Origin of the sequence: Amycolatopsis nivea (assembly GCF_004522235.1) — a bacterium.
Classification (GTDB): domain Bacteria; phylum Actinomycetota; class Actinomycetes; order Mycobacteriales; family Pseudonocardiaceae; genus Amycolatopsis; species Amycolatopsis nivea.
Genome location: NZ_SDLT01000005.1, coordinates 227,826 through 316,792, shown reverse-complemented (window position 1 = coordinate 316,792; position 88,967 = coordinate 227,826). Strand labels below are relative to the sequence as shown.

Sequence of the window (88,967 nt, the reverse complement as noted above, 5' to 3'; positions counted from 1 at the left end):
CTCCTTGGGGGAATCTGATTCCCTCAAGGAGTCCTTCACGGACCTCCACACGCACCACGGCCCGCCCCCGGAAGCGATGGGGGCGGGCCGTGGTGCGTGAAGCGGGAACTCAGTCGTCGTCTCCGCCGCCGAGGGCGGTCTTCGAGACCTGCATCAGGAATTCGATGTTGGTCTTCGTCTTGCGCAGCCGCGAGATCAGCAGGTCGATGGCCTGCTGCGAGTCCAGCGCGTGCAGCACGCGGTGCAGCTTGTGCGTGACGGCCAGCTCGTCCGGCGAGAGCAGCAGCTCTTCCTTGCGGGTGCCGGACGGGTTGACGTCCACCGCCGGGAACACGCGGCGCTCGGAGATCTTGCGGTCGAGCTTGAGCTCCGCGTTGCCGGTGCCCTTGAACTCCTCGAAGATCACCGTGTCCATCGTGGACCCGGTCTCCACCATCGCGGTCGCGAAGATGGTGAGCGAGCCGCCGTTCTCGATGTTGCGCGCGGCGCCGAGGAAACGCTTCGGCGGGTACAGCGCGGTCGAGTCGACACCACCGGACAGGATCCGGCCGGACGCGGGCGCGGCCAGGTTGTAGGCGCGGCCGAGACGGGTGATCGAGTCGAGCAGGACGACCACGTCGTGGCCCATTTCGACCAGGCGCTTGGCCCGTTCGATGGACAGCTCGGCGACCGAGGTGTGATCGGACGGCGGGCGGTCGAAGGTGGAGGCGATGACCTCGCCCTTCACCGACCGCTGCATGTCGGTGACCTCTTCCGGACGCTCGTCGACCAGCACGACCATGAGGTGGGCCTCAGGGTTGTTGGTCGTGATCGCGTTCGCGATGTCCTGCATGATCGTGGTCTTGCCGGCCTTCGGCGGGGACACGATCAGCGCACGCTGGCCCTTGCCGACCGGCATGATCAGGTCGATCACGCGGGTCGTGAGCTTGTGCGGCTCGGTCTCGAGGCGCAGCCGCTCGTTCGGGTACAGCGGGGTCAGCTTCGTGAAGTCGGGACGGCGCTTGGCCTCGTCCGGCTCCAGGCCGTTGATCGAGTCGACGCGCACCAGCGGGTTGAACTTCTGCCGCTGCTGCTCGCCCTCGCGCGGCTGGCGCACGACACCGGTGATCGCGTCGCCGCGGCGCAGGCCGAACTTGCGGACCAGCGACAGCGACACGTACACGTCGTTCGGCCCGGCCAGGTAGCCCGAGGTGCGCACGAACGCGTAGTTGTCGAGCACGTCCAGGATGCCGGCGACCGGCAGCAGGACGTCGTCCTCGCGGATCTCGGTGTCGGGAGCGCCGCCCTCGCGCTGGCCGCCCCCGCTGCCCCGGCGGCGACGGTCGCGGAAGCGGCGCCCGCGGCGGCCGCCTTCCTCGTCGTCGTCCTGCGGGCCGTTGTTCCGGTTGTCGCGGTTGTCCTGCTGGTTCCGCTGCCGGTTGTCCTGGCGGTCCTGACGGTTGTCCTGGCCGCCGCGGTTGTCCCGGTTGCCGTCGCGGTTGTTGTCGCGGTTGTCGCGGCCGTTGTCCCGGTTATCGCGGTTGTCGCGGTTGTTGTCGCGGTTGCCGCCCTGGCGGTCGCCGCGCTGGTCGCGCTGGCCGTCGCCCCGGTTCGCGCCGCCGCGGCGGCGGCGGTTGCGGCCGCCTTCCTCGGACTGGCCGTCGGACTGGCCCTCGGAACGGTCGTGGCGCTCCGGGCGCTCCTGCGCGGCGGGCTTGCCGTCCTGCGCGGTCTCCGCCTTCGGGGCCTCGGCCTTGGGAGCCTCCGCCTGGACCGGCTCCGCCTTCGGCGCCTCGGTCTTGGCAGCCGCCTCCGCCTTCGGCGCGTCGGCCTTGGCCCGGCGGGCGGGCTTCTCGGCCTTCTCCGCCTTGGCAGGCTCGCCGACGCCTTCGAGCGGCAGCGTGTCGGCCGCGGCGGTGCGCTTCTTGCTCTTGCCCTGGCGCTCGCGGATCGCGGCGATCAGGTCCCCCTTGCGCATGCCGGTGGTCTCGCCCACACCCAGTTCGCCCGCCAGCTGGCGGAGCTCGGCGATGACCATTCCGGACAGGCCCCCGGTGCGGCGCTTCGGAGCGGCCGCGGCCCCATTGGTCTCAGCGGCCGCGGCGGGGGTCTCCACGTCGCCGCTCAACAGATCGGTGTTGCTCACACATGTCCTTCCTGACCGATCCACGTTCCAGGTGGATCAGCGGACTGCCGCCGGTAGCGAGACGGCTTCTGCCTCCGATGCGGACGGCTCGCGCCCAGCCGTGCGAGACACAGCGAAGCGCCGCCAGCACAGGGTGTTTGCCCCCTCCGGACGGAGAAAGCGGAATTCGGCACCGCCGGAACCGGAAACCCGCCTGCGTCCTCCGCCTCCCGCGTGCCGGGCGGTGCGGAATCGGCGGATCGACGAAGGATGCGGACCGGAGCCGCCGCTAGGGGCGAACAGGCCCGGCATCGGGTGCGGAAACGCACGGTGATCGAACGCCCCCGAGGGTAGACCGCGCCCTGTCCGGGTGCAACAACCACCCCCCGCGTGGCGCACGCTGCCGTCCAGCCTGTGACCAGGTCGTCACCTGGCCACAACCTGCACGCCATCGCGGTCCACGGGCAATTCGGCGACGTCGAACCCCGTAACGTCCACGCCCGCCGGGAGTATTCCCGTCAGCGTGAGAGCGAGCACAGTGGGACCGGCGCCGGAAATGGTCGCGGGAACGCCTTGCGCACGCAGCGTGCGCACCAATTCCGTGCTCGCCGGGTACGCCTCGGCGCGGTAATCCTGGTGCAGGCGGTCCTCGGTGGCGGCCAGCAGCAGTTCGGGCCGTTCGGTGACGGCCAGCACCGCGAGCGCCGCCCGTCCCGCGCTGTGCGCCGCGTCGGCGTGCGGCACCTGCGCCGGCAGCAGCCCGCGCGTCGTGTTGGTGGACGACTTCTCCCCCGGCACCGCGACTACCGGCCGGATCGCCGCGTTCGGCTCCACGCGTTCGGCACGGAACCGGCCGTCCTCCGCCCACGCCACCACGAGCCCGCCGAACAGGCTCGCCGCCGCGTTGTCCGCGTGGCCCTCGAACTCGGCCGCGAGCTGGAGCGCGTCGGCGTCGAGCGGACGCTCCGCCAGCGCGTAGCCCAGCGCCACGCCGGTCACCACCGCGGCGGCCGACGACCCGAGGCCGCGCGCGTGCGGAATGCTGTTGTGGCAACGGAGATGCAGGCCGGGCGGCCGCACGTCGAGGTGTTCGCAGGCTCGCCGCAGCGCGCGGACCACCAGATGGGATTCGTCGGTCGGCACGTCCTCGACGCCGCCCGCTCCCGCGTCGAGCACCTCGATCTTCAAGCCGCCCTCGGTGACCTGCAGGTCGACCACGTCGTAGCGGGCGAGCGCGAGGCCGAGCGCGTCGAATCCCGGGCCGAGGTTCGCCGTCGACGCCGGGACCGTCGCGCGGAACGCGGGCAGCGCCGTCATCGCAGGTCCAGCGCCGCCGCGACGGCCGTCGGGTCGACCGCGAGCGGTTCCACCTCGACGTTGCCCTCCAACGCCGTCGCCGGGTCCTTCAGGCCGTGCCCGGTGACCGTGCAGACGACCTTCGAGCCCTTCGGCAGCCGTCCGTCCGCCGCGGTGGCCAGCAGGCCCGCCACGCTCGTCGCGGACGCCGGCTCCACGAAAACGCCCTCGCGACGGGCCAGCAGCCGGTACGCCTCAAGGATCTTCTCGTCGGTGATCGCGTCGAAGAGCCCGTTCGATTCGGCGCGCGCGTGCACCGCGCCGTCCCACGAAGCCGGGCTGCCGATGCGGATCGCGGTCGCGATGGTGTCCGGGTCGGAAACCGGTTCGCCGTGTACCAGCGGCGCGGCGCCGGCGGCCTGGAAACCGAACATCCGAGGCGTGTTCTTGACCACACCGTCCGCCGCGTACTCCGAATAGCCCTTCCAGTACGCGGTGATGTTGCCCGCGTTGCCGACCGGGAGGCAGTGCACGTCCGGGGCCTCGCCGAGCACGTCGCAGATCTCGAACGCGGCGGTCTTCTGCCCCGCGATGCGCACCGGGTTGACCGAGTTGACCAGCGTGACCGGGTAGTCCGCCGCGGTCTTGCGGGCGAGTTCGAGGCAGTCGTCGAAGTTGCCGTCGACCTGGAGGATCCGCGCGCCGTGCAGCACCGCCTGGGCGAGCTTGCCCATCGCGATCTTGCCCTGCGGCACCAGCACCGCACAGGTGAGCCCGGCCCGCGCGGCGTACGCGGCGGCCGACGCGGAGGTGTTGCCGGTGGACGCGCAGATCACCGCCTTCAGGCCGCTCGCCAGCGCGTGCGTGATCGCCACGGTCATCCCGCGGTCCTTGAACGAACCGGTCGGGTTCGCGCCCTCGACCTTCAGGTACACCTCGGAGCCGGTCAGCTCCGACAGGTGCGCGGCGGGCAGCAGCGGCGTGTTTCCTTCGCCGAGCGTGACCACGCGCGCTCCGTCGGGGACCGGAATCCGGTCGCGATACGCCTCAATGATTCCCGGCCAACCACTCACTGGTCTTCGCCTTCCACCCGCATCACGCTGACAACCTCGTGCACCACATCGAGTTTCGCGATTTCGTCCACAGTGGACTGCAAAGCCGCGTCGGGTGCGAGATGAGTGACCACGACGAGGCTCGCCGTGTCGTTCGCGTCGCGCTGGCGCACCGCGGCGATGCTCACGCCGTGCGCGGCGAACGCTTGCGCCACCTGGGCGAGCACGCCCGCGCGGTCCGCGACGTCGAGGCTCACGTGGTAGCGCGTCGGCGTCTGGCCCATCGGCCGCACCGGCAGCGCGGCGTGCGCCGATTCGCGCGGGCCCCGGCCGCCGTGCACCTGGTTGCGCGCCACCGCGACGAGGTCGCCGAGCACCGCGCTGGCGGTCGGCGCGCCGCCGGCGCCCTGGCCGTAGAACATCAGCTCGCCGGCCGCGTCCGCCTCGACGTAGACCGCGTTGAACGCGCCGCCGACGCCGGCCAGCTGGTGGCTGCGCGGAATCATCACCGGATGCACGCGGGCGGACACCGATTCCGTGCCGTCGTCCGCGGTCACGCGTTCGCAGATCGCCAGCAGCTTCACCGTGCGGCCGAGCGTGCGCGCGGCGGCCAGATCGGAGGCCGTGACGTCCGCGATGCCTTCGCGGTGCACGTCTTTCGCGGTGACCCGCGAGTGGAACGCCAGCGAGGCGAGGATCGCGGCCTTCGACGCGGCGTCGTAGCCGTCGACGTCCGCCGTCGGGTCCGCTTCCGCGTAGCCGAGCCGGCTCGCTTCGTCGAGCGTCTCGGCGTAGCCCGCGCCGGTGGCGTCCATCGCGGAGAGGATGTAGTTGGTGGTGCCGTTGACGATCCCCATCACGCGGGTGATCCGGTCGCCTGCCAGCGATTCGCGCAGCGGGCGCAGCAGCGGGATGGCACCGGCGACGGCGGCCTCGAAGTAGAGGTCCGCGCCGCTGGCGTCGGCCGCCTCGAACAGCTCGGCCGAACACTCGGCGAGCAGCGCCTTGTTGGCGGTGACCACGGATTTGCCCGCGTTCAGCGCGGTGAGCAGCCAGCTGCGCACCGGGTCGATCCCGCCGACCAGCTCGACCACGACGTCGACGTCGTCGCGGGCCACGAGCGCCGCGGCGTCGTCAGTCAGCAGTTCGGCGGGCAGTTCCGGGTGCTTGTCCGGACGCCGCACCGCGATGCCGACCAGTTCCACCGGCGCGCCCGCGCGGGCCGCCAGCTCGCCGGCCTGTTCGGTGAGCAGTCGCGCGACCTCGCTGCCGACCGTGCCGCAGCCGAGCATCGCTACCCGGATGGGTGACCGCTCCGTGGGAGACAGGCCTTTCGGAGACACAGTGGACACTTCTCAAACCTCCAGGCGCAGCATGTCGTCCGTCGTCTCCCTGCGCAGCAGCAGCCGGGCGGCGCCGTTGCGCACGGCGACCACCGCGGGCCGCGGCAGCCGGTTGTAACCACTGGCCATCGCGTAGCAGTAGGCGCCGGTCGCCGCGACGGCCAGCAGGTCGCCGGGAGCCAGCGTGTCTGGCAGCCAGCAGTCTCGGACGACGATGTCGCCGGACTCACAGTGTTTTCCCACCACGCGAGACAACGCCGGGGTCACCGGCTCGTTTCCGTCGGAGGCGGAGCGCGAAACCACCCGGCAGTCGTACACCGCGTCGTAGAGCGCCGTGCGGATGTTGTCGCTCATCCCGCCGTCGACGCTGACGTACCGGCGGGCGGTCTCGTCGCCGAGCGCGACGTCCTTGATCGTGCCCACCTCGTACAGGGTGAACGTGCCCGGACCGGCGATCGCGCGGCCGGGTTCGCCCGCGATGCGCGGCACCGGAAGCTCCGCGTACGCGCATTCCTTGCGGACGATCTCGCGGATCTGCGTGATCATCTGCGAAGGCGGCGGCGGGTTGTCCTTTTCGGTGTAGGCGATGCCGAAACCGCCGCCGAGGTCGACGACGTTCATCTGCTCCAGCAGGTCCCGGCCGTGTTCCTTGGCCAGGTCCGCGAGCAGCCCGACGACGCGGCGCGCGGCGACCTCGAAACCGTCGGCGTCGAAAATCTGCGAACCGATGTGGCTGTGCAGGCCGACCAGCTTGAGCGACGGCGCGTTCAGCACCCGGCGCACCGCCTCGGCGGCATCGCCGGAAGCCAGCGAGAACCCGAACTTCTGGTCCTCGTGCGCGGTCGCGATGAATTCGTGCGTGTGCGCCTCGACGCCGACCGTCACCCGGACGAGCACCTTCTGCTCGATCCCGTGCGCGGCGGCGATTTCGGCGAGCCGGGCGATCTCGTAGTACGAGTCGACCACGACGGTGCCGACGCCTGCCTCGACCGCCGCGTCCAGTTCGGCGACCGATTTGTTGTTGCCGTGGAACGTGATCCGCTCCACCGGGAAGTTCGCGCGCTGCGCGACGGCCAGTTCGCCGCCGCTGCAGACGTCGAGGCTCAGTCCCTGTTCGGCCACCCACCGGGCGACCTCGACGGACAGGAACGCCTTCGACGCGTAGTGCACGAGCGCCGGGTCGTCGAACGCCTCGGCGTAGTCGGCGCAGCGGGACTTGAAGTCCGCCTCGTCGACCACGAACAGCGGCGTGCCGTAGGTCTGCGCGAGGTCGCGCACGTCGACGCCGGCGATCCGGACGACGCCGTCCGCGGCGCGGTAAACGTTGCGCGGCCACACTTTCGCGGGCAGCTGGTCGAGTTCGCCCGCACTCGCGGGCGGGAACCCGGAGGCGTCGGCATGGGGGTAGACGTCGGCGTGGCGGGGGCCCGCGGGGTGCGCCATGGTTTACATCCGTTCCGGAGCGGAGACACCGAGCAGCGACAAGCCGTTCGCCAGGACCTGGCGCGCGGCTTCGCACAGAGCGAGCCGGGCGTACGTGAGGGGAGTGGCCTCCTCGTCGCCCTGCGGGAGGACCCGGCCCACGGTGTAGAACTTGTGGTACGCGCCGGCCAGTTCCTCGAGGTAGCGGGCCACGCGATGCGGTTCGCGCATCTCCGCCGCCCGGCGCACCACGGCGGGGAATTCGCCGATGGTGCGGATCAGGTCGCCTTCAGCAGGCAGGGTGAGCAGTCCGAAATCGACGTCCTCGCCGGACTCGCCGACCTTCAGGCCGAGGTCCGCCGCGCCGCGCCGCAGCGACGACAGCCGGGCGTGCGCGTACTGCACGTAGTAGACCGGGTTGTCGTTGGAATGCTTGCGCAGCAAGTCCAAATCGATGTCCAAGGAGGAATCGACGGAGTAGCGGATCAGCTCGTAGCGGGCCGGGTCGACGCCGACCGCCTCCACGAGGTCCTCGAGCGTGATCACGGTGCCCGCGCGCTTGGACATCCGCACCGGCTTGCCGTCGCTGACCAGGTTCACCATCTGGCCGATCAGCACCTCGACCGTCGCCGGGTCGTCGCCGAACGCCGCCGCGGCGGCCTTGAGCCGGGCGATGTAGCCGTGGTGGTCCGCGCCGAGCATGTAGATGCACAGGTCGGCGCCGCGGTTGCGCTTGTCCTTGAAGTAGGCCAGGTCGCCCGCGATGTAGGCCGGGTTGCCGTCCTTCTTGAGGACGACCCGGTCCTTGTCGTCGCCGTACTCGCTGGAGCGGAGCCACCAGGCGCCGTCGGCGAGGTAGAGGTTGCCGGAGTCCTTGAGCTCCTGCACGGCCGCGCCGACCGCGCCGGACTCGTGCAGCGAGTTCTCGTGGAAGTAGACGTCGAAATCGGTGCCGAACTCGTGCAGGCTCTGCTTGATCTGGCTGAACATCAGGTCGATGCCGATGCGCCGGAACGTCTCGTTCCGCTCGTCCTCGGGCAGGCTCAGCGCGCTCGGCTCGGCCTTGAGCACCTCGGCCGCGATGTCGCTGATGTAGCCGCCCGCGTAGCCGTCCTCCGGCGCGGGCTCGCCCTTCGCGGCGGCGATCAGCGAACGCACGAAACGGTCGATCTGCGCGCCGGCGTCGTTGAAGTAGTACTCGCGGATCACGTCCGCGCCCTGCGCGTCCAGCACCCGGCCCAGCGCGTCGCCGACCGCGGCCCAGCGCGTCCCGCCGAGGTGAATCGGGCCGGTCGGGTTCGCGGAGACGAATTCCAGGTTGATCCGGCGCCCGGCCAGCGCGTCGCCGCGGCCGTACCCCGCGCCCGCGGCCAGCACCTGGCGCACGACCTCGCCCTGCGCGTCCGCGGCGAGCCGGAAGTTCAGGAAGCCCGGTCCGGCGACCTCGGCCGCGGCCACGCCGTCCGCCCCCGCGACGACCTCCGCGAGCGCGTCGGCGAACTCGCGCGGCTTCAGTCCCGCCTTCTTGGCCACCTGCAGCGCGAGGTTGGTCGCGTAGTCTCCGTGGTCCGGGTTGCGCGGGCGTTCGATGGTCACGGTCTCCGGCAGCACGGCGGCGTCGACGCCGCGTGCGGCGAGGACCTGCTCGGCGGAGCTGCGGACCAGATCGGCGAGAGCGGCGGGAGTCACTCGCCGAATTCTAGGTGCGCTCGCGCCGCGCGCCTCCGGCGGTACAGGCTGGCGAGACGGCGGGCACACCGGAGGCGGATGTTCCGCTCGCCGGGGCGCCTCGCGGGCGTTCACGGTGATCGAACGCCCGGTCTCTACACTGGGCTACCGGCAGGGTTCCGTCCGGCTCCCTCCCCCGCTCTCACGAGGAGATCTCGGCAATCATGGCCAACGGGACCACCAAGAAGAAGGGCTCCGGCGCGTCCGCGGTGAAGGCGGCGAAGAACCGCTCGGTCGTCGCGGGCAAGCGCACGCCCTGGGGCACCATCATCGGCGTCGTCGTGGTGGTCGCCCTGCTGGCCGGCGTCATCGTCTACTACCTGCAGGCCTCCGCGCCCAAGCGCGACCAGGCCGCCCGGGACGAGGCGGCCGCCTCCTTCGCGCCGACCGCGAGCAATCCGGACCCGTCGAAGAAGATCCCCGGCGTCGTCATCAAGCAATACACCGGATCGGTGCACATCCTGCCCACCGAACGGGTGGCCTACGACCAGAGCCCGCCGTTCGGCGGCCCGCACGACGGCTACTGGGCCACCTGCACCGGCGTCGTGTACCCGGAAGCGGTGCGCAACGAGAACATGGTGCACTCGCTCGAGCACGGCACGGTGTGGATCGCCTACAACCCGGACAAGGTGAAGGGCGACCAGATCCCGCTGCTCGAGGCGCGGGTCAAGGGCAAGCCGTACATGATGATGTCGCCGTACCCGGGCCTGGACAAGCCGATCTCGCTGCAGTCGTGGGGCCACCAGCTGAAGCTGGACAGCGCCGACGACCCGCGCATCGACCAGTTCATCGCCGCGCTGCGGACCAACCCGAACGGCGTGTACCCGGAGATCGGTGCCTCGTGCGACGCGCTCGGCAAGGGCATGTTCGACCCGAGCAACCCGCCGAAGTTCGACCCGAGCAAGCCGGGCAAGGACGCGAAGCCGATGGACTACAAGGGCAGCACCGGGGCCCAGACCGAGCAGCAGCCGGGCATGCCGGGGACGCCGCCGGCCGGGCAGTGACCGTGGGCTCCGAAAACCACGCTGACCAGGCCGAGACGGGCGGCATCGAAACCTCCCGTTCCGCCTCCCCCTCCGCCGAGTTCGCTGAGGAGTCCGCTCCGGCGGAACGGACGGGCTGGTCGCGGTGGGTGGTCATCGGCGGGACGCTGATCGCGGTGCTGCTGGTCGGGGCCGCGATCGGGGTCTTCGCGACGCGGCTCACCGACGGCAGCGACGCGGTGCCCGCGACGCCGGGCGCGGGTTCGGTCGAGGTCGGGTTCGCCCAGGACATGTCCGTGCACCACCTGCAGGCGGTCACCATGGCCGGCTGGGCGCGGGACCACTCGACCGACCCGGAGATCCGCCAGCTCGCGTTCGACATCGAGCGCACGCAGACCGAGCAGGTCGGGCGCATGAAGGGCTGGCTCATGCTGTGGGACCAGCCCGAACAGGCGACCGGCGCGTACATGACGTGGATGACCGAGCCGATGGGCCACGCGGGCATGCAGATGCCGACCAGCAGCCCGGCCGGCGGCGCGCCGATGCCGGGCATGGCCACCGACGCGGACCTCGCGAAACTGCGCTCGCTGTCCGGCCGCGCGCTGGACGTCGAGTTCCTGCAGCTGATGCTGCGGCATCACCAGGGCGGCGTCGCGATGGCCGAGTACGCGCAGGACCACACGTCCAACGACGCGGTGAAGGCGTTGTGCCGCAGCATGCTGGTGTCGCAGGGCGCGGAAATGGACCAGATGAAGCTCATGCTGAAGGGGCGGGGCGCGCAGCCGCTGCCCTTCTCCTGACCTCCGCTTGTGAGCGCCTGTCGCGGTTCTGACCGGGGCGGGCGCTCACGAGTTTTTGTAGGTGGGCCGCGCCAGTTCCTTGATGTCGCCCAGCGTTCCCCATTCGTCGCGCCCCAGCCGGGACAGCGGCCGCAGCCGGTCGATCAGCGGGTGGTCGCCGTCGAGGACGTCCTCGTTGACCGCGAGGTGCACGACCCGGCCGAACACCACCGTCGAGCGGCCGAAACCGACCGTGCTGTGCAGTTCGCATTCGAACGCCACCGGTGATTCCGCGACCCGCGGCGGGCGGACCTTGAGGCTCGGCTCGCGGGTCAGCCCGGCCTCGTCGAATTCGCTCAGCTCCGGCGGGAAATCCGCGCCGGTGGCGTTGATCTGCTCGAACAGCGGCTCGGGCGCGAGGTTGACCACGAACTGGCGGGTCGCCTCGACGTTGCGCAGGGTGTCTTTCCGGCCGACCGAGGTGAACTGCAGGACCGCGGGCGCGGCCGAGGCGACGGTGAAGAACGAATGCGGCGCGAGGTTGTCCACTCCGTCGCGGGAAACGCTCGAGACCCAGGCGATGGGCCGCGGCACGACGGTCGCGGTCATCAGGTGGTAGAACGCGTTCGGGGCCAGCTGTGCGGGGTCGAAGTCCTTGCGCATAGCCCCCGGTCTACCAGGACAGCTCCGTGCACCGGCGGGCGCATTGCGGTCCCTCGACTTGCAGCGTCGCGTGTTTGATCTCGTAGCGGACCGAGAGCAGGTCCTGCGCCTTGGTGAGCACAGTGGACTGTTCGGCGTCGGCCTTCACCGTCAGGTGCGCCGACGCGACCTCCATGCCCGAGGTCAGCGTCCACACGTGCAGGTCGTGCACGTCCGCGACACCCGGCAGCGCGGCGAGTTCGGTGCTGATCTCGCCGACGTCCACGCCGGCCGGCGCGTGCTGGAACAGGATCCGCAGCGCGCGGCGGGCGAGCGTCCAGGTGCGCGGCAGCACGAACAGGCCGATCGCGACACCGATGATCGGGTCGGCGTAGCGCCAGCCGGTGGTGAGCGTGATCGCGCCGCTGAGCAGCACGCCGACCGAGCCGATGAGGTCAGCCAGCACCTCGAGGTACGCGCCGCGGACGTTCAGGCTCTCCTTCGCGCCCGAGCGCAGCACCAGGAACGACACGATGTTGGCGACCAGACCCGCTGCCGCGGCGAGCAGCACCGGCAGGCCAGGCACCTCCGGAGGGTCGGTGATCCGGCCGATCGCCTCCACTGCCACATACCCGGCGACACCGAACAACAGGACCGCATTCGCCAGGGCGGCAAGGACTTCCGCCCGGTACATGCCGAACGTGCGGCTGGGCGTCGGCCCGCTGCGCCGGGCGAGCACGATCGCGGCGAGCGCCATTCCGACGCCGAGAACGTCGGTGAACATGTGCGCGGCGTCGGAGATCAGCGCGAGGGAACCGGTGGCGAAGCCGACCGCGAACTCCAGCACCATGAACCCGGCACCGACCGCGAGAGCGATCAGCAGCGCGCGGACGTAGCGGCCGGACGCGCTCGCCGGAGCGGCGGTGTGCCCGTGGCCGTGCCCGTGTCCCATCGCTCGCCTCCCAAGTTTCGGTGTCGAGAGGAATATATAGTGACATGCGCATATGTGCAATACAGGGTAGCCTAACTTCACTCTAACGCCTGGTGACGCGTTTCCCCCAGCCCTGTTCCGCGAGGTGGGAAAGATCAGCGCACGAGCCGGAAGAACCCGCGGATCTGCTCGACGAGCGACGCCGGTTGTTCCATGGCGGCGAAGTGCCCGCCGCGCGGCAGCCGCTCGAACCAGCGCAAATCGGTGTACTTGAGCGCCGCCTGCCGCCGCGACGGGCGGATGATGTCGCGCGGGTAGACGGAGATGCCGGACGGCGCCGTGACGAGATCGCCGAAGCTGCGGTAGCTCTCCCAGTACAGCCGCGCGGACGACGTCGCCGACGCGGTGAACCAGTACGCCGAGATCGCGTCGAGCAACTGCTGCCGGGTGACCGCGTCCTCTGGATGGCCGTTGTTGTCGGTCCAGGCCCAGAACTTCTCGGCGATCCAGGCCGCCTGCCCGGCCGGCGAGTCGGTCAGTCCGTAGCCCAGCGTCTGCGGCCGCGTGCCCTGCTGCCCCGAATATCCCTGGCCGGTGCGCCGGAACTCCGCCGCCGCCTGCGCCCCTTCACGCTCCTCGTCGGTCTCGTCCTTGAACTCGCCCCGGGGAGCTGCCGCCATGTTGACGTGCACCCCCGCGACCCGCTCCCGCGCCACTTCGCCGAGCGCCCCCGAGACCGCCGAACCCCAGTCGCCGCCCTGCGCGCCATAACGGTCGTAGCCGAGCGAGACCATCAACTGATCCCAAGCGGTCGCGATTTTCCGCACGCCCCAACCGGTTTCGCTCGGCTTGTCGCTCCAGCCGTACCCCGGCAACGACGGCGCGACGACATGAAACGCGTCCGCCGGATCGCCACCGTGGCCCCGCGGGTTGGTCAGCGGGCCGAGGATGTCGAGGAATTCGAGGACCGACCCCGGCCAGCCGTGCGTGATCACCAGCGGAAACGCGTCCGGCTCCGGCGAGCGGAGGTGCACGAAGTGAATCCCGAGACCGTCGATCTCCTGACGGAACTGCGGGAAGACGTTGAGCCGGTCGGCGAACCCGAAGTCGTAATTCTCGGCCCAGCTGCGGCAGAGCTCCTTGGCATAGCCGAGCGGCACTCCCTGCGCCCAGTCGCCGACGGTCTCCGCCTCCGGCCACCTCGTGCGCCGCAACCGCGCCCGCACGTCCTCGATGTCCTGCTCAGCCACCCTGACCTGGAACGGCTCGGCGCCCACCGCCGCCTCCCTCCGCGTCGATGATCCGACGCTACCGCGTTAAGCCCCCTCCTGTGCACAGCCGGAAAGGGGCATGCGCTAGGCTCTGTCCAGTCGCGCAAGCGAGCCCTCGTAGCTCAGGGGATAGAGCACTGCCCTCCGGAGGCAGGTGTCGCAGGTTCGAATCCTGCCGAGGGCACATCTTCTTCACTTCTTTTTCCGGTTTCTGACGCCAGGCCTCCCTCGGCCGATGTCAGGTGGCACCTGAACCGCAGGGACTCCCCTCACCACAGTGCACGGCCGCTATTTCGCTAGCTCGGCCGTCCGGACTTCCCGCTTTCGGCGACCCGCAGCAGCGCCTTCCCGATCACCGCGGCTTCCTCATCGCTGAGGTGCGCCGAGAAATGCCGCTCGATGCTCTGCAGGTAGACCGGCGCGGTCTTGCGCAGCGCGCGGACGCCTTCGTCGGTGATCACCGCCCAGCTGACCCGGCGGTCGTCCGGCTCCGGGCGCTTCGTCACCAGCTCGGCACGGACCATCTCGTCGACCAGCCTGCTCACCCGCGTCCGGCTGAGCACCACGCGTTCGGCGACCTCCGCCATCCGCAGCCCCTTCTTTCCCGCCGCGTTCAGTTCCAGCAGGACGTCGTACCAGGCCAGGGGCACGGTCCCGCCCCGTTGCACGTCGGTTTCGATGGCTCGCACCGCGGCGCTGTGCGCGAGCAGCATCGCCCGCCACGCGTCCAGGCCGATCTTCGGGTCGCTCACGCCTCCCAGTGTAGGTCATTGCGTGCGGGCGCACTTAATGAGTAAGGTGCGTGCGTACGCACTTAAATCCTGAGGAGGCACCGATGGTCGAACCCATCACGCGCGACGAGGTCAAGAAGCACATTGACGCGGGATCGGCGATCGTCGTCGAGGCGCTGCCCGCCGACTACTACGCGAAGGCGCATCTGCCCGGCGCGCTCAACCTGCCGGTCGACGACGTCGAGAAACTCGCGCCAACCTTGTTGCCGCACAAGGACTCCGCGGTGATCGTCTACTGCGCCGACTCCCCTTGCCAGAACTCGGCCACCGTCGCGAAGCACTTGGCGGAACTCGGATACACCCAGGTCTTCGACTACGACGAGGGCAAAGCCGACTGGATCGCGGCCGGACTGCCGACCGAATCCGGCCGTTGAGAGCAAAGGAGGGAAACGCCATGACAGACGCAACCCGCGTGGTCGCCGGAACGGCACTTCCCGCCGCCGGGACCTGGAAGGTCGACCCAGGGCACGCCGAGGTCGGCTTCGTGGGCAGACATTTCCTGCTCACCAAGGTCCGCGGCCGGTTCACCGGGGTCGACGCCACGGTCGAAATCGGCGAGAAGATCGAGGACACCACGGTGCGCGCGGTCATCGAAATGGCCACTGTGGACAGTGGAGATCAGACCCGGGACGACCATCTCCGTTCCGGCGATTTCTTTGACGTGGAACAGTATCCGCGGGCCACGTTCGCATCGACCTCGGTCACCGTGACCGGCGCCGAGGCGACCATGGTCGGGGACCTGACCATCAAGGGCGTCTCGCGTCCGGTCACCCTCGCCGTCGAGTATCTCGGCCACGCGCGCGATCCGTGGGGGAACGATCGCGCGGTGTTCTCCGCTCGCGGCAAAATCAACCGCGAGGATTGGGGGCTGGTCTGGAACATGGTGCTGGAATCGGGAGGCCTGCTGGTCTCGAAGGAAATCGAACTCGTCCTTGAGATCGAGGCGATTCGCGCTTCCTGAGTGGACAGTGGACCGGCCGGGTTGGCCGCCGCGCCAACCCGGCCGCTCAGTTCGCCTCAGTGAGGACCGCGGCGCGAGCAAACTGCTCCCGCGCCGCCTCGTCCTCGCCCCTCGCCTGGTGACAAGCCCCCAGCCGGTTTCGGACCTCGATCTCTGCCCACGGGGACATCTGGTCGGTCAACGCGCTCAGTGCCCGCAGATGATACGAGAGTGCGAGATCCAGGCTCCCCCATTCCTGTTCCGCAGAACCGAGCCGCGAAAGCGAACTCACCAGCAACAACCGGTCGTCGAGCCGCTCAGCCAATTCGACTGCCTCGCGCAAGGGTTCCGCCGCGTCCGGGCGGCCCATATGCAGGCGGACGCTGCCGATGTGGCTGGACGCCCGGCCCAGCATCGCCGGATTTCCCGTTGCGACCGCGACTTCTCGCGATTCGGCGAAACGGACGAGCGAGCGTTCGTATTCGCCGTGCTTGAAATGCACGTACCCTAGGCCCGAGACCGCTCGTTCGACTAACCAGCTGTCCGCCACTTCTTCGGCCAGCCTCCGGGCGTCGGTCAGCACTTGTTCCGCTTCGTCCAGCGGTCCGGCGAACATCGTGACCATTCCCAGTCCGCACAAGCCCCGTGCGGTTTCTCGCCGGTCGCCGTTTTCCCGGCTGATCCGCAGGCCTTCCTCGCACCATTGCCTCGCCTGGACGGGATCGCCCAGCCCGAGGTATGCCCAGCCGAGTCCGAATCGCAGTGCTGTCCTCATCCGCTGGTCCGCCACGTTGTCTACTTCGGACAGAGCAACTTCCAGCAGGGCAACACATTCCCGGTACCGGATGCGGCGCACGAGGTAGTCGACGGCTCCCTCGGCAATCCAGCACGCGTAGTCCGGATGGCCCGCGGCGACTGCGGACGAGACGACTTCCACCAGGTCGCCTGCCTGGTCCAGCCACGCCGACGCGTCGACGAGTCCTGCGAAAGGCGGGTCGGTGGGTGCCGGGCCGCTGGGGAAACCAGGTTCGCCCCATTCGCTCGCGGCGCGGCAGGCGTGCAGGTAGACACCTAGTCCGCTCGCGACGTCGGGTTCGTCCGCGGCGAGGCGGCGCGCGTAGACGGCGACCAGGTCGTGCATCCGGTACCGGCCCGCGGCGGGCGCTTGCACCAGGTTCGCGTCGACCAAGTCTTCGAGCACGCTTTCCGCCTCGCGCCGGGGACAGCCGAGCATCGCGGCGAGGACGAGTTCGTCGAATTCAGGTGCGGGCGCGCGGCCCAGAGTGCGGAAGGCACGTTGAGTTTTAGGCGGAAGCTGGTCATAGGAAAGCCGGAACGCGGCCTCGACGCTGCGTTCTTCAGCGGTCAGTTCGCCGAGCCGGTCAGTGTCGTCGGCGAGCCGGTCCGCCAGGTCGCGGAAGGTCCACATCGGACGGTTTTGCAGCCGGGCGCCCGCGATGCGCAGGGCGAGCGGAAGACGTCCGCACAGGCTGGCCAGTTCGTGCACGGCCGCGCGTTCCTGGCTCGCCCGCGCCGGGCCGACGATCCGGCCCAGCAAGCCCGCGGCGGCGTCGGAAGTCAACGGGCCCAGGGAAATCCGGCGTTCAACGTCCAAACCGAGCAGTCGGCGACGGCTGGTGATCAGCACCCGGTTTCCGGTTCCGCCAGGAAGCAGCGGGCGGACCTGCTCGGCGCTGATCGCGTCGTCCAGCACCAGAACCAGGCGCAGCGGAGCGGTGGCGGCGCGCCAGTTCGCGGACAATTCGTCCAGGTCATCCGGAATGTTCTGCTCGTTGACGCCCGCCGAGCGCAGCAATCGGCGCACCACCCGTACCGGAGTGAGCGGAGCGCGGCTGGTGCTGTGCCCGTGCAGTGCGACGAACAGGCAGCCGTCGGGATGTTCCTCGCGCAGCACCTGGGCCGCGCGCACCGCGAGCGCCGTTTTCCCAGACCCGGGTACTCCGTCCACTGCGGACACTGCGCTTCCGGGCGCGACGAGCCGGGCGAGTTCGTCGTCGCGGCCGGACAGTTCGCCGACGTCGTGCGGAAGCTCGTCCCGGATCCTGGGCGCCGTGGCTGGCCGCGCCGCGACGCCGAGCGCTCCGTCATCGCCGCGCAGCACCGCCTCGTGCACGCGACGCAGGTCTTCGCTGGGTTCCAGCCCCAGCTCATCGCGCATCCGGACACGGAACTCGCGCCAGGTGTCGAGCGCGTCGCTCTGCCGGCCGGCCCCGTAAAGGGCCCGCATGAGCAGGCCGGTCAGCGGTTCGCGGTCCGGATGCTCGGCGAGCAGCGCCGACACCTCGCCGATCGCCGACGCGTAATCGCCCAGCCGGATCAACGCGTCCGTCCGGCCCTCGACCAGCCCGACGCGGCGTTCGACGAACCGCCTTCGCTCCCGTTCGGCGAAAGGGCCGGGCAGTCCGGCCAGCGGAACGCCCTCGTAGAACGCCAGCGCCTGCCCGTACCCGTCGGCGGCCGCGGCGAGCGAGCCAGCTGCGGCGGCTTTCTTGGCTTGGGCGGCGATCTCGTCGACCCGCACCGCGTCCACCCCGACGCCGGCCCCGGCGAACCGGTACCCGCCTGGATCGGTCCGGAGCACGGATTTCGCGTCCGCGCCGGCCGCGGCCAGGGATTTCCGCAGCTGGTAGATGTAGCCGGGCACGCCGTCGCTCTCCGGCGGATGCTCGCCCCACACCCGGTCGACCAGCTCGGCCCGGCTGACCGTGACGTCCGGCCGCAGCAGCAGCGCGACCAGCATCGTCGTCCGCAGCACCGGCCCGAGTTCCAGCGGCTGCCCGCCGTACCAGCCGCGGACCGGCCCGAGCACCGCGAACTCCAGCCGGGACCCGGGCTCCGCCCCTCCCCGGCCGGTTCGCACGGCGCCCGACGACATACCGGGAGTTTAAAGCAGCTCTCCGGTGTCCCCCAGGAGAGCTACCCGCAGGTGTCCACCGCGCGGGGACGTTTTAGCCCGACCGGATCAGTAGCGTTTTCCGGCATGAAGGGGTATTCGATGCACAAGGCCGGGGGAACCGCGGCGGTGATCGCGGCCTGTCTGCTTCTGGCGGGATGCGACGAGGAAACAGAAGCGGATTCGGCACCGAGCAGCGCACCGGTCAGCCAGGCCGCGTTCACCGGCGCGAAGAAAATCACCGTGGACGGCAAATCGGTGAACGTATCGTGTTCGGGAACGCTGGAAAAAGGCAAACCGGTCGTCATTCTGCTGCACGGAGGCGGTGACGCGCTGGACAAATTCGCCAGTCTGCAGGAAACGCTCGGCAAGAAGAACCGGGTGTGTTCCTACGACCGGCTCGGCGCGGGCGGCAGCGATCAGCCCGCCGACCGGCAGACGTTCGAGACCACCGGAAAGGTGCTGACCGGCGTCCTCGGCCAGCTCGCCGCGGATTCGCCGGTCGTGCTGGCAGGGCATTCGCTCGGCGGGCTGATCGCCGCCCGCTACGCCCCGGACCACCAGGACAAGGTCAAGGGCCTGGTGCTGATGGACGCCACCTCGCCGACCCAGGGCGCGGACCTGACCAGGGAAATCCCCGCCGACGCCACCGGGGACGCGGCCGATCTCCGCGCGCAGACCCTGGCGGTCTTCAACGGCGAAAGCCCGGAAAAACTGGTCGTCGCCGACGCGGACGTGAAATCCGCCGGGGACATTCCGGTCGAGGTGATCAAGCACGGGAAGGAATACCTCGCGCAACTGCCGCAGTACGGTCCGGGATTGGAACGGGCGTGGACCGAGGGCCAGGTGAAGTGGCTCGCGCTTTCCAGCCGCAGCGAACTGACCGTCGCGAAAACCAGCGGGCATTACATTTACCAGGATCAGCCGGACGTCGCCGTGCGGGAAATCGAGGACGTCGCCGCGCGAGTCGCGGGTTAATCGACCAGTCCGTGCCGATAAGCGTAAACGACCGCCTGCACCCGGTCGCGGACGCCGAGTTTGGCGAGCATGCGCGAAACGTAAGTCTTCACGGTCTCCTGGCTGAGCACGAGCGCCGCGGCGATTTCGCTGTTGGAAAGGCCTTCCGCGACCAAACGGAGGACTTCCAGCTCGCGCGGGGCCAGCGGAAGGTCGCCCGGATCCGCGGCAGCGGGGCGGATCCGGGTGGCGTACCGGCCGACGAGCTGGCGCGTCACCTCGGGGTCGAGCAACGCCGCGCCGGACGCGACGGTCCGGATCCCGTGCAGCAGCTGGTCCGGCGGAGCGTCCTTGAGCAAGAACCCGGAAGCCCCGGCGCGCAACGCCTGGTAGACGTTCTCGTCGAGGTTGAAGTTGGTCACCACCAGCACTTTCACCGGTGCCGCGACGTCGGAGCCGGCCAGCAGACGGGTCGCGGTGATGCCGTCGAGCACCGGCATCCGCACGTCCATCACGACGACGTCCGGGCTCAGCTCGCGAGCCAGCTCGACCGCGGCCTGCCCGTCGCCGCATTCGCCCGCGACCTCCAGGTCCGGCTGCGCGTCGATGATCGTCACCAGCCCGGTGCGGACCAGCACCTGGTCGTCGGCGACGAGGACCCGCAACGGCGCGCTCACGCCGGAATCCGGGCCCGGACGCAGAACCCGCCGCTTTCGCCGCGCCCCGCGGCGAAGTCTCCCCCGACGTCGCCGACCCGATCGCGGAGCCCCGCCAGCCCGCGCCCGCTGCCGCCGACCGCCAGGTCGACCTCGCTCTCGGTGCGGACTTCCACGATGATGTCCTCCGCGCCGTGCCGGACCTCAACCGAAGTCGGGCTGCCGGGCGCGTGTTTGAGGGCGTTGGTCAGCGCTTCCTGCACGACCCGGTACGCCACCTCCGATTTCGCGGGCGTGCCTACCTCGGTGAACTCCACCGGCTGCCCAGCTCGCCGCGTCTGCTCGACCAGCGTGTCGAGCCCGAGGGCGGGCTGGACGCCGGGGTTGAGCACGTCGAGCAGATTCCGCAGCTCAGCGATGGCTTGGCGGCCGGTGCCGCTGACCGTGGCGAGCGTCTGGTCGAGCCGCTCGCCGGTGAGATACCGCGCGGATTCGGTCTGCACGACCATCGCGGTCACGTGATGAGTCACGACGTCATGCAGCTCGCGAGCGATCCGCGCCCGCTCCGCCGCGCGCGTTTCCTCGGCGACCCGGCGGCGCCGTTCGGCCTCCGCGGCGCGGGTGGAGCGCAGCCACGCCCCGATCCCCCACACGACGACCAGCGACAGGTAGAACGCGGCCACTCCCGCCGCCGATTCCCCGCCGCCACGCAGCGGAAACGCGGCCACGAACAGCAGATACGCCGCAGTGAACCCGACTGCCGCCGCCCGGCGTCCCCGATCCGCCCGCCAGCCGGCGTTGAGCACCGCGACCGGCAACGCCGAGCCCGCGAACGAGTGGTAACCGCACAGCTGGTCGATCGCGAACCCGGCCGACACCAGCGCGAGCACCGCGATCGGCCATCGGCGGCACCCGGCGAGCGACAACGACTGCAGCGCGACCGCTCCGACGGCCAGCGCGTCGAACGGCCGCGACGGCAGCCCGCCGAACTGCGTGCCGAACGTCTGCAGGGACGGCAGCAGCGATCCGGCGAACAACACCAGCCCGAGCAGGGGAAACCACACCGCGTGCCGAGCCCGCGAGACCCGCAGGAGGTTGATCACCCGGCGAGTGTATTCCGGACGAAAAGGATGCCGTACGCGCTCACCCGGCGGTATGGACGGCAGGGCACGAGTGTTGCCCCTGCACCGCGCTCAGCCCCGGCCGTTGGCCACCCATTCTTCGCGGGTCAACGCGTACTCGACCTCACCGTGTTCCGTGCCCGGCAACGGATCGTCGAAGTGCAGGTGGAAGGTGCGGACGTACCTCAGCCCGGACCGCTCCATCACCCGCCGCGACGGAGTGTTCACTGCCATCGTCTGTGCCCACACCCGCTGCGTGCCGAGCTCGGTGAATCCTTTGTGGATCGGCGCCCGGGAGCCTTCCGTCGCATACCCGCGACCCCAGGCTTTCGCCAGCAGCCGGTAGCCGAGTTCCAGCTCCGTCGTACTGCCGTCTTCCGGCGGCTGCAAGGAAATCCAGCCGATGAACTCGTCGGTCGCCTTTTCGATCGCCGCCCATTGCCCGGCTGGTCCGCGTTGGTAATCGGCGAGAATTCCGGGCAGCACCTGCTGTTCGATCTCGGCGCGAGGCGTCGGCGCGCCGGTGAGAAACCGCATCACTTGAGGGTCGCTGTCGAGCTGCACCAGATTGTCTAAGTCGGCTTCGGTGAACCGCCGCAGCAGCAACCGATCCGTCTCCAGAACTATCACCCGATCACCAATCCGGCCGCCGCCGCGATCCGGTCGCGAGATTCCAGCAGCCTGGTCCTGAGCTTCGGCACATCCACTCCCAGCAACCGGCCGTCCCGCTTGACCGCCTTGCCCCCGACGAAGACGCTGTCGACCACGCCTGGATGCGCAGCTGTGACCACTGTGGACACCGCGTCGTTGACCGGGAACACCGACAGATCCTCCGCGTCGATGAGCACCAGATCCGCGTTTTTCCCGACACTGATACTGCCCGCCCGGTCACCACGCCCGCAGGTACGGGCACCGTCCACAGTGGCGAACTCGAGCAGGTCGCGCGCGACAAGACCGCCGTCGAGACCGCGCTGCGCGGCAAACGCCGTACGCATAGCCGAAAACATGTCGCCCCCTACAGACGGACAGTCGTCAATGGACAATGATGGCCGGATCCCAGCCGCCAGCAACCGTCCGGTATCCGGCCATCCCATCCCCATCTTCAGCTCGACGTCCGGGCTGACCGTCACCGAACAGCCCGCGTCCGCGAGGATCGCCAGCTGTGCGTCGGTGAGACCGTTGCCGTGAACTATCGTCGTCCGGTCGTCAAGCAGTTTTCGTTCGCGCATTTCGGGAATCGAGTCACCGGCCGCGCGGTGGATGTGCACGCTCACCCTGAGGCCGAGTTCCCGCGCCAACGCGACGTCGGCGGCCGTCGTGTCCATTGTGGTCAGCATCGGCCCACGCAACCCGAAGGCCATTTCGTCGCCGGTTAGCCGCTTCCGCACGCGGACGGTGTCGGCTGGGTCCATCGCGCTGTAGCAAAAGATGGATCTCCCAGGAGCCTCCTGGAGCGCGTCGATCGCCGCGTCGGCGTGCTCCGGCCGGTCGGAGCAGTGGAACCAGTCGAGCATCGTCGTCACGCCCGAGTTCAGCGCTTCGAGCCGCCCCAGCAGGTTGCCGAGATACACGTCCTCCGGCAGGTAGTGGGGCCGGAGCCGTTCGTGCATGACCTCGCGGTATTCGGCGAACGTCCAGTCCGCGCCGAGCCCGCGGAACGCCGTCTGCCAGGTGTGCCGATGGGTGTCCACGAATCCCGGCAGGACGATCTTGCCCGAGGCGTCCACGACCTGGGCGTCGGCCTGGATCGAGGGCCCGACCGCCGCGATCCGCCCGTCCTCGATGAGCACGTCCCCGCGCGGGAGATCCCCGATCGCCGGGTCAAGACTGACCACGGTCCCGTTCTGGAGCAATGTCCGCATGAACCCTCCCCAAAGTTGATACATCAACTCTAGAGCCGCTGGAGTTGATGAGTCAACTCCCCGGGTACGCTTCCGGTTCATGACCCCCGACGACTGGGAGCTGTGGAACGCCTGGGTGCACGCACAACGCCTGCTCACCCGCGAACTGGATCGCGGACTGCAGCGTGACTGCGGCATCTCGAAGGCCGAGTTCAGTGTCTTGGTGACCCTCTGGCGCACGCCCGGCCACGAAACGCGCGTCGCCGACCTGGTCGAGGCGCTCGGCTGGGAGAAGAGCCGGGTCTCGCACCAGCTGACGCGGATGGAGTCGCGCGACCTGGTCGCCCCGACCCGCAGCGGCCCCAGCGGACGGCGCACCGGAATCGCCCTCACCGCACATGGCCGCTCGGTCACCCAGGAGGCGTTGGTGGTGCACGGCAGCAACATTCGCCGCCATTTCCTCGACGAATTGACCCCCGACCAGGCCGACACCATCCGATCATGGGCCGAAGAGACCATCGCGCGAATCGAGCCAGCCGGCTGACCGGACGCTACCGTGTTCCGAAGATGACTACAGGTATCCGAAAGGTTGATGCCGGATGAGCGACGCATCGGGCAAAGCAGCGTCGCCGGCCGCGGACCGGACGCTGACCGTGTTGGAAGCCCTCGTGCGGGCTGAGGAGCCGCTGACGCTGACCGCCCTCGCGAAGGCCGCCGGGGTGCCGCTCGCCACCTGCGCGTCGATCGCGTACACGCTGGAGCAGCGGGGGTATGCCGTGCGGCGGGTCGTCGGGCGCAGCCACTTCTGGCGTCCCACCCTGCGGCTTTACGGTTTGGCCATCGAGTTGGTGCGGAAGGTCGACCTGCCTTCGCTCGTCCAAGCCGACCTGCGACGTCTTGCGGAGAGCCTAGGGATGCCCGCGCATGTGGGGATCTTGGAGGACGCTTCGGTGGTTTATGTCGCCAAGGCATCCACGCCTGGGTTCGTCCAGTTCGACACTTATCGGGGGAAGGTCGCGCCGTTCGATCTGACCGCCCTGGGTCGGGCTATCGCGGCGCATCTTCCGGAGGCTGAGCTGAAGCCGTTGCTGTCTCGCCTTTCGCGCGGGGTTGGGCCCAAGGCTGCGGCTCCGGATGCGGGTCAGTTTTTGGCGTTGCTGGCGAAGGTGCGGGCGGATGGGTATGCGATTGAGAGCGAGGAGGAGCAGGCTGAGATCGCCTGCCTCGCTGCGCCGTTCTTCGACGCCGAGGGGGCTGTGGCCGGGGCCGTTGGAGTGACGGGGTTTGCGCGGCAGTTGGTTGGAGAGAAGAGGAAGGCTGCGGTGCGTGGGGTGGTGCAGGTTGGGCAGGAGGTCTCACGGCGGTTGGGGTTTGCGGTGTGAATGGCCGAAGTCCTAGGCGTCAGCAGCGGCCAGTGCAAGTTAGGGCATCTGGCGACAACAAGGTTTCCTAGAAACACCGCCACATCGTTCACCACCGCATACCAAAGATTGCGGAGACGATCCGGGTTGTCCGGGTTCGGTTCAACGTTCGCCCTGAACCAGTCGTTGAGCTCCTGCACCGACTCGTCCTCGTCCCCAATCTCGATCCCGTTGCGATGGAGCAACCTCCGCAGGCGCTCGACCCGCTCAGGCACCGCCTTCATGAGGCGCTCATAAGACTCGCGCGCCTGGCTCTTCGTCAGCTCCGCATGCGGCCGGTCGTACGGCGGCACGTACGGTTCGCAACCATCAATCTTTAGGATCAAATTTTCGCGCCGCCTTCGCTGCTTTCCGCTGGAAGCGCTCGTCAGGTTTCTTCGCATCCGCCCACGCTGGCGAGTTGTGGACAAGCAGCTTGGCTTCACCGAGCGAAATTCCGGCAATCCTCGACACCACATCCACGCAGCCACCCTTAGGGCAACCCATCTTACGCAGTTCAGCTACCAAATAATTTAGATCAACGCCTTGCTCGAGCAAACGTCGTGCATCATCATCATATTCGTAGAAGTCGATATCTCTCATTTCAAAGAATTTGCCGTCTGCCATCTCCGTACCCTACTTCCTGGTGCCAAATGCGGGCCTCGTCGCACGTCTTGGATGCGACAAGCGACGGGTCCGGACCTGCGTTGCGCGCGCTGCGCCCGGCCGGGCCGCTTCTTGTCGCCACGCCAACGGCATTGCGTCTCCCTCCCCGATCGACTATCTTCCTGAATCAGGAAGACTTCTACGAAATACCGGAAGATAGGCCAACCGGAGTATCGGGGAGACGTCGTGGGCGCACTGTTGCGCTGGGCGGAGGCCGACCGCGCCGTGGTGCGCGGGGTGCTTTCCGAGGCGCTCGTTCTGGTGTCCATCGGCGCGACCGAGCAGCATGGGCCGCACTTGCCTACTGGGACCGATGGCTTTCTCGCGGCTGCGGTGTGCGAGCGGGCGGCCGAGTTGGCGGCACCGCGGGCTGGGCGGGCGTTGTTGCTCGCGCCGACCATTCCGTACGGGGCTTCCGATCATCATCTGCCCTTCAACGGGACACTTTCGCTGTCGCCGCAGACCTTGTTGCATGTGCTCGACGACCTCGCCCGGTCGATCGCGGTGCAGGGTGGGCGGCGGCTGGTCATCGTCAACGGGCACGGGGGCAACGTCGGCGTCTGTCATGCGTTCGCTGGTGCGGCGTCGACTCGGCACGGGCTTGCGGTGGCGCACACTGATTACTGGCGGGTCCTTGAGCCGGAGGACATCGTGCCTGGGCATGCTGGTGAGTTCGAGACGTCGATGATGATGGCGGTTCGCGGGGAGCTGGTGCAAGAACCGGCGGCGAGGGAGTTGCCCGCAACAATCAGGGTGTCTGATGTGGACATTCATTCCGAGCGGGTTTGGCTGAGTATCGACGGGTATACCGACCGGCCTGAGTTGGCTGCCGTGGATCAGGGCAGGCAGTGGTTCGAGAGGATCGCCAGCGGGCTCGCGGATCGGTTCGTCGAGCTGGCGGAGGTGTTGTGAAGCCATGATCGTGGACGTGCACACTCACACTCCCACCCACCAGGCCGCGGTGCCGGAGGACGAGCGGCGCGTTTACGAAGGGTGGCGGACCGACCGGGCTGTGGTCACTACGAATTCTTGGGCGGATTACGACAAAGCTACCGAGGTCGCCGATCTGTCGATTGTGTTCAACATTGCTGTTGAGGAGCCGGAAGAGGCGACTGGGCTGCCGTATCGGGCGGAGGATACTAATACTGCTACGGCGGCGTTTGTGACGGCTGACCCTGGGCGGCGGATTGGGTTTATGTCGGTCAATCCCACTGCGGCCGACGTGTTCGACGAGGCTGATCGGTGCCGGGAGCTCGGGCTGGTCGGGGTGAAGCTCGGGCCCAATTATCAGAATTTCGATCCGCTGGGTCCGAAAGCGTTGGAGTTCTACGGTTATTGCGAGCGGCATGGGTTGCCGATCTTGTTTCATCAGGGTGCGTCGCCGATCCGGCAGGCGCCGTTGCGGTACACGTATCCGCTGGTCACCGACGAGGTCGCGCTGCAGTTCCCGGAGCTCCGGATCGTCATGGCGCACATGGGCCATCCCTGGGGACGCGAGACTGTGGTGACCATCCGCAAGCATCCGCACGTGTATGCGGACGTGTCTTCGATTTACCTCCGGCCTTGGGTCTGTTACGAATCACTGCTCGCGGCGCAGGAGTGGGGCGTGCCGCACAAGCTGTTGCTTGGTTCGGACTTTCCGATCGCCACCACCGCGGAGGCGATCGCCGGGATCCGGCGGGTCAACGACATCGTCGCGGGCACCGCGTTGCCGAAGATCTCGCCCGAACTGATCGAGGGAATCATTCACGCGGACGCGGTCGCCGCGCTCGGCCTTCAGAAGGGGATTCGATGACGCCTATTCGCGGAGTGTCTCCCGTTCTCGAGGTGCCTTTCACCGACGACGGCGACATCGATGTTTCCGGCTTCCGGCGGGTCATCCGGCAGGTGCTCGGGACCGGGGTCGGCAGTGTGATGTTTCCTGGCTTCGCCTCGGAGTTCTACAAGTTGGCCGAGGACGAGCGGCACACGCTGACCGAGGTGTTGCTGGCGGAGACGAACCCGCGGTCGGACGTCCTGGCCATTATCGCGGTTCAGGACCATGCGACGCGGCTGGCGGTGCAGCGGGCCAAGGAAGTCGTGGCCGCGGGGGCGGACTTGATCAATCTTCTGCCGCCGCATTATCTGCAACCGTCACGGAAAGCGCTGGTCAAGCACATCCGGGAGGTGCTTGACGCGGTCGCGCCGACTCCGGTGGTGTTGCAGTACGCGCCCGAGGAGACCGGGACCAGTCTTGACGCGGATGTGCTGCGCAAGATCGCCGCCAAGCATGCCAATCTGCAGCTGGTCAAGGTCGAATCCAGCCCGCCTGGACCGTTGATCGCCGAGCTGGCCGCCGGGGATCCGCCGATACCGGCGGTCGAAGGGTATGCGGGCGTGCAGTTGCCGGACGCGATCCGGCGCGGGGCGGTCGGGACGCAGCCGGGGTGTTCGTTCACCGAGATCTACGTGGAGATCTGGCGGCGGTTCGAGGACGGCGACGAAGCGGGCGGCGACGAGTTGCATCGGCGGCTGCTGCCCTACATTTCCTATTGGATGCTGGACACTGAGCGGATTATCGCGGCGGAGAAACTGATTTCCGTACGCCGTGGGTTCTTCGGCAGTCCGTACTGTCGCGCGCCCGCGCATCGGCTCGACGCTGAGGACATCCGGATGATCGACCGGTTTCTCGCCGAGTTCCGCGAGTTTCTGTGAACACCGTCGACGACCTCGAGGTCACCGCGGTCAGCCCGGTCGTCCGGCCGGAACTGGTCGTGGCCGGGGCTCGCGGGACGCATGACCATTCCGACTTCCTGCTGGTCCGGGTGACCACTTCGGACGGTGCGACCGGGCTGGGCGAGGTCAGCGCGACGCTCCAGTGGAGTGGCGAGGACGCTGGCACGGCGGAATATCTCATCAAGAAGGCACTTGCCCCGGCGATCCTCGGCCGGCCGCTCGTCCCCATCGCCGATCTTGAGCGGCGCATGGACGAGGCGGTGGCCGGTGCGCCGTTCACCAAAGCCGGGATTTCGACGGCGTTGTGGGACGCGTACGCGCGCACGCTCGGAGTCCCGCTCGCGGTGGCGCTCGGGGGCCCATTAAGGACTGAGGTGCCGGTGAAGTGTTCGCTCAGCGGCAGCGGGCAACGGCTCCACGACGTCTACCAGTCAGCCTTCGCGGCCGGATTTCGCAGCTATAAGCTCAAGATTGGCTTCGATCCTGAAGAAGACGCGCGTCGGCTCGCGGAGGCACGGGAGCTCGTCGGAGCAGACACGTTCCTCGGGCTGGACGCGAACGGTGGTTACCGGCTCGGAGACGCTGCCCGGGCGATTGAGTTGATGCGCGGCCAGGGTCCGGCGTTTCTCGAACAGCCGGTGACGCCTGGCGATCTGGCCGGGATGCGGGAGTTGCGCGGACGCGGGTTGTCCATTGTGGCCGATGAAAGCGTGTTCGGCACGGAAGACCTCGTGTCGGTGATCCGGGCCGAAGCGGCGGACGCGGTCAGCCTGTACATCGGCAAGGCGGGCGGGCCGGGCAGAGTGGTGGCGATGGCGCAGCTCGCGAACGCGTTCGGGCTCGACGTTGTGCTCGGTTCCAATGGGGAGCTTGGCATTGGCGCGGCGGCCCAGTTGCACGCGGCGTGTGCTGCGCCTGAACTGTCGGCCCGGATTCCGTCTGACATCATCGGCGCGCATTACTACGAGCGCGACATCCTCAAGACGCCGTTGAACAGCGACGGCCAGACCGTCCGGCTCGGCGACGCGCCCGGACTCGGCGTCGAGGTGGCTGACGATATCGCCGCCGGGTTCAGGAGCGTCCGGTGAACCGGTCGAGGACGTTTGCCGTGACCGCGGAGACGCCGTCGTCTACCAGCACGGCGGACGTCCAGGCGATCGACCCGACGGAGAACACCTCGCCGCCGCTGGCCGTGGCGTAGCAAGCGATTTCGCCGCCGCCGTCGCCGGGGTTCAGGCCGCGGGCGAGTACGTGAGTCCCTTGTGGACTGTGCAGGCCGGTCTTGTCGGTTTCGTGTCCGGAAGCACCGCCGGGGCACCGTTCGTGCAGGCTTCGGACGCCGAACAGGTCTCCTTTGTCCAAGCCGGTGCCGCGGAAAGCCCAGTGGCTGGGGTCGACGACCTCGTATGGCGCTCCGGTCATCGCGCCTGCGCTGGTGAACACGACGCCGAACAGCTCCGACGTCGGCCGGAACGTGCGGTGCATCCGGCTCTCATACGCACTGGACTCGACGGCCTGGGTGCGGAAGCGCAGTGCGTCCGAAGAGAACGCCACTTCGCAGTCCGCGACATTGCCGCCGAAGTTGGCCAGTTTTCCGCCGCGATCGTGCACCCAGGAATAGACCGCGGAGTACATCTCGCGGGACCAATACTCCGGATGCGTGCTCAGGACCAACGTGCGGTAGCTGTCCAACGGCAGAGTTCCGTCGTGCAGGTGCGCGTCGGAGTAGAGGTCGTACGCGTAGCCGTTGCGTTCCAGCCAGCTGAGCAGCCGCCATTCCGCGGCGGCCAGGTGACACGGTTGCCTGCCGCGGATCGGGTCCTCCGGCTGGGCGTCGGCGCTGAGCTGGTTCAGCGGTTCTGGGCGTTCAAAGGAGAGCGGCGGGTACGCGTCGTCGGGCAGGGCGTGTTCGCTGAAGCTTGATTCCAGGTAGCGGGGCATTTCCAAGCGGGGCACCAAAACTGGCGCGGAAGGGAGACCGGAGGCGTTGATGTAATTGCTGCGGCCGCCGAAATTGTTGTAGGCGTTCCAGGTGTTCGTGGACGCGACGACGGCGATCGGCGCGGTCGGCTGGCGTGGCGCGACTACCCAGGGAAACGAAAACCGGGTCCCGGATTCGCCTTCGACGTGGAAGTAGTACAGGCCGCTGCGGTCGGGAGCCGTGACGTACTGGCGGTGGGACGGATCGACGTATCCTTTTTCGTTGAACCGCACGCCGGTTTGCGTGTAGTCGCCATCGGGCGTGACCTGCACGGTGGCGCGCGGTGCATGTTCGTCGAACCAGCCGATCAGCGCGGTCTCCTCGGCCGCCGCGCCGTATCGCCACAGGCTCAGGCGGTACGGCTCGGGGCTGTGGATCCGGAATTCGCCTTCGTCGCCGCTGCGGGTCCATTTCGGCCACAGGTAACCGAAAATCTGGTCGGACAGCAGCCGGAACTGGTGCGGTTCAGCTCCGAGCGCGAGGTCGACGTGTTTGGCGCCGTAGCCGTCCTTGGCGAGGGTGACGCGGTAGTTGCCGGGCGGAACGTCGGCGTGGATTGCGCCGGTCGCGGTGGAGCGGGCGGTCCAGTGCGCATCGCCGGCGTTGATCTCGACCGCGACATCGGGCAGGGCGAGATAGCGTTCGTCGCTGACGTATCCCAGCAAGGTCATACTGTCGCGGCTTTCGGTTCAACGGCCGGTTCCGGCAACGGTTGCCCGGCGCGTTCGGGCAACAGCAGCATCGCGATCGCGCTGAGCACGCAGCCGGCTATGACGTAAATACCGACGCCCCACACCGCGCCGGTCGCGCCGACCAGCAACGCGCTGAGGTACGGCGCGAATCCGCCGCCGAGCACCGCAGTGAGCTGATATCCCAGGTTGACGCCGGTGACGCGCGAGCGAGTGTCGAACAATTCGGACAGAATCGTCTGGGACAGCGCGGACATCGCCATCACGAACACCGAGAAGCCCAGCACCATCGCGACCGCCACGAGGACCGGGTTCTTCGTCTCGAACAACCAGAACACCGGGAAGATCACCACGGCGAGCCCGATACAGCCGCCGAGGAACACCGGTTTCCGGCCGATCCGGTCGGACAGCGCGCCCCAGGTCGGCGCGAGAACGATCTGCGCGCCGGCGGCGACCATGGTCGCGGTGAGCGCCACGGACGCGGGCATTCCGAGATCCTTTTTGACATACGACGCGCCGTAGGTGGTGATGACGTAGCCGCCGATGCTGTTGGCGAAACCGAACAGAACACCGTAGATCAAATTGCGTGGCCGGCGCAGCACAGCGACCAGCGGAATGCGCGCGCCGACGTCCTTCTTGCGTGCGCGTTCGAACTCCGGCGTTTCGCCTACGCGCATCCGGATGATCAAGCCCGCGACCAGCAGCACGAAGCTGAGCAGGAACGGGATCCGCCAGCCCCAGGCCAGGAAATCCCGGTCGGGAAGCGTCGCGAACAACGCCATCAGCCCGGAGGAAATGAGCAGCGCGACACCTGCCCCGGAAAGGAGCAGGGCCCCGTAGAGACCGCGTTTGCGCGGCGGGGCGTGCTCGACGGCCAGCGAGATCGCGCCGCCCATTTCGCCGCCGGTCGAAAAGCCCTGCAGCAGCCGCAGGATCACCAGCAGAATCGGGGCCGCGACGCCGATCTGGCGGTATCCGGGAAGCGCCCCGATGAGAATCGTGGCGATCCCCATCAGCACGATGGTGAGGATCAAGGCCTTCTTGCGGCCGAACCGGTCCGCGATGTGCCCGATCACGATGCCGCCGACCGGGCGCAGCACGAACCCGACGGCGAAGGTGGCGAACGACGACAGCTGCCCGGTGAGCGGGTCCTCGGACGGGAAGAACACGGCCGGGAACACGACGGCGGCGGCCAGGCCGAACAGGTAATAGTCGTAGTACTCGAGCAGCGTGCCGATGCTGGAAGCCAGCACCGCGGACCGGCGCGCCGAGCGTGCCGGGGCCGAGCCTGCCGAGCCGGAGCGGTCTGCGCCCATGTCGCCCGCACCTCCTGATCCGATGGTGGATCAAGGCCGGTCGACCTCGACCCCAGCGCCCCCGAATCCCGCATTTTCGAAATACCGTAGATGCGTCTTCTATTTCGGAAAGATTAGTCTATGCTGGCGGCGTCGGACAAGGGGAATCTCGGGGCGGGCCGGCGGGTTTCTTCTCGTGCGCGCGGGCCGCCGAGCCGTGGAGGGGTCGTCCATGACGTTGAGCCGTCGTCGTCTTTTGCAGTTGTCCGCGGTCGCGGCGGGCGCGGCCGTCGCCGGGACCGGAACCGTTGCCCACGCAGCGGAAAAGGAGCCGGACTGGGCCAGGTTGCGCAGGCGGCTGCGCGGCGCGCTGCTGCAGCGGAACGACGCCGGCTACGCGGAAATCCGCCCGCCGTTCAACCTGCTCTACGACGATCGCTATCCGCCGGCGATCGCCCGGTGCGCCGACGCCGACGACGTCCGGAAGTGCCTCGAGTTCGCCGCGGAATACACTGTCAAGTTCGCGGCGCGCAGCGGCGGGCACAGTTACGTCGCGTATTCCACTCCGGGCAACGGATTGGTCGCGGACCTCAAGTTGATGAACCGCGTCGAGGTCCGCCGGAACGGCACCGCCGTCGTGGGTGCGGGCACGCGGTTGCTCGACGTCTATCACGCACTCGCCGCCGAAGGACGCGCGTTGCCGGGCGGCACGTGCGGTTCGGTCGGCATCGCCGGGCTCGCGCTCGGCGGCGGGATCGGCGTCCTGATGCGGAAGTACGGACTCACCTGCGACCACCTGGAAGGCGCGAAAGTCGTGACGCCGCGCGACTTCCGGGTGCATTCGGTCGACCCGGGCTCGGACCTCGGCTGGGCGCTCACCGGCGGGGGCGGCGGGAATTTCGGGGTCACCACGGAGTTCACCTTCCGCACGGTTCCCGCGCCGCCGCGGGTCACCGTGTTCGTGGTGAACTTCCCCGAGGGATCCGGTACCGACGTCTACGGGGCCTGGCAGGACTGGATCACCGCCGCGCCAAGGGAATTCTGGTCGAACATCTCGGTGCTCGGCGGCCCGAACCCGGCGGCGGGCGTTCCGGGCTGCCTCCTCGGCGGCGAACAGCAGGCCCGCGAACTCATCGCCGATCTGGAACGCCGGGCCGGGGTCAAGGGCACGGTCAGCGGTTTCCAGGAGACGGACTACCTGGGTGCGATGGATTTCTGGTCCGGAAGCTTGGAGCGTCGCCGGTTCATGGCCGCTTCCCGGGTGCTGGCGAAGAAGGCCGATCCGGCGCGGCTGAGCGCGCTCGTCACCGGCGAGACCAAGGTCGCGCTGGAGATCAACCCGCTCGACGCGGCGGTCTCCGACGTGCGGCCCACCGACACCGCGTTCGCCCACCGCGGGGTTTTCGGCGACGTGCAGGTCTACCTCAGCGCCGCCCCGGACGTCGACCGGGAGACCGCGAAGCACGAGGTGAACGATGTCCAGGCACGGCTGGCGGAGATCGCCACCGGCGGCGCGTACGTCAACTACATCAACGACGACCAGCAGGACTGGGCCACCGCGTACTACGGGGTGAACCTTCCGGCGCTCCGGGCGGCAGCGGCGAAGTACGACCCGAGCGGGGTGCTCGCGTTCGAGCAGGGTCTCTCGCCGCGCCCGGTGTGAAAGCCGGTCTGCGGCCGGCGCAGGACTCCGGCCGCAGACCGGCGGGCTACGCGGCGACCTGCAGAATCCAGGTCACGCCGAAGCGGTCCCGGAGCATTCCGAACGCCGGGGCCCACTGCGACGGGCCGAACGCCTCGACGACCGTCGCGTCCTCGGACAGCTTCTTCCAGAATCCACCGACCTCGTCGACGGAATCGCCGCTGACGGACAGGAAGAACTTCTCCGTGGTGATGGTCATCCCGTTCTCGCGGGTGGTCTCGCCGACCGGGGCGGCCGCCGCGACGCCCGGCACGTCGTAAGCCATCACCTGGAAGCCGTTCTCGCCCGTCACCTGTCCGAACACCACGCGGTCCGCGCCGGGTGCGTCCTGGGGCATGCCGAAGTCGCCGTACGTGGCGATCCGGAGTTCCCCGCCGAACACCGACCGGTAAAACTCGAGCGCCTCCCTGGCCTCGCCCCGGAAGTTCAAGTGGGCGACGGCGTGCACTGCCATGATTTCGACTCCTCGATTCCCGCGCCGGACTCGTTCCCGCGCTGGAACCGAGACTCGCAGCAGTAGCGGTCAGGCAGTGACCGCTACTTCCGGCATGATCGAAACCATGCGAAAGGTGACCGACGCCGAGCGGCGTGACCGGATCGGGCTGCGGCACGCGTTGGCGACCGCCGCGTCCGGAGTGGAGGCCGCCGTCCGCGCGGTCACGTGCTTGCACGCGACTGAGGCCAGCAGCATCTATCTGTCCGCGTACGCCCGGTCCCGCGCCGACCGCGAGTCCATTTCGGACGCTCTGTTCGGCAAGCGGACGGTAGTGCGGCAGTTGGCGATGCGCCGGACCGTTTTCGCGTTTCCGGTCGATTTCCTCGCCGCAGCACGGGGAAGTGCGTCGGCCCGAGTTGCGAAACAGATGACCGCACGGCTGGCCAAAGACGCCGAACTCGCCGGAATAGACGACGGCCCGGCGTGGGTCGCCGACCGGTGCGCCGAGGCGTTGCAGGCGATCCGCGATGAACCCGGCACTACCGCACAGTTGCGTGATCGCATTCCCGAGCTGAACGCGCGGATCGCCGCCGAGGGACGGCCTGCGGTGCTCGCCCCGGTCGGCTCCCGGGTGCTTTCCGTGCTGGCGTCGAGCGGTTCGGTAGTCCGCGGGGACAACGCCGGACGCTGGCAGGTCTCCCGTCCAGTGTGGACGGCGGTCGAACAGTGGCTCGGCGAGGATCCAGGCGTGCTGGACGAACGCGAAGGCTACCGGGAACTGGTGCGGCGCTGGCTGTGGTCGTTCGGGCCGGGGACCGAGGACGACCTGGTGTGGTGGCTCGGCGCGACGAAAACCGCGGTCCGCCGGGCGCTGGACGACGTCGGCGCGACGCCCGCCCTGCTGGAGGACGGCACCCCGGCGTGGCTGCACCCCGACGATGCCGAGGAGGTCCGCCTCGACCAGGACTGGGCGGCCCTTCTCCCGACCCTCGACCCGACGACGATGGGCTGGCGCCGCCGCGACTTCTACCTCGGCGACCACGGCCCGCACCTTTTCGACGGCGCGGGCAACGCCGGTCCGACCGCGTGGTGGAACGGGCGGATCGTCGGGACCTGGACGCAGCAGCCGGACGGGACGGTGACGGTCGTCCCGATCGAACCGTTGTCCCTCGCTGCCGCGGCGGCGTTGGAAGAGGAAGCCGCGAAACTCACCGCCTGGTTCGACGGTGAGGTGGTCGCGACCGGTTACGTGCCGCCGATGGTTCAGGGACGGATCAGCCGCGGCGGCGGAGCTTCGGGTCGGTAAGCGACGGCGGAACGTACGACACGTCGATCGGCCCCACGTCGGCGCCCGGCGCGACGATCTCGTCGATCCGGTCCAGGACATCGTCGTCCAGCCGCGTCTCGGCGCCCGCCAGTAAGTCATCGAGCTGCGGCAACGTCCGGGGGCCGAGGATCGCGGACGTGACGACGGGATGGTTGACCGCGAACGCCAGCGCCAGATGCGTCAGCGAAAGCCCGGCATCGTCGGCCACCTGAGCGAACTGCTCGACCGCCGCGTGCTTGCGCTCGTCGCTCATGTGCCGCGGCACGAACCGCAACTGCGCTTCCCGGAGCCGCTCGCCGCCGGGCCGGTAGCGGCCGGTCAGCAGTCCCATCGCGAGCGGACTCCACACCAGGACCCCCATGCCGTACCGGTCGCACACCGGCAGGATTTCGCTCTCGATCCCCCGGTTGAGCAGCGAGTACGTCGGCTGCTCGGTCCGCAGCCGGGCCAGGCCCGCGCGTTGCGCCACCCACTGGGCTTCGACGATCTCGGACGCCGGGAAGTTCGAGGACCCGACTGCGCGCACCTTGCCGCTGCGCACCAGATCGGTGAGCGCGGAGAGGGTTTCTTCCAGATCGGTGTTCGGGTCGGGGTGATGAAGCTGGTACAGGTCGAGGTGGTCGGTTCGCAAGCGCCGCAACGACTGTTCCACCTCCGCGACGATCCAGCGCCGCGAACTTCCGCCGCGTCCTGGGCCCATCGAGCCGTTGACTTTCGTGGCCACGACCACGTCGTCGCGGCGGCCCTTCAACGCCGCGCCGAGGATTTCTTCGGACTCCCCGCCTGGCCCGTAAACGTCAGCGGTGTCCACGAAATTGATGCCCGCGTCGAGCGCCCGGTGCACCATCCGGACGCACTCGCTGTGATCGGGGTTGCCGATCTGCCCGAACTTCATCGTGCCGAGGCAGTAGGCGCTGACCTTGATCCCGGTCCGCCCCAAAAGCCGCATTTGCATGTGCCGGTTTCCTTTCCTGAGCAAGGTCACGGTGGCAGGGGAAGCGGCCAGGCGGTGTCCGCTACTGCGGGAAGTCTGGGAAAGTGCTCGGGTGACCGACGCCGTGCGGCCGCCCCGGCTCCGACGAGGAGACCGGGTCCGGCTCGTCTCCCCCGCCAGCTGGCCCACCGAAGAACTGCTCGCGGAATCCGTGCGGACGCTGGAAAGCTGGGGCCTCACCGTCGAGGTCGGCGAGCACGCCCTCGACCGGCACGGTTACCTCGCCGGGCTCGACGAGGACCGGCTCGCCGATCTCAACGCCGCCTACCGCGATCCCGGCGTGCGCGCGGTCATCGCGACCCGCGGCGGGGCCGGGGCGTACCGGATCGCCGACGGGATCGATTTCGCCGCCGTCCGGGCGGATCCCAAGCCGCTCATGGGGTTCAGCGACATCACCAACCTGCACCTCGCGCTGTGGCGGCACTGCCGGATCGCTGGGATCCACGGTTTCCTCGCCGGTGCGCGCTCCGCCGAATCGACCCGGCGGCTGCTGTTCGAGACCGAGCCCACGACGCTGCACCGGGATCCGGACGCGCTCACCGCCGCGGTCTCATTCCCCGGCACCGCCACCGGGAACCTGGTCGGCGGGCATCTCGGCACCGTCATCGGGTTCATCGGAGCCGGACTGCCCAGTCTCGACGGCGCGATCCTGTTCCTCGAAGCCCCGCGTGCGATCGGGCTCGGCCAGGTCGACCGGCAGCTGACGCACCTCATGCGGTCCAGTTCGCTGCGCGGTCTGCGCGGCCTCGCGCTCGGCCGGTTCCCCGGGTTCGAGGACTACACCGACCGCGGCTGGACCGTGCTGGACGTGCTGCGCGACCGGCTCGGCGCGCTGGACGTCCCGGTGCTCGGCGGCATCGATGTCGGCCACGGCGACGACCCGTTGTCGGTCCCGCTCGGACCGGTCGCGAAGATCGACGGGGACACGCTCACCGTCGGGCCCGCAGTCGGCTAGGCACCCCAGCTGAGGTGCCGGTAGTGCAGTCCGTTCTTCGACTCCTGCCACTCGCCGACCGTGTCCGGTTCCCGGCCGATCTCCGGCGCGTAGACGTCGCCCTCGAAGGACTCCCGGAGTTCGGTCACCTCGATCCGGTCGGCGAACGGCAGCGACTCCTGGTAAATCCGCGCGCCGCCCATCACCCAGACGTCGCCTTCAGCGGCCGCAAACGCTTGCTCCAGGTCAGGGAACGTCTCCGCACCCTCCTGCGGCGTGCGGGAGACCACCAGGTTCCGGCGCCCGGGCAACGGCCGGACGCGTTCGGGCAGCGACTCCCACGTGCGGCGTCCCATGAGCACCGTCGCGCCCGCGGTCACCGTGCGGAAGTGCTTCATGTCCTCCGGGATGTGCCACGGCAACGCGTTGTCGCGCCCGATGACGCGGTTCGCCGCCTGCGCCCAGATGAGTCCGATCATCAGACGGCCACCGGAGCCTTGATGCCGGGGTGCGGGTCGTAGCCCTCCAGCGAGATGTCCTCGTAGCGGTAGTCGAACAGGCTCTCCGCCGGCTTCAGGCTCAGCGTCGGGAACGGCCGCGCGTCCCGGGAAAGCTGCTTGCGCACCTGGTCCACGTGGTTGTCGTAGATGTGGCAGTCGCCGCCGGTCCAGATGAAATCGCCGACGCGCAGGCCGACCTGGTCGGCGATCATGTGCGTCAGCAGGGCGTAGCTCGCGATGTTGAACGGCACGCCGAGGAACAGGTCCGCGCTGCGCTGGTAGAGCTGGCAGGACAGTTCGCCTTCGGCCACGTAGAACTGGAAGAACGCGTGGCATGGCGGCAACGCCATCTGCGGGATGTCCCCGACGTTCCAGGCCGACACGATGATTCGCCGGGAGTCCGGGTTTTCGCGCAGCGTACGCAGGACGTCGCTGATCTGGTCGACGTGCCCGCCGTCGGGGGTCGGCCAGGACCGCCATTGTACGCCGTACACCGGGCCGAGGTCGCCGTCCGGGGCCGCCCACTCGTCCCAGATCGTGACGCCGTGGTCACGCAGCCACGTGACGTTCGAGTCGCCGCGCAGGAACCACAGCAGTTCGTACGCGATGGACCGGAAGTGCACCTTTTTGGTGGTGATCAGCGGGAATCCGTCGGCCAGCCGGTAGCGCAGCTGGTGCCCGAAAATCGACCGCGTGCCCGTACCGGTGCGGTCGCCCTTCGCGGCTCCGGTGTCGAGCACGTGCTGAAGCAGGTCTTCGTACTGCGTGTCCGGCATGTCTGCGGATGGTAGTCGAGCCAGCGCCGTGTCAGCGGGATATCAGCCGCCGCGGTGACGCTGGTCGCACCACCACCGAGAGGGGACCCGAAGATGACCCGCCCGCCCGGCCTGCCGCTCGAACGCGACGCAGGCCCGTTCGCCCCGCCGTCCGCCATCACCCGGCTGCGGGAGACCCGGCCGGTGAGCCCGCTGAAGTTCCCGGACGGGCACGACGGCTGGCTGGTCACCGGCTACGACGCGGTCCGCCAGGCGCTCGCCGACCCGCGGTTCAGCTCGCGCCAGGACCTCGGCGCGGTGCACGTGCCCTACGAAACGCCGAGCATGCCCGAGGCGCAGCAGGAGTTCGATCCGTCGCCGCAGGTGCCCGGCCTGTTCATCACGATGGACCCGCCGGACCACACCCGGCTGCGCCGGAAGCTCACCGGCGCGTTCACCGTCAACCGGATGAAACAGCTCGAGGAGCACATCGCCGAAATCGCGCAGCGGCAGCTCGATCACCTCGCCGAGCGTCCGCAGCCTGCCGATCTGGTGCAGGAATTCGCGCTTCCGGTTCCTTCGCTGGTGATTTGCGAAATGCTGGGCGTCCCGTATTCCGACCGGGAGACGTTCCAGAAGAACTCCACGCAGATGATGCTCCGGGACCAGAGCATCGAGGACAAAATGGCCGCCTGGACGGCGCTCACTTCATACCTCGGAAAGCTGGCGGCCGACAAGCGCGCGGACCCCGGGTCCGACATCCTGTCCGACCTGGCCCGCGACGACGACCTGAGCATCGAGGAGCTGGTCGGCATCGGCTTCCTGCTGCTGCTCGCCGGGCACGAAACTACGGCGAACATGCTGGCGCTCGGCACTTTCGCGCTGCTGGAAAATCCCGGGCAAATGGCCGCATTGCGCGCCGACCCGGATCTGATTCCGGGCGCGGTCGAGGAACTGCTGCGCTATCTGGCGGTGGTCGACGTTCTGTTCCGTTACGCGTCCGAAGACCTCGAACTCGGCGGCGAAAAGATCAGCAAGGGATCGACCGTCCTCATTTCGATGCTGGCCGCCAACCGCGATCCTTCGCGTTTTCCCGAAGGCGACGAGCTCGACGTCAAACGGAATGCGCGCACGCATGTGTCGTTCGGCCACGGCGTGCACCAATGCCTCGGACAGCAGCTCGCCCGGATCGAAATGCGCGCGGGATTTGCCGGGCTGCTGCAGCGCTTCCCGACGCTCGCCCTCGCCGTCCCGCCGGAGGAGGTGCCGCTGCGGACCGGCATGAACATCTACGGCGTTCACGAGCTGCCCGTGACCTGGTGACACCCGCCGTCAACGTATCGGTTGACGTGTGCCTGCGTCAACCGATACATTGACGACCATGACGGACTCCGTGCAGGCAATGGCCACCCGGTACTTCCGGCAACGCGAGAACCCCTTCCTCGCCGAACTGGTCCGCGCGGCGAGATCCGGCCGCCCGCCCGGCGAGGACCTCAGCGCTGAGGACGCGGCGGGAGCGTTGCACCTGGTCCCGGACGTCCGGCAAGACCTGGACCGCGCCGAGGTCACGCTGATCGAATCGGTCCTCGACCGCGGCTGGACCTGGGAACAACTGGGGGCGGAGTACGGCAACCGGTCCAAACAGGCGATGCAGCAGCACTACCGGCGGCGCGGCGGGACGCGTTCCTGGCCAGCAAAGGAACGCCCGCCGCGCACCGAATCACCGCATCGGCTGACCGACGAGGATCTGGACCCGGCCGATGTGGCGAAGGTGCGCGAGGCGATCAGCGCGTTGCTCGCCACCGCGCACGACGTCGCCGAAACCCACACGGTCGACGGGGTGTGGACCGCGGGCGAACCGATCCTGGAGGAGATCTCGGCAGTCGGGCTGGATCCGTTGCCCCGCTTGGAAGTCGCGTGCCGCGCTGCCGCCGCGGCCATCGAGGACATGGTCGTCGCGGGCTGGGAACGCCGCGATCCGGGCCGGACGGAACGGCAGCGGCAGTCGTGGACGGTGCGACTGGAGGACGAGATGCGAGACATGGCGTCCTGGCTCGATCGGGAACCGCAAGGGCGGCTTCTTCCGCGCGCCGACCGTCCGTTGACCGTCGGGACGACTACTGCTGAGCGAGCGGACCACGTGGAGATCGCCGCCGAGGACGTGCAAGAAGTGCAGGAATCGATCAGCCTGACGCTCTCACGCTTGGAAGCCCATCGCGCCGTGTTTGATCAGGTCATTGCCGAGTTGAAGCGACGCCAGGCCGAACTGTCCTAAGCGGATTCATCGGGACGGAAGCCATCGCCGTTCTTTGTCCCTCGCGAATGGCACCTCCGAGGCCAGTCCGCGCGGGATGAGCACCAGTGCTTCTCCGGCGAAGCTGACCCCGATCGCCAACTGGTAGGGCCTCGCCTGATCGTGCATGCCGCATTTCACTGCCAGCACAGTGAATCCGATCGAGACGGCAACGCCGAGCACGAACAGCGCGAGGCTCGATTTCCGGTAGCGCTGCCACAGTTCGCCCTTCTTCGCGTACAGCCGGATCGTCGCGCCGCGCGCCGCTCCGAAGGCGAGACCGACCGCGCAGCTGCCGACGATCCACCACACGTCAGCGCTGGTCAGACCCTTGAACCCGACGACACCCGCGACGCCGATCGCGATCAGCACGATCGGCGGCGCGACGGTGTCACGCCAGTTCAACGGCTCCCCGAGCATCCGGAACACCAGCATCACTACGACACCGACTGCCAAGCTCGCGAGTACCCATCCGCTCATCACGGACCCTCCCCAGGACACGTTTTAGCACTTGCATGCTAAATCCATCGTGGCACCACCGTGCTATAAACGCAACCATGCCCAAGATCGTGGTGCCGGAAGACCGCCGCAAAGCTGTCAGCGAAGCCGTGGTCCGGGTAGTGCGCCGCTCCGGGGTCGAAGGCGCGACGCTCGGCAACGTGGCCAAGGAAGCGGGCCTCGCGATCGGGTCGATCCGGCATTACTTCGCCGACCACGAGGCGATGATGATCTTCACCATGGACCAGCTCGGCCGCCGGATCGGCGAGCGCGTCGCGGTTCGCGCGGACCGGCTGCTCGCCGCTGAAACCGGCCGCCGGACGCTGGTCGAAGACCTGCTCGCCGAGTTCCTCCCGCTCGACGACGAACGCCGGGACGAGGCGATGGCCTGGCTGGCGTTCACCGTCGCCGCGCGCACCCGTCCGGCGTTTCGCGCGAGCGCCGACGCGCAGCACCAGAACCTGCGCGACCTGATCACGCGAATCCTGCGCGAGGCCGTCGCGCTCGGCCGGCTTCCCGAGGAACTGGACCTGACCGTCGAAGCGGTCCGCCTGTCCGCGCTGCTCGACGGACTGACCATGCAGGCGGTGCTGCACCCCGAATCGACGCCGCCGGAACTGCTCGTCACCGCGCTGCGGCGAAGCCTGCCGTAACCCCGGGTCCCTTGTGGACAAACCCCCGCGAGCGCGATTCATCGCTTGTGAACGCGCTGTGAATATTGCGAATTCCCTGTCGCCGCGGTGAGCGAAACCGCGGCGGTGCCAGTCATTTCCCCGCAGAACCGGCTGTGAACACTCACACCGCGTGCCGGAGCCGTTGCTCTGCGGGAGTGGGCGAGCACACAGTGATGCTCGGCCGGGGCATCCCGGCGAGCTCCCTTCCCCGTCTGGCACAAGGAGATTCGATGGATTACCGACCCACCCGGAGGACAGTCCGGATCACGGCGGCGACCGGGGCAGCCGCGCTTGCCGTGGCGTTGCTGCCGGGCACCGCGCTGGCCCAGCCGACCAACGACGCGCACCAGCCGAACGGCCTCATCAAGACCGCCACGCACACCCAGGTGCGCGAGGTCCAGCCGGTCGGCGGCGGCCTGCGCGCCGCGGCGCTGCCCGTGTCGAAGCAGCTCGAATACAACCAGCAGGTGCAGGAAAACGACCAGTGGTGCTGGGCGGCGGACGGCTCCAGCATCGAGCAGTCGCAGGGCGGCACCGCCTCGCAGGCCGAGTTCTGCGCGGCGGGCAAGGGCACCCAGGCCGGGTACTGCCCGAACGAGGGCGGCCAGATCTACGAGATCGTGCAGGGCTTCCAGGGCACCGGGTTCTCCGCGCAGGACGCGAACGGGCCGATCAGCTACTCGTCGATCCAGAACCAGGTCAACTCCGGGATCCTGAACCTGACCGGCATCTACTGGACCTCCGGCGGCGGGCACGCCGAGGTGATCTACGGCTACGACAGCTCGAACCAGTCGCTGATGGTCGGCGACCCGTGGCCGAGCTACGAGCGGTACCAGACCTGGGACTACAACCAGTACCGCAGCAACGCCCAGTTCACCTGGAACGACACCATCGTCAACATCAAGAAGGGCTGACGAGCCGCCATGGGTGAGATCTGCCGGAAGTTCGCCGCCGGCGCGGCGATCGCGGTCGCGGCGCTCCTGTCCGCCGGTCCCGCCGAGGCCGCCGGGGCCTCGTGGGTCGCGCCGCCGTCGGAGCAGGACGTCGCGGCCGCGGTCAAAGCCGCGGAAACGGCACGCGCGATCAGTTTCGCCAAGTCGAACTTCCGGCAGGTCGGGCACGCCGATCCGGGCCGGATCACCCTGGAGCACAAGGGTTTCCCGGTCTACACGCTCAACCCGGACTTCGTCGCCGACAAGCCGGGAGCGCCGGCCGGGGTGCTGCGGGCGATCGCGGTGACGGCCACCGCGGCCACCGGCGCGAAAGCCACTCTCCGCGCCGCGCCCGACCACGCCGCGCCGACCGGCTGGTCGGTCGGGAACGTGTTGTCCGGCAATGACGAGGAGGCGCTCAGCGCCCGGCTGCGCCCGGGTTCGGTGCTGCTGAACGAACCGCAGATCAACGGGTGGTACGACCTCGGCCGCGACGGCGTCGTGCTGCTCCAGGCCAGCCTTCCGCAGTCGCCGGTCGGCCAGTTCATGCCGATCGCCGAATACCAGCAGCAGGTGCATTCCCGGTACGCCGACAAGCAGCCCGGCTCGGATTACCAGCGCGGCGGCGGGCTCGGGTTCAAGCAGACCCTCCAGCGCGACACCGGACCGGCCGGTTCGCTGGTCGTCGGGCTGATCGTGCTCGGCTCCGCGGTGGTGCTCGGCGGCGCGTTCCTGGGGTGGCGCTGGAGGAAGCGGCGGATCAGTCCCAAATGAGGTCGACCCCGGCGATGCCCACGCCGAGTTCCTCGAAGTAGGCGCTGACCGTGTTCCCCGGCCCGCAGAACAGCGGCTCGCGGACCAGCAGTTCCAGGTCCTCCCTCGGCCGGACGGTCCGCAGGCAGCGCGCCGGCAGCGCGGCCGGGTCGAAGCGCAGCCGCAGCAGGTAGGCCGACATGCGGGAGCGCACGACCCGGTGGAAATTCCCCGGCCGGACCGAGGCGGCGGGACGCAGGGTGAACCCGAACGTGTGCGTCTCCCCCTCGGCGAGGCCGCGGTCGAAGAGCAATTCGAACACCATTCCGGCCGACCGCGCGCTGCGCCGCACCCGCCCGACCCGGCAGCCGTCGACCGCGATGATCTCGGTCGCCGTGACGTCGCTGCCGTCCTCGTCCTGGTGCGTCACCAGGAAGCTGTCCGGGCCGGATCTTCGCGCGCGCACCACCATGGTCGACGAGATCTCCGCGGTCCGGCCTTGCGCACCGAGCGTCAGCACGTCGACCACCGTCGCGACGTCCAGGTCCGCGTTCTCCTCGACGCCGGGCGTTCCGCTCAACTCGTCGCGCAGCGCGAACGTCTCCGCCCAGCTCTGCTGGAGTTCCGGCAGCGACGGCCTGCGGTCGGCGTCCGCGCTCCGGTGCGGTCCGATCAGCACCACGAGGCTGTCCGGCGGCAGGTTCAGCACCGACTCCAGAGCGCGCACGACATCGAGCGACCGGGGCGCGGACGGGCTGCGCAAACCGCGCTGCCAGTAACTCAGCGTGGACTCGGCGACCGACACCCCGTGCGCGGCGAGATGCGCGCGGAGCCGCGACAGGGACAACCCGCGCCGGTCGACAGCCTCGGACAACGCACGGTGAAACGGGCCGGACCGGACTGTTCGCGCCGACCACCGGACCGCCAAGCTCTGCTGCTGCATCTGGCTTCCCCTGCTCGTGCCGAATAGCTGTTCAGCATGAGCAGTTCGTGAGCGAGCAACAACCGTCCATGGTCGAGAATCGGACAAATCACCCCGCTTGCGCGAGCTCAGCCGTCCCCGAGATCGCGCCAGACAGCCGCCAGAAGGCGCAACTGCTCGTCGTCCAGCCGGTCGAAGAACAGCGTCCGCAGGTCCTCGTGGTGGCGACGGCGGGCCTTGCGCATCAGCGCGCGGCCCTGCGCGGTCAGCACCGCGTCGAAGCTGCGGGCGTCCACCGCCGATTGGCGGCGCTCGATCAGCCCGCGGCCGACGAGACGGTCGGCCAGCCGGGTGAAGCCGCCGGTGGACATCAGGCGGCGCTGAGCGAGGTCGGTCATCCGCATGCCCGCGTCGCCCGCCTCCGCCAGCAGGGCCAGCACGCTGTACTCCGCCATGCTCACGTTCAGCGGCGCGAGCCCGTCCGCCAGCGCGCGCCACAGCCGCTCGTGCGTGAAGAGGAACCCGCTCCACGCCTCCTGTTCCAGGTCTCGCAGCCCGTCGCTCGCCATGCCGACACGGTAACCGGGCCCGGCAAACGGGTGAGCACGGCCTTCGCCGGAAATAGTTGTCTGCGCAGACAGGTTAATCCGGACAGGCCCGGCCGCGGCGTGCGACCGGGCGCCGGAAAGGAGCACCGACGATGGCTGAACCGCAGAATCTCCCGGCCGCCGGACCGCGACCGTTCGAAATCGGCATCCTGACGTTCGCCGAACTCACCAAAGACCCGGTCACCGGGTCGCTTCCCTCGCCGCGACAGCGGGCACGCGAGACGATCGAGCAGGCACAACTCGCCGACCAGGTCGGGCTGGACGTCTTCGGCGCCGGCGAGCATCACCGCACCGACTTCGTCGGGTCCGCGCCCTCGGTCCTGCTCGCCGCGGCGGCCGAGAAAACCGAGCGGATCCGGCTGACCAGCGCGGTGACCGTGCTGAGTTCCGAGGACCCGGTGCGGGTGTGGGAGCAGTTCGCGACGATCGACCTGCTGTCCGCGGGCCGGGCCGAGATCATCGCGGGCCGCGGGTCGTACACCGAATCCTTCCCGCTCTTCGGCTACGACCTCGCCGATTACGCCGATCTCTTCCGCGAGAAGCTCGACCTCCTGCTGGCGATCCGCGAGCAGAACCCGTTGACCTGGAAGGGAAAGTTCCGGGCACCGCTCGATGACGCCGAAATCGCGCCGCGCGCGGACGGCCTGCCGATCTGGGTGGGTGTCGGCGGGTCCGCGGCCTCGGCGGTCAGCACCGGCCGACGCGGGCTGCCGATGGCGATGGCGGCGCTGCTGGGACCGCTGACCCAGCACGAGCAGACCGCGGCGCTCTACCGGCAGGCGGCGCGAGAAGCCGGACACGAGCCGGCGTCGATCAGCATCAACGTGCACGGGTACGTCGGGCGCACCAGCCAGGAAGCGCGCGAAACCATGTACCCCTACTTCGCGCAGGGCATGCTGGAGAACAATCATCAGCGCGGGGTCGGGATGCGGATCTCCCGGTCCGCCTTCGAAGCGCAGGCGTCGCCCGGGTCGGCGCTGCTGGTGGGCAGTCCGGCGGAACTGATCGAGAAACTGCTTGCCTACCACGAGGTCTACGGGCTGAACCGGGCGTTGATCCAGCTCGGGTTCGGCGGGATGCCGCAGAAGGAGCACCTCGCCGCGATCGAACGGCTCGGCACCGAGGTCGCCCCGGTGGTGCGGTGGGAGATCGCGTCGTGAGCGGGCTGCGGGTGGTGGTCGTCAACGGGAGCCCGAGCCGGCCGTCCAAGACGATGGGGTTGGTGGACGTCATCCTGGAAACGCTCGGCAAGCTGGTCCCCGTCGAGGCGTCCCGGATCGACGTGTACCGGCTGGGGCTCGGCGAAACCGTCGAACGCTCGGACGCGCCGCCCGAGGTCGAGGCCGCGTTGCGGAGCGCCGAAGAAGCCGACTTGCTGATCGCGGCGACGCCGGTGTTCCGCGGTTCGTATCCCGGGATGTTCAAGCAGTTCTTCGATCTGGTCGACCAATACGCGCTCGTCGACAAACCCGTCCTGCTTGCCGCGACCGGCGGCGGCGACCATCACGCACTCGTGCTGGAGCACGCGCTGCGGCCGTTGTTCGGGTTCTTCCAGGCCCTCACACTGCCGGTCGCGATCTTCGCGTCCAGCGGGGATTTCGACGGAACGGTGCTGTTGAATCCGCGCGTGCACGGGAGGATTCAGATCGCGCTCGAGTCCGCGGGCCGGTACCTTCCCGTGCCGAAGTAGTCCATCGCGAACTCCGTCAACCGTTGTGCCGCAGCGGAAAGGTACGCGTCCGCACGCTGCACCACGGTCAAGGTCCGATAGCAATCCGGAGCGTCCAGCTCCAGCCCGACGGCTGCCTCGTCCTTGGCGGCCTGTCGGGCGACCTCCGGCACCAGCCCGATCCCCAGCCCGCTCGCGATCAGCTGACCGGTCGCGCCGGGTTCGTCGCTCTCGCAGGAGTAGTTCGGTTCCAGCCCGGCTTCGGCGAAGAGGCGGTCGGAGAGGGTGCGCGGCCAGTAGCCGGGGCGCGTAGTCACCATGGGCTCGTTCGCGAGGTCCGCCATCCGCACGCGTTTGCGCCGCGCGAGCCGGTGCGTGCTCGGCACGGCGAGAATCACCTCCTCGCGCAGCAGTTCCCGCGCTTGGAGGCCCGGCTGCTGCAGCGGCTGCGAGGCGAAGCACAGATCGACCTCGCCCGCGCACAACTGCTGCGCCATGGTTTCCGCCGAGGATTGGTACAGCCGCAGTTCGACGCCGGGGTACTCCGCGCGGAAGGCGCTCATCAGGCCGGTGAGGGTGAGCAGGGTTTCCGACGCGACGGCGACCCGGCCGTGGTCCAGACCGGCCAGATCGACGAGTTCCTGGCGGGCGTCGTCGAGTTCGCGCAGGGCCCGGTCGACGCGGCGCAGGAACGTGGTGCCGAAGTGGTTGAGCCGCAGCCCCCGCCCGGCCCGCTCGAACAGCGGCACGCCGAGATCCGCCTCCAGCCGCGCGATCGCCCGGCTCAACGACGGCTGCGCGATGTGCAGCTCGGCCGCCGCCTGGCTGAGGTGGCCGCGGTAGGCGACCGCCTGGAAGTAGCGCAGTTGCAGCAGGTCCATCTCATAGCTCCGAGGTCATGAATACATGGCGATTCTGGTCTTGGACGGCATGAGAAGTTCAGCTTAGCGTCTGAACGGGGAAATTCTTACGCGCACTAGGGGGAACGGTGGCCGAAGCGGCCCGGACACGCGGGCGGACGTTGCTGGTGGTGATGCGGGTCGTCGTGACGGTGCACGCCGTCGCGATCCTGGGTCAGCCGGTGTTCGCCGGACGGTATTTGATCGGCGACTACAGCATGCTGGCGATGCACGAACTCGGCGCGAACATCGTGTCGACGGTCGCGCTGGTGCAGCTCGTGCCCGCCGCGCTGTATTGGTGGCGCGGCGGCGTCCAGTGGCCGTTCTGGGCGAGCCTGCTGCTGGCCGGCGGCGAGACCGCACAGTACTTCGCCGGGCAGGCCGGTGCCCTTGACCTGCACATTCCGCTCGGCGTCGCACTGGTCGCGATCGCGCTCGGGACGCTGTTCGGCATCTGGCGGACTGGGGCCCGGCGATGAGCGGGATGTCGCGCCGCCGGTTTCTCGGGCTGGCGGGCGGTGCCGGAGTGGTGCTCACGGCCGGGTTCGTCACCCCGCGGTTGTTGCGGCCGGCCGCGGCCACCGGCGAGCTGCTGACCAGCGAAGTGCCGCTGCCGCAACCGTTTCAGGTGCCGTTGCCGCTGCCGCCGGTGCTGAACCCGGTCTCCCGCGATGGCGGCGTCGACCGGTACGAAATCGTGCAACGGGCCAGCACCGCGGAAATTCTGCCTGGACTGCGCACTCCGATCTGGGGTTACCAAGGAACTTTCCCCGGGCCGACAATCGAATCCCGCAGCGGCCGGACGACGATTGTCCGGCACCGCAACGAACTTCCGGTCCCGACCGTCGTGCATCTCCACGGCGGGCGCACGCCACCGGAGTCCGACGGTTACGCCACTGACCTCGTGTTGCCCGCCGACGGCCGGTATCTCGCCGGTGCCGGACACGGGCATTCGGGGATGGCCGACCCGGACGCCGTCGTCACCACCGGCACCCGCGAGTACACGTATCCGTTGCAGCAAAAGGCCGCGATGCTCTGGTATCACGACCACCGAATGGATTTCACCGGTCCGGCCGTGTACCGCGGACTCGCTGGACTGCACATCGTCCGCGACGCCGAGGAAGACGCGTTGCCACTGCCGCGCGGCGAGCGAGAGATGCCGCTCATGATCACCGACCGCGCGTTCGCCGAAGACGGATCGATGCGATACCCGTCGTTGGATCCTTCGTTGCGAACCGTGCCGGGAGTGGAAGACGCTTACGCGGCAGGCGTTCTCGGCGACGTACTGCTGGTGAACGGCGCGCCATGGCCGGTCGCGGAAGTGTCGGCGACCCGGCATCGCCTGCGATTCCTCAACGGTTCCAACGCTCGCCGGTACGATCTCGCCCTCAACCCGCCGCCGCCGAGCGGACCCGCGTTCACGCAGATCGGGTCGGATCAAGGCTTGCTCGACGCCCCGCGCGGCCACGAGCACCTGCCGATCGCGCCTGCCGAACGGTACGACATGGTGGTCGACTTCGGCGCATATCCGGTGGGTACTGAGGTGACGCTGGTCAACCGTCTCGGAACCGGTTCCACCGCACAGGTAATGCGGTTCCGCGTCACCCGCCGGGCGAAAGACGACAGCCACATTCCGGCGAAACTGTCCGAAATGGAGCGACTCGACCGGGCACAAGCGACGGTGACCCGCGAGTTCGCGTTCCGAAGTGGACAGTTCAACGGCAGGCACGGCTGGACGATCGGCGGCGAGGCCTTCACTCCGACGAAGATCGCGGCTCAGCCGAAACTCGGCGACGTCGAGATCTGGCGGTTCGTCGCGGACCTGCACCATCCGATCCACCTGCATCTGGTGCACTTCCAAGTGCTTTCCCGCGGCGGCAAGGATCCCGCGCCGCACGACGCGGGCCGGAAGGACACTGTGGACCTTCGGCCCGGCGAAGCGGTCGAGGTGATCGCGCGATTCGACGGGTACCGCGGGCGGTACATGTTCCATTGCCACAACGCCGAGCACGAGGACATGGGGATGATGGCCACGTTCAAGACCGTTTAGCCCGGACGCAACCAGGTTTTGACGCGTCGGCCGGTCGCGAACGCGCACACCAGCAGCGGCAGCACCCAGTCCGCGTCGATCAGGAAGAACGAGACCAGAGACGCGCCGCCCGGGTCGAGCACTCGGCTGCCGTCGATCGGCACGAACGCGACGACCATGGCGACCGCGACCACCAGCAGTCTGCTGCCCGCACCGAGCAGTACGAGCGCCCGGCCGAGCGGGTTGCGCAGCGCCAGCAGCATCGCGCCGGCCAGGCAGCACACTCCACAGAGGACCTGGCTGACGAGTCCGCCGAGCATGCTGGCCGAAAGGGTGCCGTCGTCGGCGGGCACGTACATCGCGATCAACGACAGCGCGTCGACCGGGTCCCAGCGGCCGCTCGGCTGGACGGAGTCCACTGTGGCGGACGGCCAGATCAGGAACACCGTTTCGCGGACGGCGACCAGTACCGCGAACCCGATCGCGAGTGCCGCGCCCGCCGGTAACCGCCTCGTCCGCTCGACCGTTCGCTCCGCCACCAGGCCCCTCCTTCGCCACCGAGGCGGCAAACCTAGCCCGGCGTGGAGGGGACCGGTCCCGGACCGTCCGTGAAGGGCTCATTGAGGGAATCTGATTCCGGCAAGGAGCCCTTCACGGACCGGCGGCGGGCTAGGCGGGTGTGGCGGCCAGGCGGTATCCGGCTCCGGCGACCGTCTCGATCACCGGCGGCGAGCCCAGTTTCCGCCGCAACGTCATCACCGTGACCCGCACCGTGTTGGTGAATGGGTCGGCGTGCTCGTCCCACGCCTTTTCCAGCAACTGCTCCGCGCTCACCACCGTCCCGTCGGCCCGCATCAGGACCTCCAGCACCGCGAACTCCTTCGGCGACAACGGCAGGAAGCGGCCGTCGCGGGACGCCTGGTGCCGGGGCAGATCCAGGACCAGACCGGCCGCCTCCAGCACCGGCGGCAGCGCCGGACGCGCCCGGCGGGCCAGCGCGTGCACCCGGGCGACCAGCTCCGCGAAGACGAACGGTTTGGTCAGGTAGTCGTCCGCGCCGAGGTTCAGTCCTTCGATGCGGTCGGTGACGTCGGAGGCGGAGGTGAGCATGAGGACCCGGGTCTCGCCGCCCGCGTCGACGATCGCCGCGCAGACCTCGTCACCGTGGACGGTCGGCAGGTCCCGGTCTAGGACGACGACGTCGTACGCGTGCACGGCGACGCGTTCGAGGGCCTCGCCGCCGTCGTAGCAGACGTCCACCGCGATGGAATAGCGGCGCAGCCCCTCGGCGATTGAATCCGCGAGGAGCGGCTCGTCCTCGACAATCAGTACCCGCATTCGATCATCATGCCCTGAACGGCGATAAAGGCGAGATAAGGATCAAGCAGGCAGCCGCACCTCGACCGTCAAACCGCCGTTCGGATTCGCCCGCGCGGAGACGTCCCCGTCGTGCGCGCGGGCGACGGAACGCACAATCGACAGCCCCAGTCCGGAATGGTCAGCCGCTCCGGTCCGATCCGGTTTTCCCCGCCGGAAGGGTTCGAACAAGCCCTCGACCTGGTTTTCGTCCACATTGGACCCGGAATTGCGGACGCTCAGGGCAGGTGTCGCGCCGATGGTGATCGACACCCAGCCGTCCGGGATGTTGTAGCTGATCGCGTTGCTCACCAGGTTCAGCACCAAGCGTTCGAGCAGCACGGCATCGCCGACCACCGTACGCGCGCGCAGCCGGGTCTCCACGGTCACGCCAGCCTCTTTCGCTTGCGCGGCGGTGAGTTTCACTACGGAACGGACCACTTTGTCCAGTCGCACCGGAGCCCGGGCACTCAGGCCGCGATCACTGCGCGCGAGCACCAGCAATCCTTCGATCAGCCGTTCGCTGCGTTCGTTGGTCTGCAGCAAATGCGCGCCCAGTTTGGACAGCACCGGCCCGGCATCGGGGTTTTCCAACGCGACTTCGATCAGCGTCCGCTGCACCGCGAGTGGAGTGCGCAACTCGTGGGAAGCGTTGGCTACAAACCGTTTCTGGCTGTCGAACGAACCGGCGAGACGGTCCAGCATGCTGTCGAAGGTGTCGGCGAGTTCCTTCAATTCGTCACGCGGGCCGTCGAGGTTGATGCGCTGATCGAGCTTCCCGGCTTCGAGCCGCCGCGCGGTCGAGGTGATCGTGTGCAACGGCCGCAGCGTGCGCCCCGCCATAAACCAGCCGAACAGCAACGCCAGCGCGGCGGTGACCACCAGCGCGATCGCCGACGCAAGGACCAAAGTGGACATTGTCGAGCTGCGGTAATCGGTGAGCACGGCAGTCGCCACTTTCTCCGCGGAAGCGGGGACGGTCTGCATCGGGATCGTCGTCGCCTCCATCGGGACCGATTCGACGTCGGCGGCGACCTGGCTCAGTTTCAGCGAGGCTCCGTCGCCGAGATACTGTGCGGGCGCGGGCAGTTCGTTGCTGACGACGGTGTAGGTCACCACCACCAGCACGAGCCCGGCCAGCAGGAAGAACCCGCCGTACAGCGCGGTGAGCCGGGTCCGCACGGACAGCCGCAGCGGCCCCCGGCGCGGGCCTGCGCTCTTTTCGGCCAAGGGGTCCTCCCGGGTCGTGACTACCGACAGTCTGTCCTATCCGGGCATAAGGAGAGGATAAACAAGATCGCTTAACGAGCCTGTATCGCCGCGTCGGTACTACTGGGCCACCGGCGGGAACGACCCGCCCGAGCGAAGGAGAATCCCGATGCGGAAAGCACGTCTGGCGGCTGTCGGAGCCGGATTGGCACTGGCGCTGCTCACCGGGTGTTCGTCCGGGGAAACCGCGCCGCAGGTGCCGTCGATCTCCAGCCCGAAGGCAAGCCCGCAGCAGGACGCCGCCGCCGGAAAGGCCGATCCCGCGGCGGACCGGGACGCGATGCGCGCCTACGCGAAATGCATGCGCGAACACGGCGTCGACACACCGGATCCGGGCGAAAACGAAGCCCCGACCATCAACTTCTCCAACGATCCCAAGACCATGGCGGCGCTCGACGCCTGCAAGAAGCTGCTGCCCGGCGGCGGAATGCCGAAGAAGCTCACGCCGGAGGAACTGGACAAGGCCCGGAAGGACGCCAAATGCATGCGCGAGCATGGCGTCGACATGCCGGATCCGGACGCGAACGGCGGCGCACAGGCGCTGCCGATGAAGGACGACGGGACCAAATTCGAGGAAGCGCTCAAGGCGTGCGGAATGGGAATGGCCGGAAAGTGACAGGGAAACGAGGACGCTGGTTCATCGCCGCGGGAGCGACGGTCGTCGTGCTCGGCACGACCTCGGCGGTCGTGCTGACCCACGTCGCCTCCGGCGGCGAACCAGCCGCGGCGGCGAAGCCGGTGGCGACCGCCGAAGTGACCAAATCGGACTTGAAGGAAGAGGAGAACGCGACCGGGAAACTCGGCTACGGCAAGGAATCCGCCCTGAGCGGCAAGAAGAACGGCACGGTGACCTGGCTGCCCGGCCGAGGCGACGTGCTCGGCCGCGGCAAGACGGCGTACACAGTGGACGCCAAGCCGGTGCCGCTGTTCTACGGAACTCTGCCGTTCTATCGCGTGCTGAACGACGGCGTGGACAAAGGACCGGACGTCAAAGAGCTTGAAGAGAACCTGAAAGCGCTGGGATACGGCGATTTCGGCACCCCGGACGAGAAGTTCACCTCCGCGACCGCGACCGCGCTCAAACGCTGGCAGAAATCGCTCGGCTTGGCGCAGACCGGGACGTTCGATCCGGCCGACGTCGTGCTGGCCCCCGGTGAGATCCGGGTGTCGTCGGTGACCGGCCAGCTCGGCGGCCCCGGCGCGGGCGAGGTTTTCAAGTACACCGGCACGGCCCGCGTCGTGGAGGCCGAATTGGACGCGACCAAGCAGAGCGTCGCGGTCAAGGGCGCGAAGGTGTCCGTCTCGCTCAACGGCCGCACGCTGACCGGCACGATTACCGATCTCGGGAACACCGCCGCGGAGGACAAGGAAACCGGCAAGGCGAAGGTCACCGTACAGATCCAGGTGGACGACCCGGCTGCTGCCGGAGACGTCGTCGATGTCCCGGTATCGGTGCGGTTCACCAAGGAGGTCCACCAGGACGTCCTCGTGGTGCCGGTCGGCGCGCTGGTCGCGCTCGCCGAGGGCGGATACGCGGTCGAGGTCGACGAGCAGGGCAAGCGGCGGCTGGTCGGCGTCGAGACTGGGTTGTTTTCGGGCGGGCAGGTCGAGGTCAAGGCCGCCGGTCTGCACGCGGGCCAGCGGGTGGTGACCACGTCATGATCCCCGTGCTGGCCGCGTATCGGGTGTCGCGCACCTACGGCGAAACCGTTCCCGCATTGCGGAATGTCTCACTGTCCTTTTCGGACGGAGAGATGGCGGCGATCGTCGGACCGTCCGGTTCGGGCAAATCCACACTGCTGCAACTGATGGGCACGCTCGACCGTCCGACGGAAGGCCGGATCGAGATCCGCGGCCACGACGTCGCGCAGTTGTCCGACCGCAAACTCGCCGCGCTGCGCTCGCGGTGGATCGGATTCGTGTTCCAGCAGTTCTTCCTGGACGACGGCGAAACCGCGGTGAACAACGTGTGCAGCGGCCTGCTGTACAGCGGAGTCCCGAAACGAAAACGCCGGACGCGGGCGCTGGAAGCCCTCGACCGGGTCGGGCTCGGACATCGCGCCGGACACCTGCCAGGCGAACTGTCCGGCGGCGAACGGCAGCGAGTCGCGATCGCCCGGGCGGTCGTGAACACGCCGCCGATCCTGCTCGCCGACGAACCAACCGGAAACCTCGACACCGGCAATGGCGCGGCAGTGCTGTCCTTGCTCGCGGAGCTCAACGCTGGCGGCACCACGGTCGTGCTGATCACGCACGACCGGGAAATCGCGGCCGGAATGCCGCGGCGAATCGAGATCCTCGACGGGGAATTACGCCTCGACACTGGTGCGGCCGACCTGGCGGTGCCGCAGTGAGCGCGCCCGGGCCGGATCGGCTCGGTGCCGCCGACCTGCTGCACGCTGCTGCCGACCGCAAACTCCACCCCACCACCGCACCCGGCAAAGGCATCCCAATGACCGCACCCAGCCCGAAACAGCCCGGTCCCGCCGACCCGCCGCACACCCGCCGACACCACCACCGCCCCAGCCGGAACGCCGCAATAACCGCACCCAACCCGAACCAGCCCCACCCCGCCAACCCGCCGCACACCCGCCGACACCACCACCGCCCCAGCCGGAACGCCGCAATAACCGCACCCAACCCGAACCAGCCCCACCCCGCCAACCCGCCGCACACCCGCCGACACCACCACCGCCCCAGCCGGAACGCCGCAATAACCGCACCCAACCCGAACCAGCCCCACCCCGCCAACCCGCCGCACACCCGCCGACACCACCACCGCCCCAGCCGGAACGCCGCAATAACCGCACCCAACCCGAACCAGCCCGACCCGCCCCGCACCAAAGCCCCACACACCCTTGCCGACAGCACAACCCACCCGGCAGGAGCACCCCAATGACCGCACCAGCCCCACCCAGCCCGACCCGGCTCGGTCCCGCCGATCTGCTTTCCCTTGGCGCGCACGGAATGCGCACCCGCCCACTGCGCGCGATGCTGTCCGCGCTCGGCATCGCCATCGGGGTCGCGGCGATGGTCGCCGTGCTGGCCATTCCGGCGTCGGCGGACCAAGCACTGCAGGACAAGCTCGCCGCGATGGGCACCAATCTGCTCCGCGCCGAGGCCGGGCAGACACTCATGGGCGGTTCGGCGAAGCTGCCCGACTCGGCGGTCCCGATGGTGCGGCGGATCGCGCCGGTCGAGGGGGCGGTGGAGGTCGGCAAGGTCAACGCCAAGGTGTACCGCAACGACCGGGTCGGCAAGGACGATTCGGCGGGTGTTTCGGTGTTCGCCGCGCGGCCGGATCTGCTGCCGGTGCTCGGCGGGAAGGTCCGGACCGGGACGTTCCTCGGCCCGGCGAACCAGCGCTTCCCGGCGGTCGTGCTCGGGTCGGAAGCGGCGTCGAGGCTCGGCATCGACCACCTCGATCCGGCGCGTCCGCCGCAGGTCCTGATCGGTTCGGCGTGGTTCAGCGTCGTCGGGATTCTCGCCCCGATGCCGCTCGCGCCTGAGGTCGAACGGTCGGTGCTGATCGGCTGGGACGTCGCCAAACAGGTCTTCGGCTTCGACGGCCATCCGAGCACGGTGTACCTGCGCGCGCGGGAATCGCAGGTCAACGCGGTCCGTTCGGTGCTCGCCGCGACGATCAACCCGGCCGCGCCGAACGAGGTGGCGGTCGAGCGGCCGTCCGACGCGCTCGCCGCGCAGCAGCTGACGAAGAACACCTACGGCGCGCTCTTCCTCGGCCTCGGCGGGGTGGCGCTGCTGGTCGGCGGCGTCGGCGTGGCGAACACGATGGTGATCTCGGTGCTGGAGCGCCGACGCGAGATCGGATTGCGCCGCGCGCTCGGGGCGACCAGGGGCCAGGTCCGCGGGCAGTTCCTCGCCGAATCGGTGCTGCTGTCCGGGTTGGGCGGGCTCGTCGGGGTGGTGCTCGGGGTCGGCGCGACCGCCGGGTACGCGCTCAGCCAGGGCTGGCCCGCGGTGCTGCCGCCGGTCGCGCTCGCCGGCGGGGTGGCGGTTTCGGCCGCGGTCGGCGCGATCGCCGGGGCGTATCCGGCGATGCGGGCGGCGCGGCTTCCCCCTGCTCAGGCGCTCGCCTGACCCCGTGGTCGGCCCGCAGGACCGGATCGCGTGAACGCCACCCGGTCGTGCGGGCAATTACCACCGCTGGACTCCCGTCTAGTGCTATCGTGCAACTAAGGTTACAAGCACTAACGTTCGATTAAGTCCTTAACTGCTGCTGAGGTACCGCAGGCACTACCGCGCCCGGGCAGCGCGGGGGATCGACCTCGCGCGCTGGATCGCGGATCCTCGGCTCAGCGGAGGATGCGGCGCGGAACGACTGGTCTGTGAGCTGACATGAGCGCATTGCCCGAGCGAGTGGCGATCATCGCCAACGACCCGATCAGCGGCGAAGGAGCCGCCGCCTACCTGCGCGGCACGCCCCGGTACGCCGTGATGGCTCCCAGCGAAGTCCCGCGCGCGGACGTCCTGCTCGTGATCGTGCCGGAGGTCCGCGAGAAAACCCTGGCCGACCTGGCGCGGATCCGGCGGACCGCGCTCGTCGCGGACGTGCGCGCGGTGCTGGTCGCGGACCGGATCGAGAAGGCCGAACTGGGCAGGCTCGGCGGATTCGGCCTGTCCGCGGCGCTGTACCGCGGTTCCGCGACGCGCGAGAAGATCCTCGAAGCGCTGGCCGCCCGCGTGCCGGCGGCCGAGCCGGAAGACGTCCGCGCGACCCGGCTGACGAACGAGTTCCACACCAGCGAGGGCGAGGTCAGGTACCCGCGCGGCTTCCTCGACCGGCACCGGCTGCAGAGCCGCGAGGTAGAAATCCTCGGCCTGCTCGCGGACGGTTTCGGCACGGTCGAAATCGCCGACCGGATGGCGTATTCGGAGCGGACGATCAAGAACATCATCAGCACGCTGCTGGTGCGGTTCGATCTGCGAAACCGCTCGCACGCGGTCGCGTACGCCCTGCGGACGGGCATCATCTGAACGCCCCTCAGATCGCGCCGTTCCGGAGCGCGTAGGCGACCGCGTGCGTCCGGTTGCGCAACTCGAGGCGCTGCGACAGATCGTGGATCACCTTCTTCACCGCGCGTTCGGAGAAGTTGATTTTCTCCGCGGTTTCCGCCGTGTCGAGGCCTTCGGCCAGCAGCCGCAGCACGTCGATTTCCCGTTGCGTCAGGCCGGAACTGTGCTTCGGCCGCGGTTCGATCGGCCGGCGGAAATGGCTGAGCAGCGTGCCCAGCGCCGCCGGGGGCAGGATCCCGCCGCCGCGTGAAGCGGTCAGCACCGCGGCGGCCAGCTGCTCGCTCGACGTGCGCTCGCGATTCAGCAGGGCGACCACGTTGCACTCCACCGCGGTCAGCACCGCCGAGCCCGCCGCCTGCTCGTCGACGAGCAGCACCACCGGAGCGTCCACAGTGGCCTTGAGCCCGCGCAACGCCGACGTCACCTCCACCGACAGCAGCTCGGCCGCGACGATGATCACGTCCACCTCGTCAGTCACGACGGAAAACTCCGGCCGCGCCTGCAGCCAGCTCCGGATCCCGTTGTCGGTAAGGGGATCCGAGGCTCGAATGAGCACCCGGACCGCTGTCTCGTGCACCGCCGTCCCGTCCATCCCCGCTCCCCCCTGCCCTCCCGGTCGCCCGAACCTAAGGCCCCGGCGGGACGACCGGCGATCCCGCGCGGGGTACAGATCAGGTACAGCCAGCTGTACCGCCCATGGTCCCGCGATACTGGAGCGGACGAAAGGACGCCGATGGCACGGACGGGACGCCGCCCCGGGCAGACCGAAACGCGGGAGGCCATTCTGGCCGCCGCGCGGGACCTGTTCGGCCGGAACGGGTACGAGGGCGCGACGATCCGCGCGATCGCCGCGGAGGCGGGCGTGAATCCCGCGCTCGTGCACCATTTCTTCGGCAGCAAGGACCAGGTCTTCGCGACCGCGCTGCACCTTCCGGCCGACCCTGGCGTCGTAGTCGCCGCGATCCTCGACGGCCCTCGCTCCGAGGTGGGCGAACGGCTCGTCCGGCTGTTCCTGACCCTCTGGGAAACCCCGGCTTCGCGCGACGCGTTCTTCGGCGTGCTGCGCTCGGTCTCCACCACCGAACAGGCCGCGGACATGCTGCGCGGCTTCATCCAGGGCGCGCTGCTGGACAAGATCGCCGACGCACTCGACATCCCGCCGCTGCGGGTCACCGGCATCGCCGCGCAGCTCGTCGGGCTCGCGATGGTCCGGTACGTCGTGCAGGTCGAGCCGCTCGCGCGGGCTGCGCACGAGGACGTGGTCGGGTTGATCGCTCCTGCCGTGCAGCAGTACGTCGACCAGGCCTGATCCGCGCTCCGCCTTCCGACCTCCCCGGCCTTGACACCGAAATTCCGCGCGCGCAGAATTAACCGCATGATTAATTCCGCGGTGGTCATCGACGGCCTGCGGGTCGTCCGCGGTGGCCGGGAGGTGCTGCGCGACGTGAGCTTCCGCGTCGAGCCCGGTTCGGTGACCGGGCTGCTCGGGCCGAGCGGCTGCGGGAAGACCACGTTGATGCGCGCGGTCGTCGGCGTGCAGGTGACCCACGGCGGCACAGTCACCGTGCTCGGCGAACCGGCCGGGAGCCGTCGGTTGCGCAAGCGGATCGGGTACGCCACGCAGGCGCCAGCGGTCTACGCCGACCTCACGGTCGCCGAATCCCTGCGTTACTTCGCCTCCGTGCTGGGCGCGCCGTCCCGGTCGGTGCCCGAGGCGATCGAACAGGTCGGCCTCGGTTCGCACGCCGACGCGCTGGTCGGGCGGCTTTCCGGCGGCCAGCGCAGCCGGGCCAGCCTCGCCGTCGCATTGCTCGGCTCGCCCGAACTGCTCGTGCTCGACGAACCGACCGTCGGGCTGGATCCGTTGCTGCGCGAGCATTTGTGGAACGTTTTCCATCGGCTCGCCGCCGAGGGCACCACGCTTCTGGTGTCCAGCCACGTCATGGACGAAGCCGCCCGCTGCACCCGGTTGCTGCTGATGCGCGACGGCGCGCTGCTCGCCGACGATTCGCCGGACGCCCTGCGCGCGGCCACCGGCGAACAAGACCTCGAACGCGCGTTCCTGCACCTGGTGAAGGCCCAGCGATGACTGTCTCGATCACTTTCGCCACCACTCGCCGCATCCTCGCCCAGCTGCGGCACGATCCGCGCACCGTCGTGATGCTCATTCTGGTGCCGACGCTGCTGATGGTGTTGCTGCGCTTCGTCTTCAACTCGGCCGAGACGTTCAGCCGGATCGCGCCCGCGCTGCTCGGCGTGTTCCCGTTCGTGATCATGTTCCTGATCGCGTCGATCACGACCCTGCGCGAACGCACCGCGGGCACCCTGGAGCGGCTGATGACGCTGCCGCTGGGGAAATTCGACCTGCTCGCCGGGTACGCGCTGGCGTTCGGGCTGGTCGCGGTGCTGCAGGTGGCGGTCGCGACGGCGGTCAGCCTGTGGTGGCTGGGGCTGTCGGTGGCCGGTTCGGTGTGGTCGCTGCTGCTGATCACCGTGCTCGACGCGTTGCTCGGCATGGCGCTCGGCCTGTTCGTGAGCGCGTTCGCGACGAGCGAGTTCCAGGCCGTGCAGTTCATGCCGCTGTTCGTGCTGCCGCAAACGTTGCTGTGCGGGCTTTTCCAGCCGCGCGACCAGATGGGCTGGGTGCTGCACTGGCTGTCCGACGTGATGCCGCTGTCCTACGCCGTCGAAGCGCTCACGCAGGTGACGCACAGCGCGGACTGGACGATGACGCTGACCCGCAACATCCTCGTCGTGCTCGGCTGCGCGGTACTGGCGTTGGGTCTTGGAGCGGCGACGCTACGCCGTCGTACGCCTTAGAGCCGCTTCGCCGCCGCCTCGTAAGCCGCGCGGTTGCGGGCGAGCCATTTCTCGAAGTAGTGGTCGGACTGCGCGTAGACATATCCCGGCGGCACGAACAAAACGGCGAAGACCACGAAGGTGCCGAGCCCGATGATCGCCAGCTTCAACTCAGCGTCCGGCGGCGGGGAGGACATAAAGGACAGTCCACATACGACAGCGGCTAGACAGCCCATCCCTGCTGCGGCAAAGAAAGCGCCCCGCACATTCCCCGGCGTACGACCAGCAGGTGGGCGAGAACCCGGGTTCAACGCGCGTTCGGTCGCGGGCCTGCCCCGCCAGATCAAAACTCCGCCGAGCCACAGCACCGCGAAGAAGACGCCGCCGCCCGCCAGGCTGAATCCTCCGGCCGCGGAATGAGCCAGCACCCCGACCAGAATCCCGCTGACGCCGAAAAGCCCGGCGAGGCTGGCCGTCATCACCCGGTAGACCCGCCGGGTGGTGACGATCGCCTGCAGCCGCGTCGTGTAGTCGCGCAGCCGTTGCTCGGGAGTGTCCGCGACCGCGCGAACCTGATACCCGCTCACTGCTTCCGGACGAAACCGGCCGCGCGGAGCCGCTCGGTCTCGCGGATGTCGAGGTGCGTGCGCACCCCGCTCCCCACAGTGGTGTCCCCGTTCAGGACCCCGAGCGCGATGACCACGAAACCGAGCGTGCGGATCAGCATCGCCCAGCCGGCCTTGCCGAGCCCGATCCGGCCGCCGTCGCGGAGCCGGACCAGGCGGATCCCGTTGAAGAGCGCGCCGAGGCCGCGTCCGTTGCCGTAAAACCAGCCGTACAGCAGCGGCACGACGATCAGCCCCGCCACCCCGATCACACTCGCCCCGACGGCGGCGTCGAAGGCGTTCGACTTGAAGTAGTACGCCACCGCCGCGGCCGCCGACAGACCGGTGACCAGGAGGAAGTCGACCAGCCATGCCCAGAGCGTGGAAGCGGTGCGCGCCTCGATGTACAGGTCGCCGTTCTCGAACGCACGAATCCGCGCCGCCGCGCCCTTGCCGAGGACGGGTTCGGCCTGCGCGCGGAGGCGGGCCATGACGTCTTGCTCAGTCTTCACGCCACACTGACGCCGCGCGCGAGCCACGGGTTCCCCGCCGAGCGCAAATCACCCTCGGCTCAGGCGAAGCTGTAATCCTCCAACGGGAACCGCGCCGCCTCGCGGTGGGCGCTGATCGTCGAGGTCGGCCGGAGCAGGGTCGCCTCGCCGTGCTGGTTGAAGTAGTAGCTGTTGGCCGTCGCGCACTGGCCGAGGGCGAACACCGAGTGCCCGACCTTGTGTTTCATCCGGCCGAGGAACTCGTCGTTCGCCCGCTGGGTCACCTCGAACACGTCCGAGCCCCGGGCGCGCATTCCCTTGAACAGCCGGTCGATGTGCTTCATCTGGCATTCGATGGTCGTGAAGTACGAGAGCCCGCTGTAGGAATACGGGCTGTTGAGCGAAACCAGGTTCGGGAACCCGGGCACGGTCACGCCCTCGTACGCCTGGAAGCGGTTGTCGCGCCACCACTTCCCGAGGTTCTTGCCGTCGCGGCCGATGATCTCGATCGCCGGGAAGTTCACGTCCCACAGGTTGAAGCCGGTCGCCAGCACGAGCGTGTCGATCTCGGTGCGCTTGCCGTCCGCGGTGACGATCCCGGTTTCGTCGATCCGCTCGATGCTCGTGGTTTCGAGGTGCACGTGCGGGCGGGTGAAGGCCGGGAAGTAGTCGTTGGAGAACGTCGGCCGTTTGCAGCCGAAGGAGTAGTCCGGCGTCAGCTTGCGGCGCAGTTCGGGGTCGCGGACCTGGCGGTACAGATGCGCGCGGCACCAGCGTTCGGCGATCCGGTTGGCGCCGCGGAACTGCCGGTACTGCACCACGCCGGAGATCATCATCAGTTCCAGCACCGAGCTGCCCGCCAGCCGCACCGCGCGCTGCACCAGCGGCAGCTTCGCGAACGCCTGCTGCAGCGGCTTCGGCACGGCGTAGTCCGGCTTCGGGCTGACCCAGATCGGCGTGCGCTGGTACACCGTCAGTTCCGCGGCGACCTTGGCGATCTCCGGGATGAGCTGGACGGCCGTCGCGCCGGTGCCGATCACCGCGGCGCGTTTGCCGGCCAGGTCGTAGCTGTCGTCCCACTTCGTGGTGTGGATGACCTTGCCCGCGAACCGGTCGATGCCCTCGATGTCCGGCATCTTCGGCTGCGACAGGAAGCCGGTGGCGGTGAGCAGGTACTTCGCGGTGACCGTCTCGCCGCCCTTGATGCTGACCCGCCAGTTGGAGCCGTCCCAGGTCGCGCCGGTCACGACGGCGCCGAAGCGCATCGAGGCGCGCAGACCGTACTTGTCGGCGACGTGCTCGGCGTATTTCTTCAGCTCCGCACCCGGCGCGAACAGCCGTGACCAGTACGGATTGGGTTCGAACGAGTAGGAGTAGGTGGACGACGGGATGTCGACGGCCAGCCCCGGGTACCGGTTCACGTGCCAGGTCCCGCCGAGGTCGTCCTCGCGATCGAGAATCAGCAGGTCGCGGTAGCCGAGGCGGCGGAGCTGGATGGCCGCCCCCATGCCGCCGAAGCCCGCGCCGACGATGACTGCGTCGTACTGCGCGTCCATGTCCGACCTCTCGTCCGGAACTACTTGTCAGTAACGGAACGGTATGTCACTTCGCCGGACTTGGCAATACACTGCACTGCGTGACAGCCCAGGAGAGCCCCCGCACGACCCGAGCCGAGCGCAAGAAGCAGGAACTGCGCCGCGAGATCATCGACGCGGCGTTCGATTGCTTCGCCGACCTCGGCTACCACGCCACCGGGATCTCCGACATCGCCACGAAGCTCGGCATCGGGCACGGCACCTTCTACCGCTACTTCCAGAACAAGCGCGACATCGTCGACCACGTCATCGACGACCTGGTCGCCCGCATCGTCACCGCGCTCACCGCGGAAAACGCACCGGACGCGGTGTCTACTTTGGACGCCTACCGCGAGCAGACCGCCCGGATCGGCGACGCGCTCGCGCAGATCTTCGGCGAGGACCCGCGCGTGCCGCGGCTGCTGCTGTTCGAGGCCGCCGGTATCGACAAAGCGATGGCGGCGCGCGTACTCGACTTCTTCGAGCTGGCCACGGAACTGACCGCGGCGTATCTGTCGCACGGCGTGGAGCTCGGGTACCTGCGCGCGGATCTCGACATCGAGAACAGCGCGCGGGCGATCAACGGCATGATCCTGGCGTCGGCGATCGCTTCGCTGCGCAACCCCGACCCCGAGGAGCAGCGCCGGGTGAGCGAGGCCGTGCGGCGGATGATGTACGACGGGATCGCGGCTAGGCGAGAGTGATCTCGGTCAGCTTGTCGGGGTTGCGCACGAAACACAGCGTCGACACACCGGCATCGCCCGCGCGGACGGTGACTGTGGTCGTCGCCTTGCCGTCCTGAAGGAAGACCGCACCGGGGCCGCCGTTGATGATCGCGGGCACGATCGTCACCTCCTCCATCGTGGAAATCCCGATGAGGAACTGCGCGATCCGGTCCCGGCCGAACAACGGCTTGCGCGCGGCGAGCACCTTCCCACCACCGTCCGAGTACAGCACCGCGTCCGGCGCGATCAACGCTGCCACCTTGTCGATCTCGCCGGACAACACCGCTTCGGCGAGCGTCGCCAGCGCCTCGGCGTCACGATTCCCCTGGTCTGGCAAGGAATCCCCGATCGCCGAGGTCACCGCCCGCTGCGCGCGCGAGACGAGCTGACGGGCCGCCGCGGGCGTCGTCTCCAGCACCTCGGCGACCGATGGATAGTCGACGTCGAGCACCTTCCGCAAGACAAACGCCGCCGCCTGCTCCGGGGTCAACGTGCTGAGCACGAAGTCGAGCGCCTGGCCCAGACCGTCGCGATGCAGCACCTCCCATTCCGGCGAATCCCCCTCGACCACCGGATCCGGCAGCCAAGGACCGGGATAGTTCTCGCGCCGGCGCCGCTGCGCGCGGACCGCGTTGAGCGCCAGCCGCGAGACCATCACCGACAGAAACGCGTGCGGGGTGTGGACCGTCTCGAGGTCCACCCGGGACCAGGTTTCCCACGCGTCCTGCACGACGTCCTCCGCGTCGTACCGCGATCCGGTGATGTGGAAGGCGGCGGCGAGCATCGTCGGCCGATGCGCGGTGAAGACGTCGCCGTGGTCCATGCCGGCCAAGTCTAGGCGCCGGCCGGCCACGAGTACCGGCCCGCGCGATCCCGTTCCTGGCTCAGCCACCGCACGGTCATCCGGCAGATCGTCTCCTTGACGAGCCCGCCCGCGCGCCCGTCGATCGCGATCGCGCGCTCGGTGTCGTCCGGGTGCAGGAACTGGACGCGTCCGCGTCCGCTGCCGAGGTCGGTGCACTGCAGCACGTAGCCCATCCGGAACGGTTTCCCGGCCCGCCCCTCGCGGCGCGCGGTGATGACGTCGGCGACGTGCGCGCCCATCGGCAGCGCGGTCGCGCACGCGGCGCGGAGGGAGGTGTGCACGGCGTCGCCCGCGCCGAGGATGTTCGGGTGCCCGGGGACGGTGAGTTGCTCGTCCACCAGCAACCGGCCGGATTCGTCGACCGGCAGTCCCGAATCGGCGGCGAGACTCGGCACGGTGAACCCGGTGGTGTCCACGACGAGCCCGTCGAGCTCGGCGGGATCGACGCGTCGGCCGAGTTCGATCTCGACGCCTTGTTTGGCGAGAAACCGCAGGTGCGCGCGGATCGCGCGGCGGTCCGGGGCGGTGGAGACCAGCTTCACCGCGCGTCCAGCTTCGCGCAGCGCCCCAGCCAGCTCGACGCCGGTCAGGCCTGCGCCGACGATGGTGACCGGCGCGTCCGGTGCCTCGGCGAGGGCGGCGCGGAGCCGTTCGGTCTCCTCCTCGGAGACGATCCGGTAGGTGCCGTTGTGGACGCTGGTCCCGGATCCGACCGCGTAGACGAGGGTGTCGTAGGGCAGGTTCTCGCCGGAGGCGAGCTGGATCTTGTCTTTACCGATCTTCGTCACGGTGTCCTGGACGACCTCGACGGCCGGGTTCAGCACGGTCTCCAGGTCGAGCCGGGCGTTCTCCCGGAGACCAGTGGCCACGCGATGAAGCCGGATTCGCTCGACGAACCACGCGTTCGGCGTGACCAGCACCACTTCCTCGCCGCGCCCAGCGAGCCGGTTCGCGGCCATGACCCCGGCGTATCCCGCGCCGAGCACTGTCGTCGTCATGCTGTCCTCCTCCGCTTTCGGGGTTTCAGCGGATGGACACCGGTCGCGGAAAATCTGTGACAGCTTCAGAGGCGGCGAGACAGGTAGGTGCTGTTCGGGTCGTCTCGGTAGTTCCCGAACGGCGCGCACGGGGTGAAGCCCGCTCGCGTGTACAAGGCGCGGGCCGGGGCGAAGAAGTCCATGCTGCCGGTTTCCAGGGAGACGCGCTCGATGCCGCGGTCTTTGGCGTCCTGGAGCAGGTAGTCCAGGAGCGTGCGAGCGATGCCTTGCCCGCGTCGGGCGGGGTCGGTCCGCATGCTTTTCAGTTCCTCGTGCCGCGGCTCCAGCGTCGCCAGTGCGGCGGTGCCGACGAGGTGCCGGTCGTCCCGGACCGTCCAGAGCCGGACGTGGGGACGCTGGAGCGCGGCCAGGTCGAGGGCATGCCTGCTCTCGGCCGGGGAGGTGGGCGCGAGGTCGTCCAAGTGTGCCTGCAGGAACCGCCGAAGCTGCGGGTCCGCGAAGTCAGCACGCTCGATCAGCAGAGGCATTGCCCCAGACTGCCCTGTGGATGTTTCGCCGCTGTTACCTCGCGCCCACCGCGTCAGAGCGCCAACCGCGGCCAGGAAGCCGTGTCACGCAACAACTGCCGGTCGTGCGTAGCCACCACCGCTGCCGCCGACGTCGAGTGCAGGGCGTCGGTCAGTTCGTCGACCAGCGTTGCCGACAGGTGGTTCGTCGGCTCGTCCAGCAGCAATACCTGCGGCCGCGCGGCCAGCACCAGCGCCAAATCCAGCCGCCGCCGGGCTCCGGTCGACAGTTCGGCGATCGGGCGGTGGCGGTCGTATCCGCTGAGCAAGCCAAGGTCGGCCGAGCCCAGGAGCTCGGCAGCGGTCCGCCGGGCCGGCAGGGCGGATTCCTGGCCCAGCCAGCCGATCCGCACCGACCGGGCGCGGGTGACTGTGCCCGACGTCGGCTCCAGCGTTCCGGCGAGCACCGCCAGCAGCGTCGACTTTCCGGCCCCGTTCCGGCCGGTGACGACGAGCCGGTCCGCGCCGCCGAGGGTCAGGTCGACCGGATGGTCCAGCCGTCCGGCGACGGTCACCCCGGCTGCCCGCAACGCGACGGTTCCTTGGTGCTGCGACAGTTCCGGCATGGCGAACCGCGCGGGCGGCGGCGGAACAGCCACCACGTGCGCGTTCAACTCCTCCTGCCGCCGGTGCACGGCACGAACCAGACCGGGTGCCCGGGTCGCGCGGGTGTGCTTGCCGTGGCCCTTTTCCGGACGCCAGTTGTCGCGCAATCGGTTCTGTGCGGCGGAAAGGTCGTCCGCGAGCCGCTGCCGTTCGGCGAGTTGCTCGGCGTGCAGCGCTTCCCAGCGAGCCCGTTCGGCTTGCCGGGCCTCGACGTACGCCGAATAGCCGCCGCCGTAGCCGCGCGGCCGACCGTCGCTCGACGGGTCGAGGTCCAGCACGGACGTGGCGACGTCGGCAAGCAACGCACGATCGTGGCTCACCAGCACGACCACGCCCGGGTACGCGCGCAGCCGTTCGGTGAGGTGCGCGAGACCGGACGCGTCGAGGTGGTTGGTCGGCTCGTCGAGCAACAGCACGGAATGTCCCGCGCCGAGCAGGCACGCCAGCCGGACCCGATGCCGCTGCCCGACCGACAACGTGCCGAGCGGGCGGCTCCGGTCGTCGACCGCGTTCAGCGCGGCCAGCGAGACCTCGACCCGCCGGTCCGCGTCCCACGCGTCGAGCGTTTCGGCGGCCGAGAGCGCGGCGGCGAACGCGTCGTCCGCGCCGGGTCGCCCTTCGGCGAGCGCGGTCGTCGCGTCCTCCAAGCAGGCCAGCGCATTGCGCACGGCCGCCAGTTCGAGGTCGATCAGATCGCCGACGGTTTCCTGGTCTCCCCAGGGAATCTGCTGGTCGGCAACACCGATCGAGCCCGCGCGGCGAACCTCGCCGTGGTCCACCGGCTGCGTCCCGGCGAGCACGCGCAACAAGGTGGTCTTGCCACGACCGTTCTCGCCGACAATGGCGACCCGGTCGCCGGCCGCCGCGACCAGATCGACCCCGGCGAGCACCGGGCGGCCGCCGAAGGAGACGTGGACGTCGGACAGCCGGACATGCGCCGTGCGCACGAGCGCAGGCGAAAGCGGAGATGTCATGAGGGAAATGCCTCCGATGAAACGTGATCAGCAACAAGGACGAGGGCCGGTGCCGCGAACGCGCGCGGTACCGGTGGAGGCGGTGATCCCTCAGAGGTAGAGCTGGTGCTGTATCACGATCGCCAGGGTAGGCGCCCGCGAGAAGGCGCGCATCCGAATTTCACGCCACGAGCGACGGGAGCTTCGCGGCGGTGTCCGGATCCGCGGGCAAGCAGGTGAACAGCTTCCGGCCAGTGTCGTCCATAGTGGACAGTTTCACGTAATCGAAGGCGAGCACCCCGGCGCGCGGATGATCGAAAACGCGCCGATTGCCGGTGAACGGCGCGACGTCGTGGGCGGCCCACCATTCGGCGAACTCCGGGCTCGCCTCGCGCAGCGCCCGCACCAGCTCAGCCGAACGCGCGTCCTCGGCCCGGGTCGCGGCGTCGGCGCGATACTGCGCGAGGAGATTTCGGGCCTGCCCCGGCCAGTCGACCAGCAGCGTGCGGATCCGCGGCACGGTGAACACCAGCCACAGCAGGTTCCGCTCGCCGTCGGGCAACAGCGCCGGATCGCCGATCAGCGCGGCCTCGGCGCGGTTCCACGCGACGAAGTCCCAATGCGGGTCGAGCACGTACGCCGGGTTCGGGTCCAGTGCGTCGACCATGCCCTGCAGCATCAGCGGCGAGGACTCCGCAGGATGGTCTGGCGGTTCCTCAGCGAGAGCGAAGAGATGCTGCCGTTCCGTGTCGGAAAGCCGCAGTTCCCGCGCGAGACTTGCCAGGACCTGCCTGCTGACAGTGATGTCCCGAGCCTGTTCAAGCCACGTGTACCAGGTGACGCTGACCCCGGCCAGCTGCGCGAGTTCCTCCCGGCGCAGCCCTGGCGCGCGCCGCCGCGGCCCCGCCGGAAGACCGACCTCCGCCGGAGTGAGCCGATCGCGCCGCGAACGCAGGAAGTCCGCGAGGGCGCGCCGGCGCGATGCAGACGACATGCGTTCCTTTCCGGTCCTGGTAGTGGCGATACCAGCATATTCGCCCGCTACCCCCGCGTCCGGCCCGCTGCCGACGATCAAGCCATGCACTCCGTTTCCCCGCACTGGCGCGCGCTCGCGATCCTGCTGGCCGGCGTTTTCATGGCGGTGCTGGACACCTTCATCGTGTTCGTCGCCGCCCCCGCCATCCGGTCCGACCTCGGCGCCTCGCCCGCCGAACTCCAGCTGCTGCTCGCCGGTTACCAGCTCGCGTACGCCGTGGCACTCATCACGTTCGCCCGGCTCGGCGACCTCCGCGGCCGCAAACCGGTGTTCCTGGCCGGGCTGCTGCTGTTCACCGGTGCGTCGGCCGCGTGCGCCGCCGCTCCCGGTGCCGGGTGGCTGGTCGCCGCCCGGTTCGTCCAGGGACTCGGTGCCGCGGCGATGTTCCCGCAGGTCCTCGCGATGATCCACGTCGTCGTGCCCGGCCCACAGCGCCCGAAAGCGTTCGCCGTGCTCGGCGCGGTCATCGGACTGTCCGGCGTCACCGGCCAGCTGCTGGGCGGGATCCTCGTGACCGCGAACCTCTTCGGCAGCCCGTGGCGGGCGATCTTCTGGGTCAACGTCCCGATCGGACTGCTCACCCTCGCTCTCGCCGCCCGCTTCCTGCCGCGAACCCGGCCGAACGGCACCGCACGACTGGACCTCCGCGGCACCGCCGTGCTGACCGTCGCGCTCACCCTGCTCGTCCTGCCACTCATCACCGGCCGGGAAGCAGGCTGGCCGCTGTGGTCCTGGTGCAGCCTCGCCGGCGGTGCCGTCGCACTCGGAGTCTTCACGGCCGTCGAACGTCGAGTCCCCGCTCCGCTGGTTCGCCCCGGGCTGCTGCGGCAGCGCGAATTCAGTCTCGGAATGGGTCTCGTGCTGCTGACCTACGCCGGGATCAATTCGTTCTTTCTCGTGCTTTCCCTTGCCCTGCAAGACGGTCTGGGCCTCAGCCCGCTCGACGCCGCGCTCACGTACCTGCCGTTCGCCGCCGCCTTCCTCGCGTTGAGCCTGCTCGGCAGCCGGGTGCCCTTCGCGCCGCTCCTCGGGGCTGCGACTGCCGGGCTCGGCTACGTCGTGCTGATCACGCTTTCGACCACCCCCTGGTCCTTCGCTCCCGCGCTCGCCTTGATCGGCGCAGGTCAGGGGTTGCTCGTCCCGCCGCTGTTGAACCACGTGCTGGCCGCCGTCCCCCGCGCCGACGCCGGGATGGCCTCCGGCGTGCTGGCGACTGGGCAACAGATCGGCGGAGCACTGGGAGTCGCGGTGATTGGCGCTGTTTACTACTCCGCCCTGCCCGGCTCACCACTGCACGCACTCGCGCTGGCCTGCGGAGGGATTCTGGTGCTCACTGTCGGGGCGATGGTTGTTCTCCGGATTCTGCCGCGCCGATGAACGCACGCACCGCCAGCACGATCGGCACCGGCGACCCGGACTCGACGAACCGGTCGAACGACAGACCGGCGTCTAGCAACCCGTTCAACAGCTCGGCCAGCGGCCAGTGCGTCGTGCTGGGGTTCTGGAGCACACCGTTGGCGCCGTACTCGTTCTCGGTTCCTGCAGCGCCGACGAACGCACGGAGCGCCAGCACGATCGGTGCACCAGCACCGAAACGACCGCATCGACGCTGCGGTCCCGGACCGGCAACCGTGCGGCATCGGCCCGGGCGGTCGGCAGCCGAGCCCGAGCGTGCCGCAGCATCCCGCTGGACAGGTCGACTCCGAGCGGCATCCAGCCCAGCTCCCGCACCAGGTCCGCGTGCACGCCGGTGCCGCAGCCGATCTCCAGGCACACCCCGCTGCCTTCGCCGAGAAGATCCCGCAGCGCGCTCGCCCCGGGGTTCACCGGCTGGGCGCGGAGAAACTCCTCCTCGTACCAGTCCGCGATCTCGTCATAGGCCGCCACCACTCCAGTGCACTACCGCGCCCCCGTCCGCCACCGATTACGCGTTCGGCGAAGAAACCTTGCGGGCACAGAGAATCGTGTCGTGCAATTCCCCGCCATGCACCTTCCGCGTCCGGTTCTCCGCGACCGTGATCTCCCACTGCCCAGGGTCCAGACCGACGTCCTGGCCGGTGATCGTCGACTCCGGCGGATGCATCTCCCCGTGGTGATGCCCGACCACCAGCAACGTCCCGCCCGGCGCGACCCACTCCGCGAGCCGCTCGAACAGCGGGCCCGCCGCGTGCACGTAGTGCGTGGCGACCAGGTCGAACTGCCCGTCCGGAGTCCATTTCAGCAGGTCAGCGCACACCCACTCGACCTCGCTCGACCGTTCGCGCGCGTGCCGCAGCACCTCCTCGGACAGGTCGACCGCCGTCACCTGCCATCCGTGCCCGGCGAGCCAGAGCGCCTCGTTCCCTTCGCCACAGCCAGCGTCCAGCGCGCGTCCCGGCGGCAGCTTCCCCGCTTCCTCGACCAGCTGCGGATGCGGTTCGAGCTGCGCGTGTCCGGCGGCACCATGCCAGTGCTCGTCCCAATAGGACTGATCGAATGCGTGCGGCACAACGGTTCCTTTCCTGAGGTTCCCGGTTCCACCTTGCAAACCCTCCGGCACGTCTGGCAAGGAAGCTTGCCAATCTGTCAAACTCGGGAAATGGACGACGACCGAGCCCTGGACGCAGTCGGCCCCCGGTTGCGCGAGCTGCGCCGGAAGCGGGACGTCACGCTGGCCGAACTGGCCGCGCAGACCGGCATCGCGGCCAGCACGCTGTCGCGACTGGAATCCGGCAACCGGCGGCCCACCCTGGAACAACTGCTGCCGCTGGCCCGCGCGCACGGCGTGACCCTCGACGAACTGGTCGACGCCCCGCAAACCGGCGACCCGCGCATCCACCTCCGCCCGATCAGCTGTGCCGACGGCGTGACGATCCTGCCGCTCACGCGCCGTCCGGGCGGGATCCAGGCGTACAAATTCATCCTGCCCGGACAACGGAAAAAGCAGGAACCCGATCCCAGGACGCACGAGGGCTACGAGTGGACCTATGTCCTCAATGGACAGTTACGACTGGTGCTCGGCGAGCACGACATGACGCTTTCTCCGGGCGAGGCTGCGGAATTCGACACCCGGGTACCGCATTGGTTCGGCGCGGCGTCGGCGGAACCGGTGGAGTACCTGTGCCTGATCGGACGGCAGGGGCAGCGCGCGCACGTGCGGGCAGCGCCTAAGGCGTGACCGTGGCGGGCAGTCCGAAGGCCGGGAAATGCTCCGCGCCGAGGAAGGACGTGAGGTCGCAGATCCGGTCGTCCCGCAGGGTCAGCACCGTGATGGACCACGCCTCGTGCGGGACAGTCGCCGAACCGCCGAGGTAGAACGCCACGGCCGGTTGGGCGTTCGCGCTGGTCAGCCGGAAGCGCCAGCTCGGGCAGCGCGTCATCGGGACTTGGAAGGCGAACTCCGTGACGGCGGCGCGGCCGCGGTACCAGTGCGGCAGCGGCGGCATCGACCAGGTGACGTCCTCGGTCAGCAGGCTCACCAGACCGTCGACGTCGCCTTCGGCAAGGGCGGTCGCGAACCCGGTCGCCAGCTCGTGAAGGCGAGAGTCGCCGAGCATCTGCTGCTGAGTCCGGGCGGGAACGTGCGCCGCGATGGTCCGGCGGGCGCGGGCCAGGGCGGAGTTCACCGAGGTCACGGACGTTTCCATCATCGCGGCGATCTCGGCGGCGGAGAAGCCGAGGACGTCGAACAGCAGCAGCGCCGCCCGCTGGTTACCCGGCAGATGGCGGCACGCGGCGACGAAAGCCAGCTCGACCGCCTCGCGTTGTTCGTAGCTGGCCGCGGGGAAATCGGGGCAGGGGCCCAGCCAAGCCACGTCGGTACGCGGGGCGGAGTCGAGGACGACCTGCTCGCTCGCCGGGCCGAGGTCGACCGGCAGTGCGCGGCGGCCGCGCTGCTCGATGAGGTCCAGGCAGGTGCGCGTGGCGATTGTAAACAGCCAGGTGCGCAGCGCACTGCGGCCCTCGAACCCGGGCAGCCCGCGCCACGCTCGCAGCAGCGCCTCCTGCACGGCGTCGTCGGCGTCGTGGATCGAGCCGAGCATGCGGTAACAGTGCGCACGCAATTCCACCCGCAACGGGGCCACCGCACGGGTGAACGCGGCTTCCGAAGAAAATTCCCCCACGACCGACGATTCTGCCGCATCCGGCCGGTCTCACCTGGCAACGACTACCGAGGAGACCTGGAATGACCGCGACCTGGCAGCAGATCCACGCCGAACGCGCCGCACTGGCCGACGATCTGTCCGACGCCGCATGGAGCACGCCTTCGCTGTGCGAGGGGCTCTCCGTCCGCGAGGTGCTGGCCCACCTCACCGCCGGCGCGTCGCTCACGCCGCTGCGCTGGATGGCGGGCGTGCTCCGCTGCCGGTTCGACTTCGATCGGCAGGTCGCGATGCGATTGGCCGAGCACCTCGGCGACAGCCCGGCCGACACGTTGGCCCGCTTCCGCCGGGTCGTCACCAGCACGACGAAACCGCCGCTGCCGGTCGTGGCGATGCTCGGCGAGACGGTCGTGCACGGCGAAGACATCCGCCGTCCGCTCGGCATCCACCATGAGTATCCGATCGACACGCTCACCGCGGTGGCCCGCTACTACCTCGGCTCCGACCTCGTCGTGCTCGCTAAGGGACGCGTCCGCGGCCTCCGCCTCGAAGCAACCGACAGTGACTTTTCCGGCGGCTCGGGACCCCTCGTGTCGGGCCCGACACTCGCCCTGATCATGGCCATGACCGGCCGCTCCCGGTTCCTCGACGACCTGGACGGGGACGGCGTCGAGGTGCTGCGGCAGCGCTGACGGGCTTGCGCTCCGTCGCCAAGAGTTCTATAACAGTGGAGACAGTTATAGAACTCTAAGGAGCCGCTCATGCGCACCCCACCCCAGGAAGGACGCTTCGGGGAGTACGGCGGGCGCTGGGTGCCGGAATCCCTGGTGCCCGCCTGCCTCGAAGTCGCCGAGGCGTTCGAGAAGGCCTGGGTCGACCCCGGTTTCCGCGAGCAGCTCCAGACGATGCTCGCCCGGCACGTCGGCAGGCCCACGCCGGTGACGCCCGCCGAACGGCTGTCCGCGGAACTCGGCGTGACCGTCGCGCTCAAGCGGGAAGACCTCACGCACACCGGGTCGCACAAGATCAACAACGCGGTCGGCCAGGCGCTGCTCGCCAAGCGGATGGGCAAACAGCGGCTGATCGCCGAGACCGGGGCCGGGATGCACGGCGTCGCGACGGCCACCGCGGGCGCGCTGCTCGACCTGCCGGTCACGGTGTTCATGGGCGAACAGGACGTCGAACGCCAGTCGCACAACGTGTTCCGCATGCGTTACCTCGGCGCGGAGGTCGTCCCGGTCAGCTCCGGCAGCCGCACGCTCAAGGACGCGACCAGCGAGGCGATGCGGCACTGGGTCAGCTCGACCGAGGAGGCGCACTACTGCCTCGGCTCGGTCGTCGGACCGCATCCGTATCCGTGGATGGTGCGGGAATTCCAGCGCGTGATCGGCGACGAAGCCCGCGAACAGCACGGGACCGTGCCGGATTTCGTCGTCGCGTGCGTCGGCGGCGGATCCAACGCGGCGGGCACGTTCGCCGGATTCGCCGACACCAGCGCCCGGCTGGTCGGAGTGGAAGCGATCGGCGGATCGGGCGCGACGTCCGGCCAGGCCGGGGTGCTGCACGGTTCGCGGTCGCTGTTCCTCCAGGACGAGCACGGGCAGATCCTCGAAGCCCATTCGATCGCGGCCGGGCTGGACTATCCCGGTGTCGGGCCGGAACACGCGCACCTGCGCGACCTCGGCCGGGCGCAGTACTTCGCGGTCAACGACGAAGCAGCGGTCGCCGCGGCCGCGCAATTGGCTCGGACCGAGGGAATCATCCCGGCGCTGGAATCCGCGCACGCGCTTGCCTGGGTGGCCGAAGCCGCTGGCACGCCGGATCTTCCGGCGGGTTCCACGGTGCTGCTCACCCTGTCCGGTCGTGGCGACAAGGACATCGCCACGCTCATTGCCCGCGCCGAGGAGTCCCGCGCATGAAAACCGACCGCAAAATCCTGATGCCGTATATCACCGGCGGCGTTACTCCACAGTGGACAGAATATCTTCCGGCGCTGGTCGAAGCCGGTGCGGACGCGATCGAAGTCGGTATCCCCTTCTCCGATCCGACCCTGGACGGCGTGACCATTCAGGAGGCGTCCAACGTCGCTCTCTCCAACGGAACGACTCCGCGCAGCGTCCTCAATGTACTGTCGGAGACCACAGTGGACGTTCCGGTCATCGCGAGCACCTACGCCAACTTGGCCGTCCGCAAAGGTTTCTGCGCTGACTTGAAAGAAGCCGGAGTCGACGGTCTGATCGTGCCCGACCTTCCGCTGGAGGAAGTACCCGCGATCGAGGAGGAAATCGACCTGGCACTCCTGGTCTCCCCCGCGACGCCGACCGACCGCGCGCACGAGATCGCCGCGCGCAGCCGAGGTTTCGTCTACGCCGTCTCGTCGATGAGCACCACCGGCGAACGCGACCACCTGCCCGCCTCCGCGATCGACCTGGCGACCCGGCTGAAGAACTCCACCCACCTGCCGGTCCTGGTCGGCTTCGGCATCTCGCGACCGGAACACGCCACCGAGGCCGCCCGCGTGGCCGACGGCGTGATCGTGGGCGCCGCGATCATGCGGCGGGTGCTCGACGGCGCCGGTCCAGCGGAGGTCGGCGAGTACGTCGCGACCATGCGGGCCGCGCTGGACTAGAATCCGCTGGTCCCCGCAGAACCGGACCAGAACGGACGCGCATGGCCCGATACCGAGCGATCGCCGCGGATCTCGCCGCGAAGATCCGCGCCGGGGAGTACGCGCCCGGCGAGGCCCTGCCGCCGCAGCGGGAGCTCAGCGCGTCCTACGGCGTCACGCTCATGACGCTGCGACAAGCGCTGCGCGAACTCAGCGACGAAGCCCTGATCGTGCAACAACCCGGCCGAGGCACCTTCGTGGCGCCGACGCCGGCCTCGTACCAGCTGGGCTCCTTGCGCAGCTTCACCGAGGACTTGCGCGATCAGGGTTACGTCGTGCGCACCGAGGTCGTCAGCCAGGCAGTACGCCGGTTGCCCACTCGCATCGCCGCGCGACTGCAGGCCCGGGCGACCGATTCCGGCCTGCGGCTGGAACGAGTACGCGAGTTCGGCGGCCGGAGAGCGATCCATCAGGTGTCGTGGATCGCTCCCCCGCACGGGGAACGCTTGCGGGACACCGATTTCACCGCGGTGTCGCTCTACACCGCACTGTCCGAACTGGACGTCGTGGTGGACCGCGCCGCCGAAACCATCCGCCCGGACGCGCTCGACGACAAGCTCGCCCGCCTTCTCGACGAACCGGTCACCACCCCGGTCCTGGTCAGCGAGCGCACCACAAGCACCCCGGACGGCACAATCGTCGTCATCGACCGCGCGACCATCCTCGGCAGCATGATGCACATCAGCACCGAACGCGCCGCCGACCGCCTCTCACTGCGCTGGGGAGCCGGAAGCTGAACCCCGATGCCCATGCGCCAAAACCGCCAGATGCAACGAAAGCCGAGTGTCCGAATCAGACAGATCCACACCCAGCAACCGCTCGATCGTCGCCAACCGCGAATACGCCGCCGGACGGCTCAGGTTCAACGCCTTCGCGAACTCCGTCATCGAGTACCCCGACTCGACAAACGCCCGCAACGTCGCGAACGCCCGGCTGGCCCGCGGTTCCGGCAACGTCAGCAACGGTCGCAGCTGCGCCTCGGTGAACTCATGCAACCGCGGATGCTCCCGCAGCCACCACAACAACCCGCGCACACCCAGGTCACCAGCCCGCCGAAGTCCAGGCGTACCAGGCGATTCGACATCCGCGACGTGCACCGCCTCCTGCAGCGCCGCCGGTAGCTCACCGAGCCGGCGCACCGGCCCGGCCGCCCCGAACGCCGCCGCCAAGCCAGCCGGAACCCCAGCGACCACGCGCTCCAGCAACGCTTTCTCCGCAGCCACCGAGGAACACGGGAACACCGCCGCCACCCGGCCTTCCGCCAGTACGCCGCCGATCCCGTCGCTGGTCAGCACCGCGTCCAGCAGCGCCCGCTCCTGACCGGCCCGAGCCGGACGGCACACCAGCACCGTGTAGTACGCCGCCGCGGCCAGCCCCAACGCCCTGGCCCGCGCGCGGACCGAACCCTCGTCCGCGCCGTGCAGCAGGTCCCGCAGCAAATCGCCCTGCGCCTCGATTTCCACCGACAGCGGCGAGCGTTCCAGTAGCTTCCCGACGGTGAGCGCCTCCGCCGCGCGTTCGAGCACCATCCACGCCGACGGCTGCTCCGCCGAGTGCGCGGGCACGACCAGCCGGCCCCAGCGTTCCCGCGGCGGCCCCACCGGCGTGCACATCCAGCCCTCCGGACCGCCGACCGCGGTCGCCGCGGAAAACGGCACCCGGCGCGACCGGGCAGGCCAGTCGCGCAGCAGCGATTCCGCCGAACCGGCCCCGGCGAACGCGAGCGCCCGATGCGTCCGGTCCTCCAGCACCACCGGCAGCCCGATCAGGTCCGCCGCGTGCGCGAGGACCGCGTCCGGCGCCTGCGACGCCGAACCGACCGTGCTGAACGCCTCGTGCGCGCGCTCGGCCAGCCGCAACCGCTCGTAGTGCGCGTTGACGATCCTCGCGTGCACGATCTCGGTCACCTCGATGAAGCGGATCGTGCTGCGCAGTTCCACCAGCGGGAACCGGGCCGCCCGCGCGGCCTGCACCAATCCGCTCGGCAGCGCCTTCGGCCGCTCCCACGGGTCCACGACCAGCCCGATCGCGCCGGCGTCGCGCAGCGAACGCACGTACGCCACCGGATCGAAGCCCGGCTCGGCGAACGCGCGCCCGATCGAGAGCACCAGAACGTCGCTGGTCAGCGTCCCGGCGACGTCGCTCAGCTCGCTCACGTGCACCGACCGCACCGGCACGTCGACCGCGTCCGCGGCGGAGCGCACGACCGGCGCCCCGGCGGCCATCACGGGCAGCTCGAGAACGTCTCGCAGGGTCAGGTCCACCCGCGCAGCATAACCCGACGAAATGTAAAGCCAGGCGTCAACAACGTGACGATCCGTCGGTTACCCCAGACCCGTCCGGGAGGGACCCTCAGAGGGCGAATACCAGGAAGAAAGGTGGCTCGATGAGCGATTCCGTGCCGACGCTGTCCCAGTGGATCGCCGGCGGCGAGGCAGCAGGCTCGCCGGACGGCTACGGGGACGTCACGAACCCGGCGACCGGGAAGGTCACCGCGCGCGTGCCGCTCGGCTCGGCCGCGGACGCCGAGGCCGCGATCGCCGCCGCGAAGGCCGCGTTCCCCGCCTGGCGCAAGACGTCGCTGGCCAAGCGCAGCCGTGTGCTGTTCCGGTTCCGCGAACTGCTCGACGCGCGGTCAGGAGAACTCGCCGAAATCATCACCTCCGAGCACGGCAAAGTGCTGTCCGACGCAGCGGGCGAGGTCGCGCGCGGCCTGGAGGTCGTCGAGTTCGCCTGCGGCATCCCGCAGTTGCTCAAGGGCGCGGCGACGGCCAACGCGTCCACCGACATCGACGTCACGTCGCTGCGCGAACCGCTCGGTCCGGTCGCGATCATCTCGCCGTTCAACTTCCCCGCCATGGTCCCGATGTGGTTCTTCCCGATCGCGATCGCGGCCGGGAACACCGTGGTGCTGAAGCCGTCGGAGAAGGTGCCGACCGCCGCGAACTGGATCGCCGAACTGTGGCGCGAAGCCGGTCTGCCCGAAGGCGTGTTCAACGTGTTGCACGGCAACAAAGCCGCCGTCGACGCGCTGCTGCACAGCCCGGACATCGAGGCGGTTTCGTTCGTCGGATCGACGCCGATCGCGCAGTACGTCTACGAGACCGGCACCGCGAACGGCAAGCGCGTCCAGGCGCTCGGCGGCGCGAAGAACCACATGGTGGTGCTGCCCGACGCCGACCTCGACCTGGTCGCCGACCAGGCGGTCAGCGCCGGTTTCGGGTCCGCGGGCGAACGCTGCATGGCGGTCTCGGTCGTGGTCGCGGTGGGCGACGTCGCCGACGCGCTGGTGCCGCGGATCGCCGACCGCGCGAAGACGCTGGTGACCGGCGACGGCACCCGCTCCTGCGACATGGGCCCGCTGGTCACCGCCGCCGCGAAGGACCGGGTCTCCGGCTACATCGCCGCCGGTGCGGAAGCCGGCGCGACGCTGGTCCTGGACGGCCGCGAAGGTGAATTCGACGCGGACGGCGAGGGATTCTTCGTCGGCCCCACGGTGTTCGACCACGTCCGCCCGGACATGCCGATCTACACCGACGAAATCTTCGGCCCGGTGCTTTCGGTCGTCCGGGTGGAAACGTTCGCCGACGCGATCGAGCTCATCAACGCCGGCCCGTACGGCAACGGCGCGGCGATCTTCACCAACGACGGCGGCGCGGCCCGCCGGTTCTCCGCCGACGTCGAGGCGGGCATGGTCGGCGTGAACGTGCCGGTGCCGGTCCCAGTGGCCTACCACTCGTTCGGCGGCCGCAAAAACTCGCTGTTCGGCGACACCCACGCGCACGGCGGCGAGGGCGTGCACTTCTTCACCCGCGCCAAGGTCGTCACCACCCGCTGGCCCGGCCCGGAGCAGGGCGGGCTCAACCTCGGTTTCCCGCAGAACGTCTGAGAGGGATCTGCAATGGACACTCAGTCGGCAGCAGCCCGGCACCTGTGGATGCACTTCTCCCGCATGGGAAATTACCCGGACTCGCCGGTCCCGGTGATCACCCGCGGCGAGGGCGTGCACGTGTGGGACGACCGCGGCCGCAAGATCCTCGACGGCCTGGCCGGACTCTTCGTCGTGCAGGCCGGACACGGCCGTCGCGAACTCGTCGAGGTCGCCGCGCAGCAGGCGAACGAGCTGGCGTACTTCCCGATTTGGGGCTATGCCACGAAACCCGCGGCGGAACTGGCCGAACGGCTCGCGCACCTCGCGCCGGGCGACCTCAACCGCGTCTTCTTCACCACCGGCGGCGGCGAAGCGGTCGAGTCCGCGTGGAAGGTCGCGAAGCAGTACTTCAAGCTGACCGGAAAACCCGGCAAGCACAAGGTGATCAGCCGCGCGGTGGCCTACCACGGCACCCCGCACGGCGCGCTCGCGATCACCGGGCTGCCCGCGATGAAGAAGGACTTCGAACCGCTCGCGCCGGGCGGTTTCCGCGTGCCGAACACCAACCTGTACCGGCATCCGGAGTTCGCCGACGACCTCGAAGCGTTCGGCCGCTGGGCCGCGGACCGGATCGAGGAAGCGATCCTGTTCGAGGGCGCGGACACGGTCGCCGCGGTCGTGCTCGAACCGGTGCAGAACTCCGGCGGCTGCCTCACGCCGCCGCCCGGGTACTTCGAGCGCGTGCGGGAAATCTGCGACCGGCACGACGTCCTGCTGGTCGCCGACGAGGTGATCTGCGCGTTCGGCAGGCACGGCGCGACGTTCGCCAGCGAGAAGTTCGGTCTCCAGCCGGACCTGCTGACCTGCGCCAAGGGCCTCAGCTCCGGGTACAGCCCGATCGCCGCGCTGATCGCGTCCGACCGGGTGATGGAGCCGTTCCTCGCCTCGAAGGTCGCCTTCCCGCACGGGTACACCTTCGGCGGGCACCCGGTGTCGGCCGCGGTCGCGCTCGCGAACCTCGACCTGATGGAACGCGAGGGCCTCAACCAGCGCGTACTGGACAACCAGGACGCGTTCCGCTCGACGCTCGACAAACTCCTGGACCTGCCGATCGTCGGCGACGTCCGCGGCGACGGGTACTTCTGGGCCGTCGAACTGGTCAAGGACAAGGCGACCCGCGAGACGTTCAACGCCGACGAACGGGAACGCCTCGTCCGGGGTTTCCTGCCGGGCGCGCTGTTCGACCGCGGCCTCTACTGCCGTCCGGACGACCGGGGCGACGTCGTCGTCCAGTTCGCTCCGCCGCTGATCGCCGGGCAGGCGGAGTTCGACGAGATCGAACAGATCCTGCGAGACACGCTGCTCGAAGCGCAGAAACTCGTCTGAGCCAACCGGCGAGGGAGGAGGCCGGGACCGTCTGGTCCCGGCCTTCTTCCGTGCTGTCGCTTATCCTGGCGACAGAGTCCGCACCGCGAGGAGGCGCGCATGAACCCGGCCTCGACCGGCGCGAGCAGGCAACGGCCTGACAACTGCGCCGCCTCAGCCGTGCCAACCGGTCACAACGCCCCGATCTCCTCGCACGCCTTCCGCACCCCAGCGCCGTAAGCCGGATCCGCCTTGGCGCAATTGTCGATATGCCGCTCGACCGTCTCCCTGCGCGCGCCCTTGATTCCCCGCGCCGTGTTCTCGAACAATCGCTGCCGCGCGCCCTCGTCCAGCAGCCGGAACAGGTTTCCGGGCTGCTCGTAGTAGTTGTCGTCGTCCTCGCGATAGTCGAACCGGTCCGCGACCTCGCCGCCCGGTCCCGCGGGCTCGGCGTACTGCGGCTGCTCCGCCCACCGTCCGAAGGAGTTCGGCTGCACGCCCGGCACTCCGCCCTGGTTGCCGTCTACGCGCATCGCGCCGTCGCGGTGGTAGGTGTTGACCAGCGCCGCCGCGCGCGGGCAGTTGACCGGGATCTGGTGGTGGTTCACGCCGAGCCGGTAGCGAGTGGCGTCGCCGTAGGAGAACAGCCTGCCCTGCAACATCTTGTCCGGGCTGACCGAGATCCCCGGCACCAGGTTGGCCGGGGTGAACGCGGCCTGTTCGACGTCGGCGAAGTAGTTCTCCGGATTGCGGTTCAGCTCCAGCTCGCCGACCTCGACGAGCGGATAGTCCTTTTTGCTCCAGACCTTCGTGAGGTCGAACGGGTGGAACCGATAGGTCGCCGCGTCCGCCTCCGGCATGAGCTGCACATAGAGCGTCCACTTAGGATAGTCACCGCGTTCGATCGCGTCGTACAGATCGCGCTGGTGCGATTCGCGGTCCTCGCCGATGAGCGCGTCCGCCTCGGCGTCGGTCAGGTTTTCGATGCCCTGCTGGGTGCGCAAGTGGAACTTCACCCAGTGCCGCTCGCCCGCGTCGTTGATCAGGCTGAACGTGTGCGAGCCGAACCCGTGCATGTGCCGGTAGGTCTTCGGGATGCCGCGGTCGCTCATCACGATGGTGATCTGGTGCAGCGCCTCGGGAAGATTGGTCCAGAAGCCCCACTTGTTCTCCGCGTTGCGCAGGTTTGTCCGCGGATCGCGCTTCACCGCGTGGTTCAGGTCGGGGAACTTCAGCGGGTCGCGGTGGAAGAAGACCGGCGTGTTGTTGCCGACCAGGTCCCAGTTTCCTTGCGAGGTGTAAAACCGGACGGCGAACCCGCGGATGTCGCGTTCCGCGTCGGCGGCGCCGCGTTCCCCGGCGACGGTGGAGAACCGCACGAACGTCTCGACCTCGTTGCCGACCTTGCTGAACAGCGCGGCCCTGGTGTAGCGGCTGATGTCGTGGGTGACGGTGAACTTGCCGAACGCACCGGACCCCTTGGCGTGCATCCGCCGCTCCGGGATCACCTCGCGGTCGAAGTGCGCGAGCTTTTCCACCAGCCAGAGGTCCTGGAGCAGAACCGGACCGCGTGCGCCCGCGGTGAGGCTGTTCTGGTTGTCGGCGACCGGCGCGCCCGCCGCGGTGGTCAACGGGTCGGTGTTGTCAGCGAAAGTCATCGCTCCTCTTTCGTTGCATTCGTCCGCAAAAAAGGACTTTGCCGCCAAGATGGTACCGAAACGCGAAGGTGATTCACTCCGACAAATAGCGTAAATTGCCGCAGGAATATTCCTCATTACGAGAATAGATTCGCATCCTGCGCATTCATTCCGGAATACGTGCCAGGCACTGCGGATTTCCGGTTATTCCTCGCTGTCGCGCACGACGAGCGCGATCTGCACCCGGTTCACCACGCCGAGCTTCGCGAACAGGCTGCTCGTGTGCGCCTTCACCGTCGCCACGCTGATGTGCAGCCGCGCGCCCACCTCGGCATTCGACAGCCCTTCCGCGATCGCCCGCGCGGTGTCCCGTTCGCGTTCGGTCAACGCGGCCAGCCGCGCCCGCGCCGCCTCGCGCGCGGCACGCCGGCTCCCCGACGACTGCGGCCCCATCGCCGCGGTGATCAACCGGCTGGTGGCGGCCGGGGACAGCGCGGGGTTCCCGTCGGCGACCGCGCGCACCGCGGCCAGGATGTCCGGCGGCGGGGTGTCCTTGAGCACGAACCCGAGCGCCCCGGCGCGCAGCGCGCCGAGCACCATCTCGTCGGAGTCGAAGGTGGTCAGCACGAGGATCCGCGGCGGGTCCGGCCAGCTGAGGATGGCTTCGGTCGCGCTCAGCCCGTCGCGGCCGGGCATCCGCACGTCCATCAGCACGACGTCCGGCCGGAGCCGGCGGACCTCGGCGATCGCGGCGTCGCCGTCCGCGGCCTCGCCGGCGACCTCCAGGTCGGCCTCGCCGTCGAGCATGAGCCGCAACGACATCCGCACCAGCTGATCGTCGTCGACGATCACGACCCGCACCCGGTCCACTCACTCGCTCCCTTCGCCGCGGGCAGGCCACGGCAGCCACGCGGTCAGCACGAACCCGCCGTCCGGGTCCGCGTGATGGTCAAGGTCGCCACCGGCGAGCTCGACCCGCTCGGCAAGCCCCAGCAACCCGAACCCGGCGGACGGCGGCGGCGCCACGTTCTCGGTCGCGCCGGAATCCCGCACCGTCACGCGCAGCCCCTCGCCCTCCCCGCCCTCCACGGTGACACACACGTCGGCGCCAGGCGCGTGTTTCCCGGCATTGGTCAGTCCTTCTTGGACGATCCGGTACACCGTGCGCGCCAGCAGATCCGGCGGATTCCCGACCGTCTCCGGGGTATAGCTGACCTGCACCCCGAGCGCCCGCGCGTCAGCGACCAGCGCGGGCAGATTCGCGAGCGAGGGCTGCGGCGGCTCAAGCCCGCCCGGACTGGCCCGCAGGACCCCGAGCACCTCCCGCAGCTCCTCCAGCGCCTGATGCGCACCGTCGGCGATCCCCCTGGCCAGCAGCGACACCTGGTCAGGCGGCAGATCGGCGCGATGCCCCAGCACGCCGGCCTGCATCGCGACCAGCGACACCCGGTGCGCGAGGACGTCGTGCATCTCGCGCGCGATCCGGTGCCGCTCGACAATGCGCGCCTCGGCCGCCCGCGCGACCTGCTCGCGTTCGGCGCTCTCCGCGCGTTCCCGCAGCGACTGCAACTCCTCGCGCCGCGCCCCGATCGCCGCTCCGACCGCCACGACGATGCCGGTGACCAGCACGATGAACGAAATGGACCACCACCACGGATCCGGGTCGGAACCGCGAGGGTAGAGCCCTTCGGTGACCGCCGCGGTAGCGACGCACGCCAGCCCGATGAAGGTGGTCTCGAACAGCCGGCGCCGAGTGGCGAGCGACCCGAGCACCAGGAGCGCGGCTCCCCCGGCGGAGGTCGACACCGCCGAGACGATGATCACCCCGGTCGCGATCGAGAGCGGGTACTTCCGCCGCCACAGCGACGCGACCAGACAGCCGAGCCCGATGATCGGGTCGCCGAAAATCAGCCACCCGATCCGCGGGTCGTCGGATCCCGCGGGCAGATGAGAGGCGACCGCCACCCAGGCAACCACGCCGAGCAGCGCGGCCACGGCCAGCCGCCACCCCTGCTGCCACGGCTTGAGCTTGACCTGCGAAACGATCACCAGCCCATCTTCGCCGATCCGCCCCCGCCGTGCAGCCGCCCTCGGCACACCCCGCGCCCTAGACCAAAGTAGTAACCCTCGACTTTGGTCGGCCCCGGTTCGCTCCGCAGGTCCGATGCGCACCGTAGCCGCGGCCGACACACTGGGAGCACCACGACTCAGGGAGAACACATGAGCAAGGGCGGCTACTCAGCAGTGCAGATCGTCGGCATGGTGCTCACCGTCGTATCCGCACAGGCCGCGATCCGCAGTTTCTTCGACAACGACGCACGCCAATTGTGGGGCGCGCTTGACTGGGTCCCCGGCGGCTGGGGCGGACAATTAGCCGCACTGGTAGTGCTGACCCTCGCCGGGGTGGTCCTCGCCGGCTGGGCGCACGACCGCACCAAGGAGAAAAGCTGAGTCCATTGCGGACTCAATGCACCTCCGGCCCGAGCGCCGCATACGTCTCCGGACGCTTGCGTCGCAGATACTCCGCCATCGCCAGCCCCGCGACGATCAGGATCGGCAGCAACCACGGCAACAACCCGATCCACGCCGCGTCGGACCCGGCCATCGTCGGAAAATTCAGCACCGCCAGCACGATCACGCCGATCAGCCCAGCCCCGCCAAGCCCCGGCGCGACAAACGTGCTCCACCAATGCGGATCCCGCCGCTGCCGGAAGAACACCACCACCGCGATCGACGCCATCGCCTGCAACACGAGGATCGCCAACGTCCCGAACCCAGTCATCGACGACGTCAAGAACGCGACCGGATCAAGCCCAAGCACCGCGAAGATCGCCGCGACGACCGTAGCGAACCCGATCTGCGCCGCACTGGCGTTACGCGGCGAACCAGAAACCGTACGCCCCAACACCTTCGGCAACACGCCGTCCCGGGCAAGCGCGTAAATGTACCGACTAGCGGAGTTGTGCAACGCCAGCAACGCGGCGAACAGACTCACCACAAGCAACAACTGCATGACATCGGTAAGCACGGTCCCGAGCACATCCTGCGAGGTAGCCAAGAGCAGGTCCCCCGCCGCGAGATGATCCTGCGCCACGGCTTTCGCGTTCCCCACGCCGATCGCGCTGACCAGCGCAAGCGAGGTAATCGCAGCGAAAACCCCAATAGCGATCACCGCGATATAAGTAGCACGCGGCACTGACTTGTTCGGGTCGCGCGCTTCCTCGCTGAACAACGCAGTCGCCTCGAACCCGATGAAACACGTGGCAGCAAACAACAACCCAAGCCCGATAGACCCAGACGTGACGACCGCAGGCGACAACGCACTGAGCGAATACCCAGACTTCACGAGCACCGCAACGTCGAAGACAACCAGAATGCTGACCTCAAGAATCAGCGACACCGCAAGCACCTTCGCCGAAACGTCCACCCCACGACGACTCAGCAAAAACACCGCGACGACGGACAACGCAGCCCAAAACTCCCACGGCAAGTCCAAATGAAAGACCCGGTTGACGACCCCGCCCGTCAACGCACCAGAGGTCCCCACCGCCCCCGCGACGAAACAGTTGTATCCAGCCAACGCCACAAACGCCCCGGACAACCCCGCCGGACGCCCTAAGGCCGCAGTAAGATACGCGTAGAACCCACCAGCGTTGGACACGTACCGGCTCATCCGCGCGTAGCCAACACCGAACAACAGCAACACAATCCCCGCGATCAGGAATGATGCAGGCATCCCGCCGCCATTGCCGAGCGCGATCCCGAGCCCCGCGATCACCACCATCCCGGTCAACGGCGCGACCGCAGCGAGCACGAGAAACGCAATCCCGCCAGTGCCGAGCGCATTAGCGCGCAGCTGCCCTCCGACAGCCTCCGGTGTCGACTGCTGTGCCATCCAGGCCTCCCGATCCGCTACAAGGCGCCCATTTGCCCCGCAGCGACCCAGTGTCGCTTGCTAGAGGCTGAGGGCCTTGTCATCGCAGGCAGAAGTCTTGCCAATCCGCGCACCCCCACTCCGGTGAGGTTCGTGGGGCCCCCTCACAGCCGCTGATTCCCTCAGGGCCCCCCTCACGACCAGCGGCCGGTACGTGAGGGACCCCTTCACGGACCCAGATTCCCTCAAGGACCCCTTCACGACCCACTCGCCCGCCCCGCACCCACCGGGATGCGCCCCAATGCGGCATTGGGTGCGCTCAACGCACCGAACGCCACATTGGGTGCGTCACATGCACCCAATGCCACATTGGGGCGCAAGCCCCGCCACCAACGAAACCGCACCGATGCACCCAACGTCGAGGCACCCACACCGCCCCCAACCCCGATCCGAAGCCCAACTGCGGTCGGTGGGTGCTTGTCAAGGCATCTTTCCCGCCTTGACAAGCACCCACCGACCGTCAGCACAATAAAACTTCGGGGTGGCGGCCCCCCTAACGAGCGCAATGTCGCCGCCAGGCGACGAGCCGAACCCCCGGCGAACCAACCGTCCACAATAGACCAAGCCTCCATCAGCTATGCTCAACAACGTGCCAACCCCAGCAGGCAGCAAAGGAATGCCGCGCCCCGAACGGGAGCGGCTGATCCTCGACGCCGCCGTCCAGGAGTTCGGCACCCAGGGCTACGCCCACGCCTCAGTAGCCGCCATCGCGCGCCGAGCGGACATCTCCAAACCCCTGGTATACGGCTACTTCGAATCCAAAGACGGCCTCTACCTGGCCTGCCTCCACCGAGGCGCAGCCCCGCTGGTCGACGCCGTCACCGAAGCCCAAACCGGCACTGGCCTCACCCGCGCCCTAGGCACCCTCGAAGCGATCTTCCGCACCCTGGAACCCCGTCGCCTGGACTGGGCCGTCCTCTGGGACCCGACGCTGCCCCCAGGCTCCGCAGTGGACGAAGCAGCCCGCTCCTACCGCCGCAAACTCTCCACACTCGGCGCCGAAGGAACCCAGGAAGCCTTGGCCTCAGTGGGTTTCGCGGACCCCGCCGACGCCTCGCTGTTCGCCCGCATCTGGTACGGCGCGGTCGCCGCCACCGTCAACTGGTGGCTCGAGCACCCCGAGGAACCCGCCGAAACCACCACTCAGCGATGCGCCCGCATCCTCACCTCCCTGCGCGGCTGACCTCGCAATCCACCCACTCGAAGTACCCGCTCCCCGAAACCGGCCGCCCCCGAAACGCACCGGAATACGTGTACGCACCGACATAACCGCGCCCATGGCCGTACCGCAGCGGACTGTCCACAACCGCCTCCACCGCCACGACCTCCTCCGCGCCGTCCCGCACCGTCCACCGGAACCGCTCCGGAACCCGCATCTCCCGCCCCCGCGGATCAACCTCCGGCTCAGCCCGATGCTCCACCTCGACCCGCACCTCCCGAAACACCGCCGCGTCACCGCCGAGCGTGCGCAGATGCGCCAGCCGGCAAGCCGTCGCCCCAGCCGCGCGGACGTCGGTGAGCAACAACTGTGTCCGGTCATCGAGATTGATGATCTGATAGGTGAAGAAATCAATCGGCAGCTTGAACCGCTGCGGCAACGGCGAACGCCGAAGTGCTTGCGGCGAAAGAGATCGCGCGTACTCCACAGTGCAGAGACCGCCGATTTCCGTCTCACCGGTGTCGTCAGTGATCATCCCGGTGAAGGTGGCGAGCAGACTCAAGTGGTCGTAAGCCGGATTGCGCACGAACCACGAGACCTGCGGCGTCGCGGTGATCTCCAGGTCCGCCGAGAACCCGTCGTACCGCGCGTGCACCTGATACGACGGATGCGCCGCTTCGATAGCCAGATCCGAATCCCACTCCAGCCGCGAACCGTCCTCGGCGAACCGGCATTCGGTGCGCGAGTCGTAAGCCCGGTAGTGGTGGTGCCCAGGCGCGGCAGTGGACGAGAGAACGGTCGTGGTGCGGCGCGCGTCGGAGGTCGCGAGGTAGTCGTTGTCGAAACAGACCGCGCCGGTGCTGCCGATCAAAGTCATGGTGTTGAGGTAGCGGTGCGGCCGCGGCAGCTCCGGCACGAAAATGCCGTAATGCGTCCACGCCCAGGTCCGCGAGCCCGGATGCGGCCGCAGCAGACCGGGCCGGTCGAACGGCTTCGCGGACTCCTCGATCCGCTGGTCGAAGCGAGGAAGCAGCTTGTTCACCACGAACGGCGCGGCAGCGGTCAGCACGCTCATCTTTCCTCCTCAATGCCTATTACCCTAGAGTAAGTTACTCAAGGGTCAATTCGGAAGGGAGCAGACGGATGACACGGTCCTGGTGGGGTTGGGGCGACGTCGAGGAAGCACTGACCGCCGAAGAAGCGGAGGCGCTGGTCGCGCGCACGGCCGCCTTCCTGCCCGCCCACGACTTCACCGACCACGCCCCGCCCCCGCCGGACGACCTGCCGGTGCCGCCGTCCCGGCTCCGCCCGCCCACCGCGCTGGCCCGGTTGTGCTCGACCGACTGGACCGACCGGCTGTCGCACGCGCGCGGCAAGGCGTTCCGCGACGTCGTCCGGAACCTGGAAGGCCGGGTCGAAGCGGTGCCGGACATCGTCGCGCGTCCGGAATCCGAGCAGGACGTGCTCGATCTCCTGGACTGGTGTTCCACCGACGGCACGCCGCTAATCCCGTATGGCGGCGGCAGTTCCGTCGTCGGCGGCATCGAACCGCGGTTCCCCGCGCCCGCGGTGTCGCTGGACCTCGGCCGCCTCGACCAGGTCGTGGAGATCGACCGGACGAGCCGCGCCGCGCGAATCCAGGCCGGGGTGTACGGACCGGCGCTCGAGGACCAGCTCCGCCCGCACGGGCTGACGCTGCGGCACTACCCCCAGTCGTTCACGCACTCCACGCTCGGCGGCTGGCTCGCGACCCGCGCCGGCGGTCACTTCGCCACCCTGGCCACGCACATCGACGACCTCGCCGAGTCGCTGCGCGTCGTGACCCCGGCCGGAGTCAGCGAGTCGCGGCGGCTGCCCGGATCGGGGGCCGGACCGTCGCCGGATCGGTTGTTTCTCGGCTCGGAAGGCACCCTCGGCGTGATCACCGAA

90 protein-coding genes and 1 tRNA gene (1 of these 91 only partly in view) are annotated in these 88,967 nt (G+C 69.0%); 44 read left to right on the top strand and 47 right to left on the bottom strand.

Annotation, left to right across the window (positions count from 1 at the left end):
- Nucleotides 1-109: 109 nt before the first annotated feature.
- The 6 genes from rho to argS form a co-directional block, all read right to left on the bottom strand.
- A complete protein-coding gene (gene rho / locus EIZ44_RS08840) occupies nt 110-2,125 on the bottom strand; it encodes a transcription termination factor Rho (RefSeq protein WP_134728211.1) in 2,016 nt (671 codons plus the stop codon).
- Nucleotides 2,126-2,530: 405 nt separating this feature from the next.
- A complete protein-coding gene (gene thrB / locus EIZ44_RS08835; RefSeq protein ID WP_167754044.1) occupies nt 2,531-3,421 on the bottom strand; it encodes a homoserine kinase in 891 nt (296 codons plus the stop codon).
- Nucleotides 3,418-4,473, bottom strand: coding sequence for a threonine synthase (gene thrC / locus EIZ44_RS08830; RefSeq protein ID WP_134728210.1), 1,056 nt, complete (start codon nt 4,471-4,473; stop codon nt 3,418-3,420). Before thrC ends, thrB begins: the two co-directional genes overlap by 4 nt.
- On the bottom strand, nt 4,470-5,744 hold the full coding sequence (locus EIZ44_RS08825; protein ID WP_051172119.1) for a homoserine dehydrogenase: 1,275 nt from the start codon (nt 5,742-5,744) through the stop codon (nt 4,470-4,472). The genes thrC and EIZ44_RS08825 overlap by 4 nt, the downstream gene beginning before the upstream one ends.
- Nucleotides 5,745-5,807: 63 nt before the next feature.
- Nucleotides 5,808-7,238 carry a diaminopimelate decarboxylase gene (gene lysA, locus EIZ44_RS08820; RefSeq protein WP_134667318.1) on the bottom strand — a complete coding sequence of 477 codons (1,431 nt, stop codon included), beginning with the start codon at nt 7,236-7,238 and terminating at the stop codon, nt 5,808-5,810.
- 3 nt (nt 7,239-7,241) lie between these two features.
- Nucleotides 7,242-8,906, bottom strand: a complete 1,665-nt coding sequence (argS, locus tag EIZ44_RS08815) for an arginine--tRNA ligase (protein WP_134728208.1) — start codon at nt 8,904-8,906, stop codon at nt 7,242-7,244.
- A 203-nt stretch (nt 8,907-9,109) separates the two neighbouring features.
- On the opposite strand from argS, the gene EIZ44_RS08810 reads away from it, so the two are divergent.
- Nucleotides 9,110-9,949: a thioredoxin-like domain-containing protein gene (locus EIZ44_RS08810; RefSeq protein WP_037817394.1), complete on the top strand. Its 840-nt coding sequence runs from the start codon at nt 9,110-9,112 to the stop codon at nt 9,947-9,949.
- Nucleotides 9,950-10,077: 128 nt separating this feature from the next.
- Nucleotides 10,078-10,728 carry a DUF305 domain-containing protein gene (locus EIZ44_RS08805; RefSeq protein ID WP_238608256.1) on the top strand — a complete coding sequence of 217 codons (651 nt, stop codon included), beginning with the start codon at nt 10,078-10,080 and terminating at the stop codon, nt 10,726-10,728.
- 45 nt (nt 10,729-10,773) lie between these two features.
- Here the strand turns inward: EIZ44_RS08805 and EIZ44_RS08800 are convergent, their stop codons facing one another.
- The 3 genes from EIZ44_RS08800 to EIZ44_RS08790 form a co-directional block, all read right to left on the bottom strand.
- Nucleotides 10,774-11,370, bottom strand: a complete 597-nt coding sequence (locus tag EIZ44_RS08800) for a flavin reductase family protein (protein ID WP_134728207.1) — start codon at nt 11,368-11,370, stop codon at nt 10,774-10,776.
- A 10-nt stretch (nt 11,371-11,380) separates the two neighbouring features.
- Entirely contained in the window at nt 11,381-12,301 is a 921-nt protein-coding gene (locus EIZ44_RS08795; protein WP_037817392.1) for a cation diffusion facilitator family transporter, read from the bottom strand.
- Nucleotides 12,302-12,435: 134 nt separating this feature from the next.
- The gene (locus EIZ44_RS08790; RefSeq protein WP_134728206.1) at nt 12,436-13,557 is read right to left on the bottom strand and encodes an epoxide hydrolase family protein; all 1,122 of its coding nucleotides are present in this window, start codon (nt 13,555-13,557) and stop codon (nt 12,436-12,438) included.
- Nucleotides 13,558-13,662: 105 nt separating this feature from the next.
- On the opposite strand from EIZ44_RS08790, the gene EIZ44_RS08785 reads away from it, so the two are divergent.
- A tRNA-Arg gene (locus EIZ44_RS08785) sits at nt 13,663-13,735 on the top strand.
- Between the two features lie 112 nt (nt 13,736-13,847).
- On the opposite strand, the gene EIZ44_RS08780 is transcribed toward EIZ44_RS08785, so the two are convergent.
- Nucleotides 13,848-14,303, bottom strand: a complete 456-nt coding sequence (locus tag EIZ44_RS08780; RefSeq protein WP_240691249.1) for a MarR family winged helix-turn-helix transcriptional regulator — start codon at nt 14,301-14,303, stop codon at nt 13,848-13,850.
- Between the two features lie 83 nt (nt 14,304-14,386).
- Between EIZ44_RS08780 and EIZ44_RS08775 the strand changes: the two genes are divergently transcribed.
- Nucleotides 14,387-14,716 carry a rhodanese-like domain-containing protein gene (locus EIZ44_RS08775; RefSeq protein WP_134728205.1) on the top strand — a complete coding sequence of 110 codons (330 nt, stop codon included), beginning with the start codon at nt 14,387-14,389 and terminating at the stop codon, nt 14,714-14,716.
- A gap of 20 nt (nt 14,717-14,736) precedes the next feature.
- Nucleotides 14,737-15,303 carry a YceI family protein gene (locus tag EIZ44_RS08770; protein WP_134728204.1) on the top strand — a complete coding sequence of 189 codons (567 nt, stop codon included), beginning with the start codon at nt 14,737-14,739 and terminating at the stop codon, nt 15,301-15,303.
- Nucleotides 15,304-15,349: 46 nt separating this feature from the next.
- Here the strand turns inward: EIZ44_RS08770 and EIZ44_RS08765 are convergent, their stop codons facing one another.
- Nucleotides 15,350-18,178: an AfsR/SARP family transcriptional regulator gene (locus tag EIZ44_RS08765; RefSeq protein ID WP_134728203.1), complete on the bottom strand. Its 2,829-nt coding sequence runs from the start codon at nt 18,176-18,178 to the stop codon at nt 15,350-15,352.
- A gap of 51 nt (nt 18,179-18,229) precedes the next feature.
- Between EIZ44_RS08765 and EIZ44_RS08760 the strand changes: the two genes are divergently transcribed.
- On the top strand, nt 18,230-19,174 hold the full coding sequence (locus tag EIZ44_RS08760; protein ID WP_240691248.1) for an alpha/beta fold hydrolase: 945 nt from the start codon (nt 18,230-18,232) through the stop codon (nt 19,172-19,174).
- Here EIZ44_RS08760 and EIZ44_RS08755 read toward each other — a convergent pair.
- From EIZ44_RS08755 to EIZ44_RS08740, 4 genes are all read right to left on the bottom strand, one after another.
- Entirely contained in the window at nt 19,171-19,830 is a 660-nt protein-coding gene (locus tag EIZ44_RS08755; RefSeq protein ID WP_134728202.1) for a response regulator, read from the bottom strand. The genes EIZ44_RS08760 and EIZ44_RS08755 overlap by 4 nt on opposite strands.
- Nucleotides 19,827-20,912: a sensor histidine kinase gene (locus tag EIZ44_RS08750; protein WP_134728201.1), complete on the bottom strand. Its 1,086-nt coding sequence runs from the start codon at nt 20,910-20,912 to the stop codon at nt 19,827-19,829. Before EIZ44_RS08750 ends, EIZ44_RS08755 begins: the two co-directional genes overlap by 4 nt.
- A gap of 90 nt (nt 20,913-21,002) precedes the next feature.
- The gene (locus tag EIZ44_RS08745; RefSeq protein ID WP_134728200.1) at nt 21,003-21,560 is read right to left on the bottom strand and encodes a GNAT family N-acetyltransferase; all 558 of its coding nucleotides are present in this window, start codon (nt 21,558-21,560) and stop codon (nt 21,003-21,005) included.
- On the bottom strand, nt 21,557-22,792 hold the full coding sequence (locus EIZ44_RS08740) for an amidohydrolase family protein (protein ID WP_167754043.1): 1,236 nt from the start codon (nt 22,790-22,792) through the stop codon (nt 21,557-21,559). The genes EIZ44_RS08745 and EIZ44_RS08740 overlap by 4 nt, the downstream gene beginning before the upstream one ends.
- Before the next feature lie 79 nt (nt 22,793-22,871).
- Between EIZ44_RS08740 and EIZ44_RS08735 the strand changes: the two genes are divergently transcribed.
- Together EIZ44_RS08735 and EIZ44_RS08730 are read left to right on the top strand one after the other, a co-directional pair.
- Nucleotides 22,872-23,315, top strand: coding sequence for a MarR family winged helix-turn-helix transcriptional regulator (locus tag EIZ44_RS08735; protein WP_134728198.1), 444 nt, complete (start codon nt 22,872-22,874; stop codon nt 23,313-23,315).
- Nucleotides 23,316-23,370: 55 nt separating this feature from the next.
- Nucleotides 23,371-24,153 (top strand): IclR family transcriptional regulator, encoded by a 783-nt coding sequence (locus tag EIZ44_RS08730; RefSeq protein ID WP_037816931.1) that lies wholly within the window; start codon nt 23,371-23,373, stop codon nt 24,151-24,153.
- Nucleotides 24,154-24,501: 348 nt separating this feature from the next.
- Here EIZ44_RS08730 and EIZ44_RS08725 read toward each other — a convergent pair whose 3' ends face one another.
- Nucleotides 24,502-24,798 carry a hypothetical protein gene (locus tag EIZ44_RS08725; protein ID WP_134728197.1) on the bottom strand — a complete coding sequence of 99 codons (297 nt, stop codon included), beginning with the start codon at nt 24,796-24,798 and terminating at the stop codon, nt 24,502-24,504.
- 225 nt (nt 24,799-25,023) lie between these two features.
- On the opposite strand from EIZ44_RS08725, the gene EIZ44_RS08720 reads away from it, so the two are divergent.
- From EIZ44_RS08720 to EIZ44_RS08705, 4 genes are read left to right on the top strand one after another with little or no spacing between them, the layout of a single operon-like run.
- A complete protein-coding gene (locus EIZ44_RS08720; protein ID WP_037816933.1) occupies nt 25,024-25,749 on the top strand; it encodes a creatininase family protein in 726 nt (241 codons plus the stop codon).
- Nucleotides 25,750-25,753: 4 nt separating this feature from the next.
- Nucleotides 25,754-26,632 (top strand): amidohydrolase family protein, encoded by an 879-nt coding sequence (locus EIZ44_RS08715; RefSeq protein WP_037816935.1) that lies wholly within the window; start codon nt 25,754-25,756, stop codon nt 26,630-26,632.
- Complete coding sequence (locus EIZ44_RS08710) at nt 26,629-27,531, top strand: dihydrodipicolinate synthase family protein (RefSeq protein ID WP_134728196.1); 903 nt, start codon at nt 26,629-26,631, stop codon at nt 27,529-27,531. The genes EIZ44_RS08715 and EIZ44_RS08710 overlap by 4 nt, the downstream gene beginning before the upstream one ends.
- Entirely contained in the window at nt 27,528-28,640 is a 1,113-nt protein-coding gene (locus tag EIZ44_RS08705; protein WP_134728195.1) for a mandelate racemase/muconate lactonizing enzyme family protein, read from the top strand. Before EIZ44_RS08710 ends, EIZ44_RS08705 begins: the two co-directional genes overlap by 4 nt.
- On the opposite strand, the gene EIZ44_RS08700 is transcribed toward EIZ44_RS08705, so the two are convergent.
- Both EIZ44_RS08700 and EIZ44_RS08695 read right to left on the bottom strand, forming a co-directional pair.
- Entirely contained in the window at nt 28,624-30,204 is a 1,581-nt protein-coding gene (locus EIZ44_RS08700; RefSeq protein ID WP_134728194.1) for a carboxypeptidase-like regulatory domain-containing protein, read from the bottom strand. The genes EIZ44_RS08705 and EIZ44_RS08700 overlap by 17 nt on opposite strands.
- Nucleotides 30,201-31,538 (bottom strand): MFS transporter, encoded by a 1,338-nt coding sequence (locus EIZ44_RS08695; RefSeq protein WP_037816944.1) that lies wholly within the window; start codon nt 31,536-31,538, stop codon nt 30,201-30,203. The genes EIZ44_RS08700 and EIZ44_RS08695 overlap by 4 nt, the downstream gene beginning before the upstream one ends.
- Nucleotides 31,539-31,749: 211 nt before the next feature.
- Between EIZ44_RS08695 and EIZ44_RS08690 the strand changes: the two genes are divergently transcribed.
- Nucleotides 31,750-33,180, top strand: coding sequence for an FAD-binding oxidoreductase (locus tag EIZ44_RS08690; RefSeq protein WP_167754041.1), 1,431 nt, complete (start codon nt 31,750-31,752; stop codon nt 33,178-33,180).
- 46 nt (nt 33,181-33,226) lie between these two features.
- On the opposite strand, the gene EIZ44_RS08685 is transcribed toward EIZ44_RS08690, so the two are convergent.
- Nucleotides 33,227-33,673, bottom strand: coding sequence for a VOC family protein (locus tag EIZ44_RS08685; RefSeq protein ID WP_134728192.1), 447 nt, complete (start codon nt 33,671-33,673; stop codon nt 33,227-33,229).
- 106 nt (nt 33,674-33,779) lie between these two features.
- Here EIZ44_RS08685 and EIZ44_RS08680 point away from each other — a divergent pair, with 106 nt between their 5' ends.
- Nucleotides 33,780-34,961, top strand: coding sequence for a winged helix DNA-binding domain-containing protein (locus EIZ44_RS08680; RefSeq protein WP_134728191.1), 1,182 nt, complete (start codon nt 33,780-33,782; stop codon nt 34,959-34,961).
- On the opposite strand, the gene EIZ44_RS08675 is transcribed toward EIZ44_RS08680, so the two are convergent.
- Nucleotides 34,930-35,937, bottom strand: a complete 1,008-nt coding sequence (locus EIZ44_RS08675; protein ID WP_037816950.1) for an aldo/keto reductase — start codon at nt 35,935-35,937, stop codon at nt 34,930-34,932. The two genes, EIZ44_RS08680 and EIZ44_RS08675, sit on opposite strands and share 32 nt — an antisense overlap.
- A 91-nt stretch (nt 35,938-36,028) precedes the next feature.
- Here EIZ44_RS08675 and EIZ44_RS08670 point away from each other — a divergent pair, with 91 nt between their 5' ends.
- Entirely contained in the window at nt 36,029-36,931 is a 903-nt protein-coding gene (locus tag EIZ44_RS08670) for a S66 peptidase family protein (protein WP_205673077.1), read from the top strand.
- On the opposite strand, the gene EIZ44_RS08665 is transcribed toward EIZ44_RS08670, so the two are convergent.
- Nucleotides 36,928-37,389: a dihydrofolate reductase gene (locus tag EIZ44_RS08665; RefSeq protein ID WP_134728189.1), complete on the bottom strand. Its 462-nt coding sequence runs from the start codon at nt 37,387-37,389 to the stop codon at nt 36,928-36,930. The genes EIZ44_RS08670 and EIZ44_RS08665 overlap by 4 nt on opposite strands.
- Nucleotides 37,389-38,186, bottom strand: a complete 798-nt coding sequence (locus EIZ44_RS08660) for a thymidylate synthase (protein WP_134728188.1) — start codon at nt 38,184-38,186, stop codon at nt 37,389-37,391. Before EIZ44_RS08660 ends, EIZ44_RS08665 begins: the two co-directional genes overlap by 1 nt.
- A 93-nt stretch (nt 38,187-38,279) precedes the next feature.
- Between EIZ44_RS08660 and EIZ44_RS08655 the strand changes: the two genes are divergently transcribed.
- Both EIZ44_RS08655 and EIZ44_RS08650 read left to right on the top strand, forming a co-directional pair.
- Nucleotides 38,280-39,488: a cytochrome P450 gene (locus tag EIZ44_RS08655; protein ID WP_134728187.1), complete on the top strand. Its 1,209-nt coding sequence runs from the start codon at nt 38,280-38,282 to the stop codon at nt 39,486-39,488.
- A gap of 58 nt (nt 39,489-39,546) precedes the next feature.
- Nucleotides 39,547-40,440 (top strand): hypothetical protein, encoded by an 894-nt coding sequence (locus tag EIZ44_RS08650; RefSeq protein ID WP_134728186.1) that lies wholly within the window; start codon nt 39,547-39,549, stop codon nt 40,438-40,440.
- 6 nt (nt 40,441-40,446) lie between these two features.
- Here the strand turns inward: EIZ44_RS08650 and EIZ44_RS08645 are convergent, their stop codons facing one another.
- Nucleotides 40,447-40,938 carry a DUF1453 family protein gene (locus tag EIZ44_RS08645; RefSeq protein WP_134728185.1) on the bottom strand — a complete coding sequence of 164 codons (492 nt, stop codon included), beginning with the start codon at nt 40,936-40,938 and terminating at the stop codon, nt 40,447-40,449.
- A 77-nt stretch (nt 40,939-41,015) separates the two neighbouring features.
- Here EIZ44_RS08645 and EIZ44_RS08640 point away from each other — a divergent pair, with 77 nt between their 5' ends.
- The 3 genes from EIZ44_RS08640 to EIZ44_RS08630 all read left to right on the top strand — a co-directional run bounded on the left by EIZ44_RS08640 (nt 41,016) and on the right by EIZ44_RS08630 (nt 43,336).
- The gene (locus tag EIZ44_RS08640; protein ID WP_205673076.1) at nt 41,016-41,609 is read left to right on the top strand and encodes a TetR/AcrR family transcriptional regulator; all 594 of its coding nucleotides are present in this window, start codon (nt 41,016-41,018) and stop codon (nt 41,607-41,609) included.
- A gap of 251 nt (nt 41,610-41,860) precedes the next feature.
- Entirely contained in the window at nt 41,861-42,544 is a 684-nt protein-coding gene (locus EIZ44_RS08635) for a papain-like cysteine protease family protein (RefSeq protein WP_051729261.1), read from the top strand.
- A gap of 9 nt (nt 42,545-42,553) precedes the next feature.
- Nucleotides 42,554-43,336: a hypothetical protein gene (locus EIZ44_RS08630; protein ID WP_037816959.1), complete on the top strand. Its 783-nt coding sequence runs from the start codon at nt 42,554-42,556 to the stop codon at nt 43,334-43,336.
- On the opposite strand, the gene EIZ44_RS08625 is transcribed toward EIZ44_RS08630, so the two are convergent.
- Together EIZ44_RS08625 and EIZ44_RS08620 are read right to left on the bottom strand one after the other, a co-directional pair.
- On the bottom strand, nt 43,323-44,258 hold the full coding sequence (locus tag EIZ44_RS08625) for a helix-turn-helix domain-containing protein (RefSeq protein WP_051729262.1): 936 nt from the start codon (nt 44,256-44,258) through the stop codon (nt 43,323-43,325). The two genes, EIZ44_RS08630 and EIZ44_RS08625, sit on opposite strands and share 14 nt — an antisense overlap.
- Before the next feature lie 107 nt (nt 44,259-44,365).
- On the bottom strand, nt 44,366-44,806 hold the full coding sequence (locus tag EIZ44_RS08620) for a MarR family winged helix-turn-helix transcriptional regulator (RefSeq protein WP_037816960.1): 441 nt from the start codon (nt 44,804-44,806) through the stop codon (nt 44,366-44,368).
- Between the two features lie 131 nt (nt 44,807-44,937).
- Here EIZ44_RS08620 and EIZ44_RS08615 point away from each other — a divergent pair, with 131 nt between their 5' ends.
- Nucleotides 44,938-46,005 carry an LLM class flavin-dependent oxidoreductase gene (locus EIZ44_RS08615; RefSeq protein ID WP_134728183.1) on the top strand — a complete coding sequence of 356 codons (1,068 nt, stop codon included), beginning with the start codon at nt 44,938-44,940 and terminating at the stop codon, nt 46,003-46,005.
- Nucleotides 46,002-46,535, top strand: a complete 534-nt coding sequence (locus EIZ44_RS08610) for an NAD(P)H-dependent oxidoreductase (protein WP_205673075.1) — start codon at nt 46,002-46,004, stop codon at nt 46,533-46,535. Before EIZ44_RS08615 ends, EIZ44_RS08610 begins: the two co-directional genes overlap by 4 nt.
- On the opposite strand, the gene EIZ44_RS08605 is transcribed toward EIZ44_RS08610, so the two are convergent.
- A complete protein-coding gene (locus tag EIZ44_RS08605) occupies nt 46,487-47,395 on the bottom strand; it encodes a LysR family transcriptional regulator (RefSeq protein ID WP_037816965.1) in 909 nt (302 codons plus the stop codon). The two genes, EIZ44_RS08610 and EIZ44_RS08605, sit on opposite strands and share 49 nt — an antisense overlap.
- Before the next feature lie 107 nt (nt 47,396-47,502).
- On the opposite strand from EIZ44_RS08605, the gene EIZ44_RS08600 reads away from it, so the two are divergent.
- Complete coding sequence (locus EIZ44_RS08600) at nt 47,503-47,892, top strand: hypothetical protein (protein WP_205670168.1); 390 nt, start codon at nt 47,503-47,505, stop codon at nt 47,890-47,892.
- On the top strand, nt 47,889-49,463 hold the full coding sequence (locus EIZ44_RS08595) for a multicopper oxidase family protein (protein ID WP_134728182.1): 1,575 nt from the start codon (nt 47,889-47,891) through the stop codon (nt 49,461-49,463). The genes EIZ44_RS08600 and EIZ44_RS08595 overlap by 4 nt, the downstream gene beginning before the upstream one ends.
- Here the strand turns inward: EIZ44_RS08595 and EIZ44_RS08590 are convergent.
- The 3 genes from EIZ44_RS08590 to EIZ44_RS08580 form a co-directional block, all read right to left on the bottom strand.
- The gene (locus EIZ44_RS08590) at nt 49,460-49,981 is read right to left on the bottom strand and encodes a hypothetical protein (RefSeq protein WP_134728181.1); all 522 of its coding nucleotides are present in this window, start codon (nt 49,979-49,981) and stop codon (nt 49,460-49,462) included. The genes EIZ44_RS08595 and EIZ44_RS08590 overlap by 4 nt on opposite strands.
- Nucleotides 49,982-50,111: 130 nt before the next feature.
- Nucleotides 50,112-50,780 (bottom strand): response regulator transcription factor, encoded by a 669-nt coding sequence (locus EIZ44_RS08585; protein WP_037816973.1) that lies wholly within the window; start codon nt 50,778-50,780, stop codon nt 50,112-50,114.
- Between the two features lie 42 nt (nt 50,781-50,822).
- Nucleotides 50,823-52,028, bottom strand: a complete 1,206-nt coding sequence (locus tag EIZ44_RS08580; RefSeq protein WP_078870619.1) for a sensor histidine kinase — start codon at nt 52,026-52,028, stop codon at nt 50,823-50,825.
- A 148-nt stretch (nt 52,029-52,176) separates the two neighbouring features.
- Here EIZ44_RS08580 and EIZ44_RS45385 point away from each other — a divergent pair, with 148 nt between their 5' ends.
- The 5 genes from EIZ44_RS45385 to EIZ44_RS08560 all read left to right on the top strand — a co-directional run bounded on the left by EIZ44_RS45385 (nt 52,177) and on the right by EIZ44_RS08560 (nt 57,065).
- Nucleotides 52,177-52,683: a hypothetical protein gene (locus tag EIZ44_RS45385; RefSeq protein WP_037816974.1), complete on the top strand. Its 507-nt coding sequence runs from the start codon at nt 52,177-52,179 to the stop codon at nt 52,681-52,683.
- Nucleotides 52,680-53,729 carry a peptidoglycan-binding protein gene (locus tag EIZ44_RS08575; RefSeq protein WP_240691246.1) on the top strand — a complete coding sequence of 350 codons (1,050 nt, stop codon included), beginning with the start codon at nt 52,680-52,682 and terminating at the stop codon, nt 53,727-53,729. Before EIZ44_RS45385 ends, EIZ44_RS08575 begins: the two co-directional genes overlap by 4 nt.
- Nucleotides 53,726-54,421 (top strand): ABC transporter ATP-binding protein, encoded by a 696-nt coding sequence (locus tag EIZ44_RS08570; RefSeq protein ID WP_037816978.1) that lies wholly within the window; start codon nt 53,726-53,728, stop codon nt 54,419-54,421. Before EIZ44_RS08575 ends, EIZ44_RS08570 begins: the two co-directional genes overlap by 4 nt.
- Nucleotides 54,422-54,962: 541 nt before the next feature.
- Nucleotides 54,963-56,168 carry an ABC transporter permease gene (locus EIZ44_RS08565; RefSeq protein ID WP_134667265.1) on the top strand — a complete coding sequence of 402 codons (1,206 nt, stop codon included), beginning with the start codon at nt 54,963-54,965 and terminating at the stop codon, nt 56,166-56,168.
- A 258-nt stretch (nt 56,169-56,426) separates the two neighbouring features.
- Nucleotides 56,427-57,065: a helix-turn-helix transcriptional regulator gene (locus tag EIZ44_RS08560; RefSeq protein ID WP_134667263.1), complete on the top strand. Its 639-nt coding sequence runs from the start codon at nt 56,427-56,429 to the stop codon at nt 57,063-57,065.
- 7 nt (nt 57,066-57,072) lie between these two features.
- Here EIZ44_RS08560 and EIZ44_RS08555 read toward each other — a convergent pair whose 3' ends face one another.
- Nucleotides 57,073-57,696: a response regulator transcription factor gene (locus tag EIZ44_RS08555; RefSeq protein WP_134667261.1), complete on the bottom strand. Its 624-nt coding sequence runs from the start codon at nt 57,694-57,696 to the stop codon at nt 57,073-57,075.
- 141 nt (nt 57,697-57,837) lie between these two features.
- On the opposite strand from EIZ44_RS08555, the gene EIZ44_RS08550 reads away from it, so the two are divergent.
- The 3 genes from EIZ44_RS08550 (at nt 57,838) to EIZ44_RS08540 (ending at nt 59,924) form a co-directional block, all read left to right on the top strand.
- A complete protein-coding gene (locus EIZ44_RS08550; protein WP_037816986.1) occupies nt 57,838-58,413 on the top strand; it encodes a TetR/AcrR family transcriptional regulator in 576 nt (191 codons plus the stop codon).
- Nucleotides 58,414-58,479: 66 nt separating this feature from the next.
- Nucleotides 58,480-59,193 carry an ABC transporter ATP-binding protein gene (locus EIZ44_RS08545; RefSeq protein WP_134728179.1) on the top strand — a complete coding sequence of 238 codons (714 nt, stop codon included), beginning with the start codon at nt 58,480-58,482 and terminating at the stop codon, nt 59,191-59,193.
- On the top strand, nt 59,190-59,924 hold the full coding sequence (locus EIZ44_RS08540; RefSeq protein ID WP_134667257.1) for an ABC transporter permease: 735 nt from the start codon (nt 59,190-59,192) through the stop codon (nt 59,922-59,924). The genes EIZ44_RS08545 and EIZ44_RS08540 overlap by 4 nt, the downstream gene beginning before the upstream one ends.
- On the opposite strand, the gene EIZ44_RS08535 is transcribed toward EIZ44_RS08540, so the two are convergent.
- Genes EIZ44_RS08535 through EIZ44_RS08525 form a run of 3 tightly spaced genes read right to left on the bottom strand, consistent with a single transcriptional unit; the run spans nt 59,921 to nt 62,555 of the window.
- Nucleotides 59,921-60,490 (bottom strand): hypothetical protein, encoded by a 570-nt coding sequence (locus tag EIZ44_RS08535; protein WP_134728178.1) that lies wholly within the window; start codon nt 60,488-60,490, stop codon nt 59,921-59,923. The two genes, EIZ44_RS08540 and EIZ44_RS08535, sit on opposite strands and share 4 nt — an antisense overlap.
- A complete protein-coding gene (locus EIZ44_RS08530; protein ID WP_240691245.1) occupies nt 60,487-61,020 on the bottom strand; it encodes an RDD family protein in 534 nt (177 codons plus the stop codon). Before EIZ44_RS08530 ends, EIZ44_RS08535 begins: the two co-directional genes overlap by 4 nt.
- 59 nt (nt 61,021-61,079) lie before the next feature.
- A complete protein-coding gene (locus EIZ44_RS08525; protein ID WP_134728177.1) occupies nt 61,080-62,555 on the bottom strand; it encodes a flavin-containing monooxygenase in 1,476 nt (491 codons plus the stop codon).
- Nucleotides 62,556-62,635: 80 nt separating this feature from the next.
- Between EIZ44_RS08525 and EIZ44_RS08520 the strand changes: the two genes are divergently transcribed.
- A complete protein-coding gene (locus EIZ44_RS08520) occupies nt 62,636-63,277 on the top strand; it encodes a TetR/AcrR family transcriptional regulator (RefSeq protein ID WP_037817003.1) in 642 nt (213 codons plus the stop codon).
- Here EIZ44_RS08520 and EIZ44_RS08515 read toward each other — a convergent pair.
- From EIZ44_RS08515 to EIZ44_RS08495, 5 genes are all read right to left on the bottom strand, one after another.
- Nucleotides 63,264-64,121, bottom strand: coding sequence for a sigma factor (locus EIZ44_RS08515; RefSeq protein WP_134728176.1), 858 nt, complete (start codon nt 64,119-64,121; stop codon nt 63,264-63,266). The two genes, EIZ44_RS08520 and EIZ44_RS08515, sit on opposite strands and share 14 nt — an antisense overlap.
- 11 nt (nt 64,122-64,132) lie before the next feature.
- Complete coding sequence (locus EIZ44_RS08510) at nt 64,133-65,161, bottom strand: NAD(P)/FAD-dependent oxidoreductase (RefSeq protein WP_134728175.1); 1,029 nt, start codon at nt 65,159-65,161, stop codon at nt 64,133-64,135.
- A 65-nt stretch (nt 65,162-65,226) separates the two neighbouring features.
- Nucleotides 65,227-65,688: a GNAT family N-acetyltransferase gene (locus EIZ44_RS08505; protein ID WP_037817004.1), complete on the bottom strand. Its 462-nt coding sequence runs from the start codon at nt 65,686-65,688 to the stop codon at nt 65,227-65,229.
- A gap of 53 nt (nt 65,689-65,741) precedes the next feature.
- Nucleotides 65,742-67,307: an ABC-F family ATP-binding cassette domain-containing protein gene (locus EIZ44_RS08500; protein ID WP_134728174.1), complete on the bottom strand. Its 1,566-nt coding sequence runs from the start codon at nt 67,305-67,307 to the stop codon at nt 65,742-65,744.
- 160 nt (nt 67,308-67,467) lie between these two features.
- Nucleotides 67,468-68,280: a helix-turn-helix transcriptional regulator gene (locus EIZ44_RS08495; protein WP_134728173.1), complete on the bottom strand. Its 813-nt coding sequence runs from the start codon at nt 68,278-68,280 to the stop codon at nt 67,468-67,470.
- Nucleotides 68,281-68,364: 84 nt separating this feature from the next.
- Between EIZ44_RS08495 and EIZ44_RS08490 the strand changes: the two genes are divergently transcribed.
- The gene (locus tag EIZ44_RS08490) at nt 68,365-69,699 is read left to right on the top strand and encodes an MFS transporter (RefSeq protein WP_134728172.1); all 1,335 of its coding nucleotides are present in this window, start codon (nt 68,365-68,367) and stop codon (nt 69,697-69,699) included.
- A gap of 84 nt (nt 69,700-69,783) precedes the next feature.
- Here the strand turns inward: EIZ44_RS08490 and EIZ44_RS08485 are convergent, their stop codons facing one another.
- Together EIZ44_RS08485 and EIZ44_RS08480 are read right to left on the bottom strand one after the other, a co-directional pair.
- Nucleotides 69,784-70,209: a class I SAM-dependent DNA methyltransferase gene (locus EIZ44_RS08485; RefSeq protein WP_240691244.1), complete on the bottom strand. Its 426-nt coding sequence runs from the start codon at nt 70,207-70,209 to the stop codon at nt 69,784-69,786.
- Between the two features lie 37 nt (nt 70,210-70,246).
- The gene (locus tag EIZ44_RS08480) at nt 70,247-70,810 is read right to left on the bottom strand and encodes a class I SAM-dependent methyltransferase (protein ID WP_037817008.1); all 564 of its coding nucleotides are present in this window, start codon (nt 70,808-70,810) and stop codon (nt 70,247-70,249) included.
- A gap of 90 nt (nt 70,811-70,900) precedes the next feature.
- On the opposite strand from EIZ44_RS08480, the gene EIZ44_RS08475 reads away from it, so the two are divergent.
- Nucleotides 70,901-71,479, top strand: a complete 579-nt coding sequence (locus EIZ44_RS08475; RefSeq protein WP_037817009.1) for a helix-turn-helix domain-containing protein — start codon at nt 70,901-70,903, stop codon at nt 71,477-71,479.
- On the opposite strand, the gene EIZ44_RS08470 is transcribed toward EIZ44_RS08475, so the two are convergent.
- A complete protein-coding gene (locus tag EIZ44_RS08470; RefSeq protein WP_037817011.1) occupies nt 71,469-72,425 on the bottom strand; it encodes a sigma-70 family RNA polymerase sigma factor in 957 nt (318 codons plus the stop codon). The two genes, EIZ44_RS08475 and EIZ44_RS08470, sit on opposite strands and share 11 nt — an antisense overlap.
- A 62-nt stretch (nt 72,426-72,487) precedes the next feature.
- Here EIZ44_RS08470 and EIZ44_RS08465 point away from each other — a divergent pair, with 62 nt between their 5' ends.
- From EIZ44_RS08465 to EIZ44_RS08450, 4 genes are all read left to right on the top strand, one after another.
- A complete protein-coding gene (locus tag EIZ44_RS08465; RefSeq protein WP_037817013.1) occupies nt 72,488-73,096 on the top strand; it encodes a maleylpyruvate isomerase family mycothiol-dependent enzyme in 609 nt (202 codons plus the stop codon).
- A 69-nt stretch (nt 73,097-73,165) separates the two neighbouring features.
- Complete coding sequence (gene trpB / locus EIZ44_RS08460; protein WP_037817014.1) at nt 73,166-74,323, top strand: tryptophan synthase subunit beta; 1,158 nt, start codon at nt 73,166-73,168, stop codon at nt 74,321-74,323.
- Nucleotides 74,320-75,033 carry a tryptophan synthase subunit alpha gene (gene trpA / locus EIZ44_RS08455; RefSeq protein WP_037817015.1) on the top strand — a complete coding sequence of 238 codons (714 nt, stop codon included), beginning with the start codon at nt 74,320-74,322 and terminating at the stop codon, nt 75,031-75,033. The genes trpB and trpA overlap by 4 nt, the downstream gene beginning before the upstream one ends.
- Before the next feature lie 41 nt (nt 75,034-75,074).
- Nucleotides 75,075-75,809, top strand: coding sequence for a GntR family transcriptional regulator (locus tag EIZ44_RS08450; RefSeq protein ID WP_037817016.1), 735 nt, complete (start codon nt 75,075-75,077; stop codon nt 75,807-75,809).
- Here the strand turns inward: EIZ44_RS08450 and EIZ44_RS08445 are convergent.
- On the bottom strand, nt 75,783-77,336 hold the full coding sequence (locus EIZ44_RS08445) for a PucR family transcriptional regulator (RefSeq protein WP_037817019.1): 1,554 nt from the start codon (nt 77,334-77,336) through the stop codon (nt 75,783-75,785). The two genes, EIZ44_RS08450 and EIZ44_RS08445, sit on opposite strands and share 27 nt — an antisense overlap.
- Nucleotides 77,337-77,458: 122 nt before the next feature.
- On the opposite strand from EIZ44_RS08445, the gene EIZ44_RS08440 reads away from it, so the two are divergent.
- The gene (locus EIZ44_RS08440) at nt 77,459-78,961 is read left to right on the top strand and encodes a CoA-acylating methylmalonate-semialdehyde dehydrogenase (RefSeq protein ID WP_134728171.1); all 1,503 of its coding nucleotides are present in this window, start codon (nt 77,459-77,461) and stop codon (nt 78,959-78,961) included.
- Nucleotides 78,962-78,973: 12 nt separating this feature from the next.
- Nucleotides 78,974-80,329: an aspartate aminotransferase family protein gene (locus tag EIZ44_RS08435; RefSeq protein ID WP_037817024.1), complete on the top strand. Its 1,356-nt coding sequence runs from the start codon at nt 78,974-78,976 to the stop codon at nt 80,327-80,329.
- A 170-nt stretch (nt 80,330-80,499) separates the two neighbouring features.
- Here EIZ44_RS08435 and EIZ44_RS08430 read toward each other — a convergent pair whose 3' ends face one another.
- From EIZ44_RS08430 to EIZ44_RS08420, 3 genes are all read right to left on the bottom strand, one after another.
- Nucleotides 80,500-81,966, bottom strand: a complete 1,467-nt coding sequence (locus EIZ44_RS08430; RefSeq protein WP_037817026.1) for a catalase — start codon at nt 81,964-81,966, stop codon at nt 80,500-80,502.
- Nucleotides 81,967-82,149: 183 nt separating this feature from the next.
- Nucleotides 82,150-82,815, bottom strand: a complete 666-nt coding sequence (locus tag EIZ44_RS08425; RefSeq protein ID WP_037817028.1) for a response regulator transcription factor — start codon at nt 82,813-82,815, stop codon at nt 82,150-82,152.
- Nucleotides 82,816-83,994, bottom strand: coding sequence for a sensor histidine kinase (locus tag EIZ44_RS08420; protein ID WP_240691243.1), 1,179 nt, complete (start codon nt 83,992-83,994; stop codon nt 82,816-82,818).
- 171 nt (nt 83,995-84,165) lie between these two features.
- Here EIZ44_RS08420 and EIZ44_RS08415 point away from each other — a divergent pair, with 171 nt between their 5' ends.
- Nucleotides 84,166-84,396 (top strand): hypothetical protein, encoded by a 231-nt coding sequence (locus EIZ44_RS08415; protein ID WP_134728170.1) that lies wholly within the window; start codon nt 84,166-84,168, stop codon nt 84,394-84,396.
- Between the two features lie 13 nt (nt 84,397-84,409).
- Here the strand turns inward: EIZ44_RS08415 and EIZ44_RS08410 are convergent, their stop codons facing one another.
- Nucleotides 84,410-85,840 carry an APC family permease gene (locus EIZ44_RS08410; protein WP_134728169.1) on the bottom strand — a complete coding sequence of 477 codons (1,431 nt, stop codon included), beginning with the start codon at nt 85,838-85,840 and terminating at the stop codon, nt 84,410-84,412.
- Nucleotides 85,841-86,468: 628 nt separating this feature from the next.
- Between EIZ44_RS08410 and EIZ44_RS08405 the strand changes: the two genes are divergently transcribed.
- Nucleotides 86,469-87,062 (top strand): TetR/AcrR family transcriptional regulator, encoded by a 594-nt coding sequence (locus tag EIZ44_RS08405; protein ID WP_238604402.1) that lies wholly within the window; start codon nt 86,469-86,471, stop codon nt 87,060-87,062.
- Here the strand turns inward: EIZ44_RS08405 and EIZ44_RS08400 are convergent.
- Entirely contained in the window at nt 87,043-88,113 is a 1,071-nt protein-coding gene (locus tag EIZ44_RS08400) for a DUF6670 family protein (protein ID WP_134728168.1), read from the bottom strand. The two genes, EIZ44_RS08405 and EIZ44_RS08400, sit on opposite strands and share 20 nt — an antisense overlap.
- 68 nt (nt 88,114-88,181) lie before the next feature.
- Here EIZ44_RS08400 and EIZ44_RS08395 point away from each other — a divergent pair, with 68 nt between their 5' ends.
- A protein-coding gene (locus tag EIZ44_RS08395) for an FAD-binding oxidoreductase (RefSeq protein WP_037817037.1) crosses the window boundary here: on the top strand, nt 88,182-88,967 show its 5' portion. 765 nt of this gene lie beyond the right edge of the window; 786 of the gene's 1,551 nt are visible here — the first part of the coding sequence; the start codon lies at nt 88,182-88,184; its stop codon lies beyond the right edge, outside the window.

What these genes read in the sequence shown, in the direction of transcription:
- EIZ44_RS08475 (WP_037817009.1), top strand. Translation starts at nt 70,901, where the DNA reads ATGGACGACGACCGAGCCCTGGACGCAGTCGGCCCCCGGTTGCGCGAG.
- EIZ44_RS08630 (WP_037816959.1), top strand. Translation starts at nt 42,554, where the DNA reads ATGGGTGAGATCTGCCGGAAGTTCGCCGCCGGCGCGGCGATCGCGGTC.
- EIZ44_RS08490 (WP_134728172.1), top strand. Translation starts at nt 68,365, where the DNA reads ATGCACTCCGTTTCCCCGCACTGGCGCGCGCTCGCGATCCTGCTGGCC.
- EIZ44_RS08500 (WP_134728174.1), bottom strand. Translation starts at nt 67,307, where the DNA reads ATGACATCTCCGCTTTCGCCTGCGCTCGTGCGCACGGCGCATGTCCGG.
- EIZ44_RS08615 (WP_134728183.1), top strand. Translation starts at nt 44,938, where the DNA reads ATGGCTGAACCGCAGAATCTCCCGGCCGCCGGACCGCGACCGTTCGAA.
- EIZ44_RS08655 (WP_134728187.1), top strand. Translation starts at nt 38,280, where the DNA reads ATGACCCGCCCGCCCGGCCTGCCGCTCGAACGCGACGCAGGCCCGTTC.
- lysA (WP_134667318.1), bottom strand. Translation starts at nt 7,238, where the DNA reads ATGGCGCACCCCGCGGGCCCCCGCCACGCCGACGTCTACCCCCATGCC.
- EIZ44_RS08495 (WP_134728173.1), bottom strand. Translation starts at nt 68,280, where the DNA reads ATGTCGTCTGCATCGCGCCGGCGCGCCCTCGCGGACTTCCTGCGTTCG.
- EIZ44_RS08505 (WP_037817004.1), bottom strand. Translation starts at nt 65,688, where the DNA reads ATGCCTCTGCTGATCGAGCGTGCTGACTTCGCGGACCCGCAGCTTCGG.
- EIZ44_RS08400 (WP_134728168.1), bottom strand. Translation starts at nt 88,113, where the DNA reads ATGAGCGTGCTGACCGCTGCCGCGCCGTTCGTGGTGAACAAGCTGCTT.
- EIZ44_RS08690 (WP_167754041.1), top strand. Translation starts at nt 31,750, where the DNA reads ATGACGTTGAGCCGTCGTCGTCTTTTGCAGTTGTCCGCGGTCGCGGCG.
- EIZ44_RS08465 (WP_037817013.1), top strand. Translation starts at nt 72,488, where the DNA reads ATGACCGCGACCTGGCAGCAGATCCACGCCGAACGCGCCGCACTGGCC.
- EIZ44_RS08730 (WP_037816931.1), top strand. Translation starts at nt 23,371, where the DNA reads ATGAGCGACGCATCGGGCAAAGCAGCGTCGCCGGCCGCGGACCGGACG.
- EIZ44_RS08800 (WP_134728207.1), bottom strand. Translation starts at nt 11,370, where the DNA reads ATGCGCAAGGACTTCGACCCCGCACAGCTGGCCCCGAACGCGTTCTAC.
- EIZ44_RS08595 (WP_134728182.1), top strand. Translation starts at nt 47,889, where the DNA reads ATGAGCGGGATGTCGCGCCGCCGGTTTCTCGGGCTGGCGGGCGGTGCC.
- EIZ44_RS08635 (WP_051729261.1), top strand. Translation starts at nt 41,861, where the DNA reads ATGGATTACCGACCCACCCGGAGGACAGTCCGGATCACGGCGGCGACC.
- EIZ44_RS08525 (WP_134728177.1), bottom strand. Translation starts at nt 62,555, where the DNA reads ATGGACGCGCAGTACGACGCAGTCATCGTCGGCGCGGGCTTCGGCGGC.
- EIZ44_RS08560 (WP_134667263.1), top strand. Translation starts at nt 56,427, where the DNA reads ATGAGCGCATTGCCCGAGCGAGTGGCGATCATCGCCAACGACCCGATC.
- EIZ44_RS08715 (WP_037816935.1), top strand. Translation starts at nt 25,754, where the DNA reads ATGATCGTGGACGTGCACACTCACACTCCCACCCACCAGGCCGCGGTG.
- EIZ44_RS08700 (WP_134728194.1), bottom strand. Translation starts at nt 30,204, where the DNA reads ATGACCTTGCTGGGATACGTCAGCGACGAACGCTATCTCGCCCTGCCC.
- EIZ44_RS08645 (WP_134728185.1), bottom strand. Translation starts at nt 40,938, where the DNA reads ATGAGCGGATGGGTACTCGCGAGCTTGGCAGTCGGTGTCGTAGTGATG.
- EIZ44_RS08725 (WP_134728197.1), bottom strand. Translation starts at nt 24,798, where the DNA reads ATGGCAGACGGCAAATTCTTTGAAATGAGAGATATCGACTTCTACGAA.
- EIZ44_RS08620 (WP_037816960.1), bottom strand. Translation starts at nt 44,806, where the DNA reads ATGGCGAGCGACGGGCTGCGAGACCTGGAACAGGAGGCGTGGAGCGGG.
- EIZ44_RS08515 (WP_134728176.1), bottom strand. Translation starts at nt 64,121, where the DNA reads ATGGACCACGGCGACGTCTTCACCGCGCATCGGCCGACGATGCTCGCC.
- EIZ44_RS08450 (WP_037817016.1), top strand. Translation starts at nt 75,075, where the DNA reads ATGGCCCGATACCGAGCGATCGCCGCGGATCTCGCCGCGAAGATCCGC.
- EIZ44_RS08570 (WP_037816978.1), top strand. Translation starts at nt 53,726, where the DNA reads ATGATCCCCGTGCTGGCCGCGTATCGGGTGTCGCGCACCTACGGCGAA.
- EIZ44_RS08740 (WP_167754043.1), bottom strand. Translation starts at nt 22,792, where the DNA reads ATGCGGACATTGCTCCAGAACGGGACCGTGGTCAGTCTTGACCCGGCG.
- EIZ44_RS08675 (WP_037816950.1), bottom strand. Translation starts at nt 35,937, where the DNA reads ATGCAAATGCGGCTTTTGGGGCGGACCGGGATCAAGGTCAGCGCCTAC.
- EIZ44_RS08810 (WP_037817394.1), top strand. Translation starts at nt 9,110, where the DNA reads ATGGCCAACGGGACCACCAAGAAGAAGGGCTCCGGCGCGTCCGCGGTG.
- EIZ44_RS08765 (WP_134728203.1), bottom strand. Translation starts at nt 18,178, where the DNA reads ATGTCGTCGGGCGCCGTGCGAACCGGCCGGGGAGGGGCGGAGCCCGGG.
- EIZ44_RS08410 (WP_134728169.1), bottom strand. Translation starts at nt 85,840, where the DNA reads ATGGCACAGCAGTCGACACCGGAGGCTGTCGGAGGGCAGCTGCGCGCT.
- EIZ44_RS08770 (WP_134728204.1), top strand. Translation starts at nt 14,737, where the DNA reads ATGACAGACGCAACCCGCGTGGTCGCCGGAACGGCACTTCCCGCCGCC.
- EIZ44_RS08540 (WP_134667257.1), top strand. Translation starts at nt 59,190, where the DNA reads ATGACTGTCTCGATCACTTTCGCCACCACTCGCCGCATCCTCGCCCAG.
- EIZ44_RS08775 (WP_134728205.1), top strand. Translation starts at nt 14,387, where the DNA reads ATGGTCGAACCCATCACGCGCGACGAGGTCAAGAAGCACATTGACGCG.
- trpB (WP_037817014.1), top strand. Translation starts at nt 73,166, where the DNA reads ATGCGCACCCCACCCCAGGAAGGACGCTTCGGGGAGTACGGCGGGCGC.
- EIZ44_RS08825 (WP_051172119.1), bottom strand. Translation starts at nt 5,744, where the DNA reads ATGCTCGGCTGCGGCACGGTCGGCAGCGAGGTCGCGCGACTGCTCACC.
- EIZ44_RS08710 (WP_134728196.1), top strand. Translation starts at nt 26,629, where the DNA reads ATGACGCCTATTCGCGGAGTGTCTCCCGTTCTCGAGGTGCCTTTCACC.
- EIZ44_RS45385 (WP_037816974.1), top strand. Translation starts at nt 52,177, where the DNA reads ATGCGGAAAGCACGTCTGGCGGCTGTCGGAGCCGGATTGGCACTGGCG.
- thrB (WP_167754044.1), bottom strand. Translation starts at nt 3,421, where the DNA reads ATGACGGCGCTGCCCGCGTTCCGCGCGACGGTCCCGGCGTCGACGGCG.
- EIZ44_RS08665 (WP_134728189.1), bottom strand. Translation starts at nt 37,389, where the DNA reads ATGATCGGACTCATCTGGGCGCAGGCGGCGAACCGCGTCATCGGGCGC.
- EIZ44_RS08430 (WP_037817026.1), bottom strand. Translation starts at nt 81,966, where the DNA reads ATGACTTTCGCTGACAACACCGACCCGTTGACCACCGCGGCGGGCGCG.
- trpA (WP_037817015.1), top strand. Translation starts at nt 74,320, where the DNA reads ATGAAAACCGACCGCAAAATCCTGATGCCGTATATCACCGGCGGCGTT.
- EIZ44_RS08415 (WP_134728170.1), top strand. Translation starts at nt 84,166, where the DNA reads ATGAGCAAGGGCGGCTACTCAGCAGTGCAGATCGTCGGCATGGTGCTC.
- EIZ44_RS08695 (WP_037816944.1), bottom strand. Translation starts at nt 31,538, where the DNA reads ATGGGCGCAGACCGCTCCGGCTCGGCAGGCTCGGCCCCGGCACGCTCG.
- EIZ44_RS08685 (WP_134728192.1), bottom strand. Translation starts at nt 33,673, where the DNA reads ATGGCAGTGCACGCCGTCGCCCACTTGAACTTCCGGGGCGAGGCCAGG.
- EIZ44_RS08680 (WP_134728191.1), top strand. Translation starts at nt 33,780, where the DNA reads ATGCGAAAGGTGACCGACGCCGAGCGGCGTGACCGGATCGGGCTGCGG.
- EIZ44_RS08650 (WP_134728186.1), top strand. Translation starts at nt 39,547, where the DNA reads ATGACGGACTCCGTGCAGGCAATGGCCACCCGGTACTTCCGGCAACGC.
- EIZ44_RS08555 (WP_134667261.1), bottom strand. Translation starts at nt 57,696, where the DNA reads ATGGACGGGACGGCGGTGCACGAGACAGCGGTCCGGGTGCTCATTCGA.
- EIZ44_RS08550 (WP_037816986.1), top strand. Translation starts at nt 57,838, where the DNA reads ATGGCACGGACGGGACGCCGCCCCGGGCAGACCGAAACGCGGGAGGCC.
- EIZ44_RS08640 (WP_205673076.1), top strand. Translation starts at nt 41,016, where the DNA reads ATGCCCAAGATCGTGGTGCCGGAAGACCGCCGCAAAGCTGTCAGCGAA.
- EIZ44_RS08440 (WP_134728171.1), top strand. Translation starts at nt 77,459, where the DNA reads ATGAGCGATTCCGTGCCGACGCTGTCCCAGTGGATCGCCGGCGGCGAG.
- EIZ44_RS08435 (WP_037817024.1), top strand. Translation starts at nt 78,974, where the DNA reads ATGGACACTCAGTCGGCAGCAGCCCGGCACCTGTGGATGCACTTCTCC.
- EIZ44_RS08565 (WP_134667265.1), top strand. Translation starts at nt 54,963, where the DNA reads ATGACCGCACCAGCCCCACCCAGCCCGACCCGGCTCGGTCCCGCCGAT.
- EIZ44_RS08605 (WP_037816965.1), bottom strand. Translation starts at nt 47,395, where the DNA reads ATGGACCTGCTGCAACTGCGCTACTTCCAGGCGGTCGCCTACCGCGGC.
- EIZ44_RS08510 (WP_134728175.1), bottom strand. Translation starts at nt 65,161, where the DNA reads ATGACGACGACAGTGCTCGGCGCGGGATACGCCGGGGTCATGGCCGCG.
- EIZ44_RS08735 (WP_134728198.1), top strand. Translation starts at nt 22,872, where the DNA reads ATGACCCCCGACGACTGGGAGCTGTGGAACGCCTGGGTGCACGCACAA.
- EIZ44_RS08625 (WP_051729262.1), bottom strand. Translation starts at nt 44,258, where the DNA reads ATGCAGCAGCAGAGCTTGGCGGTCCGGTGGTCGGCGCGAACAGTCCGG.
- EIZ44_RS08545 (WP_134728179.1), top strand. Translation starts at nt 58,480, where the DNA reads ATGATTAATTCCGCGGTGGTCATCGACGGCCTGCGGGTCGTCCGCGGT.
- EIZ44_RS08585 (WP_037816973.1), bottom strand. Translation starts at nt 50,780, where the DNA reads ATGCGGGTACTGATTGTCGAGGACGAGCCGCTCCTCGCGGATTCAATC.
- EIZ44_RS08660 (WP_134728188.1), bottom strand. Translation starts at nt 38,186, where the DNA reads ATGCCGGACACGCAGTACGAAGACCTGCTTCAGCACGTGCTCGACACC.
- EIZ44_RS08795 (WP_037817392.1), bottom strand. Translation starts at nt 12,301, where the DNA reads ATGGGACACGGGCACGGCCACGGGCACACCGCCGCTCCGGCGAGCGCG.